104 protein-coding genes, 3 tRNA genes and 1 pseudogene are annotated in these 109680 nt (G+C 72.9%); 44 read left to right on the top strand and 64 right to left on the bottom strand.

Annotation, left to right across the window (positions count from 1 at the left end; genetic code table 11):
- Positions 1–112 precede the first annotated feature (112 nt).
- Complete coding sequence (locus tag BM093_RS20905; protein WP_143105455.1) at positions 113–1993, top strand: S9 family peptidase; 1881 nt, start codon at positions 113–115, stop codon at positions 1991–1993.
- Here the strand turns inward: BM093_RS20905 and BM093_RS20910 are convergent.
- From BM093_RS20910 to BM093_RS20920, 3 genes are all read right to left on the bottom strand, one after another.
- A complete protein-coding gene (locus tag BM093_RS20910; RefSeq protein WP_093347370.1) occupies positions 1980–3491 on the bottom strand; it encodes a serine/threonine-protein kinase in 1512 nt (503 codons plus the stop codon). The two genes, BM093_RS20905 and BM093_RS20910, sit on opposite strands and share 14 nt — an antisense overlap.
- Before the next feature lie 137 nt (positions 3492–3628).
- Positions 3629–5008: a transglycosylase family protein gene (locus tag BM093_RS20915; RefSeq protein WP_143105456.1), complete on the bottom strand. Its 1380-nt coding sequence runs from the start codon at positions 5006–5008 to the stop codon at positions 3629–3631.
- 130 nt (positions 5009–5138) lie between these two features.
- Complete coding sequence (locus tag BM093_RS20920) at positions 5139–5765, bottom strand: mycothiol-dependent nitroreductase Rv2466c family protein (protein WP_093347374.1); 627 nt, start codon at positions 5763–5765, stop codon at positions 5139–5141.
- A gap of 104 nt (positions 5766–5869) precedes the next feature.
- On the opposite strand from BM093_RS20920, the gene pepN reads away from it, so the two are divergent.
- Positions 5870–8479 (top strand): aminopeptidase N, encoded by a 2610-nt coding sequence (pepN, locus tag BM093_RS20925; protein ID WP_093347379.1) that lies wholly within the window; start codon positions 5870–5872, stop codon positions 8477–8479.
- 57 nt (positions 8480–8536) lie between these two features.
- Here the strand turns inward: pepN and BM093_RS36705 are convergent, their stop codons facing one another.
- The 9 genes from BM093_RS36705 to rfbB form a co-directional block, all read right to left on the bottom strand.
- Positions 8537–8902, bottom strand: a complete 366-nt coding sequence (locus BM093_RS36705) for a hypothetical protein (protein ID WP_093347383.1) — start codon at positions 8900–8902, stop codon at positions 8537–8539.
- Between the two features lie 172 nt (positions 8903–9074).
- A complete protein-coding gene (locus BM093_RS20935; RefSeq protein ID WP_093347387.1) occupies positions 9075–10649 on the bottom strand; it encodes a sensor histidine kinase in 1575 nt (524 codons plus the stop codon).
- Between the two features lie 37 nt (positions 10650–10686).
- Positions 10687–11352, bottom strand: a complete 666-nt coding sequence (locus tag BM093_RS20940) for a LuxR C-terminal-related transcriptional regulator (RefSeq protein WP_093347390.1) — start codon at positions 11350–11352, stop codon at positions 10687–10689.
- 120 nt (positions 11353–11472) lie between these two features.
- Positions 11473–11955, bottom strand: a complete 483-nt coding sequence (locus BM093_RS20945; protein ID WP_093347395.1) for a DUF5130 family protein — start codon at positions 11953–11955, stop codon at positions 11473–11475.
- On the bottom strand, positions 11942–12178 hold the full coding sequence (gene ctaJ / locus BM093_RS20950) for an aa3-type cytochrome oxidase subunit CtaJ (protein ID WP_093347399.1): 237 nt from the start codon (positions 12176–12178) through the stop codon (positions 11942–11944). Before ctaJ ends, BM093_RS20945 begins: the two co-directional genes overlap by 14 nt.
- An 11-nt stretch (positions 12179–12189) precedes the next feature.
- Complete coding sequence (locus BM093_RS20955; protein WP_245773673.1) at positions 12190–13620, bottom strand: DUF2252 domain-containing protein; 1431 nt, start codon at positions 13618–13620, stop codon at positions 12190–12192.
- Between the two features lie 52 nt (positions 13621–13672).
- Positions 13673–15013, bottom strand: coding sequence for a UDP-glucose dehydrogenase family protein (locus BM093_RS20960; RefSeq protein WP_218162857.1), 1341 nt, complete (start codon positions 15011–15013; stop codon positions 13673–13675).
- 9 nt (positions 15014–15022) lie between these two features.
- Positions 15023–15628, bottom strand: coding sequence for a dTDP-4-dehydrorhamnose 3,5-epimerase family protein (locus tag BM093_RS20965; RefSeq protein ID WP_093347403.1), 606 nt, complete (start codon positions 15626–15628; stop codon positions 15023–15025).
- Entirely contained in the window at positions 15625–16611 is a 987-nt protein-coding gene (rfbB, locus tag BM093_RS20970; protein WP_093347408.1) for a dTDP-glucose 4,6-dehydratase, read from the bottom strand. The genes BM093_RS20965 and rfbB overlap by 4 nt, the downstream gene beginning before the upstream one ends.
- A 71-nt stretch (positions 16612–16682) precedes the next feature.
- Between rfbB and rfbD the strand changes: the two genes are divergently transcribed.
- From rfbD to BM093_RS21010, 8 genes are all read left to right on the top strand, one after another.
- Positions 16683–17531, top strand: coding sequence for a dTDP-4-dehydrorhamnose reductase (rfbD, locus tag BM093_RS20975; RefSeq protein WP_093347412.1), 849 nt, complete (start codon positions 16683–16685; stop codon positions 17529–17531).
- Positions 17528–18421 carry a glucose-1-phosphate thymidylyltransferase RfbA gene (gene rfbA, locus BM093_RS20980; protein WP_093347415.1) on the top strand — a complete coding sequence of 298 codons (894 nt, stop codon included), beginning with the start codon at positions 17528–17530 and terminating at the stop codon, positions 18419–18421. The genes rfbD and rfbA overlap by 4 nt, the downstream gene beginning before the upstream one ends.
- A gap of 13 nt (positions 18422–18434) precedes the next feature.
- Complete coding sequence (locus BM093_RS36075; RefSeq protein WP_177238612.1) at positions 18435–20381, top strand: alkaline phosphatase D family protein; 1947 nt, start codon at positions 18435–18437, stop codon at positions 20379–20381.
- Positions 20382–20485: 104 nt separating this feature from the next.
- On the top strand, positions 20486–21061 hold the full coding sequence (locus BM093_RS20990; protein ID WP_093347421.1) for a Uma2 family endonuclease: 576 nt from the start codon (positions 20486–20488) through the stop codon (positions 21059–21061).
- A 76-nt stretch (positions 21062–21137) separates the two neighbouring features.
- A complete protein-coding gene (locus BM093_RS20995; protein ID WP_177238613.1) occupies positions 21138–21818 on the top strand; it encodes a GOLPH3/VPS74 family protein in 681 nt (226 codons plus the stop codon).
- A 136-nt stretch (positions 21819–21954) separates the two neighbouring features.
- Positions 21955–22350 carry a hypothetical protein gene (locus BM093_RS21000; RefSeq protein WP_093347428.1) on the top strand — a complete coding sequence of 132 codons (396 nt, stop codon included), beginning with the start codon at positions 21955–21957 and terminating at the stop codon, positions 22348–22350.
- A gap of 96 nt (positions 22351–22446) precedes the next feature.
- A complete protein-coding gene (locus tag BM093_RS21005; RefSeq protein WP_245773674.1) occupies positions 22447–23565 on the top strand; it encodes a lipid II:glycine glycyltransferase FemX in 1119 nt (372 codons plus the stop codon).
- 59 nt (positions 23566–23624) lie between these two features.
- On the top strand, positions 23625–24752 hold the full coding sequence (locus tag BM093_RS21010) for a lipid II:glycine glycyltransferase FemX (protein ID WP_281248719.1): 1128 nt from the start codon (positions 23625–23627) through the stop codon (positions 24750–24752).
- An 18-nt stretch (positions 24753–24770) separates the two neighbouring features.
- Here BM093_RS21010 and BM093_RS21015 read toward each other — a convergent pair whose 3' ends face one another.
- The 9 genes from BM093_RS21015 to BM093_RS36080 all read right to left on the bottom strand — a co-directional run bounded on the left by BM093_RS21015 (position 24771) and on the right by BM093_RS36080 (position 32878).
- Positions 24771–25532 (bottom strand): hypothetical protein, encoded by a 762-nt coding sequence (locus tag BM093_RS21015; RefSeq protein WP_093347432.1) that lies wholly within the window; start codon positions 25530–25532, stop codon positions 24771–24773.
- Between the two features lie 13 nt (positions 25533–25545).
- A complete protein-coding gene (locus tag BM093_RS21020; protein WP_143105457.1) occupies positions 25546–26427 on the bottom strand; it encodes a polysaccharide deacetylase family protein in 882 nt (293 codons plus the stop codon).
- Positions 26424–27080: a sugar transferase gene (locus BM093_RS21025; protein WP_245773676.1), complete on the bottom strand. Its 657-nt coding sequence runs from the start codon at positions 27078–27080 to the stop codon at positions 26424–26426. Before BM093_RS21025 ends, BM093_RS21020 begins: the two co-directional genes overlap by 4 nt.
- On the bottom strand, positions 27061–28488 hold the full coding sequence (locus BM093_RS21030) for a hypothetical protein (RefSeq protein WP_093347446.1): 1428 nt from the start codon (positions 28486–28488) through the stop codon (positions 27061–27063). Before BM093_RS21030 ends, BM093_RS21025 begins: the two co-directional genes overlap by 20 nt.
- The gene (locus BM093_RS21035) at positions 28485–30083 is read right to left on the bottom strand and encodes a lipid II flippase MurJ (protein ID WP_093347449.1); all 1599 of its coding nucleotides are present in this window, start codon (positions 30081–30083) and stop codon (positions 28485–28487) included. The genes BM093_RS21030 and BM093_RS21035 overlap by 4 nt, the downstream gene beginning before the upstream one ends.
- Positions 30080–30679 (bottom strand): YveK family protein, encoded by a 600-nt coding sequence (locus BM093_RS21040; protein WP_143105458.1) that lies wholly within the window; start codon positions 30677–30679, stop codon positions 30080–30082. Before BM093_RS21040 ends, BM093_RS21035 begins: the two co-directional genes overlap by 4 nt.
- Positions 30676–31467, bottom strand: a complete 792-nt coding sequence (locus BM093_RS21045) for a GumC domain-containing protein (protein ID WP_093347455.1) — start codon at positions 31465–31467, stop codon at positions 30676–30678. The genes BM093_RS21040 and BM093_RS21045 overlap by 4 nt, the downstream gene beginning before the upstream one ends.
- A 131-nt stretch (positions 31468–31598) precedes the next feature.
- Positions 31599–32720 carry a DegT/DnrJ/EryC1/StrS family aminotransferase gene (locus BM093_RS21050; RefSeq protein ID WP_093347458.1) on the bottom strand — a complete coding sequence of 374 codons (1122 nt, stop codon included), beginning with the start codon at positions 32718–32720 and terminating at the stop codon, positions 31599–31601.
- Complete coding sequence (locus tag BM093_RS36080) at positions 32717–32878, bottom strand: hypothetical protein (RefSeq protein ID WP_177238614.1); 162 nt, start codon at positions 32876–32878, stop codon at positions 32717–32719. Before BM093_RS36080 ends, BM093_RS21050 begins: the two co-directional genes overlap by 4 nt.
- Positions 32879–33261: 383 nt before the next feature.
- Between BM093_RS36080 and BM093_RS21055 the strand changes: the two genes are divergently transcribed.
- The 4 genes from BM093_RS21055 (at position 33262) to BM093_RS21070 (ending at position 37802) form a co-directional block, all read left to right on the top strand.
- Positions 33262–34368 carry a Gfo/Idh/MocA family protein gene (locus BM093_RS21055; protein WP_245773677.1) on the top strand — a complete coding sequence of 369 codons (1107 nt, stop codon included), beginning with the start codon at positions 33262–33264 and terminating at the stop codon, positions 34366–34368.
- 61 nt (positions 34369–34429) lie between these two features.
- Positions 34430–35413, top strand: a complete 984-nt coding sequence (locus BM093_RS21060; protein ID WP_245773678.1) for a glycosyltransferase — start codon at positions 34430–34432, stop codon at positions 35411–35413.
- Positions 35410–36456: a GNAT family N-acetyltransferase gene (locus tag BM093_RS21065; RefSeq protein ID WP_093347465.1), complete on the top strand. Its 1047-nt coding sequence runs from the start codon at positions 35410–35412 to the stop codon at positions 36454–36456. The genes BM093_RS21060 and BM093_RS21065 overlap by 4 nt, the downstream gene beginning before the upstream one ends.
- A gap of 71 nt (positions 36457–36527) precedes the next feature.
- Entirely contained in the window at positions 36528–37802 is a 1275-nt protein-coding gene (locus BM093_RS21070) for a nucleotide sugar dehydrogenase (RefSeq protein ID WP_093347468.1), read from the top strand.
- 107 nt (positions 37803–37909) lie between these two features.
- Here BM093_RS21070 and BM093_RS21075 read toward each other — a convergent pair whose 3' ends face one another.
- The 3 genes from BM093_RS21075 to BM093_RS21085 form a co-directional block, all read right to left on the bottom strand.
- On the bottom strand, positions 37910–39193 hold the full coding sequence (locus tag BM093_RS21075; protein ID WP_093347471.1) for an NAD(P)H-dependent oxidoreductase: 1284 nt from the start codon (positions 39191–39193) through the stop codon (positions 37910–37912).
- Entirely contained in the window at positions 39193–39759 is a 567-nt protein-coding gene (rfbC, locus tag BM093_RS21080; protein ID WP_093347474.1) for a dTDP-4-dehydrorhamnose 3,5-epimerase, read from the bottom strand. The genes BM093_RS21075 and rfbC overlap by 1 nt, the downstream gene beginning before the upstream one ends.
- Positions 39760–39897: 138 nt before the next feature.
- Positions 39898–40449, bottom strand: coding sequence for a dihydrofolate reductase family protein (locus BM093_RS21085; RefSeq protein WP_093347477.1), 552 nt, complete (start codon positions 40447–40449; stop codon positions 39898–39900).
- A 203-nt stretch (positions 40450–40652) separates the two neighbouring features.
- Here BM093_RS21085 and BM093_RS21090 point away from each other — a divergent pair, with 203 nt between their 5' ends.
- Complete coding sequence (locus BM093_RS21090; protein ID WP_143105459.1) at positions 40653–41183, top strand: hypothetical protein; 531 nt, start codon at positions 40653–40655, stop codon at positions 41181–41183.
- 73 nt (positions 41184–41256) lie between these two features.
- Here BM093_RS21090 and BM093_RS21095 read toward each other — a convergent pair whose 3' ends face one another.
- Together BM093_RS21095 and BM093_RS21100 are read right to left on the bottom strand one after the other, a co-directional pair.
- Entirely contained in the window at positions 41257–42537 is a 1281-nt protein-coding gene (locus BM093_RS21095) for an HNH endonuclease signature motif containing protein (protein WP_177238615.1), read from the bottom strand.
- Between the two features lie 144 nt (positions 42538–42681).
- Positions 42682–43308, bottom strand: coding sequence for a GNAT family N-acetyltransferase (locus BM093_RS21100; protein ID WP_093347490.1), 627 nt, complete (start codon positions 43306–43308; stop codon positions 42682–42684).
- Between the two features lie 550 nt (positions 43309–43858).
- On the opposite strand from BM093_RS21100, the gene BM093_RS21105 reads away from it, so the two are divergent.
- Positions 43859–44656, top strand: a complete 798-nt coding sequence (locus BM093_RS21105; RefSeq protein ID WP_093347495.1) for a glucose-1-phosphate cytidylyltransferase — start codon at positions 43859–43861, stop codon at positions 44654–44656.
- 54 nt (positions 44657–44710) lie between these two features.
- Here BM093_RS21105 and BM093_RS21110 read toward each other — a convergent pair whose 3' ends face one another.
- From BM093_RS21110 to BM093_RS21125, 5 genes are read right to left on the bottom strand one after another with little or no spacing between them, the layout of a single operon-like run.
- Positions 44711–45487 (bottom strand): endo alpha-1,4 polygalactosaminidase, encoded by a 777-nt coding sequence (locus tag BM093_RS21110; RefSeq protein ID WP_218162858.1) that lies wholly within the window; start codon positions 45485–45487, stop codon positions 44711–44713.
- Positions 45488–45498: 11 nt separating this feature from the next.
- Complete coding sequence (locus tag BM093_RS35245) at positions 45499–46203, bottom strand: spherulation-specific family 4 protein (protein WP_177238616.1); 705 nt, start codon at positions 46201–46203, stop codon at positions 45499–45501.
- Positions 46200–47672, bottom strand: coding sequence for a hypothetical protein (locus tag BM093_RS35250; protein ID WP_143105460.1), 1473 nt, complete (start codon positions 47670–47672; stop codon positions 46200–46202). Before BM093_RS35250 ends, BM093_RS35245 begins: the two co-directional genes overlap by 4 nt.
- Positions 47669–49144, bottom strand: coding sequence for a GT4 family glycosyltransferase PelF (gene pelF / locus BM093_RS21120; protein ID WP_177238617.1), 1476 nt, complete (start codon positions 49142–49144; stop codon positions 47669–47671). Before pelF ends, BM093_RS35250 begins: the two co-directional genes overlap by 4 nt.
- Positions 49141–51171, bottom strand: a complete 2031-nt coding sequence (locus BM093_RS21125; protein ID WP_093347503.1) for a hypothetical protein — start codon at positions 51169–51171, stop codon at positions 49141–49143. The genes pelF and BM093_RS21125 overlap by 4 nt, the downstream gene beginning before the upstream one ends.
- Positions 51172–51662: 491 nt before the next feature.
- On the opposite strand from BM093_RS21125, the gene BM093_RS21130 reads away from it, so the two are divergent.
- Positions 51663–52637 (top strand): NAD-dependent epimerase/dehydratase family protein, encoded by a 975-nt coding sequence (locus BM093_RS21130; RefSeq protein WP_093347506.1) that lies wholly within the window; start codon positions 51663–51665, stop codon positions 52635–52637.
- Between the two features lie 13 nt (positions 52638–52650).
- Here BM093_RS21130 and BM093_RS21135 read toward each other — a convergent pair whose 3' ends face one another.
- Positions 52651–53682: an LCP family protein gene (locus BM093_RS21135; protein ID WP_093347509.1), complete on the bottom strand. Its 1032-nt coding sequence runs from the start codon at positions 53680–53682 to the stop codon at positions 52651–52653.
- Positions 53683–53951: 269 nt separating this feature from the next.
- Between BM093_RS21135 and BM093_RS21140 the strand changes: the two genes are divergently transcribed.
- Positions 53952–54233, top strand: coding sequence for a hypothetical protein (locus tag BM093_RS21140; RefSeq protein ID WP_093347512.1), 282 nt, complete (start codon positions 53952–53954; stop codon positions 54231–54233).
- A 191-nt stretch (positions 54234–54424) separates the two neighbouring features.
- On the opposite strand, the gene BM093_RS21145 is transcribed toward BM093_RS21140, so the two are convergent.
- Positions 54425–55063 carry an HNH endonuclease gene (locus tag BM093_RS21145; RefSeq protein WP_093347514.1) on the bottom strand — a complete coding sequence of 213 codons (639 nt, stop codon included), beginning with the start codon at positions 55061–55063 and terminating at the stop codon, positions 54425–54427.
- 247 nt (positions 55064–55310) lie between these two features.
- On the opposite strand from BM093_RS21145, the gene BM093_RS21150 reads away from it, so the two are divergent.
- Positions 55311–55523, top strand: coding sequence for a hypothetical protein (locus tag BM093_RS21150; RefSeq protein WP_093347519.1), 213 nt, complete (start codon positions 55311–55313; stop codon positions 55521–55523).
- Between the two features lie 11 nt (positions 55524–55534).
- On the opposite strand, the gene BM093_RS21155 is transcribed toward BM093_RS21150, so the two are convergent.
- The 5 genes from BM093_RS21155 to BM093_RS21175 all read right to left on the bottom strand — a co-directional run bounded on the left by BM093_RS21155 (position 55535) and on the right by BM093_RS21175 (position 59137).
- On the bottom strand, positions 55535–55774 hold the full coding sequence (locus BM093_RS21155; protein WP_093347523.1) for a Prokaryotic metallothionein: 240 nt from the start codon (positions 55772–55774) through the stop codon (positions 55535–55537).
- 72 nt (positions 55775–55846) lie between these two features.
- Positions 55847–56074, bottom strand: coding sequence for a hypothetical protein (locus BM093_RS21160; RefSeq protein ID WP_093347703.1), 228 nt, complete (start codon positions 56072–56074; stop codon positions 55847–55849).
- Positions 56075–56173: 99 nt separating this feature from the next.
- The gene (locus tag BM093_RS21165) at positions 56174–57316 is read right to left on the bottom strand and encodes a cystathionine gamma-lyase (RefSeq protein WP_245773680.1); all 1143 of its coding nucleotides are present in this window, start codon (positions 57314–57316) and stop codon (positions 56174–56176) included.
- Between the two features lie 58 nt (positions 57317–57374).
- Positions 57375–58421, bottom strand: a complete 1047-nt coding sequence (locus BM093_RS21170) for an NAD(P)H-dependent glycerol-3-phosphate dehydrogenase (RefSeq protein WP_093347528.1) — start codon at positions 58419–58421, stop codon at positions 57375–57377.
- Positions 58421–59137 carry a lysophospholipid acyltransferase family protein gene (locus tag BM093_RS21175; protein ID WP_093347533.1) on the bottom strand — a complete coding sequence of 239 codons (717 nt, stop codon included), beginning with the start codon at positions 59135–59137 and terminating at the stop codon, positions 58421–58423. Before BM093_RS21175 ends, BM093_RS21170 begins: the two co-directional genes overlap by 1 nt.
- 162 nt (positions 59138–59299) lie before the next feature.
- Here BM093_RS21175 and cofC point away from each other — a divergent pair, with 162 nt between their 5' ends.
- From cofC to BM093_RS21190, 3 genes are all read left to right on the top strand, one after another.
- The gene (gene cofC, locus BM093_RS21180; RefSeq protein ID WP_342743030.1) at positions 59300–60046 is read left to right on the top strand and encodes a 2-phospho-L-lactate guanylyltransferase; all 747 of its coding nucleotides are present in this window, start codon (positions 59300–59302) and stop codon (positions 60044–60046) included.
- 193 nt (positions 60047–60239) lie between these two features.
- Positions 60240–62519: an RNA degradosome polyphosphate kinase gene (locus tag BM093_RS21185; RefSeq protein ID WP_177238620.1), complete on the top strand. Its 2280-nt coding sequence runs from the start codon at positions 60240–60242 to the stop codon at positions 62517–62519.
- A gap of 1 nt (position 62520) precedes the next feature.
- Complete coding sequence (locus BM093_RS21190) at positions 62521–63486, top strand: NUDIX hydrolase (RefSeq protein WP_093347538.1); 966 nt, start codon at positions 62521–62523, stop codon at positions 63484–63486.
- A gap of 195 nt (positions 63487–63681) precedes the next feature.
- Here the strand turns inward: BM093_RS21190 and BM093_RS37960 are convergent, their stop codons facing one another.
- The 3 genes from BM093_RS37960 to leuC form a co-directional block, all read right to left on the bottom strand.
- Positions 63682–64299 carry an HU family DNA-binding protein gene (locus BM093_RS37960; protein WP_093347718.1) on the bottom strand — a complete coding sequence of 206 codons (618 nt, stop codon included), beginning with the start codon at positions 64297–64299 and terminating at the stop codon, positions 63682–63684.
- Between the two features lie 138 nt (positions 64300–64437).
- Entirely contained in the window at positions 64438–65028 is a 591-nt protein-coding gene (leuD, locus tag BM093_RS21200; RefSeq protein ID WP_093347543.1) for a 3-isopropylmalate dehydratase small subunit, read from the bottom strand.
- The gene (gene leuC, locus BM093_RS21205) at positions 65028–66455 is read right to left on the bottom strand and encodes a 3-isopropylmalate dehydratase large subunit (protein ID WP_093347547.1); all 1428 of its coding nucleotides are present in this window, start codon (positions 66453–66455) and stop codon (positions 65028–65030) included. Before leuC ends, leuD begins: the two co-directional genes overlap by 1 nt.
- Positions 66456–66555: 100 nt before the next feature.
- On the opposite strand from leuC, the gene BM093_RS21210 reads away from it, so the two are divergent.
- Both BM093_RS21210 and BM093_RS21215 read left to right on the top strand, forming a co-directional pair.
- Positions 66556–67260: an IclR family transcriptional regulator gene (locus tag BM093_RS21210; protein WP_093347550.1), complete on the top strand. Its 705-nt coding sequence runs from the start codon at positions 66556–66558 to the stop codon at positions 67258–67260.
- Between the two features lie 85 nt (positions 67261–67345).
- Positions 67346–69247 (top strand): Hsp70 family protein, encoded by a 1902-nt coding sequence (locus BM093_RS21215; protein WP_245773681.1) that lies wholly within the window; start codon positions 67346–67348, stop codon positions 69245–69247.
- 491 nt (positions 69248–69738) lie between these two features.
- On the opposite strand, the gene BM093_RS21220 is transcribed toward BM093_RS21215, so the two are convergent.
- The 4 genes from BM093_RS21220 to gltX all read right to left on the bottom strand — a co-directional run bounded on the left by BM093_RS21220 (position 69739) and on the right by gltX (position 71647).
- Positions 69739–69811: transfer RNA gene (locus BM093_RS21220), tRNA-Glu, on the bottom strand.
- Positions 69812–69880: 69 nt separating this feature from the next.
- Positions 69881–69956, bottom strand: a tRNA-Glu gene (locus BM093_RS21225).
- 68 nt (positions 69957–70024) lie between these two features.
- Positions 70025–70096, bottom strand: a tRNA-Gln gene (locus BM093_RS21230).
- Positions 70097–70162: 66 nt separating this feature from the next.
- Positions 70163–71647: a glutamate--tRNA ligase gene (gene gltX, locus BM093_RS21235; protein WP_093347554.1), complete on the bottom strand. Its 1485-nt coding sequence runs from the start codon at positions 71645–71647 to the stop codon at positions 70163–70165.
- Between the two features lie 118 nt (positions 71648–71765).
- Between gltX and BM093_RS21240 the strand changes: the two genes are divergently transcribed.
- Positions 71766–72074, top strand: coding sequence for an EthD family reductase (locus BM093_RS21240; protein WP_093347559.1), 309 nt, complete (start codon positions 71766–71768; stop codon positions 72072–72074).
- Between the two features lie 69 nt (positions 72075–72143).
- On the opposite strand, the gene BM093_RS21245 is transcribed toward BM093_RS21240, so the two are convergent.
- From BM093_RS21245 to BM093_RS21255, 3 genes are all read right to left on the bottom strand, one after another.
- On the bottom strand, positions 72144–73184 hold the full coding sequence (locus BM093_RS21245; RefSeq protein WP_093347562.1) for a 3-isopropylmalate dehydrogenase: 1041 nt from the start codon (positions 73182–73184) through the stop codon (positions 72144–72146).
- An 89-nt stretch (positions 73185–73273) separates the two neighbouring features.
- Positions 73274–74077 (bottom strand): ABC transporter permease, encoded by an 804-nt coding sequence (locus BM093_RS21250; RefSeq protein ID WP_093347566.1) that lies wholly within the window; start codon positions 74075–74077, stop codon positions 73274–73276.
- Complete coding sequence (locus BM093_RS21255) at positions 74074–75006, bottom strand: ABC transporter ATP-binding protein (protein WP_245773682.1); 933 nt, start codon at positions 75004–75006, stop codon at positions 74074–74076. The genes BM093_RS21250 and BM093_RS21255 overlap by 4 nt, the downstream gene beginning before the upstream one ends.
- A 197-nt stretch (positions 75007–75203) precedes the next feature.
- Between BM093_RS21255 and BM093_RS21260 the strand changes: the two genes are divergently transcribed.
- The 3 genes from BM093_RS21260 to BM093_RS21270 are packed head-to-tail and all read left to right on the top strand — an operon-like array spanning position 75204 to position 78038.
- Positions 75204–76397 carry a sensor histidine kinase gene (locus BM093_RS21260; RefSeq protein ID WP_143105461.1) on the top strand — a complete coding sequence of 398 codons (1194 nt, stop codon included), beginning with the start codon at positions 75204–75206 and terminating at the stop codon, positions 76395–76397.
- Positions 76394–77002: a response regulator transcription factor gene (locus BM093_RS21265; RefSeq protein ID WP_093347579.1), complete on the top strand. Its 609-nt coding sequence runs from the start codon at positions 76394–76396 to the stop codon at positions 77000–77002. The genes BM093_RS21260 and BM093_RS21265 overlap by 4 nt, the downstream gene beginning before the upstream one ends.
- A 16-nt stretch (positions 77003–77018) precedes the next feature.
- Positions 77019–78038 (top strand): LLM class flavin-dependent oxidoreductase, encoded by a 1020-nt coding sequence (locus BM093_RS21270; RefSeq protein WP_093347582.1) that lies wholly within the window; start codon positions 77019–77021, stop codon positions 78036–78038.
- A 10-nt stretch (positions 78039–78048) separates the two neighbouring features.
- Here the strand turns inward: BM093_RS21270 and BM093_RS21275 are convergent, their stop codons facing one another.
- Positions 78049–78315 (bottom strand): hypothetical protein, encoded by a 267-nt coding sequence (locus tag BM093_RS21275; protein ID WP_143105462.1) that lies wholly within the window; start codon positions 78313–78315, stop codon positions 78049–78051.
- Positions 78316–78405: 90 nt separating this feature from the next.
- Positions 78406–80016 carry a phosphoglycerate dehydrogenase gene (gene serA, locus BM093_RS21280; protein ID WP_093347589.1) on the bottom strand — a complete coding sequence of 537 codons (1611 nt, stop codon included), beginning with the start codon at positions 80014–80016 and terminating at the stop codon, positions 78406–78408.
- A 176-nt stretch (positions 80017–80192) separates the two neighbouring features.
- On the opposite strand from serA, the gene BM093_RS21285 reads away from it, so the two are divergent.
- Positions 80193–80498 (top strand): nucleotidyltransferase family protein, encoded by a 306-nt coding sequence (locus BM093_RS21285; protein ID WP_093347727.1) that lies wholly within the window; start codon positions 80193–80195, stop codon positions 80496–80498.
- A 165-nt stretch (positions 80499–80663) separates the two neighbouring features.
- On the top strand, positions 80664–80753 hold the full coding sequence (locus BM093_RS37455; protein ID WP_245773683.1) for a hypothetical protein: 90 nt from the start codon (positions 80664–80666) through the stop codon (positions 80751–80753).
- 171 nt (positions 80754–80924) lie between these two features.
- Here BM093_RS37455 and ilvC read toward each other — a convergent pair whose 3' ends face one another.
- The 3 genes from ilvC to BM093_RS21305 are packed head-to-tail and all read right to left on the bottom strand — an operon-like array spanning position 80925 to position 84285.
- Positions 80925–81929: a ketol-acid reductoisomerase gene (gene ilvC / locus BM093_RS21295; RefSeq protein WP_093347594.1), complete on the bottom strand. Its 1005-nt coding sequence runs from the start codon at positions 81927–81929 to the stop codon at positions 80925–80927.
- A 44-nt stretch (positions 81930–81973) separates the two neighbouring features.
- Positions 81974–82483, bottom strand: coding sequence for an acetolactate synthase small subunit (gene ilvN / locus BM093_RS21300; RefSeq protein WP_093347596.1), 510 nt, complete (start codon positions 82481–82483; stop codon positions 81974–81976).
- Positions 82480–84285, bottom strand: a complete 1806-nt coding sequence (locus BM093_RS21305; RefSeq protein WP_245773684.1) for an acetolactate synthase large subunit — start codon at positions 84283–84285, stop codon at positions 82480–82482. Before BM093_RS21305 ends, ilvN begins: the two co-directional genes overlap by 4 nt.
- Between BM093_RS21305 and BM093_RS37460 the strand changes: the two genes are divergently transcribed.
- Both BM093_RS37460 and BM093_RS21310 read left to right on the top strand, forming a co-directional pair.
- A complete protein-coding gene (locus BM093_RS37460) occupies positions 84284–84544 on the top strand; it encodes a hypothetical protein (RefSeq protein ID WP_245773685.1) in 261 nt (86 codons plus the stop codon). The two genes, BM093_RS21305 and BM093_RS37460, sit on opposite strands and share 2 nt — an antisense overlap.
- A gap of 236 nt (positions 84545–84780) precedes the next feature.
- The gene (locus BM093_RS21310) at positions 84781–85266 is read left to right on the top strand and encodes a PH domain-containing protein (RefSeq protein ID WP_177238618.1); all 486 of its coding nucleotides are present in this window, start codon (positions 84781–84783) and stop codon (positions 85264–85266) included.
- Positions 85267–85294: 28 nt separating this feature from the next.
- Here BM093_RS21310 and BM093_RS21315 read toward each other — a convergent pair whose 3' ends face one another.
- A complete protein-coding gene (locus tag BM093_RS21315) occupies positions 85295–85648 on the bottom strand; it encodes a TraR/DksA family transcriptional regulator (RefSeq protein ID WP_093347602.1) in 354 nt (117 codons plus the stop codon).
- A 287-nt stretch (positions 85649–85935) separates the two neighbouring features.
- On the opposite strand from BM093_RS21315, the gene ilvD reads away from it, so the two are divergent.
- Positions 85936–87777, top strand: a complete 1842-nt coding sequence (gene ilvD, locus BM093_RS21320; protein WP_093347605.1) for a dihydroxy-acid dehydratase — start codon at positions 85936–85938, stop codon at positions 87775–87777.
- 66 nt (positions 87778–87843) lie between these two features.
- Positions 87844–88827 carry an aldo/keto reductase gene (locus BM093_RS21325; protein ID WP_093347616.1) on the top strand — a complete coding sequence of 328 codons (984 nt, stop codon included), beginning with the start codon at positions 87844–87846 and terminating at the stop codon, positions 88825–88827.
- A 153-nt stretch (positions 88828–88980) separates the two neighbouring features.
- On the opposite strand, the gene BM093_RS21330 is transcribed toward BM093_RS21325, so the two are convergent.
- Positions 88981–89916 carry a phosphotransferase gene (locus BM093_RS21330; protein ID WP_143105463.1) on the bottom strand — a complete coding sequence of 312 codons (936 nt, stop codon included), beginning with the start codon at positions 89914–89916 and terminating at the stop codon, positions 88981–88983.
- A gap of 69 nt (positions 89917–89985) precedes the next feature.
- Positions 89986–90594: a DoxX family protein gene (locus BM093_RS21335; RefSeq protein WP_093347626.1), complete on the bottom strand. Its 609-nt coding sequence runs from the start codon at positions 90592–90594 to the stop codon at positions 89986–89988.
- 212 nt (positions 90595–90806) lie between these two features.
- On the opposite strand from BM093_RS21335, the gene BM093_RS21340 reads away from it, so the two are divergent.
- The 3 genes from BM093_RS21340 to BM093_RS21350 are packed head-to-tail and all read left to right on the top strand — an operon-like array spanning position 90807 to position 94196.
- Positions 90807–92312, top strand: a complete 1506-nt coding sequence (locus BM093_RS21340; RefSeq protein ID WP_093347628.1) for a nitrilase-related carbon-nitrogen hydrolase — start codon at positions 90807–90809, stop codon at positions 92310–92312.
- A gap of 10 nt (positions 92313–92322) precedes the next feature.
- Positions 92323–93549, top strand: a complete 1227-nt coding sequence (locus BM093_RS21345; RefSeq protein ID WP_177238619.1) for a sensor histidine kinase — start codon at positions 92323–92325, stop codon at positions 93547–93549.
- Entirely contained in the window at positions 93546–94196 is a 651-nt protein-coding gene (locus tag BM093_RS21350; RefSeq protein ID WP_093347634.1) for a response regulator, read from the top strand. Before BM093_RS21345 ends, BM093_RS21350 begins: the two co-directional genes overlap by 4 nt.
- A gap of 30 nt (positions 94197–94226) precedes the next feature.
- Here BM093_RS21350 and BM093_RS21355 read toward each other — a convergent pair whose 3' ends face one another.
- Positions 94227–95144, bottom strand: a complete 918-nt coding sequence (locus BM093_RS21355) for a 2-hydroxyacid dehydrogenase (protein WP_093347637.1) — start codon at positions 95142–95144, stop codon at positions 94227–94229.
- A gap of 54 nt (positions 95145–95198) precedes the next feature.
- Here BM093_RS21355 and BM093_RS21360 point away from each other — a divergent pair, with 54 nt between their 5' ends.
- Both BM093_RS21360 and BM093_RS21365 read left to right on the top strand, forming a co-directional pair.
- Positions 95199–96326, top strand: coding sequence for a PQQ-dependent sugar dehydrogenase (locus BM093_RS21360; protein ID WP_245773686.1), 1128 nt, complete (start codon positions 95199–95201; stop codon positions 96324–96326).
- Positions 96327–96452: 126 nt separating this feature from the next.
- Positions 96453–97463, top strand: a complete 1011-nt coding sequence (locus BM093_RS21365; RefSeq protein ID WP_245773687.1) for a hypothetical protein — start codon at positions 96453–96455, stop codon at positions 97461–97463.
- 13 nt (positions 97464–97476) lie between these two features.
- On the opposite strand, the gene gatB is transcribed toward BM093_RS21365, so the two are convergent.
- The 3 genes from gatB to gatC are packed head-to-tail and all read right to left on the bottom strand — an operon-like array spanning position 97477 to position 100828.
- The gene (gene gatB, locus BM093_RS21370) at positions 97477–98997 is read right to left on the bottom strand and encodes an Asp-tRNA(Asn)/Glu-tRNA(Gln) amidotransferase subunit GatB (protein WP_093347640.1); all 1521 of its coding nucleotides are present in this window, start codon (positions 98995–98997) and stop codon (positions 97477–97479) included.
- On the bottom strand, positions 98994–100499 hold the full coding sequence (gene gatA / locus BM093_RS21375; protein WP_093347642.1) for an Asp-tRNA(Asn)/Glu-tRNA(Gln) amidotransferase subunit GatA: 1506 nt from the start codon (positions 100497–100499) through the stop codon (positions 98994–98996). The genes gatB and gatA overlap by 4 nt, the downstream gene beginning before the upstream one ends.
- Positions 100496–100828, bottom strand: a complete 333-nt coding sequence (gene gatC / locus BM093_RS21380; protein WP_093347649.1) for an Asp-tRNA(Asn)/Glu-tRNA(Gln) amidotransferase subunit GatC — start codon at positions 100826–100828, stop codon at positions 100496–100498. The genes gatA and gatC overlap by 4 nt, the downstream gene beginning before the upstream one ends.
- A gap of 385 nt (positions 100829–101213) precedes the next feature.
- Between gatC and BM093_RS21385 the strand changes: the two genes are divergently transcribed.
- Complete coding sequence (locus BM093_RS21385) at positions 101214–101870, top strand: ACT domain-containing protein (RefSeq protein WP_093347652.1); 657 nt, start codon at positions 101214–101216, stop codon at positions 101868–101870.
- A gap of 9 nt (positions 101871–101879) precedes the next feature.
- Here the strand turns inward: BM093_RS21385 and BM093_RS21390 are convergent, their stop codons facing one another.
- On the bottom strand, positions 101880–102599 hold the full coding sequence (locus BM093_RS21390; RefSeq protein ID WP_093347654.1) for a 3-keto-5-aminohexanoate cleavage protein: 720 nt from the start codon (positions 102597–102599) through the stop codon (positions 101880–101882).
- A 235-nt stretch (positions 102600–102834) separates the two neighbouring features.
- The gene (gene ligA, locus BM093_RS21395) at positions 102835–105294 is read right to left on the bottom strand and encodes an NAD-dependent DNA ligase LigA (RefSeq protein WP_218162859.1); all 2460 of its coding nucleotides are present in this window, start codon (positions 105292–105294) and stop codon (positions 102835–102837) included.
- A 77-nt stretch (positions 105295–105371) separates the two neighbouring features.
- Here ligA and BM093_RS21400 point away from each other — a divergent pair, with 77 nt between their 5' ends.
- From BM093_RS21400 to BM093_RS21410, 3 genes are all read left to right on the top strand, one after another.
- On the top strand, positions 105372–105779 hold the full coding sequence (locus BM093_RS21400) for an ankyrin repeat domain-containing protein (protein ID WP_093347745.1): 408 nt from the start codon (positions 105372–105374) through the stop codon (positions 105777–105779).
- 172 nt (positions 105780–105951) lie between these two features.
- Entirely contained in the window at positions 105952–106362 is a 411-nt protein-coding gene (locus BM093_RS21405) for a VOC family protein (RefSeq protein ID WP_093347663.1), read from the top strand.
- The gene (locus tag BM093_RS21410; RefSeq protein WP_093347665.1) at positions 106359–107975 is read left to right on the top strand and encodes a peptide chain release factor 3; all 1617 of its coding nucleotides are present in this window, start codon (positions 106359–106361) and stop codon (positions 107973–107975) included. The genes BM093_RS21405 and BM093_RS21410 overlap by 4 nt, the downstream gene beginning before the upstream one ends.
- Positions 107976–107979: 4 nt before the next feature.
- Here BM093_RS21410 and BM093_RS21415 read toward each other — a convergent pair whose 3' ends face one another.
- Positions 107980–108387, bottom strand: a complete 408-nt coding sequence (locus BM093_RS21415; protein ID WP_143105466.1) for a hypothetical protein — start codon at positions 108385–108387, stop codon at positions 107980–107982.
- A gap of 153 nt (positions 108388–108540) precedes the next feature.
- On the opposite strand from BM093_RS21415, the gene BM093_RS21420 reads away from it, so the two are divergent.
- Positions 108541–109326 (top strand): isocitrate lyase/PEP mutase family protein, encoded by a 786-nt coding sequence (locus BM093_RS21420; protein ID WP_093347681.1) that lies wholly within the window; start codon positions 108541–108543, stop codon positions 109324–109326.
- Between the two features lie 46 nt (positions 109327–109372).
- On the opposite strand, the pseudogene BM093_RS36085 reads toward BM093_RS21420, so the two are convergent.
- Positions 109373–109680 (bottom strand): annotated as a pseudogene (locus tag BM093_RS36085) (IS110 family transposase); the annotation flags it as partial.

Genomic DNA, 109680 nt, shown 5'->3' on the forward strand with positions numbered 1-109680 from the left:
GCCGACCCCGCACCGATTCTCATCCTTCAAGGCGGCCAGCGGTAGCGGCCATGGGGTCTCTGACCGCGAAAACCACTCACGGGCGGCGGAGCCGCAGGAAGGGGTGTGATCGGTGGAGGCTGTACGCGTGGAGCCGGCCAGCCGGTCGACGCACGCCGCCGAACCCGGTCTCCCCGGGGCCGCGGCCGGGCACCACTCCCCCGTGGTCTCCCCGGACGGGGCCCGGCTGGCCTGGATCTCCGATCTTCCCGGGCGGCCGCGGGTGCACGTCGCACCGCTGCCCGCCGCCGGACCGGTGGACCTCGAGCGGGCCGTCGTGCTGGGCACCGGCGACGCGGGCGGGCCCCAGCCGGACGTCACCGCGCTGTCCTGGTCACCGGACGGGGGCCGGATCGCCGTCCAGATCGCACCGTGCGGCGGTGACCGCACCCGGGTCGTGCTGCTCGACCCGGCCGGCGGGCCGCCGGAGGAGATCGCCCCGGCCGCCGTCGCGGTGACGCTGGGCGCCTGGTCGCCCACCGGCGGACGGCTCGGCGTCACGATCCACACCGACACCGGCGACCCCGCCTCCGACGACTACGGGGCCGGCACCGCCTGCCTGTTCGACGTCCGCGACGGCACCTCGGTCATGCTCGGGACCGGGCAGTCCCCGGTCGTCCAGGCGATCTCCGGCGACGGCCGCCGCGTCGTGCTGCGCACCGGCCGGCGTGGCGAGCGCGTGCTGGAGCTGCTGGACCTGCGCACCGGTGCCCGGGACCGGATCGCCGGCGGTCCGGCCGGCGCGATGACCGCGACCGCCCGGTTCGGCGCCGTGCCCGGTACGCTGTGGGTGCACACCGACGCCGACCGGGAGCACGCGGCGCTGCTCGCGGTCGCCCTCGGCCCGGCCGCCGACCACCGGATCGCACCGGCCCGCCCGGTCGCCGTGCGCTCCGGCGCCGACCTCGACGCCGTCGCCCTCGACCCCGCCGGGCCCCGGGCGGCGCTGGTGTGGAACGCGGGCGGCCGCAGCGAGGTGGAGATCGCCGACCTGCGCGGCGGGCGCACCCAGCGGGTACCGACCCCGTGCGACGTCGTCGGGAACGTGACCTTCGACCGCGACGGCACCTCCCTGCTGGTCGCCGGGCACGGGCCGGGAGTCCCGCCGCACGTCCTGCGGGTCCCGTTCGGCGGTGGGCCGGCCGTGCCGCTGCTCGGCGGGGCGCCCGTCCCGCCGGCCCCGCCACGCCCGGAGCGCGTCACCTTCCCCGCGGAGGACGGGCTGCGGCTCGGCGGCTGGCTGCACCGGCCGCAGGCACCCACCGGGGCCGGGTTCGTGTGGCTGCACGGCGGACCGGAGTCCGAGGAGCGCCCGGGCTGGGCTCCGCTGCTGCACGAACTGGTCGCGCGCGGCGTCACCGTGCTGACCCCGAACGTGCGCGGGTCGTCCGGGCGCGGTCGGGCGTTCGCCGCGCTCGACGACGTCGACCGGCGCCCGTCGTCGATCACCGACGTGCGGGCGGCGACCCGGCTGCTCGCGAGCGTGCCGGGCGTCGACCCGCGCCGGGTCGTCGTCGGCGGCCGGTCCTACGGCGGCTTCCTGACCCTGGCCGCGCTGACCCGCTTCCCCGAGCTCTACGCGGGCGGCGTGGACATCTGCGGGATGTCCGACATGGTGGCGTTCTACACCGGAACCGAGCCGTGGGTCGCCGGGCCGGCCCGGAGCGAGTACGGCGACCCGCGCACCGACGTCGCGCTGCTCGAGGAGCTCTCGCCGCTGCCCGCGGCCGGGCGGATCGGCGCGCCGCTGCTCCTGGTGCACGGCGAGCACGACACCAACGTGCCGTTCGACCAGTCGCTGGCGATCCACGCGGCGCTCGACGGCCGGGGTGCACCGGTGGAGCTGCTCCGGCTGCCCGAGGAGGGCCACGAGGTGCACGACCGGCACACCCGCGCCCGGGCGAACGGCCGGATCGTCGACTGGGTGACCGGGGTGTCGGTCAGGCCTGGCTGAACGACTGCAGGATCTCCTGGCCCTGGTCGTTCGTGCCGACGACGAACCGGTAGTTCTCCCTGCTCTCCGAGCCGTCGTTGTTCATGAACACGATCGTCGCCGTCACCGTGTTCGGCCCCGCGTTGCGCAGGTTCTCGGCATAGACCACCCGCATCTGGCTGTAGAAGCTGCGGAACTGGTCGATGCCGCCGGAGGCGTCCTGGGCCTGCGGGCTGAGCTTCGCGAACGCGCCGTCGATGTCGCCGGGCAGCATCCGGTAGTAGTTCTGCACGAACGACACCGGGTCCTGCACCTCGCCCGTGCCGGTCGTCGGCGTGGGCGTCGGGGTGGGGGTGGTCGTCGTCGGAGGTGCCGTCGTCGCCGGGGCCTGGGTGGTCGGCGGCGCGGCGACCGGGGGTGCCGGCGGTGCCGACTGGCTACTGAGGACGCCGAAGGCGACCCCGCCGCCGACGACGAGCAGCGCGGCCACCACGGCCAGGACGACCGGCAGCCGCTTGCGCCCCCCGCCCCCGCGCCGGCGGTTCCCGCCACCCGGGATGACCTGCGGGGCCGGGACGGCCGGTGCGTCGACGACCGTGCCGCCGTTCTCCGCCGGGGCCGGCGCACCGCTGTCGGAGGTGTCCATGACCGCGGTCGCCGACGACGGCGTCGCGAGCCCGGCGACCGACTGCCCGGCGGCGACCCGGGCCAGCGCGTCGCGGGCCTGGGCGGCGCTGGGCCGCTCCTCCGGGTGGTTGGCGAGCAGGCGGTTCAGCAGTGCGGTCAGCGGGCCCGCCTGCGTCGGCGGGGTGATCGCGCCGGTGGCGACCTTGTGCAGAAGTGCGTAGGCGTTGTCGTCGAGACCGAACGGCGGTTCGCCCTCGACGGAGGCGTACAGGGTGGCGCCGAGTGCGAAGACGTCCGACGCGGCGGTCGGCTCCTGGCCGCGGGCGACCTCCGGCGCCAGGAAGGCCGGCGTCCCGGCGATCACACCGGTCCGGGTGAGCTGGACGTCGTCGACGGCCCGGGACACACCGAAGTCGGTGATCTTGGACCGGCCGTCCTCGGCGAGCAGGATGTTGCCGGGCTTGATGTCGCGGTGCACGACACCCGCCGTGTGCGCCGCGGCCAGCCCGTCCGCGACCTGACGGCCGATCGCCGCCGCCTCGGCCGGGCTCATCGGGCCCTTCTCGGCCAGCACCGCGGCCAGCGACCGCGACGGCAGATACTCCATGACCAGCCAGGGGCGCTCGTCGTGCACGACGACGTCGAACATGCTGATCACGTGGGCGTGCTGCAGCCGGGCACCGATCCGGCCCTCGCGCAGGATCCGCTGGCGGGACTCCTCGACCTGGTCGGACGACGGCAGAGCGGCCGCGAGCAGCTCCTTCACCGCCACCGTGCGGTTCAGCAGCTCGTCCGTACCACGCCAGACGGCACCCATCGCACCGGCACCGATCCGCTCGTCGAGGCGGTAGCGGTTCCCGATCCGGTGGGTGTCGGGGGTGGGCGAGCTCATGGGGTCCAAGGGTAGGGAATCAGGCGCGGGCGACCGGCAGCAGGGCACCGGCCCCGGGCGGCCGGGCGGGGACCGCCGACCCTACGCGCCGGCCCGCCCCTGCTCCACCGTCCGGGCGACCACCCTGGTGATCATGGTCACCGTGGGAGACCGAGTTCGCGGGCGCAGGCGGGCCATGATCCGTAGCCGCCACGGGTGTCGCGGACCTTCGTCGCGATCTCGATCTGCTGTTCCTTCGACGCGCCGTCGGCGGTCGGGGCGAACTGCCCGCCGCCGAACTCGCGCCAGGTCGGCTCGTCGAACTGGAGCCCGCCGTAATAGCCGTTGCCGGTCGAGATCGCCCAGTCGCCGGACGACTCGCACTGCGCCAGGCGGTCCCAGGAGGCGTCGGCGGCGGCCTCCGGCTCGCTCTCCGGCGGCGGAGCAGGTTCCCTCTCCGGAGCCGGAGCCGGGGTCGGGGCCTGCGTCGTCTCCTCCGGCCGGGCCTGCTGCGTGTCCGGCTTCTCCTGCTCGCCGGTGAACGTGCGGTCCGCCGGGTCCGTACCCGACGACGGACCGAGGTGGTCGCTCGTCTCCGGCCGGTCGGCGGTCCCGTCGTCGCCGTTCCCCGATCCGCGGCTCGCCGGCCCGCCGTCCTTCCCGTCGCCGGGTCCGGAGTCGTGGTCGTGGTCGTCCCGGCCGTCGTTCGGCGATCCGTCGTCGGGCCCGCCGTCCGGCGAACCGCCGTCGCGCCCGCCGTTCGACGAACCACCGTCGCGCCCGCCGTTGAACGAACCGCCGTCGGGCCCGCCGTTCGGCGATCCGTCGTCGGGCCGGCCGTTCGAGGAACCGCTGTCGCGCCCGCCGTCCGGCGAACCACCGCTGCCGTTCTCGCGCTCCGGATCGTCGCCGTTGCTCCGGTCGGTGCGACCGGAGCGGTCCTGGCCGGGCCCGCTGCGCCCCTGCCCGGCGCCGGCGGCCGGGGCGTCGTCGAGCCGGCCGACGTCCCCTCCCCCGCTCGAGCCCGCCTGCCCCGGCTGGTCCGGCCCGTCCGTGACCGAGCGCACGAGCTCGGCGATCGTCCCGGCGTCCGGGGAGGCGTACCCGGCGGCCGCGTCGTCGATGACGAGCACCCAGTACTCGGCACCCGGCGCGGGAAACCGGGCGACGCCCTCGCTCGCGAGCTCGGCCAGCTCCAGGACGCGACCGGTCGCCGGCTCCACCCACCACGGCCGCGCGGACGCGCCGTCGAGCAGGTCCAGGTCCAGGACGACCTCGTTCCCGGCCGGGGCGTGCCCCAGCACGTACGACCCGTCCCGGGCGCTCTCGATCCCGACCCGCCGGTCGACGGCGGCGGCCCGGACGGTGAAGGCGCCGTCCCGGTACGGGCTCAGCGCGGTCCGGGCGACGCCCCCGGCCGGCGGGTCGGAGCCGCCGAGCACCGCACCGAGCGCGAGCTCGCCACCGACCACCGCACCGACCGTCAGCAGCGCGGCCCCGAGCACCGAGGCCGACCGGCGTCCCCACCAGATGTCCACGGCCGGGCACTCTGGCGATCACCGCGTCCCAGCACGGCCGGACGGCCGAACCCGTTCACGATCGCGAGCGGTCCGCGCAGGCCCGGCCGGGCCGGGCCCCGGGCCGGGTCCACGGTGTCCCGGGCGCGCGTCAGTAGTCGAAGGACGGGTCCTCGGTACGGGTCCGCTTCAGCTCGAAGAAGTGCGGGTTCTCGGCCATCAGGCGGGCGCCGTCGAACAGCCGACCGGCTTCCTCGCCCTTCGGGACCTTCGAGATGACCGGGCCGAAGAAGGCGACGCCGTCGACGTGGACGGTCGGGGTGCCGACGTCCAGCCCGACCGGGTCCATGCCGCGGTGGTGGCTGGCCCGCAGCTTCTCGTCCCACTCGGTCGAGTGCGCGGCCCCGGCCAGCGACGCCGGCAGGTCGAGCTCCTTGAGCGCGCCCGCGATGACGTCGTCGAAGTCCTTGTTGCCCTGGTTGTGGATCCGCTCCCCGAGCGCGGTGTAGAGCGGCCCGAGGACCTGCTCGCCCTGCTGCTCGGCGGCGGCGATGCACACCCGCACCGGGCCCCAGGCCCGGGTCATCATCTCGGCGTACCCCTCGGGCAGCTCCCGGCCCTCGTTGAGCACCGCGAGGCTCATGACGTTCCAGCTCACCTCGACGTCACGGACCTTCTCCACCTCGAGCACCCAGCGGGAGGTGAGCCAGGCCCAGGGGCACAGTGGGTCGAACCACACATCGACGCGGGCACGCCCGTTACCAGCAGCAGTCGTCATGTCCGGGGCAACGACGGCCCGGTGCCGGAGATTCCGCGAGCCCCGGAGCAGGCCACGTGATTGGATGCCGGACGAGCCCCACCGGAGAGGACCAGACCACCTCCATGACCCCGCCCAACCTGACCCGTGTCCAGGCCGAGGAGCGCGCCGCGCTGCTCGACGTCTCGACCTACGACGTCACGATCGACCTCACCGACGGCGCCGGCGCCCCGTCCGAGCGGACGTTCGCCGTCACCACGACCGTGCGTTTCACCGCCGCCGAGCCGGGCCGGAGCACGTGGATCGAGTGGGTCGGTGACGGCATCACCTCCGCGGTGCTCAACGGCACCGGGCTCGATGCCACGAGCTGGACCGAGGGGGGCGGGCTGACCCTGCCGGACCTCGCCGCCGAGAACGAGCTGACGATCGTCGCGACCGGGCTCTACACCAACACCGGTGAGGGCCTGCACCGCTTCGTCGACCCGGTCGACGGCGCCGTCTACCTCTACTCGCAGTTCGAGACCGCCGACTGCAAGCGGCTGTTCCCCTGCTTCGACCAGCCCGACCTCAAGGCCCGGTACACGATCACCGTGACCGCGCCGGAGGACTGGAAGGTCATCTCCAACGCCCCGGCCGCCGTCGCGTCCGTGGACGGTGCCGCGGTGCACTCCTTCGAACGGACCGAGATCCTCTCGACCTACCTGGTCGCGCTGATCGCCGGGCCGTACGCGAGCTGGCACGACACCTACCGCGACCAGCACGCCGAGATCCCGCTGGGCATCTACTGCCGCGCCTCCCTGGCCCCGCACATGGACCACGAGCGGATCTTCACCGAGACCCGGCAGGGCTTCGACTTCTACCACCGCAACTTCGGGGTCACCTACCCCTTCGGCAAGTACGACCAGCTGTTCGTGCCGGAGTTCAACGCGGGCGCCATGGAGAACGCCGGCGCGATCACGTTCCTGGAGGACTACGTCTTCCGGTCGCGGGTCACCCGCACGCTCTACGAGCGGCGCGCCGAGACGATCCTGCACGAGATGGCGCACATGTGGTTCGGCGACCTCGTGACCATGCGCTGGTGGGACGACCTGTGGCTGAACGAGTCGTTCGCGACCTGGGCGTCGGTGCTCTGCCAGGCCGAGGCGACCGAGTACACCGGGGCCTGGACGACGTTCGCGAACCTGGAGAAGTCCTGGGCCTACCGGCAGGACCAGCTGCCCTCGACGCACCCGATCGCCGCGGACATCCCGGACCTGCAGGCCGTCGAGGTCAACTTCGACGGCATCACCTACGCCAAGGGCGCGTCGGTGCTCAAGCAGCTCGTGGCCTACGTCGGCCTGGAGCCGTTCCTGGCCGGGCTGCGCGACTACTTCGCCACCCACGCCTGGGGCAACGCGACGTTCGACGACCTGCTGGGCGCGCTGGAGTCCTCCTCCGGGCGGGACCTGTCCGGCTGGGGTGCGCAGTGGCTGCGCACCACCGGGCTGAACCTGCTGCGCCCGTCGTTCGCCGTGGACGAGGCCGGCAAGTTCACCTCGTTCGACGTCGTTCAGGGCGGCGCCCGGCCGGGCGCGGGCGAGCTGCGCACCCACCGCATCGCGGTCGGGGTCTACGACGACGACCCGGCCACCGGCAAGCTGGTACGGACCCACCGGGTCGAGCTGGACCTGTCCGGCGAGCGGACCCCGGTCCCGGAGCTGGTCGGGCTGCCGCGCGGCAAGCTGGTGCTGGTCAACGACGACGACCTCACCTACTGCGCGCTGCGCCTCGACCCGGGCTCGCTGGCCACCCTCGTCGACCGGATCGGCGACATCGCCGAGCCGCTGCCGCGCACACTGTGCTGGTCCTCGGCGTGGGAGATGACCCGCGAGGCCGAGCTGAAGGCCCGCGACTTCGTGACGCTGGTCGCCGGCGGGTTCGACACCGAGACCGAGATCGGGGTCGTGCAGCGGCTGCTGATGCAGGCCCAGACGGCGACGGCGTCGTACTGCACGCCGGAGTGGGCGTCCGGACGCGGCTGGCCGCTGCTGACCGACGCGCTGCGGTTCCGCCTGGACAGCGCGCCGGCCGGGTCGGACGTGCAGCTGGCGGTGGTGAACGCCCTCGCCGCGTCGGTGCTGCCCGAGGTCACCCTCGAGGCGATGAAGGGCTGGCTGCTCGACGTGAAGGTCCCGGCGGGGCTGACCGTCGACACCGACCTGCGCTGGCGGCTGCTGCACGCGCTGGTAGCCCACGGGCACGCCGGCGAGACCGAGATCGCCGAGGAGGAACAGCGCGACCCGACCTCGACCGGCGCCCGCCAGGCCGAGCGGGCCCGCGCGCTGATCCCGTCCGCCGAGGCCAAGGAACGGGCCTGGCAGCGGGCCGTGCACGACGACAGCCTGCCGAACGCGATGAACGAGGCGGCCATCGCCGGCTTCTCCCACCCCGCCCAGCGGGACCTGCTGGGCGGCTACGTCGAGCGGTACTTCGCCGAGATCCGCGGCGTGTGGGAGCGGCGGACCTCGGAACTGGCGCAGAACGTGGTGGTCGGGCTGTTCCCGTCCTGGGCCGTGGAACAGTCGACGGTGGACGCCGCCGACGCCTGGCTGGCCGACGACTCCACGCCGGCCGCGCTGCGCCGGCTGGTCACCGAGGGCCGGGCCGGCATCGTCCGGGCGCTGGCCGCCCGGGAGTTCGACGCACAGCCGACCCCGAGCACGCCGGGCGAGGCCACCGCCGTCGAGCAGCCGTAGCCCCCCGCACACGCCGGTGCCCCGGGAGCGTCGCTCCCGGGGCACCGGTGTGTTCGCTCAGTGGCGCCGCAGCAGCCGCGCCAGCGGGTTCCGCCGGGGACGGTCGGCGTCGGCGGGGCGGAAGGAGCCGCAGGCCCGCGCGCCGCAGGCACCGCAGTCGGTGCCCGCCCGATAGTGGTCGTGCATGTCCTCCGGGTGCCCGCAGGCACACAGCCGCACGCCCGGGGCGGCCGGCGGCAACGGGGTGACCGGCTCGGCCGGGGTCCGCTGCTGCGGGATCGCGGGGGCTGTCGTGGGGGTGGGCTCGACGGCGGGCAGTCCGGTCGGCGGTGTGAGCACCGCGGCGGAGGGGGTCGAGGGGTGCGACGCGGGCCGGCGTCCGTGCGGACCCGGGCCGGTTGCATCGTCGTGCGGATGCGCCATGGTGACCTCCTTCGTACGGACGGCGGCCCGGCACCGTCGTCGCAGACGATGCCGTCGCGTGCCGTCGCGGCACCCAGTATGCGAGCACCACGCGCTCCAGGAAAGTGACCAGATACCCGATACGTCGCCCTCGGTGGAGAATTCGCTGGTCACGACCAGGCGGCGAACCCGATCAGGTGACAGCCGGCAGGGTGAGTACGGCCAGGCAGCCTCGCGGATCGTGCGCCGTCCGGAGGACGAGGTCGCCCCCGTGCTCCTGCGCCAGTTGCGCGCTGATGTGCAGCCCGAGCCCGGAGCCCCCGGCCGCCTCGTCGTGCACGCCCCGCGCGATCTCCAGGGTGTCGCGTCCCCCGGGCAGCCCCGGGCCCGAGTCGCGGACCTCGACCGCGACATAACCGGGGGTCGGCGCCGTGCGGCCCCGGACCTCGACCGGTGCCCCCGGGGCGTGCCGGTCGCAGTTGGCGAGCAGGTTGGTCACGATCTGGCGGGTCACCGACTCCGGGACCGCGACGACCGGCAGGTCCTCCTCGACGTCGAGGGTGATCTCCTGGCGCGAGCGCAGGCTGACCAGCTGGCGCAGCACGACGTCGACCCGGTGCTCGCGGCCGTTCCCCGAGCGCAGGTCCGGCCCGGCCGGCGTGAACGCCGGCCCCAGGTCCAGCAGCGCGGCGTCCCGCTCGTCGATCATCGGGTCCGGCGGGTCGCCGTCGTCGTGGTCCCCGACGAGCCCGCCCGCCGGGTCCTCGAGCATCGTGCGCAGCCGCCCGAGCTCGGCCAGCACGGCGTCGCGGAGCTGGTCGGTCCGCTCGTCGCCGCCGCCGTGCGAGAGCAGGTAGGCCGCCCCGGCGAGGCCGGCGAGGCCGTTGCGCAGCTCGTGGTCACGCTCGGCGGCCTGCCCGGCGGCCCGTTCCAGCAGCCGGGTCGCGTCGCCCACCGTCTCCAGCAGCCGGTCGTAGTCGTCCTGCAGGTCGCTGACCGCACGCAGCGCGATCGCCAGCAGCGCCGACAGCACCACCGCCATGCCGAGGATCCGCAGCGACGGGTACACCAGCCCGGTCTGCGGATCGCCCGGGACGACGACCCGGTACAGCTGGGACACCGCGATCACCAGCAGCCCGACACCGACCCGCGACCGCACCCGGCTCTGCCTGCGGTATCCGTCCAGCAGGAACAGCACTGCGACGGTCGCCCAGCCGACCTGGACCAGGACCGACGCCAGCGGCGTCTGCTCCAACGCCTCGGTGAGGGCGTTCTCCCCCAGGCTGAACGCCAGCGCACCGGCCACCAGGGCGACCACGAACAGGACCCAGCCGCCCCAGGCCCCCAGGGCGGCCGGCGGGCGCAGCGCGGCCAGCAGGATGACCATCCCGACCGCGAGCATCGAGAGCACGGCCAGCCGGGGCACCCCGGCCGGCTCGCGGGCCTGGATGACCAGCGCGGACAGCGGCAGCACGATCACGGCGTAGAGCAGCAGCGCCGCCCCGAACCAGGACGGTCGCGGGTCCCCGGTCAGCCGCCCGGTGACCAGCGCGACGATCGCGGCGGCCGAGCCGACCGCGGCCGCGGCCAGGGTGAGCAGCGAGGTCGCGGAAGCGACGTCGATCCGGCCGGTGACGACCGCGGGACGCGTGAGGGCGACGACGAGCACGCCCAGGGTCAGGACGACGAGGAGATCCGCCAGGTGTCCGGCGACGAACCGCGCACGGCGGTGCCGGCCGAGCACACCGCTGAAACTGCCGGCGGCCACGCTGCCCCTTTCACATCCTCCGGGATCCGACCACGGATCAGATTCCCGCAGCCTTCCGGTACAGCGCCACCGCTTCGAGCTGGGACCCGACCTCGAGCTTGGTCAGGACCGCCCGGATCTGGGTCCGGACCGTCGCGAGCGAGACCACGAAGTGATCGGCGACGGCCTGCGCACGCTTGCCGCCGGCGAGCAACGCGAGTACCTCACGCTCGCGCTGCGTGAGCTTACCGAGCTTGTCGTGGAGGTCGCGGCGCTCGGTCTCGCGGTCGCGGTAGAGCGCGATGAACTGCTCCCGGCGCCCCGGCGGCATCACCGAGCGGCCCGCCCTGGCCTCCCGGATCGCGTTGAGCAGGGCGGGGAAGGGGGCGTTCTTGGGGACGAACACGAACCCGCCCGCGTCGAGCGCGGCCCCGACCCGGCCGGCGTCGGAGCTGCCGGAGAGGATCACGACCCGCCAGCCGAGCTCCACGAGCGGGCCGACGAGCCGGACGCCGTCGATCCGGTTGCCGTCCGGGTCCCGGCCGAGATCCAGGTCGAGGACGATCATCCCCGGTGCGCTGCGGCGGGCGTGCTCGAGCACGCCCGCCGCGGTGCGGACCGGCTGGAAGGTGGCGTCCTCACCCTCGGCGCGCAGGTTCAGCGCGAGCGCCGAGCCGACCAGCTCGTGGTCGTCGATGATCAGGATCGGGCTCGGGGCGGACATCAGGGGATCGCCCTCGCAGAACGCGACATGGGGACACCTTAGAGGCGTTCGTCCGTTCGTAGTGCGATCCCCGGGGCCGGGCGCGCTGCGGGCACACCCGGTGCGCGGTGGCGCCGCCGGTCAGGGGCGGTTGCCGGCCTGATCGGCGAGCATCCGCAAACCTGAGAGCATGCCGCCGAACAGGTCCCCCTCCTTGAAGGAGGCGACCATGCTCATCAGCGCGAGCTTCGCGCCCCGGTCCGGCAGGCGGACCTTCGCCTCGGCACCGGTCACGATCTCCAGCTGGCGCTGCTCGGGGCTGACGGCGACGAGGACGGCCTCGTCGAAGCCCTCGATCCGCCCGTGCAGGTCCACGGCGCTCTTCCGCGCGTCGGCACCCAGGTCACCCAGGTAGAGCGCGAACCGCAGCCCGGTCTCCCGGCTGGTCAGGGTCAGCGCGTCGTCCAGGCGGGTGAGCTGGACCGGGGTGAACGGCTGATCGGAGAGCTTGGGCTCCACGAACTGCTCGGCTGTCGACAGACGCCCCGAGGACGTCACCACCGAGCCCTCGGGCAGCTCGTCCTCGTTGCCCTCGAAGACGGCGACGCCGCTACCACTTGCCACCGGTACCTCCTCGCGCGTCACTGCCGTCGGCCGGGGCGTGGGCCGCGTGGTGCGCGGCGCCGGCCGGGTTGGCGATCCAGAACAGGGGCTCGTAGGGCCACGGGTCACCCGCGTTGTAGCGGGGGCGGGCGCTCCGGTTCCGCACCGCGATCCAGCCCCAGATCGCGAAGTACAGGACAGCCGGCGCGACCACGAAGACCAGCAGGGTTTCGACGACGGTCACGGGGCCCGAACCTAGCCGATGGCTCCACCGGGCACCTGCTCAGGTGTCCGATCCGACAGCCGCCCGGACCGGATGGCCCGCAACAGCGCAGCGTGATCGGCCTCGGTCTGGTCGGCGTAGGCCCGGGCGAAGGTGCACAGGGCGTCGGCGACCTTGCCGCCCTTGCCCAGGTAACCCGCGATCATGGAGGCGCCGGAGGTGCGGGCGTGCCCCTTGGCGAGCAGCTTCCCGCAGATGTCGGCGTAGTCCGCCAGCGCGGGCGCGTCCAGCGTGTCCGGCACGATGGCGCCCTTCATGTCGCGGAACTGGCGCACGTAGTACTGACGTCCGGCCACCGTCGTCCACCCCAGCAGCGGGTCGGACACGGTCTGCAGCGCCTGCTGGTACTCGACGACGCGCTGGCCCTGGTGGGCGTGCCAGGCCTCGTCGCCGTGGACGTAGGGTGCCACGACCGAGCGCCGGGCCTGCTTGAGCTGCAGGAACAGCACGTCGTCCGGGCTGGACCCCTCGCACAGCACGAGGTACGCGCGCAGCCCGACCGAGCCGACGCCGACGACTTTGTGGGCCACGTCGGTGGCGTGGTAGCCGCCGAGGATCCGCGCCCAGTGCGACGGCAGCGTGGCGAGGTAGTCGTCGAGCGCGGCGAGGATGCGCTCGGTGCGTTCGTCGTCGGGGTGGGCGATCAGCGGCGGCTCGGTGACGATCCGGCGCTCGCCGCCCTCGTCGGTGACGAAGCGGGGCAGCGCCCGGTCCGAGGTCCGTCGGCGCGCCCGCTGGGCGGCCTTGTCGATCGCGCGGCGCGCCGTCTTGTGGTCGGCGTCGGCGCGCAGCGTGTCGACGTTCATGACGTCGAACGAGCGGGCCAGCAGCGGCTGCTCGGCCAGCGTCCACAGGTGCTCGGCGTAGGCGTGCGCGCAGCGGGCGACGGCCTCCCCGCACTGCTGCTCGGACGCCCCGGAGTCCCGTCCGGCCACCCAGGTGGAGGCGACCAGCCGGCGCAGGTCCCACTCCCAGGCCCCGGGGTGGGCCTCGTCGAAGTCGTTGAGGTCGAACACGAGCGCACGCTCGGGCGAGGCGTAGAAGCCGAAGTTGCCGAGGTGGGCGTCGCCGCAGATGATCGGGCGGATGCCGGTCGCGGGCAGCACGGCGGAGTCGGCCGCGTGCAGGGCGGCCGCGCCCCGCAGGAACGCGTGCGGCGAGGTGCTCATCCGCTGGATCCGCAGCGGGATCAGCTCGGTGACCCGGCCCGCGTTGGTCGCCTCGACCAGGTCGACCGGGTCGACCCGGCGCAGCGCGGGCGACCACGTCGCCAGTGACGAGCGCGGCGCGGTGGCCCGCAGGTCCTTGCCGACCCGGTAGCGCTCGGCACGCGGGGTCGAACGCCGGTGCAGCGAGCCGAAGGCGCCCCGGTCCGAGCCGGCGAGCACGGGGTGCGTGGTCACGTGCCCGTTCCTACACGCCCGGGGCGTGGTTCCGCGCGGTGGGTCACCCCGTTCAGACGTTGCGGCGCCCGAGCGCGCGGTAGGTCCACCCGGCCGCCTCCCAGGTCTCGCGGTCGAGCGCGTTGCGCCCGTCGAGCACCCGCCGGGTCCGCACGTGCCGCCCGAACGCGGCCGGGTCCAGCTGCTTGTAGAGCTTCCACTCCGTCAGCAGCAGGACGGCGTCGGCGTTCTCGGCGGCCTCCTCCGGCGTCTCGACGAAGTCGAGCTGGGACCAGTGCTTGCGCACGTTGTCCCCCGCCTGCGGATCGGTGACCCGCACGGTGGCGCCCTGCAGCTGCAGCTGCGCGGCCACGTTGAGCGCCGGGGAGTCCCGGATGTCGTCGGAGTCCGGCTTGAACGCCGCCCCCAGCACCGCGATCCGCTTGCCGAGCAGCGAGTCGTCACACACCTGCCGGGCGAGCTCGACCATCCGGATCCGGCGCCGCATGTTGATGTTGTCGACCTCGCGCAGGAACGTCAGCGCCTGGTCGGCCCCCAGCTCGCCGGCCCGGGCCATGAAGGCCCGGATGTCCTTGGGCAGGCAACCGCCGCCGAAGCCGAGGCCGGCGTTGAGGAACTTGCGGCCGATCCGGTCGTCGTGCCCGATCGCGTCGGCGAGCTGCTTGACGTCGGCGCCGGTCGCCTCGCACAGCTCGGCCATCGCGTTGATGAACGAGATCTTGGTGGCCAGGAACGAGTTCGCCGCGGTCTTGACCATCTCGGCGGTCGCGTAGTCGGTGACGACCTTCGGGGTGTCCTCGGCGACGATCCGTGCGTAGACGCGGTCGAGCCGGTCCGCGGCCCACTCCCCCGCGGCACCGTCGGGGATGCCGTAGACCAGCCGGTCGGGATGCAGCGTGTCCTGCACGGCGAAGCCCTCGCGCAGGAACTCCGGGTTCCACGCCAGGACCGCATCGGGCACCCGCTCGGCGACGAGCTCGGCCAGCCGCGCCGCCGTCCCCACCGGGACGGTCGACTTGCCCGCCACCAGCTCCCCCGGGCCCAGCACGTCCAGCAGGGCCGCCGTCGCCGACTCCACGTAGGTCAGGTCGGCGGCGTACTCACCGCGCCGCTGCGGGGTGCCGACGCACAGGAAGTGCACCGCCGCCCCGCGGGCCGCGGTGATGTCCGAGGAGAACGTCAGCCGGCCGGAGTCCAGCGACCGCCGCAGCAGCTCGGAGAACCCCGGCTCGAAGAACGGGACCCGCCCGGCCGCGAGGGCCTCGGCCTTCTCGACGTCGACCTCGATGCCGACCACCTCGTGGCCGAGCTCGGCCATCGACGCCGCGTGCACCGCGCCGAGATAGCCGCAGCCGATGACCGAGAGCTTCAGCGGCTGGTTGCTGTCCGACATGGGCGGAGACTAACGGCCCGCCCGGAGCCGGTCGTACCGGGCGTCACACAGGTCGCGCGTGGGTAACATCCCGCTGACCAGCGCGTGCTGCAGCGTCACGGCGTCGCGGTCCTTGTCGGACAGCACCGGTTCCAGGTCGTCGGCCCAGGGCAGCGCGAGATCGGGGTCGAGCGGGCTGATGCCGTGCTCGGCCGCCGGGGCGTACGGGGTCGAGCACAGGTACTCGACGGTCGTGCCGTCGGCCAGCGCCTGGAACGCGTGCCCGAGACCCTCGGCCAGGTAGACCGCCCGGGGCTCCGCCGCATCGAGGTCGACGGCGACGTGCTCGCCGAACGTCGCCGACCCCACCCGCAGGTCCACGATCACGTCCCGGACGGCGCCGGCGGCCACGTGCAGGTACTTGGCCTGCCCGGGCGGGACGTCGGCGAAGTGCACCCCGCGGATCACGCCCCGGTGCGAGACCGACCGGTTGGTCTGGGCCACGGTCAGCTCGAACCCGAGCGCCTCGCGGAACGCCGGCCCCTGGAACGGCGCGGTGAACGAGCCGCGGTGGTCCGGGAACGTCGGCGGCTCGAACAGCCAGGCGCCGTCGATGGCGAGTTCGGTCGCTCTCACCGCTGCAGTGCCTCCCACCAGTCGCGGTTCTCGCGGTACCAGGCCACCGTGGACGCCAGGCCCTCCTCGAACGGCACCCGCGGCGCGTACCCGAGCTCGTCGCGGATCTTCGACCAGTCCACCGCGTACCGGCGGTCGTGGCCCTTGCGGTCGGGCACCCGCTCGATCATCTCCTCGCCGGCGCCCACCGCCGCCAGCAGCCGTCCGGTGAGCTCGCGGTTGGACAGCTCGGTGCCGCCACCGATGTTGTAGATCTCGCCCGGGCGGCCCGTCGCCGCGGCCAGGGCGATGCCGCGGCAGTGGTCGTCGACGTGCAGCCAGTCCCGGACGTTGCCGCCGTCGCCGTAGAGCGGGACCGTGCGCCCCAGCAGCAGCCGGGTGACGAACAGCGGGACCACCTTCTCCGGGAACTGGTGGGGCCCGTAGTTGTTCGAGCACCGGGTGATCACCGTGTCGAGCCCGTGCGTGCGGTGGTAGGAGCGGACGAGCAGGTCGGACCCGGCCTTGGCGGCGCTGTAGGGCGAGTTCGGCTCGAGCGGCTCGGTCTCGGCCCACGACCCGTCCTCGATCGAGCCGTACACCTCGTCGGTGGAGACGTGCACGAACCGGCCCACGCCCAGGTCGAGCGCGGCCTGCAGCAGCACCTGGGTGCCGACCACGTTCGTCGTCACGAAGTCCGCCGCGCCGGTGATCGAGCGGTCCACGTGGGTCTCCGCGGCGCAGTGCACCACCAGGTCGGCGCCGGTCAGCACCTCGGTGACCCGCTGCGGGTCCCGGATGTCACCGCGCTCGACCCGCAGCCGCGGGTCGTCGCGCACCGGGTCCAGGTTCTCGATGCGTCCGGCGTAGGTGAAGGCGTCGAGGACGACGACTGCGTCGCCCGTCACCCGGCCGCCTCCCATTCCCGGGTAGCCCTGCTCCAGCACCGTCCGCACGAAGTGCGAGCCGATGAAGCCGGCTCCCCCGGTGACCACGATCCGCACCCGGACCTCCCTCCTCCCGCTCCCGGCCAGCGTGTCAGAGTCGCCGGGTCCGACGGTGAGGAGGTGGGCGCGTGCGCGCGTGCGTGGTGGGTGCGGACGGGCAGCTCGGCCGGGCCCTCGTGGCGGCGCTGCCGGGGGCGGTGGCCCTGAACCGGGCCGGACTGGACATCGCCGACGCCGAGGCCGTCGCCGGCCACGACTTCACCGGTGTCGACGTGGTGTTCAACGCCGCCGCCCACACCGCCGTCGACCGGGCGGAGACCGAGCCGGCCGCGGCGTGGCGGGCGAACGCGCTCGGCCCCGCGCACCTCGCGGCGGCGGCCGCCCGGCACGGCTTCACCCTGGTGCACGTCTCGACCGAGTACGTCTTCGACGGCACCGCGACCGGCCCGATGCCCGAGGAGACCCCGCTCGCCCCGCTGGGCGTGTACGGCGCGTCGAAGGCGGCCGGGGAGCTCGCGGTGCGCGCGGCCCCCCGGTACGTGATCGCCCGCACCAGCTGGGTGGTCGGCGACGGCGGCAACTTCGTCGCCACGATGGCCCGCCTGGCCCGCGACGGCGTCCGCCCGAGCGTCGTCGACGACCAGGTCGGGCGGCCCACGTTCACCCGCGACCTCGCCGCCGCCCTGATCGCGCTGGCCGAGCGGGAACCGGGCGTCTACCACGTGACCAACGACGGCGAGCCGGTCAGCTGGTACGGCCTGGCGACCGAGGTGTTCATCCGCTGCGGCCGCTCCCCCGGCGACGTCACGCCGGTCTCGACCGCCGAGTACGGCGCCCTCCAGAGCAGGGCCGGCACGCCGCCGCCGGCTCACCGGCCGGCGAACTCGGTGCTGGACCTGAGCCGGCTCACCCGGGCCGGGGTGACGATGCCGCCGTGGCGCGACGCGCTCGACGAGCACCTGGGAGCCGGCCGGTGAAGGGGATCGTGCTCGCCGGCGGGTCCGGCAGCAGGCTCGCCCCGATCACCCGGGCGGTGTCGAAGCAGCTGCTGCCCGTCTACGACAAGCCGATGATCTACCACCCGCTGACCACGCTGATGCTGGCCGGCGTCCGCGAGATCCTGCTGATCTCCACCCCGCACGACCTTCCCGGTTTCCAGCGACTCCTCGGCGACGGCGGCGAGCTCGGCCTCGAGATCACCTACGCGGCGCAGGACCGGCCCAACGGGCTGGCCGAGGCCTACCGCATCGGCGCCGACCACGTCCGCGGCGGTCCGTCGGCACTCGTGCTGGGCGACAACATCTTCCACGGCGCCTCGTTCGGCGACCTGCTCCGCCGCCGGGTCGCCCAGGTGGTCTCGGGCGAGGCCGGCTGCGTGCTGTTCGGCTACCCGGTGCGCGACCCGCAGCGCTACGGCGTCGGCGAGGCCGGCCCGGACGGGCGGCTGCTCTCGATCGAGGAGAAGCCCGAGCACCCCCGCTCGGACCGCGCCATCACCGGCCTCTACCTCTACGACGCCGACGTCGTCGACATCGCCGCCGGCATCGCCCCGTCCGCCCGCGGCGAGCTGGAGATCACCGACGTCAACCGGGTCTACCTCGACCGCGGCCGCGCCCACCTGCAGGACCTCGGCCGCGGGTTCGCCTGGCTCGACACCGGCACGCACGAGTCGCTGATGGAGGCCGGGCAGTACGTGCGGGTGCTGGAGAACCGCCAGGGCGTGCGGATCGCGTGCGTGGAGGAGGTCGCGCTGCGGATGGGCTTCATCGACGCCGACACCTGCCATGCGCTGGGCGAGCGCCAGGCCGGGTCGGGGTACGGCGAGTACGTGATGGGAGTGGCCGAGCAGTTCCGCCGCCGCGCCTGACAGGGTGGAGATCGTGACCGGTCGCCTGCAGCACTCCCTGTTCCGGCTCGGTCAGTGGCTCCTCGGCCACCGCAGCGGTCCCGAGGGCGACATCGAGCCCGGCCTGTCCGTGGTCGGGAAGGACGCGGGCACCCGGCACGTGCGGCTGTGGATCGGCACGCTGGTGCACGGCTGCGACGCCGAGACCCTCGAGGCCACGGTGAGGGTCACCGGCGCGGTCGGCGACGCGCAGGTCACGACGACGCTGCTGCGGTTCGGCTTCGACAGCGAGCGGGCGGTGACCGGCTGGCGGGCGAGCACCCGGTTCTTCCACGGCCACGTCGTCGTCGACCACCTGACCGCCGACGCGTGGGGCGAGGCCACCGTCGAGCTCGCCCCGGTCGCCGGGCTGCGCCCCGAGCACCGCCGGGCGTCCTGCCGGGTGCGGACGCTGCCCGCGCGGATCGCCGTCGGCTCGTCGCTGACCGCACTCGTCGCGTCCTGCTACGACGCCGACACCGACACCACCAACGCCCTCGACGCGGCGTTCCGGCACCTGCGCGACCACGTCGCCGAGCCGGACCTCGCGCTGCTCACCGGCGACCAGGTCTACGCCGACGCGCCGGCGAAGTTCTACGCGACGATGGCGCGCAGCACCCCGCGGACCTACGGGCTGCTCGAGTACTGGACGTCGTGGGGCATGCAGCGCTACGGCGAGCACCGCCATCTGGGGATGCGCGCGCTGCTGGGCCACGGGCCGCACTGGTTCCTGCCCGACGACCACGAGTTCTGGAACAACTGGCCGCACGCCTCGGTGACCGCGCGGCACTCCTACGCCAACATCGTCCGGGCCGGGCGCGGCAGCCTGCGCCGCCGGCTCGCGGCGTGGCGCCACCGGCCCGGGGACGAGGTGCCGTACCCGCAGGACCCGGGCCCGCCGCCGTCGGACCCGCTGGTGCAGAGCTACCACCCGCCGCACCCCGACGAGTGGGACGCGTGGGGGCGCAGTGCGTTCGACCTGTACGGCTCATTCCAGACGCCGAGCGTGCGCGACCGCGACACCGGCCGGATCACCCGCGGAGAGCTCGACGACGACCCGGCCGCGGACCCGCACCGTCCGCCGCGCCACGGCCCGCCCGGCGAGGTGCACCGGCCGCTGAACCAGCTGGTGCAGCGGGTCGATCTCGACGAGGTGCAGATCGCCCTGCTCGACACCCGCACCCGGCGTACCCGCCGCACCGACGACCCGCGGTACTCGGCGTTCGTCGACCCCGGTCATCTCGACCAGGTGCTCGCGATCGCCGCCGAGGCCCCGATCCTGGTGCTGGTCGCCCCGCAGCCGATGCTCGTGCCGCCGTACCGGACGCGGCTGCGCGACCGCCCGCTCGGCGCGCGAGTGGAACGGGCCCTCGACCTACAGATCGCCGACTACCCCGAGCAGTACGCCCGGTTCTGGGACGGGCTGGTCGCGGCCCGCGACGGCCGCCCGACGGTCACGGTCGGCGGCGACATCCACTCCAGCTACGTCGGACACGCGCCGTCGCTGCCGCTGCTCGAGGTGGTGTCCTCGCCGATGTCGCTGGTGGCAGGCGCGACCCTGCCGGACACGCTGTTCGCCGCGCCCGCCCGGCTCCTGCGGTCGCTGGCCGGTGGGTCGGCCCAGCGGGATCCGTACGCGGCGGGCGAGCCGCTGGCCCGCATCGACGACCTGCGCAGCCGCGGCGTTGTCGGTGACGCCGGTGACGCCGGTGATGCCGCGGTCTCGCTGGCCGGGCTCGGCCGCGGCAACCCCGAGGGGCTCGGCCTGCTCTCGCTGGACCGCCCGGAGGAGCACCGGTTCGTGCTCACCGCCGCGCTGCACCTGCGGGCGTCACTGGCGGCCGGGCACACCGACGGGGTCCGGGAGGTCTCGGTTGAGCTGCGCACCGACCGGCGCGGACCGGATGCGATGAGCGCACCCTCGGTGGCCCCGGCGCGGTAGCGGGGATCACGGATCCGGCGTCGATCCGGACATCCTCGGCCGCATTCGCTCCCGATCCGTGACCTCCCGGGTCGTGCCACACTTCCCGGAACGAGGAGGCCCGAATGTCCGCACTCCCCCTGCCGCCCCAGCGCCTGCTGACGACGGCCGAGTTCGCCGAGCTGCCCGATGAGGCCGAGGCGCGCTACGAGCTGCAGGAGGGCAGCATCGTGATGTCACCGAGGCCGCGGCCGAGGCACCAGCTGTGCCTGGGACGTCTGGTGGCCCGCTTGGCGGAGCAGCTGCCCGAAGAGCTGGAGGTCCTGCCCGAGGTGGACGTGGACCTCGAGCTGACGCCCGCATCGCGGCCCGGGTTCGTGCGCGCACCCGACCTGGTCGTGGTCCGCCGCGAGGTCCTCGGCCGGGTCGAGGATCGCGGACTGATCCGCGCGTGCGAGGTCGTCCTCGCCGTCGAGATCACCTCGCCCGGTACGAGCCGGATGGACACGGTCGTCAAGCACGGCGAGTACGCCGACGCCGGCATTCCGCACTACTGGATCGTGACCCTCGACGACAGCGTCGCACTCACCCGGTGTCACCTCGGCGGCGAGTTCGGCTATGTCGACGCCGCACCGGCCCGCGGCCGCATCTCGTTCGACGAACCCTTCCCCGTCGTGCTCGATCTGGCCGCCCTGCTGTGAGACGGGTCCTCCGGTGGGGAGATCTCCTCCTCCGGACGGAGGCGATGGGCGGCGGTGCCCAGTACGGTCGTCCGGCATGGGGGATCTGCTGCTCAGCGAGGAACTGCTGCTCATCGGGCTGCACGACGAGACCGGCAAGCCCGACGGCTGGTTCCAGCCGAACAACCTGCACGGCGCGTTGATCTGCGACCTGATCGAGCGGGGCGCGGTCACCGTCGACGGGAAGAAGAAGGTGCACCCCGGTGAGCGGGTGCCGGAGCACCCCGCGCTGCGGCAGGTCTGGGAGACGATCACCGCGGACGCCAAGGTTCGCAGCGTCTCGCACTGGACGAGCACGCTGCCGTGGAAACACACCAAGCCGGCCGAGCTCGTCGCCGAGCGGCTGGTCGACGACGGCGTGCTGACCCGCGAGGAGGGCAAGGTCCTCGGGATCTTCCGCACCACCCGGCTGCCCGCTGCCGACCCGGCTCCCGAGCGCGCGTTGCGGGAACGGCTGCGCGGCGTGCTCGTCACCGGCATCGAGCCGTCCGCGCACGACGCCCTGCTCGTCACCCTGCTCAACGCGACCTCCCAGGTGAAGGCGGCACTGGACGGGTTGGACAAGGAGCAACGCAAGGCCGGGACGAAGCGGGCGGCGCAGATCGCGAAGGGCCTGAAGGACAACCCGGTCGTCAAGGCGCAGTACGACGCCGCGATGGCCGCGGTGATGACGACGGTCGTTGCGACCGCCGTCGTCACGTCGTCGGGTGGGAGCTGACCGCACAGCACGTAACGCGAAATTCATTGCGATAACTCTCCCGACGGGTCTAGCCTTCTGGCGCGAAGAAGTTCGCGTTAGACGGCACGGACCGCCGTGCCGCACGCCCTTCGCGGATCCCGCCGAGGGGGACCCCATGACGACCGTCCAGCGCCCCACCGTGAAGGCCGCCCTGACCGACCGCGGCTTCGCGCTCCACTACCTGCAGATGCTGCTCGCGATGGGGGCAGGCATGCTCGTGCTCGGCCCGCTCGCGATGCTCGCCGGCGACCCGGACCTCGAGGTGCAGGCGCTGCTCATGGCGACCTCGATGAGCGCCGGGATGGCGGTCTGGATGGCCTGGAAGCGCCACACCTGGCCCGCGACCGTCGAGATATGCCTGGCGATGTACCTGTCGTTCGTCGTGCTGTTCCCGCCGTACTGGCTCGGGGTGCTCTCCGGGCACGACGTGATGGTCGTGGGGCACGTGCTGATGCTGCCGGCCATGGCACTGGGGATGCTGCGGCGGCGGGAGGAGTACGTGCACGGATGACGTTCAGCAGCTCGGATCGTACGCAGGACCGACCCAGCGACGAATTGCGGCAGACAACCGCGTAACGGGCGAACCGGACTTCGCGACAGCATCCGCGTGTCTGCCGCGATCCATTCTCGATGCACCGTCACGGAAGTTCGACACCCGGCGGCTCGTCCGCTGCACGAGTGGGACACCTTCGTCGATCGACTCAACGGCGATACGGTCCAGAAGTCCGGCTGGGCCGACCTGCGCGCCACGGCGGGCTTCACCGCTCACTACTTCTTCGCGCACGACCGCGGACACCTGGTCGGCGGTGCCCAGCTGCTCGAACGTCGCCTGCCGCTGCTCGGCCGGGTGGGTTACGTGTCGAATGCTCCGCTCGTCGACGACACCGTCGGCGACAGCTCCATCGGCGTCCCGGCCTTGTGCACACACCTGCTCCGCGCGGCGCAGACACATCTGTCGATGCTCCTCGTACAACCACCGGAGGGCCGCGACGACGTCAGCGAGTTCCTTCTCGCACGGGGCCTACGCCCTTCGGAAGCAGGGATCGCTCCCGCGGCGACCCTGCGTCTGCGGTTGGATCGCTGTGAGGAGGAGATCCGAGCCGGGCTCGGTCGGCGGTTGCGCCAGTGGACCCGGCAGTGGCCGCGCCGCGGGGTCACGGTACGGCCGGCCGGTCGCCGGGACCTGGGGGTCGTCGCGGCTCTCCTCGCCGAGACCGGCCGACACCAGGGGTTCGACCCGTTCCCGGAGGACTATCTGCGAACGATGTACGACATCTTCGCCGACCGGGGTGAGATCCAGATCATGGTGGGCGAGGTCGCCGGTGTTCCGGTGGCATGCGAGGTTCTGACCGGCTGCGGGAACGTCGTGCGCTCGAGGCTCGGCGGGACCGATCGTTCCGCCGAGGTGCAACACCTGAACGTGTCTGCGGCCGTCGAGTGGCACAGCATCCTGTGGGCTCGATCGGCCGGTTACCGTTGGTTCGACTTCGGCGGAGTCCTGCCCGAGACACGGGCCTCGCTCGCCGGCGACACGGCGGATCTCGACTCGGTCCCCGGCCCCGATCGGTTCAAGCTCCGTTTCGGAGGCGACCTGCACACCTACCCGCAGGCGGTCGAGTGGTTCCGTTCCCCGCTCCTACGAGCCGGTTACGACCTGACGAACAGGTCCGAGTACGGGCGCCGGGCAGTTCGGGCCGTTCGCGGGCGGATCCGAGCCACCCGGTGACCGATCGTAGTCGGAAGGGCGCCCGGTAACAGGCGCTCCGATCTTTCCGAGCCCCTCACGTGGCATCAGGAACGGGTTCGTCGACATCGATCACAGATCTGCGTTCACCGACCGCTGACGAGCTCGCCGAATGGGACGACCTAGTCAGCCGAGTCGACGGTGGCGACACGGTGCAGAAGTCCGGGTGGGCGACATTGCGTTCGACGGCCGGCTTCGAGTCCCGGTACCTCCTGCTCCACTCCGACGACGGGCTGGTCGGCGGGGCCCAGGTGCTCCTCCGCCGACTCCCGCTGATCGGCACGGTCGGATACATCTCCAACGGCCCGATACTGGACGAGGCCCGGACCGAGCACGGAACCGCAGTCCGGAGCATCTGCGACCGGCTGGTCACCATGGCCAGGAACGAGCTGGCGGTCCTGCTGATCCAGCCGCCCGATGGCCGGGACGACATCAGCGACGAGTTGCTCCGACGCGACTTCCGCATCTCGGCGGCCGGGGTGGCGCCGGCGGCGACCCTGCGGCTCGCCCTCGACCGCCCGGAGGACGAGATCCGGGCCGGGCTCAGCAAGCGCCTACGACGGTGGACGGGCCAGTGGGAACGTCGCGGTGTCACCGTCCGGACCGCAACCGAGGACGATCTGTCCACAGTCGCCCGGCTGCTGGGCGAGACAGCCCGGTTCCAGGGTTTCGCCCCGTTCCCGGAATCCTATCTGCGCACCATGTACCGCACGTTCACCGCGCGTGACGAGGTGCAGATCCGGCTCGGCGAGGTGGCCGGTGAACCGGTCGTCTGCGAGGTGCTGACCGGCTGTGCAGGCGTCGTGCGCTCCCGCCTCATCGGAACCGACCGCTCGACGCGGTGGGAGCATCTCAACGTGTCCGCTGCGGTGCAGTGGGACGCGATCCGGTGGGCGCGCAACGCCGGCTACTGCTGGTTCGACTTCGGGGGCATCGGGCCCGGCTCGGCGGAACGGCTCGCGTCCGGTTCCCCGGTGAGCACCGACGGGCTTCCCGGACCCGATGTCTTCAAGATCCGGTTCGGCGGACACCTGCACACCTACCCCCAGGCGGTCGAATGGTTCGGTTCCCCGGTCCTGCGAGCGGCGTACGACCTCGGGCGCAGGACCGAGCGTGGGCGACGCCTGCTCGGCGCCGTCCGCAACCGGCTCCGCAACGCGGTGACCTGATCCGCGTCTGCCGTCAGGTCACCAGCGCGTCCAGGCAGCCTCGTCGAGTGCCCGTCCGACCCTGCCGATGTACCCGAGAGCTTCCGGGTCACGCAGTTCGCCGGAGAAGTGCCAGCCGACGCATCCCCACAGGTCCCCCTCGGCCTCGGGGCCGAGGTAGGTCACCCAGCCCTCGTAACAGCCGCGGACCACACCGAGCGCGTAGTCGACATTGAACGCAGTGCTCTCGGAGGCCAGCGGGTACGAACCTGGCCGGTAGAGGTGCTTCACCTGCATGATCCCGAAGCTGGTCGCGCACGGCGGGGCGTCTCCCGGGACGCAGTCCTCCTCGTCCGAGGAGACGTCCCCGGTCGTCGCCTGCCGCCAATCGCTCTCCGCGTCCGCCATGGCCCGGACGAGGTCCGGCGGAAGTCCCCACTTGCAGGCACCCCACTGCAGGATCTGGCCGGTGCTACCGGCGTAGTCGCCATCGATTCGCGCGATGATCTCCGGATTGAACTCGGGCGCGTACCCGTGTGGCGTCCAGTCCGGAACCCGGACTCCGCCACCCGTTCGCGCGTTCGGCTCGGCGTTCTCGGGCCGCACCTCGCGCGTCGCACCGACCGCGGCGGCGCACTCGGCGCCCGTCGGCAATGCCGTGCCGGGTGCAAGCGCCTCGGCCGGAACCGGGGTTCCGGGATCCACCGGAGCTCCGGGCGCCCCGGCCAGGTACATCACCACCGCCCCGACGGCAACCACGGCCAGCAGGCCGAGGACGCCCGTCGCCGTCCGACGCCGCACCCGAGGTGCGGGCTCACCGCACACGGGGTCGGCCCGTCCCGGCGATGGTTGCCCGACGCACCGCCTCGACCTGGTCACGGACCAGGTGCCGTGCCCGCCACGCTCGGCCTCCGAGCAGCGAGGCGGCGGCATACGTCGGCGTCAGCTTGAAGCGGAACGCCGTCTGCGAGTCGTTCCCGTCGACACAGATGCGCCATCGGGCGAAGCTCCCGCGCTCACGGGCGACCGCGAACGACACCGTGTATCCGGCTTCGGCCACTCCTCGCCGGGTCACGGAGTCGTGGGTTCCATAGGGGTAGGCGAAGGCCCGTGCCCGTACCCCGGTCACGCGTTCGAGTTCGAGGCGGGCGTCAACGGTGTGACGTCGCAGCTCGGATGGACCGAGCGCCACCATGCGCGTGTGGTCGAACCCGTGCACGCCGAGTTCCATCCCGGTGGTCGGCAACCGGCGCAGCTCGTCGGCGGTCGCAATCCGTTCGCGCGCGTAGTCATCCGACCAGCACACGGCGCCCCCGATCAGACCGCTGGGCACGAACAGTACCGAAGGGATTCCGAAGCTCGAGAGAATCGGCGCAGCCAGATCCACGACGGACCGGTGGGCGTCGTCGATCGTGAGCAGGAAGCTCTTGTGCGGCAGGCGGACGTCGCCGGCCCACCACCCGAGGTAGGAATCCAGGTCGACGGGCCGCCACCCGGAGTCGAGAAGTGACCCGAGATTCGTGCGGAAGTTCTCCGCGGTGACGAACAGGTGGTCGGGATCGCGCCCGGACAGCGGCGCGCCGAAGAAGTGGTACATGAGGACCCTCGGTGAGGTGAATGCCCGCCACGGTGCCGCCTCCTCCACCCGGAACATCCGCCGTCGTACCTCTTCGCCCGCCTCGTCCGAGGCGTTCACCGGGCACCGTCGCTGCGGAGCACCGTGGGAACCGTCAGGAGCAGGATCCGGAGGTTCTCCGTCACGCTCCAGCGGTCGACGTAGCGAACGTCGAGTTCGAGCATTTCCCGGGTTCCCATCGTGCTCCGTCCGCTGACCTGCCAGAGGCCGGTGATACCCGGGCGGACGTCGAACCGGCGCAGATACCTCGCCGGGAACTGCGCGGCTTCCCAACCCAGGCAGGGCCGGGGGCCGACCAGGGACATGCTCCCCGCTATCACGTTGAGCAGCTGTGGAAGCTCGTCGATACTGGTCCTGCGGATGAATCGGCCCACCCGGGTCACCCGAGGGTCGTCGTCCATCTTGCAGCTGCCACCGCGCGACGTGTCCTCGCCCGCCAGCTCCCGAGCGATCAGCTCCCGGTGCGCCCGATCGTCCCCACCCATCGTCATCGAACGGAACTTGAGCATCGTGAACGGGTGCTGGTCCCGGCCGATCCGGCACTGGCGGTACAGCACGGGCCCGGCCGAGTCCAGGCGGATGGCGAGCGCGACCAGCAGAAGAACCGGGGCGACGATCACCATGAGCACACAGGCAAGGCTCACGTCGACGATCCGGCTCACTACGAGTGCCCAGCGCGTCGGTCGGCGGAGGTCAGGGGCTTCGTCGAACATCGACTCTCCCGGTGGTCAGGGCGAGCAGGGTGTAGAGCAGGTCCCCGGTACCCCGAAGGGTCAGATGGGGATCGAGAACGGTCAGGACGAGCAGGAAGATCCAGCTGATGTGCAACGTCATCGCGACGGCGCCGGCCGAGTCCGGTTGCTCGACCTGTGGCCGCACGGAACGGAGCACCGCAGCGGACAGCCAGAGGAAGCCGGCCAGGACCGGGATGCCCCCGATCCACAGGAAGGCCAGATAGCCGGCTTCGAGGTAGATCACATCGCGCCACGTCTCCGGAGCCACCAGCACCGGGTCCGGGGTCACCCCGATCAGCCAGTTCACCGGTTCGAACGCGGGGATGTAGGCGTTGGACAGATTGTCCCAGCGTCCTTGCCAGCTCACGGGTACCCCGGTCTCGCCGAAGTCCGCAAACCGCCCCATCAGCACGGGCGCGCCGATCAGCAGCGGGACCGGCGCCAGCGGCAGGAGGCGCCACGCCCAACGACGCAGGTCGGGCACCGACCAGAGCAGGAGCGCAACGGCGACAGCGGCGGAGATCCAGGTGGAGAACTGTCCGGCTGCCAGAACGCCGCAGCTGAGCACCGCTCCGGCGACGACCAACTCGCGACGAGGAAGTACCCGACGCACTCCGCAGGCCACCGTCAGGACGGACGCGATGATGATGACGTCGCCGGTCGCGATCGGCGACGCGAGCGTCGTCGATCCCCGGGACTCGAGTGCGCCGTCATTCGCGTCGGGGCTCCACGTCGACTCGAGCGCATGGATGACCGGACCGAACTCGAGGGTCTGCAGGATCGCGATCAGCGCGACGACCGTGGCCGGCCAGATGATCAGGCGAACGCACCACACGACCTGCTCGTCGCGGACGACGCTGCACCGAACCAGGAGGTAGAGCGCGACGAGCTTGCAGATCGGGAGAACCGCGGCGAGTTCGCCGCTGGTGGGTACGTGCCCACGCAGCATGAGCGACGCGATCGGCCAGACCGTCGAGAGCAGCAGGAATGCCGCGAGCGGGAGGTCGGTCGGGTGCGACCGGAGTGGCCACGCATCCCCGCGGCACAGCCGCAGGTAGGCACCGAACAGCGCACCGAGAAGTATCAGGGCGAGGAGCGCTTCGTTCGGCCGCACCAGCGGGAGCAGGTTGCCCCGGTCGATACCGGCGATGATCGGAAGGGTTGCGAGGTAGGCATAGGTGCCGATCACCGGCTTCCACACGCAGGCCAGGAACAGCAGCAGGATGCCCGCGGCGCCGCCTACGATCATCACGGTCTGAGCATCGAACCGTGTCGAGGCGAAGGCGCTCACCGAGGCGATCAGCCCGGCCGCCCACCACGCGGCACTCCGATTACGGAGGAGCAGCCGCCGACCGTCTCGCGCGTCCGTGAGGTCGACCCCGGTCATCCGCTCCTCCCCAGCTGCGGGATTCGACGATGCGCTGTCAGCGCGTACACGGCGACGGCAGCCGCCGACACGATCACGACGATGCCGAGCGTCGACGCGGTGCCCGGGAGCGCAATCACGTACCACGAGAGTCCTGCCAGCAGGACGGGCAACATCGCGACCGATCCGACGGCCGACGCCACTGCAGCTGGTCCGTCGAGCAGCCGCGCCGAACCGACGGTCACCCGCACCGCGGCGAGCACGACGAGCGCGCCGGACAGCTCACCGATCGGGATGGCCAGGACGAGCACGACGATCCGGTGTCCCTCGACCGGGACGAGCAGGGCCAGCGCGGCGGTCGCAAGCGCTGCCACGGAGGCGACTTCGCTCCCGCGCCGTGCTCGGATCTCGTTCCTCGCTGCGAACAGCGCCTGTCGACCGAGGTCGTGTACACCCCCGATCAGCTGGGCGAAGGCGACGACGACCAGCACCGCGGCGAGATCCCGGACGACTCCGGGCTCGGCGAGCCGGCCCCGGGCCAGCACGTCCGCCACCGGCACGGCCAGCACGCTCAGGGCGACCAGGACCGGGACACTGGTCAGGAGCGCGAACCCGGTGCACTGTCGCCAACGAGTGGCCAGGTCCACCCCGTTGCCTGCGGCCGCACGTGCCAACCGGGGCAGTGCCGCGATCGAGACCGCCCGTCCGGTGAGGTAGGCGGCGGCATTGTACACGGCGTAGGCCATCTGCGCGATGATCACTCCGCCGGCCACGGTTCCGGCGCACGTCAGGACCACGAACATCGAGAGGCTGGGCCAGGCGGCCACACCGACCGACCGGATCAGCCGCTGCACCGGGTCGGCCGAGTCCGGTGACCGCGCTGCACGCAGCGAGGGCCGGACGAGCATCCCGCATCGCGCCGCGCCGAAGCACTGCAGCAGCGCGTGCAACCCCACGGAGAGTGTGCTGCCGAGGCCGAGCCAGACGATCATGGAGGTGGGCACCTCACCGATCTCCAGCCCTGCCCCCCACACGAGTCCTGCAAGGACCATCGTTGCGATCAGTCCGAGGTTCTCGATGGCCGGTGCCCCGGCTGATATCGCGAACCGTCCGTGTGCCTGCTGGGCCGCGACGCCGAGCGCGGCCACCGAGTAGAGGACGATCTGCGGCGCCACGAACAGGAAGAGCAGGATCGCCAGGCGCCTCGCCTCGTCCATCTCGACAAGGGCTGCCGGATAGCCCAGCGTGACCACCCACGCGATCATCGGCGCCAGCACGAGGAGGAGGATCGAGGCGCCGACCGCCAGCACGAGCACCCGGAACGCGACACCTGACGAGATGGCACGGGCGTGCTCGCGCCCGGATCGCTCGACGGCCGAGACGACTGCCGGGACCAGCACCATGCCGAGGACCGGACCCGCGATCGTGGAGTAGACAAGTCCCGGTAGGACATACGCGATCTGGAACGTGTTCCCGAAGAACGTCGGCCCCATGACCGCCCCGGCGACGACGACGCGCAGGAGACCGGTCACCCGGCTCATCAGCGTCCAGCCGGCGACCGTAGCGGCGTCCCGCGCGGCCGATTTCGTCGACGGTCCGGCCTGGTTGCTCATCATCCTCGCCGGCCCCACTTCCTTCGGCCGGCGAGCACCACGGCTCCGGCCGCGAGCGCGCCGATCCCGGCACCGAGCGCCGCGCCGGTGAGCGCCCCGGGCCGGTCGTCCGGGACCGGGTGCGGCGGGAACAGCAACCGCGTCCGGACGAGTCCGTCGGCCGGGACGTCCGAGAGGTAGGCGGTCTGCAGGTACTCGTCGACGACCTGCTCGGCGACATGGGAACCGTGCGCCACATCCGCGTCCCTGATGTCGAGCGTGATCAGACCGGTCTGCAGGTCGGCTTCGGCATGGACCCTCTCGGCGAGAGATTCGGGCGGCATGCCGAGCCGAGCCGCGACCGGCACCAGCACCGGGCGATCGGTCAGCATCCGGGTCTGGGTCGCGAGCGCACGCTCGGCGCTCCCGTCATCGTCGACGAGCGCGACCACGACGACCGCCCGGATCACCGCGACCGGTGGCTGCAGCATCGCACCGAGCCATCCGGCGACCGCAGCCGCCAGCACGACAGCCACCACCCGGACCACGAGGCCCGCGTCGAACCGCTGCTCGTGCACTCGCGGTCGGGGCCGGGTCACCGGAGCGTCGACGAGAGTCATCGTCGACGCCGACGCGCGCGCAGGAGGACGACCGGTGCGGCGACGAGTACCCCGAGCAGCGCGCCGGTGACGAGAGCGACGTCGACGCCCGGGCCGGCCGGTGCGGACACCGAGAACGGCGGCACGAGCACGGTCGGAACGGGACGCGCCAGATCTGCGGTCGTCAGGCTGTCCAGCTGCGCGACGAGCGCACGTTCGCGTTCGCGCAGATTGGGAGCCGGGTTCGTCCGGAGAGCCGCGCGGGTCTTGTCGAGCTCGGTGCTGACGTACTCCCGTGCCGGGGCGCTCCTGGTGCCCGCGGAGATCTCCATGTACCTCGTGGTGAGTTCACCGGCGAGTTGCACCGCCTCGGCCCGGTCCGCCGCGCGGACGTCCACCCGGATGATCTCGGACGAGTCGACCACCTCGACCGTGACCCGGCGCTGGAGGTCCTCGACCGTGACCCCGTGGGCACCGGCGACCGGTTCGACGACGGCACGACTGCCGATCAGGAGGAGCTGGGTCGTCAGGTTCCGGTCCTCCCGCAGGAACCCGGTGGACTGCTCGACCGCCACCGGGTAGAGCAACTCGGTCCGGCCGGTGTACTCGGTCGGAATGAGGAACCAGACGCCGCCGGCGAGCCCGACACAGACAAGAACGATCATCAACGCGAGCTGTGCCAGGCGACGGGCCTCCCGCAGGGGCATCGCCTGTGGAGCCGGCGACTCCTCGATCTTCTCGTGGAGAGCGTCCCATCCCGCTCCGGCCGGTGCGTCGCGGTCGGCCGCCGTCGGCCACACCTGCGGCACCGGTCGCGTCCGCGGCGTTCCGGTGGCGCACTCGGGCTCGTGCGGGGTCGCCGGTGCAGTGGAGGGTGCGCCCTGATCAGGTGTCACGACAGAACCGTTGCTGCCGTCCGAAGGCCCGGTGCCGTTCGTGCTCACCGTCGGCCTCCCGTGAGCACGCTCGCCACGCGACGGACCTGAGCGATCGTCATCGTCGGGGACATCGGCAACGACAGGATCCGGCCGGCTGCGGCCTCGGTGACCGGGAGCGCAGCCCTCGTGAACTCCGCGAAGGCGGGCTGCAGGTGACACGGGACGGGGTAATGGATCCCCCACCCGATCCCGGCCTCCTCCAGCGCCCGGATGGCCCCTTCTCTGTCCCGGGCCCGGACGACGGCGAGGTGGTGCACGCTCTCCGACCGTGGGTCGTCCGCGACCGGAACGACGTGGGGCGGCAGCGCCGCGCGATACTCGGCCATCACGGCTCGCCGATGGGAGTTCTGACCATCGAGGTGCGGAAGCTTGATCGAGAGCACCGCCGCCTGGAGGGTGTCGAGTCGGCTGTTGCGGCCACGGAGGTCGTGCCGGTGCCGGTCGGTGGACGACCGGCCGTGATCGGCGATCCGGCGGATCCTGCCCAGCAGTTCCCGGTCGTTCGACGTCACGGCCCCACCGTCGCCGAGCGCCCCCAGGTTCTTCCCCGGATAGAAGCTGAACCCGGCTGCATGGCCCGAGCCCCCCGCCCGGCGCCCCGTCCACCGGGCGCCGTGTGCCTGTGCTGCGTCCTCGATCAGGGCGAGACCGTGTCGCCCGGTGACGGCGAGCAGACGATCCATGTCGGCCATCCGACCGTAGAGATGGACCGCCATCACGGCCGCAGTGCGCGGGGTGACCTCGGACGCCACCGCGTCCGGATCGATCAGCAGGGTGTCCTCGAGGACGTCGACGAAGATCGGGACAGCGCCGACCGCGCACACCGCCTCGACAGTCGCGATGAAGGTGTTGCCCGGAACGATCACCTCGTCTCCCGGGCCGATGCCCAGCCCGAGCAGGACGAGTTCGAGCGCGTCCGTTCCGTTCGCGACGCCGACGGCGCCCTCGACCCCACAGAAGTCGGCGAACGCGCTCTCGAAGAGCTCGATCTCGACGCCGCCGACGTAACGACCGTGCCCACGGATGTCGCGCCATGCGAGATCGATCTCGGCGGACACGGCCCGGTTGATCTCAGCGAGGTCGAGGAGCGGGATCGGACTCCGCTCGACGTCGAAGGTGGTCATGTGGCCACCTCGTGTCCGGGTAGGAGTACCGGGGTGTCCGCTCCGTCCTCGACCGTCTCCGCCATCTCGGACGGACTGCTCAACACACGGAGGTGTCGTGATCTGCGGTAGCCGTACCTGATCATCGCCACCCGACCGCCGTCGGCGTCGATGGACATCGCGCCCCCTTGTCGAACTCTCGCACCAGCTGTGCAGGACCATTCGCTCCGGGGGAACTCCGTCGTTACACGTCCTCCGACATTCGGACCAACCATTCCGAGTGAGCGAACGTATCGAACGAGCCGTGAAAGTGGGGTCGGTTCGCCTTTCTGGACGCCTCGACGCTGGTCAGCCGCACGGCCGAGTGGCGTAACAGATACGACGAATCGGCCCACGCCACACTCTCGACGAGGAGATGACGTTTCCCGGCCACCCATTCGGAACGCGTTCTTGCGCATACTCCCCGTCACGACGCCGTCGTCCGCGTTGCAGGTGCGTAACACGGGCCATGCAGATATCGAGGGTCACTCCGCAAACCTCTGACGCCCCCATTCGTTGCACTGTGATTCCGTTCGTCGACGCCGCTCGCGGAGGAGACCACATGACAGTCACCGGTTCCTGTTCCCGTATCGCCGTGGTCGGCTACGGGTATTGGGGCTCGAAACACGTTCGGGTCGTCAGCTCGCTGCGAGACGTCGCCGTGACGGTCGTCGAGGCGGACGAGCAGAGGCTGTCGGAGGCCGGGGCGCACTATCCCGCCGCTCGACTGTGCCGGTCCCTCGACGAGGCGATCGACGACGTCGACGGGGTGGTCGTGGCCACCCCGGCCGGCAGTCACGTCGCGGTCGCATCGGCAGCACTGCGAGCCGGACGGCATGTGCTGGTCGAGAAGCCCCTCACCACCACAGTGGCCGACGCCGAGATGCTGGTCGATCTCGCGGACCGGTCGGGCGTCCACCTGATGACCGGGCACACGTTCGAGTACAACCCGGCCGTCTGGAAGCTCCGTGAGATCGTCCGCTCCGGAGCGTTGGGCCGCATTCTCTACATCGACGCCCAGCGGTTGAGTCTGGGTCGCTATCAGGTCGATGTGGACGTGGTCTGGGACCTCGCCCCGCACGACATCTCGATCGTCTCGTTCCTCCTCGACGAGATGCCGGCGACGACATCGGTATGGGCGAAGCGCAACGTCGGCATCCGGCACAGCGACGTCGCTCATCTGAGGCTCGACTTTCCGCGCTCACGAACCCACGCGTTCGTGCACGTCAGCTGGCTGAGCCCACGGAAGGTCCGAACCGTGACGGTCATCGGTGAACGCCGGATGGCTGTCTACGACGACATCTCCGACAACGAACGAATCCGGATCTACGACATCGGGGTCGACCCGGCTACGGTCGACGACGGGAGCGGTGCCCACGGACTGCCGATGACCTACAGGACCGGGGACATCACCTCGCCCTACGTGCCCTTCGAAGAGCCGCTGCTCGTACAGGACGGGCATTTCGTCGATTGCATCCGCGGGGATGCCGCGTGCCGTACCCCGGGGCGACGTGGCCTCGACGTCGTCCGCGTACTCACAGCTGCGGACCGGTCGATGACCACGGGGCTCCCGGCAGAGGTCACCCCGGCTCTCGACGACGCGACGCGCATCTCGGCGGCGGCGTCATGACCGTGCTCCGCCCGAGGGGCGACAAGCGCGTCCCCGCCGTGTCGAGTGAGGCCCGCGCGCAATGACCACATTGTTCCTGGCCACCACCGGAGGTCACCTCGAACAGCTGAACGACCTCGCCGCGCGCATTCCCGGGACCGGTCCCCGGCTGTGGGTCACCCACGCGAACGAGCAGAGCCGTTCGCTACTGGCGGACCGGGAGGTCGAGTTCGTGCCCTACGTCCGCGTCCGCAACGTTCCGGACGTCCTCAGGTGTGTCCCCCGCGCGCACCGCATGTGGCGCCGGTACGGCGTGACCCGAGCGGTTTCCACCGGGTCGGGCATCGCGCTGGGGTATCTGCCCTACCTCGCCTCCCGCGGCGTCGAGTGCCACTACGTCGAGAGCGTCGCCCGGGTCACCGGGCCCTCGCTCACGGGGCGGGTCCTGCACCACGTCCCGAGCATCCGTCGGTACACACAGCACACCCGGTGGAGCGGCCCACGCTGGCAGTTCGCGGGGAGCGTCTTCGACAGCTATCGCGCGGTCGCACCCGGCATCGCGGACCGGTGCACCGGCCCGGTGCTGCGAGTCGTGGTCAGCGTCGGTACCGCAGCCGAGTTCCCGTTCACCCGGCTCGTCCGGGCGCTGATCCCGATCCTCTCCCCCGGCGGGGAGCTGGCCCGATACACCGGTCGTACGGTGCAGGTGCTGTGGCAGACCGGTTGCACCCCCGTCGAGAGCCCGGCGGTCACCCCCGTCCCGTTCCTGCCCGCACACGAGCTGGCCGCCGCACTACGGTCGGCGCATCTCGTGATCTGTCACGCGGGTGCGGGATCCGTGCTGGGCGCGCTCGCCGCAGGTCGGCATCCCGTCCTGGCGGTGCGACGGTCCCGTGAGGGCGAGGCGGGGGACGACCATCAGAGCCAGCTGGCCGCCGAGCTCGCGCGACGGGGTGTGGCAACCGTCCTCGATCCCGAGGAGATCACCGCGGCCCGGCTGGTCGCGACCTTGGACCATGACGTGGATCGTCCGGATTCCCCACCGGCCTTCGGGCTGGCGTCGTGACCGCGCGCGTGGAACGGGTCGACCCCCGCACGGACCCGGCCTGGCGGGAGCTGGCAGCGCACGGCGACCTGTTCACCGCGCCACCGTGGCTGTCCGCGGTGTGCGACCACTACGGATTCGTCCCAGAGGCCCGGCTGGTCCGGGCCCCGGACGGGACACCGGCAGCCGGGCTCGCCTGGGTCGACGTCGCCGACGTGCGTGGACAGCGGCGTCTCGGTCTGCCGTTCAGTGATCGGGGTGATCCGGTGGTACGTCCCGGCGTGGACACCGACGACGCCTGGGCTGCGGTGGCAGCAGACATCTGCGACGATTCCGGCCCCACGTTGACGCTGCGCTGCCTGGACACGTCGGTTGCTGCCACCGACGAGCGGTTCGCCGTCGTGGGCGAGGCCGCTTGGCACGTCACACCGTTGGCGCCGGCCGAGGACCTGCATCGACGGTTGCGTCCGCACGTGCGACGCAACCTGGCCGCGGCCCAGCGCAACGGGTTGCGCGTCGTGCTCCGCGACGACCTGTCTGCGGTGGCCGAGTACCACCGTCTGCACCTGCGCCTGCGCAAGGAGAAGTACCGGTTGCTGGCTCAGCCGCTGGAGTTCTTCGAACAGGTGTGGAAGGCGTTCGCGCCACACGGTGGCATCCGGGTCGGTCTGGTGGACGTCGGTGGCCCTCCGATCGCCGGTGCGATCTACCTGGTGTGGCAGGACACCGTCTACTACAAGTTCGGCGCCTCCGCCGGCGAGCACCTGCATCTGCGGCCGAACGAAGCACTGCACTGGGCGTGCCTGCGCTGGGCCGCCGACCAAGGGCTGTCCGCCATGGACTGGGGTCTGTCCGATCTCGACCAGCCTGGTCTCGTGCGGTTCAAGCGCGGTTGGGCGACGCGGGAGCAGCGCATCCGCACGCTGCGCCCGCACGGCAGCCTCCCGACACACACCCCTGTCGACGAACTGCTCGGCGACCTGACGCGGTTGCTCACCGGACCCGAGGTGCCCGACCGGGTGACCGACCAGGCCGGCGCGCTCCTCTATCGGTACTTCTGCTGACACCTGATCACGACACCGCCCACGACGGTCGCCCGGACGGGCATCGCCGCCCCAGAACCAGGAGCACACCCATGGACGTGATCGCGCCACCGTGCAGACTCGTTGTCCTCGGACAGGGATACGTCGGTCTGCCCGTGACGATCCGAGCCGTCGAGGCCGGGTACGACGTCGTGGGGTTCGACGTGGACAAGTCCCGGATCGACAGGCTGAAGCGAGCCGCCAGTTTCGTCGATGACGTCTCCGACCGGGACCTCAGGACTGCGCTCGACACAGCACGCTTCCACCCGACCGACGACGAGTCGGCACTCGAGGGATTCGACGTCGCGGTGGTATCGGTGCCCACACCACTGCGGGACGGTGCACCCGACCTCGGGTGCGTCCGCGACGCGGCACTCGCTCTCTCCCGGCATGTCCGGCCCGGATGCACGGTCGTGCTGGAGTCCACCACCTACCCGGGCACCACGGAGGACGAGTTCGTCCCGCTGTTGGAGTCCGCGGGACCTTGGAAGGCCGGTCGCGACTTCCACGTCGGCTACAGCCCGGAACGCATCGACCCGGGCAACCAGCGCTGGACGTTCCGCACCACCCCGAAAGTCGTCAGTGGGATCGATCCACAGTCGCTCGACGCCGTCGCCACCTTCTACCGCTCGCTCGTGGACCAGGTCGTGGAGGTCCCGGGGCCTCGGGAGGCCGAACTCGCCAAGCTCCTGGAGAACACCTTTCGACACGTCAACATCGCGCTGGTGAACGAGCTCGCGGTACTCGGCCATGAGCTCGGGGTCGATGTGTGGTCGGTGATCGAGGCCGCGGCGACCAAGCCGTTCGGCTTCATGCCGTTCCGGCCCGGGCCGGGCGTGGGCGGGCACTGCCTCCCGATCGACCCGTCCTACCTCTCCTGGCAGGTGCGCCGGACCCTCGGCCGGCCGTTCCGGTTCGTCGAGATCGCGAACGATGTCAACGACCACATGCCCGATCACGTCGTCCACCGGATCACCGCCCGGCTGAACCGCGACCGCAAGGCGGTCAACGGCAGCCGGATCCTGCTGCTCGGGCTGGCCTACAAGCCGAACTCGGGCGACGCCCGGCAGTCCCCGGCGATCTCGGTCGCCCGCCACCTCGCTGATCAGGGTGCGGAGCTTCGAGCGGTGGACCCGTTCATCGAGCCGCAGCAGGTCCCGCCCGGGGTCACGCTGGTGGAGACCACCCCCGACGAGCTCGCCGCGGCCGATCTCGTCGTCGTTCTCACCGATCACGACGCATTGGACTGGGAACTGATCGGCGGGTTCGCGACGCGGGTGTTCGACACCCGCAACCGGCTCGGGGGGCACGGGGCCGAGCGGCTGTGACGCTCGGCCCTCGGCACTCCACAGCCCGTGCCCCACCGGGACCACCGCTCGTGCGCGACACGCATCCGTCGACCTCGCGTAACGCGGGTGCGCGGCGCCGACCGTCCTTATCCGAAGAGCTTCTCCTGCTCCTCCCGCAGCGCGTCGATCAACCGCCCCGGAGGCAGCGTCACGTCGTCGTAGGTCAGCACCGCGTCCTTCGCGACGTCCCGGGTCAGCACGCACCCCTCGGCCACACCCATCGGCAGCAGCCGCTCCGACCGGGTCACCGGCGAGGCCTCCGCGACGCCGTAGGTGTCGTACCCACCGAGACCGTCGAGGGTGTGCCCGGCCTTGAGGTCCTGCTTGGCGGTGGCGACGACGTCGACCCGCTGCCCGCCGGGCGGCGTGAGTGCGGCGTCGGCGAAGTCCACGGCCCGCACGATGGTGTTCGGGACCTCGAAGTGGCACAGGTGGTAGGGCGTGTAGAAGCTGTACAGCGGGCCCTCACCGAGCTTGTACAGGTTCAGGTAGTGCTGCTGCTTCGGGTCGTCGTGCGTGCCCAGCACGTAGATGCCCGGGCCCGGCTTGGCGCCGACCACGTAGTCGACGACCCCGCCCAGCGAGCGCAGCTCGTCGACGTCGTAGACCTGGGTCAGTTCGTCGACGTGACCGGCGTGGTCGCGGCCGTACATGCCCCGCTTGCCGACGGTGAAGCCGTGCGCGTTGGCCACGATCGCCTGCTCGAACGACACCTTGGTGCCGTCGGCGAAGCTGGTGACCATGTAGGGGTCCTGGCCCCACTTCTCCGCGAACGCCTGCTGCGTGGTCGGGGTGCGGTACTCGTCCTGCAGGCCCTTGATGTTGCCCGCGACCAGCGGCGTGACCCCGAGGCCCTTGACGAACCGCAGCAGGTTCCCCTGCACGCCCGGCTGGTCGCCGTCGGCCCCGGTCAGCACGACGCCGGCCGCCCGGGCACGGTGCGCCAGCAGCGGGCCGACGGTGCCGTCGAGCTCGGCGTTCATGGTGACGACCGGCAGGCCCCGCTCGATGGCGGCGACGGTGACGTGCGCGCCGAACTCGACCGCGCCGGTGACGTCGACGAGCACGTCGATGTTCTCCGCGGCGAGCAGCGCGAACGCGTCGCCCAGCACGACGGGCGTCCCGGCCGCGATCGCCGACTCGACCTCGGCGGTGGTGGACGCCTCGACGGGCTCCACGCCGGCCTCGGTGTAGGCACGCACGGCCGTCGGCACGGTCCGGTTGGCGATCGCGACGACGTCCATGCCCGGCGTCGAGTTCACGATCTGGTTGACCAGCCCGCGGCCCATGAAGCCGGCCCCGACCAGGCCGACGCGGATCGGGCGGTTCTCGGCGGCACGCTTCGCGAGCGCGGTGTCCAGAATGATCATCAGCGGGTCCTGGTGAGCGTGTCGGCGAAGTCCGGGTTGTCTGCCAGCAGCGGCCAGTTGGCGTCCTTGTCGGACACCGTCGCGACCTCGATCGGCCACTCGACGCCGATCGTCGGGTCGTTCCAGCGCAGGCCCCGCTCGGCGCCGGGGGTGTACGGCGTGGAGACCTGGTAGATCGTCGTCGCGTCCGGCGTGAGGGTCAGGTACGCGTGCGCGAAGTTCCGCGGCACGTACATGGCCTTGTAGTTGTCCTGGGACAGCTCCGCCCCGAACCACTGCAGGTAGGTGTCCGACTCGGGCCGCAGGTCGACGATCACGTCGAAGATCGCTCCGCGGACGCAGCGGATGACCTTGACCTCGGAGTTGGGCTCCAGCTGGTAGTGGAAGCCGCGCAGGGTGCCCGTCCCGTGGTTGTACGAGAGGTTGCACTGGGTGATCGTCGGGTCGAGCCCGGCCTCGGTGAACTCCTGCTCGCAGAACGCACGGGCGAAGAACCCGCGGTCGTCCTCGAGGCGCTTGAGGTCGATCAGCGCCGATCCGGGGAGCGTGGTCGGGTGGATGTCCATACCTTCAGCGTCGCCCATCGGGGCCGGAAGGTTGCATCCGCCCTCCGCATCGTGACGGGCGCAACTCGGCCGGACACGTACCGTTCGTGATCGGTCACGCACCGTCTTCAACGGGTACGGCGCCGGTCTGGTCGGGTCCTACGGCCGTCGAGCATGGCAGGTGTAGGTCATCCCGGTGCTGAACGACTTCGCGTCGGTGAGTTGTAGCCGTTCGGCCGTCCAGCCATCCGGGAACAGCCGTCGTCCGCGACCCTGCACCACGGGGTAGTGGAACAGGCGGAACTCGTCGACCAGTCCTGCCTCGATCAACGTGTGGCAGAGCCTGATGCTGCCGGTGACGACGATGTCCTTGCCGGGCTGCCGCTTCAACGCGGTCACCTCGGCGACCGGGTCACCGGACAGGATCGTCGAGTTCTCCCACTCCGGGTCGGTCAGTGTCGTCGACACGACGTACTTCTGGACCGTCTTCAGGTAGTCGGTGACACCCGTGGCGTCGTCGGTCTGCTCGGGCCAGTAGCCGCGAAAATCGGTGAACGTCTGCCGCCCGAGCAGGGTGGCGTCGGACCCGGCGTCCTGGCGGCGCATCTCGGCGAGAACGTCGTCCGAGTCGTCGGTCGGGTCGAACCAGTCACCGAGCATCTCGACGGCGCCGTCCAGGGTGATGTTCTGAGTGATCGCGAGAGTGCGCACGAGGTGCCTCCACGGTCGTCGGTGCGTCCTACATCAGTGACGACCACACGGACGCCGGAGACTCATCGCCGCCCACTCGGAGCGGCCGAGCCACTACGGCGAGGGTGCTCGCTCCCGAGATAGCCCATCCGGCGGCTAACACTGGGCCGTGCGCTGCGATGTCCACACGACAGGGCTGCACTGCTCACTCGGGAGACCTGGCGATGACGCGCACCACTCAACTTCGGACCCGCCGGACGCTCCGCGCACTCGTGCCCACCACGTTGATCGCCGCACTCGGCGTCGCGACCGCCCTCTCGCTCACCGAACTCCCCGGCGCCTCGGTTGCCGAAGCCGCCGACCGGATCGACACGGCCACAGCAGCACCTCCACGCCTCCTGCTCGTACCGCCGCCTCCCTTGCCGAAGCGGATCGTTCCGGACTTCCCGCTGCCGGTGCCGGCCGAGGAGAAGCCCGAGCGAGCCGTCGTCTACACCTGCGACCCGACCGGCAACGCGGAGTTCGGCGACCCGGACAACCCGAACGTGGTCACCAACAAGAGCTGCCCGGAGATCAACGCAACTGAGAAACAGGATCAGCGGCAGTACCTGGAGCAGCTCGAGAGCGAGACCGTCGGGGACCACCGCGAGTACAGCTGTTCGGACCCCACGAGCGCCGACTACGGCACCGCTGCCTGTGGCACCGACGCCGACGGCGACGGCCTGATGGACGGTGGCCCGCTCGACGCCGACTGAACGCGACGCGGCGGCACCAGGCCCAGCTGCAGCCTCCTGCGCCCGGTTTGGTGATTCGGCCCCACTCCGGTGCTCAGAGAGGCACGGGTTCGCGTGCGGCCTGCTCCGGGATCCGCCCGACCAGGTCGGGGCGGTGCAGGACGTTGCGCCGAGGGCCACCCGGGATCCACGGTGGCGGGTGGAAGACCGGGAAGCCGCCGTCCATCTCCACGACCCAGTCACCCTTGTGGATCATCGAGTGGTGGTGCCGGCACAGCAGCACCAGATTGACCAGGTCCGTTCGCCCACCGTCGATCCAGTGCACCACGTGATGGGCGATGCACCACTGCGGCGGGATGTCACAGCCGGGGAAGGCGCATCCGCCGTCCCGCTGGGCCAGCGCCCGCCGTTGCGCCCGGTTGGCCAGCCGGCTCTCCCGGCCGACGAACAGCGGCTCGCCCGTCGCGGCCAGCACGATCGGCACGGCCCGGGCGTCGCACACGAGCCGGCGGGCCTCCTCGGCCGCGATCACGGCGGCGAGACCGCCCTCGCCGAACCCGAGCAGGGCGGCACCCTCGCGGGCGGTCAGCGTGTCCAGCGGGACGGTCACCGACACCTGCACCGGCTGGACGGCTTCCGTGCCGAGCACACCGACCCCGATCATCCGGCGGGCGAGCTCGACCAGGCCGTCACCGTTCCGTTCGGCGGTGGAGCGCTCGTCGCGGGTCTGGTCCTCGGCGCCGTCGACGGGCGGGACCGGCACGGTCAGCGGGGACAGCGCGGTCCGCAGGACCGCAGCGGACTCGGTGTCGAACCAGCCGCGTGCTTCCACCCCGTTCCCCAGGGGACGCAGCGTGAGCCGGTTGCGGCTGGGGCGCGGGTCCCGCGGGCGAGGACCGTCCGGATCGAGCACCGCGAGCGCCCGCTTCCCGAGCTTCGCGACGGCGTCCGGGTCGAGCCCGCGGGCATGCTGCACGAGCTCTGCTTCGAGGGCCGGCCGGTGCGTGTCGAGATGCGGCGGGATCGAAGCCAGCACCGACTGGATCACCCGCACGTGCTCCGCGGTGACCTCGCCACGCTCGAACGCCTCGGCAAGCACCGGCAGCTGCGGATCGACCTGCTGTCCGGTGATCAGATACAGCGGCGAGAGCTGCTCCGCCGCCCGCACCCGCTCCTTCGCGGTGGACCGTGCCACGTTCTGCACGCTGCGCAGCAGGTCCGCGGTGTCACGGTAGCCCTTCACCTTCGCCAGGCCGCGCGTCATGAGCTCCGCGACCAGCGGCACCAGGGACGCCGACAGCGTGTTGAGCTCGTGCTGGACGGCGCCGACACGGAGCAGCAGCTCCTCGTCGGTGGCCTTCCAGATGTCGTCCACGCACCCGATTTTACTCGAACACCAGTTCGATCTGGATGATCCAGAGGCGACCGGTCGGGCCGTGGCGTTGAGCGGCCACGCCCACATCGAGCAGCGTCACCAGTCGCCCGGACCGCTCCCTCGGAGCTCTCGGGGCGCGCGGCATCACACACCGGCACTCGGCTCACTCGCCGAGGACGACGTTCCAGCCGGCCCCAGATGTTCGTCAGCGACGACGTCCATCAGCAGTTCATCGACCTCGGCGCCGTACCAGTAACCCGCGCGGCGCATGCGGCCCGCGTGCCGGAACCCCGCCTGCTCGTACACCGCGACAGCACGGGTGTTCGCTACGAGAACTCTGAGCCACACCGAGCGGAGCTGACAGATGCGGAAGGCGTAATCGAGGGTCAGGCGAGTCGCGTCCGGCGCCAACCCGCGACCTCGGCCGGCAGCACCGAGCAGCATGACGAACTCCGCGGTACGGACGTAGTGGTCGATGCGCAGTGCCGTGGTCCCGACCGGGAGTGGGCCGTCGTCGCGTGTGAGGTCGTGGACGGTGAACCGGGGGATCGTGCCCATGGAGCGCGCCTGGGCGTCGTAACCCTCGAGACGGGCCTCGAGCGACTCGGGTGTCTGGCGCCCCATACCGGCGATGACCTCCGGTTCGTTCTCCCATCGCCAGTACAGCTGGGCCAACGCCCGGGTGAACGGTCCGAGCGCGGCGCGCTCGCCACGCAGCCAGAGCACCGGGTCGTCGTCATCGACGGTGTGGTCGGGGATCGTGCGGGTCATGGCATCGTTCCTCTCCCGACCGGGCCCGGGGCCGGGCAGGCAGATCGGAGATGAAAGAGGGATGGGGTCGGGCTCCGTGACGGGACGGCCGCCACGTCGAGGCACGCCTGCGCCTGCAGAACCGCGACGATCGCGTGGCACCACCCAGCTCGCCGACCGATCCGGCCGGAGCGAGCATCGCCGCGACGGTTCCCTCCCCCGCGCGCTCCGGAACAGAGCAATCTCGATGACCTGCACCGAGCCTAGGAGAGGCGACGCTCGGTGTCGACGTAGGTGTGCCCCGCGACAGGACCTCTGCCGGGCTGCCCGGACTCGACTCACTTCCGGGCCGGAAGCTCCGTCCTGAAGCGGCAGCCCACCCTCGGTTCCACTCCGCACCAGCGTCGGATGCACACTCGTTGTGACCGAGCGGGCCCAGCGATGCCCCATATGGCCGGGTGTGAGCCGTTTCTCTGCCCAACGCCGATAACGTTGCGGTAGTGGTGAGCGGTTGTACGTCTGGCGACGCCGCTGCCCCACCACCACGCTCCCCGTGCACTGAGAGGACCGCATGAACCCCGAGACCCCCGTCGTCATCCTCTGCGGAGGCAAAGGCACCCGGATCCGGGAGGCCAGCGAGAGCCTCCCCAAGGCGATGGTCGAGATCGGCGGGCGTCCGATCGTCTGGCACATCATGAAGATCTACCGCCAGCACGGGTACCGGCGCTTCATCCTGTGCCTGGGCTACAAGAGCTGGGCCATCAAGGAGTACTTCCTCGACTACCGGGCCCGCCTGTCGGACTTCACGCTGTCGATGGCCGACAAGCACCGCATCGACTTCCACAACGGCGTCGACGAGGACTGGGAGATCACTTTCGCCGAGACCGGCCTCGAGGCCGCGACCGGCTCGCGGGTCCGCGAGATCGCCCGCTACGTCGACACCGACAACTTCTTCCTGACCTACGGCGACGGCGTCGCCACCGTGGACATCACGGCGCTGGCCAAGGAGCACGAGGAGTCCGGCAAGATCGGCACCGTCACCGGTGTGCACCCGACCTCGAAGTTCGGTGAGATGCACGTCGACGGCAACCGCGTCGTGGAGTTCAACGAGAAGCCGACCCAGGTCAGCGGCTTCGTCTCCGGCGGCTTCTTCGCGTTCAAGCGCGAGTTCCTCGACACCTACCTCGGCAAGACCGGCGACGACGCCGTCTGGCTCGAGCACGAGCCGCTGCAGCGCCTGGCCCGCGACGGCGAGCTCAACGTCCACGCCCACGAGGACTTCTGGTGCGCGATGGACACCTTCAAGGACTACGAGTTCCTCAACGGCATGTGGGCCTCCGGCGAGGCCCCCTGGAAGACCTGGGACTGAGCCGCCCGGAACACGACAGCGGACGGCCGGCCCGCGCGGCCGGCCGTCCGTCGGTCAGGGAGCCGGACAGGCCTCCCACTCGGCCCCCAGATCCCACGACTTCCGGATCGAGCTGAATCCGAGCGCGGTCGTGGCCGGGCAGAACTCGGCGGTCGCGACGTCGTACTCGACGTGGAACACCGCCTTGCCTGCATCGGCGAAGGGCTGCAGCGTCGAGCACTCCTCCTCGGCGAAGCAGCGCTCGTTGACGGCGAAGTCGAACTCGCCGACGAGCTCGGGGACCTGCTCGACGTCGTTCTTCAGACCGACGCCGAGCCCCCGCTCGTGCGCCAGCCGCGCGATCATGCGGTTGAACCGCAGCTGGTCGTCCGCGGTGATCGGGAAGCCGGTGTCCTGGAGGTAGCCGTCCATGTTGTCGGGGTCGACCGCGTCGAACCCCGCCGACCGGCAGAACTCCATGCGGGCGGCCATGACCGGTTCCAGCAGGTCGAGACGGCGGATGTCGAGCCAGCGCTCCCCCGGCCACCGGGGCAGGGGCCGGCCGAGCACCTCCTGCGGGAAGTCCCCCGCGTCCGGTCGCCACTGCTCGAAGGCGCCCGCGTTCAGGTAACAGACGACGCGGCGACCGTCCGCCTGCAGGTCGGCGACCGTCGACCGGTCGGTGTCGAAGAGATCGACGACGTACACGTCGGCCGGAACCGAGGTGTCGATCTCCCCCTGGAGCTGGTACTGCCAGCTCGCCCCCGGTTCCGGGACCCACCAGGACCCGCCCGCCGTGCACGCCACGGCCGAGGCGCAGAGCAGCGCGGTCACCAGGGACAGCAGTGCCACCCGAAACGCCCTCACCTTCGACGCGCCCACCCGTCCGTTCCCTGCAGCGGACCGGGCCAGGTCGATGGCAGCCCGTCCCACGGGTTGGGCATCGTACGGTCGGTGACGTACACGTAGTCCACACCTGCGCGGCGAGCCCGCTCGATCGTGTCGCCGTGCTCGGCGGGCGGCACGCCGTGGACCAGGTGCCACCGCCGCCCGCGGCCCGCGCCCGGTGCGCACCGGGTGAACCGCCGGTAGGCCTCCGGGCCGCCCTCGAACTCGACGACGACGTCGGCGAGCTCGTGGTAGCCGGGGTCCGGCGACACACCCGGGTTGAGGATCACCTCCCCGGCACCGCGCTCGCGCAGGGCGGCGACGAGACGCCGGTAGTACGGCAGCTGCTCCGGGCCCGACGTCACCTGGTCGACGAACACGGCGTCGAGACCATAGAAGTGCGCGTACGCGGCCGCCTCGGCCACCACGTCGCCGACCGGGCGCCGCCCGTAGCCGGAGTCGACGTACCCGGCCACACACCGGTCCGGACGCCGGGCCGAGGCACACACCGACCGGTACGCGTCGTCCGGACCCGCACCGGGGCCGGTGTCCGGATTGATCACCACGATGCCGACCTCCCCGGCCTCGTCACCGGTCAGTCGTGCCCAGTCGGCGCCGGCCCAGGACGGATGGAAGTAGGCGGGCACCCCGAGGCGTACCGGCCGGGTCCCCCGCGTCACCGGTGGCTCGCCGCCTCGGACACCACGCGGTGGGCGATGCCGACCAGCACCGCGGCCATGACCGCGGTGACCGCGGCCAGCCAGGCGATCGCGGCCGAGTCGGACACCGTGTGGTCGGCCCCGGCCGCGCCGGCGAGCAGGACGGCCACACCCGTGCCCAGTACGGGGAGGACCAGCCGGATCCGGCCGAGCGTGTTCAGCACCATCGCGGCGAAGATCGCCACGCCGAGCAGGACGTAGGTCCCGCCGAGCGACAGGTAGCGGAGGTCGGAGAACCCGAAGAGCGCGATGCCGAGTCCGCCGAGGCCCACCGTCATCAGGGTCAGTGCCGCGGCGAACCGCGCCGCCATCACCAGGTACACCTGCCGGGCGGCCCGGACGAAGCCGGCGACCGACCCGGTGCTGCGGAGCAGACCGGCGATCTGCCTGCGGTTGTCGAGCAGGAGCACCTCCGCGACACCCATCGAGACGACGAGCGGCAGCGCGGCGAGCGTCACGGTCATCGGCAGCGACTCGAAGTTGTCGTTGATCAGCTCGTTCAGCGCCGGGAACAGCACGAGCAGCCCGATCAGCAGCCCGTACGCACAGTGCAGCAGCGCCGACGCCGTGACGCCCTCCACCAGCCGGTTCACCGGCCGACGGGCATCCCTGGTCGCCTCGAGCGCGAACAGCAGGGTGAGGAGCACGCTCACCGCGAGGAACAGGGTCTCCGGACCGTGCGCCGCCGCCGCGGCGAGAGAGGCACCCGGCGGCGGCGCCGTCCCTCCGGCCACGGCGTAGTAGCCGGCTCCGGCGACGGCCGGGAGCAGCGCCACGAGCAGCCGCAGCTCCCGGCCCGCCATGAGGAGCGCGGCGGCGGACAACAGGTAGACGGTCTGCCCGACCAGGAGCAGAACGGTCCACAGCGAGACCTGCATGGTGACGGTCAGCAGCAACGAGGCGTAGACCGCGACGACGGCGACGACCAGGGCGACGAGTGTCCCCAGCAGGACCGACCGGCGCAGGAAGCGGTGCGCCGCCGGCACGTCGTAGTTCCCGATGTACGCCCACGCCAGGTACGTCATGCCGTACCCCCCGGCCCAGCTGAGCAGCAGCCCGCCGAGCAGCAGCGCCGACTCGACGTGGTCGGCCGCCGGGAGCAGCGTGAACGCGACGATCGCGGGGACGGCGTAGAGCAGGCCGCGCAGGAAGAACCATCGCGTCGGCCGCGCGCCCGGTGCGGCCTGGGCCGCGGACGTACGCGCGTCGGGTTCGACCCACTGCGGCGGCGCGTACGGGCCCCAGGGGCCGCTGCCCGCGAAACGACGGTCGACGAGGGTGAACACACCGGCCGCACCGTGGCCGCGGCGCACCGCCTCGTCGTTCACGCCCGAACTCTCCAGCACGACGGCGGCCTCGAGCGCCACGGTGGACGATCGGAGGGCGTGCTCCACGACACCGCTCGAGGAGCGCGGGGATTCCTCCGTCATGCCTGTCCCACCCGGCTCACAGCCCCGGTCACGGCCGTCTCCGGCTCCTCGTGACCCGGCACGACGTCGCGGTAGATCGCCCGGAAGTCGCCGACCATCCGGTCCACGGTGAACTCCTCCAGCGCACGTCGTCGTCCGAGGTCGGCGAGCCGCCGGCGCAGGCGGTCGTCGAGGAGCAGCCGGGTGCAGGCATCGGCGAGCGCCCGCGGGTCCCGGGCCGGCACGACGAGCCCGCCCCGCCCCACCGCCTCGGCCATCCCGCCGACGTCCGTGGCGACCGTCGGACGCCCCGACATCGCGGCCTCGAGCACGCTCAGCGGGAGGCCCTCGGACAGGCTCGACAGCACGGTGACGTGGCCGGCCGCGTAGGCGGTGCGGACCGGCGAGACCGGCCCCTCGAAGATCGCCGCGTCGGCGATCCCGAGGTCGGCGGCCAGCGTCGCGCACCGTTCGGCGTAGGCCTCGTTGCCGCTCGGCACGCCGCCGAACAGGCGCAGCCGCGCCCCCGGAACCCGCCCGCGGACGAGCGCGAACGCCCGCAGGAGCGTCTCCAGGTCCTTGAGCGGGTCGATCCGGCCGGCGAACACCAGCGTCGGCTGCTCGGGCTCGCGCCCGGCGGGCGGGAACTCCTCCGGGTCGATGCCGTTGTACACCGTCCGCACGTTCCGGCGGGGTGCCCCGGCGCGGACGGCCCAGCGACCGTTGAAGTCGCTCACCGGCAGGATCCGGTCGGCCAGCCGGTAACCGAGCTCGGTGAGCCGGACGAAGAAGCGGACGAGGACCGTCCGGAGCGCCCGGCCGTCCCCGGTCCCGCGCAGCCACATGATGCGCTCCCGCAGGTACACGCCGTGCTCGGAGACGATCACGGGTGTGCCGCGCTCCCACTTGTTCAGCAGGCCGATCATCGTGGCCGGCCCGTTCGCCGTCGCGTGGACGACGTCGACGTCGAGCGGCGGGAGGTGCAGCGGCCGCAGGTAGTGCTCGACGATGTCGGTCGCCGACAGCGCGTCCGCCAGTGTCAGCCGTCCCGGCCCGGACTCCGCGCCGAGGTCCATCCGCCGTTGCCAGACGCCGAGGAAGACCTCGACGCACGCCTGGCTGCGCAGGCACCGGGTCAGCTCCACCTGCCGGGCGAGCTCCCGGAGCTCGCGCAGCGCCTTCTCGAACCGGACGGCGGCGAAGTGGTCGTCGGCGAGGACCGCCTCGACGAGTTCCTCGTACGCCGCGAGGATCCGGCGTCGTTGCGGGGCCGTGGGACGACGCACCGCCGGTGTCGCCCCCCACAGGCCGAGGCGGTGCAGGGCCGAGACGTTGCCGGGCAGGTCGTAGACCGGTCGCTCACGACCGGAGCCGGACAGCGCGAGCACCTCGAAGTCGATGTCGGGGAGCCGGCGCAGGAGCAGGTCGCACCACTGGCTCACGCCCCCGGCCCCGATCGGATAGGTGCCCTCGGTGATCATGCCGATCGTCATTCCCGTCCCCCGTTCGCGACGACGAACTCGCGTGTCCCGTCGATCCCCACCCATGCCGACCGCAGCCCTCCGTAGGGCTCGCCGAACGACGTCCCTGCCGGGCCCGCGGTCCGGGTCCCCTCCGGCACCGTCAGCGGCACCTCGACCTGCTCGGTCGTGTGCACGGTCACGACCCCGCCCTGCTGCCAGGCCTGCACCACGTCGCCGTCCCGGGTCCCCGCCCACCGGTCCTGCCGGGTGAGCACGTCGCGGGCCTGCGTCATCGTCGGGACGATCAACGGTCGCGACGACTCGTCGATCAGGCCGCGGTAGTCGTCCAGGACGAACTCCAGCAACGGGTACAGGGTGCGGTCCTCGGTCATCTGGGGCTGGTGCACGTAGTGCGGCCGCGGGTCGTTGGACAGTGCGTGCCCGAGTGCGCGCTCGCCCTCCACCGGGACGACGGTCGTCTCGAAGCCGGTGACCGGGTCGGCGGGCGGGACGCAGCTGCCGTCGGCCTCGCACTCGCCGCTCCCGCCGTCGGCGCGCGAGGTCTGCACCCAGTTGTACTGGTCGACGGTCTCGGCGACCGTCGCGGTGTTGAAGTCGAGATTGATCGGGTGCCGCGGCACCGTGGTCGCATCGCCGATCCGGCGCTGCTGCCGCTCGGCGGACGCGTCCGAGGCGATCGTCGCGATCCCGGTTCCGTCGAGCGCTGGGGCGAGTCGCGGGTTGTCCTGCTCCATCTGGGGCAACGCGCGCAGCCCACCGTGCTCACCGGTCACGAGCTCGGTCGGGTCGACCGGCAGTCCGTGCCGGTCGGCGAACTCGAGGTTCTGCTCGATCTCGCGCTCGATCCGTCCCGTGCTCACCCATCGGGTCATGCCGAGCAGCGGGAGCCGGTCGCACCGCCACGGCGTGACCGAGTAGTCGCGGACGCACCCCAGGTAGAGGTGGGACCAGGTGTGGTTGATCCAGCCGAACTCGTCCTTGACCTCCACGAACGCCTCGATGAGCGGGTCGCCGCCGTCCGCCGCCACCGCCCCGGCTCCGGAACCGTTGTAAGCCATGTCGAGCCGGAAGTCGTGCCGGCGCTGCCAGTCCACGGCGTAGGCGACGTCGTCGGCCGTCATCCGGATCAACGGGCGGGTCCCGACGCTCGCGGGGCAGTCCGACCCGGCCGTGCAGTCGTGCTCCGGGACCCAGCGGGCGTTGGGCATAAGCACGTCGTCGATGTGGACCGCGAAGTAGTTGCGGTCGAGTCCGAGGTGGACTCCGCGGGTGAGCCAGCGGACGATGCCGGGGGCCAGGAGCAGGAACTGGTGGGAGTCGACCGCGTAGGAGAAGGCGAGGTTGAGCTCCTCGCGCCCGTCCCGGCCGAGCACGCCGGCGATCACCCCGCCACCGTTCCCACCCGGCGCCTCGGCCGTGACCAGTGGGCGGAACCCCGGTAGCGGGTCCGCCATCTCCACCCAGTTGTCGATCCCGGCGGTCTCGTCCCGGAACGGCACCCGCCCGGTCGCGTAGTCGAACTCCGAGGCCAGCGCGTCAGCGGTCAGCCGGGCGTCCTGCCCGTCGAACGACCCGATGTACCCGCGGACAGAGGAGTCCGACAGGCCGACGGCGGGGACCGCCGGCACCGAGGCGTGCACCCGGCGGATCCCGAACTCGCGCTCGAACGCCGCGAGCGCGCCGGCCTCGCCCGGGTCGATCGCGGGGTCGTGGTCCGGCAGGACGACGCCCTGGAAGCGGGCATGTGCGGGGCCGGCCGCCAGGAAGGGCGCGTCGATGCGGGCGCGGCCGGGATCACGCAGGTCGACGACCGTCGTGGGCACGCCGGTCCAGTCCAGTGCGGCCCGGATCGCCTCGACCTCCGGCGCACCGTCGGTCAGGAGCAGGACCCGCAGATCGATCCGCGGGGCGCCCACAGGCTGCGCCGACGCGGGGCTGCCCAGCACGAGCATCGCCACCGCGATCACCATGACCACGGCGATGCGATGGGGGCGGATCGAGGTCGCGCGGTCGCGCGGAAGGTGTGTGTCGTGCATGTGAGAACGTCCGAATCACTACGGTGCGAAACGAGACCGGCGCTTCTCGGCGCCGGTCGTCAACGGGGTGGGTCGGTGTACGCGGCGCGCGTCGCTGCTCCCGGGCCGCGCGTCCGGTTACGGCGGTACGCCCTGCGACCCGGTCCGCCCGTCGGCGTTCACGGTCACCGTGGAACGCAGCAGCGGCGGCACACCCGTCCCGTGGACGTCGACTTGCTCCACTCCGGAATCCCCACCCCTACCGGCTGCCACCGGCCTTGCCCACGATTCAGCCTTCCGAGTGGCCCGTCGGGGGACCCCCCTCGGAAGTGTCGACTGTGGGTCGTCGCCTGCTGCGTACGCGTTACGGTCTCCACCCGTTCTGCCGTACGTGCCGTAACTCTCACCGCCGGCCCCCTAACGCGGCACCGGGCAGCGTCGACCGGTATTCCGGCACCGGTCACGGTGCCGCAGGTGGTGCGGCCGAGTGCCGTACGGACGATCGGAGCGCGATGCGAGCAGTGGTCACCGGCGGTGCCGGATTCATCGGTTCGACGCTGGTCGATGCACTGATCGCGCGCGACGACGACGTGCTGATCATCGACGACCTGTCCCGTGGCTCCGTCGACAATGTCCGCGACGCCCTGGACCGCGGGGCGGAACTCGTCGAGGCGGACGTCCGCGACCGGACGACCGTCCACTCGGTCCTCGCCCGGTTCCGGCCGGACGCGGTGCACCATCTCGCCGCGCAGATCGACGTCCGACGATCCATGACGGACCCGCAGCACGACGCGAGCGTCAACGTGCTCGGCACGTTGTCGGTGCTGGAGGCCGCTGCGGACGCCGCCGTCGGGGCCGTCGTCGTGTGCTCGACCGGTGGGGCGATCTACGGCGACGACGCACCGCTGCCGACGCCGGAGACCCGGCACCCCGCGCCGGAGTCGCCGTACGGTCTCGGCAAGCTCGCCGCCGAGAACTACACCCGCTTCTACGCCCGGACCCGTGGTCTGCCCGCGCTCGTCCTCCGCTTCGCCAACGTCTACGGACCCCGCCAGCACCCGTCGGGGGGCGCCGGTGTCGTCTCCCTGTTCTGCGATGCGGCGCTGCGCGGCGACACCCCCGTGATCTTCGGTGACGGCGAGCAGACCCGGGACTTCCTGTTCGTGGGCGACGTCGCGCGGGCCGCGCTCGCCGCATCCGACGCGTTGGGCGCCGGGCGGCTCGCCGGCCGGGTGTACAACGTCGGCACGGGGTCGCAGGTGAGCATCGGCGAGCTGGCTGCGGCCGTGGGGCGGGTCGCGGGCACCGAGCCGGGCCGGTTCCTCCCGCGCCACGAGCCCGCGCGCCCCGGCGAGATCCGGCACAGCTGCCTCGACCCGGCGCTCGGCCGGACCGAGCTCGGGCTGTCCGGGCCGACCCCGCTCGACGAGGGACTCGCCCGGACCTGGGCCTGGCACGCCGCCGTGGCCGCCCCGGTCGCACGCTGACCTCCCGGCCCGCCTACGACGGCGTGCCGCTCAGCGCCTCGGCCGGGTTCCGGTCCGCGTACTGCCGCACGCTCCCGTTGCGCACCGCGCCCCACAGCTCCCGGCCGCGCTCCTCGTCGAGGTACACCACCGACTGATCGCCCTCCCGGCCCAGCCCGGACACCGGAGCGGTCACGAACGTGACGTCCGAGCCCCGCAGGTTCCGGTTGTCCACCGCCAGCTGCACCAGGCCCGTGTTGGACAGCGAGTCGTCGATGCTGACCGCGTCGCCGACGCTGGTGGCGAACGCGTACAGCGCCGCCGGGTCGGTGGTCGCCTTCTCCTGCACCGTCTCGAGCAGCGCCTTCATCGCGTTCTGCTGGCGTGCCGCGCGGTCCAGGTCGCCGCCCGGCAGGTCGTAGCGCTGGCGGACGTAGGCCAGCGCGGCACGGCCGTCGAGGTGGTTCTGTCCGGCCGTGAAGTCGACGCCGTCGTTGGCCGTGGCGCGCGCGACCGTCACGTCGATGCCGCCGACCGAGTCGACCAGCGAGGTGAACCCGGCGAAGTCGACGACGCCGAAGTGGTCCACCCGCACCCCGGTCAGCTGCTCGACCGTCCCGATCAGCAGCGGCGCCCCGCCGTGGGCGTACGCAGCATTGATCTTGGTCGTGCCGCGGCCGGGGACCTCGACCCAGGAGTCGCGCGGGATCGAGGCGACGCTCGCGGACTCCCCATCCGGCGCGAGCGTGCCCAGCATGATCACGTCGGCGCGCTGCGAGCCCGGGGTCGCGTCCGGGCTCGCAGCGGCCCCGGTCGTCGGCTCGCCCGCGCGCGAGTCGGTGCCGACGAGCAGGAACGTGGTGCCGCCGAACGTCGCCGGGCGCTCGGTCGCCTCCAGCCCGCGGAACGCGTCGGGGATGCGCGGGACGTCGCCCCCGATGCCGGCGACCAGGTAGGCGACCGCCCCGCCGACGAGCAGCACGAGGGCGAGCACCAGCACGAGGAAGGTCACCAGGACCTTCCGGCCGCGCCTGCGCGCGGGAGGCGGGCTGACGGCGTTGCGCATGGATGTCCTTCCGGGCCGGGACGAACCCGCTCGGCGGGCCCGATCCTCTCGTCGGGAAAGAGGACGTCCGGCGTTACCGGGAGGTTCACCGGGGGCGTCGCACGATCACGCAACGTCGCTGATCACGGCTTCGTGTCCACCTGACGTGAACGCCGTGACCGTACCGTCATCAGTTCTGTGGAACCTACGGCCGTACCGCTAATAGGCCACCCGGACCAGGCGACTCCTCGGGCACGAGCGGCTCAGCCCACGGATCGAAGGAGCTTCGAGTGAGCGTCACCCCGGACACCCCGGCCGTCACGGTCCCCGCCACCGCGATCCCGGCGCCCCGCGTGGCCACCCACGACCTCCCGCCCGCCACACCCCCCACCGCTGTCGACCTCTGCGTCTGCGGCCACGAGCGCGACGCCCACAAGCACTACCGTCCCGGCACCGACTGCGGGGCCTGCGGCAACACCTGCCGCGCGTTCCACGCCCGCTCCGGCCGCACCACAGGCCGCTCCGCCCGGCACGCCGCCCGCCTGACCGCACGGCTGTTCCGCCGCTCCTGATCCACCCGTACCCCGACCGCCCCGAGGGGCACCCTCGCGGCACCTGGCGCTACGAGGGTGCCCCTCGGGGCCGGTGCGTGCGGCCGGGAGTCGTGAGAACGGGACCGACGGCGTGCGGCCCTGCCCTCTCCCGTGGGGCAGGGCCGCACGCACGACGGAACCAGAGTCCGAGCGCGCCGGGTGGCTCCTGGTCAGGCCGCCTGCAACCACGGCTCCCAGGCCGGCAGCGGCTCCACCGCCAGCACCAGCACCCCGGCGCCGTTGCGCGCGGGCGGGCCGGGCTTGATCCGCAGCGTCCAGCCGAGCTCCTCGATCAGCCGGTCGGCCTTGCGCGCGTTGCACCCGCGGCACGCGGCCACGCAGTTCTCCCAGCTGTGCGCGCCGCCCCGGCTGCGCGGGACGACGTGGTCGATGGTGTCGGCACGCTTGGGGCAGTAGGCGCAGCGCCGGGCGTCGCGGCGCAGCACACCGGCCCGGGTCATCGGGACCGCGCGCCGGTAGGGGACCCGGACGTAGCGGGACAGGCGCAGCACGGACGGGGCGGGGAGCGAGAGGTTCTCGGAGCGGAAGGCGGCGCCCTCGAGCGCCTCCTGGAGGCACTCGGCCTTGCCGGAGAGCAGCAGGCAGATCGCGCGCTTCGACGTCACGACGGCCAGCGGTTCGAAGCTGGCGTTGAGGAGCAGGACCCGGGAACCCGACGGGGCCCGAGCCGGGGTCGGCAGCTCGGTCTCCGGTGCCGGGAGGTGGTCGTCGGGGAGCGGGTCGACCGGTTTCAGGTCGGCGACGACAACGGTCTCGGCACCACCGGGGACAGGTTGTCGGTACGGCACGCGATCACCTCCGCGAACGCTGGGTCCGTGCTGTAGTCGACCATACGGAAGCCAGGTTTCGCGAGTGTGATAACAGGACCGACGGGACGTGTCCGGCCCGTGCCCGCGCGATCACCGCCGCCGGGCACCCCGGCGTCGCGGCGGACGGGCGGACGGGCCCTCACCAGCGATGATGTCTGTCCCATGCCACACGTGCGGTCGGCCACAGGCGGGTGTCCGCGCGCGCCATGGCGGTTATACACGCGTCATGGACGACAACACCGGGCAGACCACCGGGCCCGCCGGCCACGGCGCTGCAGCAGCGACGCGGTGCGGTTGCTGCGGACGCCGGGACGTCCGCCGGTCGCTGCACACGGCCGGCACCGCCGGCGCGGCGTCCGTCGTCGTGTGCCCATACTGCGACCTGCAGGAGGCCGAGATCCAGGGCTGGCTCGACGAGTTCGTCCGCAACGGGGGCTGACCGGCCGCCGCTCAGGCGTTGTCCGCGACCGCCGCGCCGGACTCGGCGCTGGTCGCGCAGTGCGCGCAGCAGAAGAACTTCCCGCCGGTCTGCACGCCGTGGCCGATGATCCGGCAGCCGCAGTGCTCGCAGACGGGCGCCATCTTGTGGATCGCGCACTCGAAGCTGTCGAACGTGTGCGCCGCACCGCCGGCGGCGCGCACCTCGAACGTCATCTCGTAGTCGTTGCCGCAGACCTCGCAGGTGGCCATGGTGCGGCGCTCCTCTCCCCGCCTCCACGCGTGGGGCGGGACGGGGCCCGGCCCGCCGGGCCGGGCCGGGGGTCAGGACAGCCGGCCGGAGAGCAGCTGCTTCGCCAGCTCGGCGCCCTTCTTCGAGTCGGACTGGGCGCGCCGGAACAGGTCGGCGAGCTCCTCGTCGCCGTCCCGGACGGCGTCGTCGATGTAGACGCCGAGCCGCAGGCTGTTGTCCAGGCAGGACTGCAGGAACCACACGAGGTTGTAGTTCTTGTCCTTGGTGCCGGTGACGTCGCCGGTCTCCTCGGTCGCCATGATCGCCTCCACAGGGTGTCGGCCGCCGCCGTGCGGCGGTGTTCGGCTGGCCCCGGGCACGTACCCGGGGCTCGCGGCCCTACACCCGGTCGTGGAGGTTCAGCCCGGCCCGTCCTCGAGCGCGCCGAGCACGTCGGCGACCAGGTCCGCGGTGTCCTCGATCCCGCAGGAGAGCCGGACCAGCCCGTCCGGCACCGCGTCGCCCCAGCGGGCCCGCCGGTCGGCGCAGGTGCGCAGGCCGCCGAAGCTGGTCACCGAGTCGACCAGGGTGGTGCGCGACAGGAACCGCGCCACGGCCGCGGTGTCGTGCAGGGTGAACCGCAGGACGCCGTTCCAGCGCCGCATCTGGGCCCGGGCGAGCACGTGCGACGGGTCGTCGGCCAGCCCGGGCCAGCGGACGTCGTGCACGCCCGGGGTCTCACGCAGCGCCACCGCGAGGGCCCGCGCGTTCTCGGCCTGGCGAGCCAGCCGCAGGTCCAGGGTGCCCAGCCCGCGCAGCGCCAGCCAGGTCTCCATCGGCCCGGCGATCGCGCCGCCGCGGGTGCGGAACCCCCGGAGCCGTTCGGCGTGCACCGGGTCGGCCGCGGTGACGTGCCCGAGCAGCACGTCGCCGTGCCCGGCGAGCGCCTTGGTGTCCGAGGCGACGACGAGGTCCGCGCCCAGCTCGAGCGGGCGCTGGCCCAGCGGGGTGGCGGTGGTGTTGTCGACGGCCACGACCGCACCGGCCTCGTGCGCGGCGGCGGCGACCGCGGCGATGTCGCAGACCTCGAGGCCGGGGTTGGACGGCGTCTCCAGCAGCACCAGCGCGGGCCGGTGCTCGGCGATCGCCGCGGCCCAGTCCCCCGCCGTGGCGCAGTAGCCGACGCCGATCCCCAGCGGGGCCAGCTCCTCGTCGGCCAGCCGGCGGGCGACGTAGTAGCCGTCGGAGGGGAGCAGGACGCCCCGCCCGGACGTGGCGAACGCCCGCAGCACGGCCGCGATCGCCGCCATGCCGCTCCCGAACACCGTGCAGGCCCCGCCGTCGAGCCGGCCGACCGCCGCCTCGTACTCCCGCCAGGTCGGGTTGTCGGCCCGGGCGTAGAAGTCCGCCCCGGGCGTCGTCTCGGCGGGATCGAGGTGGAAGGCGCTGGTCAGCACCGGCCCGGGGTGGACCGGTGCGCCGACCCGGCGCAGCTCGGGATCGCCGCCGTGCACGCACCGGGTCCCGTCGCCGCGTTCCGGCACTCCGTAGGCGTTGGTCACCGGCCGACGGTACCCGTGAGTGGTTATCGCGGCTGGAGCCGCGAAAACCACTCACGGGCTACTCGGGCTTCGGCGCCCGCGAGATCAGCTCCTTGGCCATCTGCCGGGCGGTCATGCCCTCGTGGCAGACGCGGCGCACCGCGTCGGCGATCGGGAGCTCGACGCCGTGCCGCCCGCCCAGCTCGCAGATCGACAGGCAGGACTTCACGCCCTCGGCGACCTGGCCGTGGTTGGCCCGCTCCGCCTCGGCGAGGCTCGCGCCCCGGCCGATCTGCTCGCCGAAGGTCCGGTTGCGCGACAGCGGCGACGAGCAGGTCGCCACCAGGTCGCCCATTCCGGCCAGCCCGGCGAACGTCAGCGGCGAGGCCCCCAGCGCCATCCCGAGCCGGGACATCTCGGCCAGCCCGCGGGTGATCAGCGACGCCCTCGAGTTGTCGCCCAGCCCCATCCCGGACGCGACGCCGACGGCCAGCGCGATCACGTTCTTCCCGGCCCCGCCCAGCTCGGCGCCGATCACGTCGGTGTTGGTGTAGGCGCGGAAGTAGCCGGTCGCGCACGCCGTCTGCAGCGCCACCGCGCGCTCGTGGTCCGGGCAGGCGATGACGGTGGCGGTCGGCTCCTCGTGCGCGATCTCCGCAGCCAGGTTCGGCCCGGAGACGACGGCGAGCCGGTCGGCCCCGATCCCGGTGACGTCGTCGATCACCTCGGTCATCCGCTTGAGCGTGCCGAGCTCGACGCCCTTGGCGAGGCTGGTGACGGTGACGTCGTCGGGGATCAGGTCCCGCCACGCCTCGAGGTTCGACCGCAGCGACTGCGACGGCACCGCCAGGACCACCGCGTCCGCGCCGTCGAGGGCCTTCGCCGGGTCGTGCGTCGCCGACAGCGTGATCGGCAGCTCGACGTCGGGCAGGTAGCCGGGGTTGTGCCGGCTCTCGTTGATCGCGTCGGCGACCTCGGTGCGCCGGGCCCACAGCCGGACCTCGCGGCCCGCGTCGCCGAGGACCTTGGCGAACGCGGTGCCCCAACTGCCCGCACCCAGCACCGCGACCCGCGCGATGTCGTGCACCGGCTCGTTCACCGGGCGCTCCTCGAACGACGGGCCCATCACCCGGCCTCCCGCTCCGGGCTGCGCCGGTAGAACTCGGTCGGCGCGGTCTCCTCCCGCACCTCGGCCAGCAGGTCCCGCACCCTGCTCATGATCAGGTCGGTCACCTCCCGCAGCACGGTGGCGTCCAGCGGTCGCCCCCGGTAGCCCGACAGGTCCACCGGGTCGCCCGCCCGCAGCACCAGGTCGGTGCGCGGCAGCGGGCGGAACCGCTTGCCGTAGTGGTCGTAGACCTCCCGGGTCCCCCAGTGGACCATCGGCACGACCGGGACATCGGAGGCCAGCGCCAGCCGGGCGACGCCGGTGCGCGAGTGCATCGGCCAGCCCGCCGGGTCGCGGGTGATCGTGCCCTCCGGGTAGATCACGACGATCTTGCCGTCGGCGAGGGCCCGGGTGCCGGCGGCCAGGCTCTGCTGGGCGTCGGCGGTGTCGCGGAAGACCGGGATCTGGCCGCTGCCGCGCAGGATCGGCCCCAGCACCGGGACCTTCCACAGGCTGTTCTTGGCCAGGAAGCGCGGCACCCGCCCGGCGCTGTGCACGAACAGCGAGGTGTGCAGCGGGTCCAGGTAGGAGACGTGGTTGCTGACGAGCAGCGCCCCGCCCGTGGCCGGCAGGTGTTCGCGGCCCTGGTAGCGCTGCCGCCCGGTCAGCCACCCCAGGGGGTAGAACATGGTCGCGGCGAGCCCGACCCAGAATCCGCCCTTCTCGCGGGCCACCGGCGGCCTCCTCCCACCCGCCGCGCAGGCGGATCTCGTCGCTGCCGGACCAGGCATGATCCGGACGTCCAGGTGGAAGTCTCCCCACAACACGACCCCGCTGTGAACCCGCCCCACCGAATGGCGGGCGAGATCGACTCCGGTGGTGCGACGATGGGGGGCGTGACCCTGCGGGTGGACCTCGTCGTCCCGGTGAAGCCGCTGCCGAAGGCCAAGACACGGCTGCGCGGCGCGGCCGACGGCGGCGTCGGTGACCTCGACGCCCACCTGCGGCTGGCGCTCGCGCTGGCCCGCGACACCGTGTGTGCCGCGCTCGCGTCCGGGGCCGTGCGGCACGTCGTGGTGATCTCCTCCGACCCGGCCGTCGCGCTGGAGGTCGGGGGGCTCGGCGCCGAGGTCGTCACCGACCCGGGACGCGGACTCAACGGGGCCCTGCGACACGGCGCCGCGCGGCTGTACCTCCGCAGCGGCAGGCGGGGAGCCGGCGGGGCGGGCAGCGATGCCGTGGCGATCGGCGCGTTGCAGGCCGACCTGCCCGCGCTGCGCCCGGCCGACCTCGACGACGCCGTCGCGCACGCCGCCGCGCTGTTCGCGACCGGGGTGGAACGCGTGTTCCAGCCCGACGAGCCCGGTACCGGGACCACGTTGCTGCTGGCCGCACCGGGACGCGACCTCGACCCGCACTTCGGCGGGGCCTCGGCCGCCGCGCACACGTCGTCGGGGGCGGTCGTGCTGCCCGGCGACCGGCCCGGCCTGCGCCGCGACGTCGACACGGCGGCCGATCTGGAGTCCGCCGTGGCGCTCGGCGTCGGCGCCTGGACCCGGGCCGTGCTCGACGCGCGGGGCGCGCTACCGCGCCCGGGACCCGCCCCCGACGCGGACGGACCGGTCGTCTGCCCGAAGGTGTGACGCATCCCCGTCCCCCGACACCGAGAATTCACCTTCTCCGGCCGGTGCCTGTTTGGCCCCCACGACGCGGGTGCGAAACAATCGCCACGTGAGTGACGACTCGGCAGCCCCGACCGGACGGAACGGCGCGGCGTCGACTCCGGGTGCGCGCCGGCCCGCGGGCCGGCGGGCCCCCCGGCCGGCGACCCGCCGGATGCACACCGCGAGCCGGACCGTCGCCGAGAAGAAGGCCGCTGCCGAGAAGACCGCAGCCGAGATCCCGGCCCAGGCCGCACAGGGCGGACCGCCCGCACCGCCGGCCGCGCCGACCCCGTCGGCGAACCACGGGGCCGCGCCGATCGCACCGCCCGCGGGGGCGACCGCACCCGCGTCGGCGATGCCGGACGTCCTGCCCGAGGACCGCTACCTCAACCGCGAGCTCTCCTGGCTGGACTTCAACGCCCGCGTGCTCGCGCTCGCCGAGGACTCCAGCCAGCCGCTGCTCGAGCGCGCCAAGTTCCTGGCGATCTTCGCGTCGAACCTGGACGAGTTCTACATGGTCCGGGTCGCCGGGCTGAAGCGCCGCGACGAGGCCGGGCTGTCGGTGCGCAGCGCCGACGGGCTCACCCCGCGCCAGCAGCTCGCCCGGATCGCCGAGCGTTCGCGGGCGCTGTCCCGGGCGCACGCCGAGGTGTTCACCGACGAGCTGCGGCCCGAGCTCGACGCGGCCGGGGTCCACATCCGGTCGTGGGACGACCTCACCGACGCCGAGCGCCTGCGCCTGTCCGACTACTTCTCCGAGCACGTGTTCCCGGTGCTCACCCCGCTCGCGGTGGATCCGGCGCACCCGTTCCCCTACATCTCGGGGCTCTCGCTGAACCTGGCGGTGACCGTGCGCGACCCGGAGGGCCGCACCGAGCGCTTCGCCCGGGTGAAGGTCCCGAACAACGTCCCGCGGCTGGTGACGGTCGACCCGCCGGACACCGACGACCGCGCCGGGAACCGCCAGGTCACGTTCCTGCCGATCGAGGGCCTGATCGCCGCGCACCTCGGCGACCTGTTCACCGGCATGGAGGTCACCGAGGTCCACCCGTTCCGGGTCACCCGCAACGCCGACCTCGAGGTCGAGGAGGACCGCGACGAGGACCTGCTGCAGGCCCTCGAGCGCGAGCTGGCCCGGCGCCGGTTCGGGCCCCCGGTGCGGCTCGAGGTGCTCGACTCGATGTCCGAGCACGTGCTGGAGCTGCTGCTGCGCGAGCTGGACGTCGACCCGAACGACGTCGTCACCGTGCCCGGCCCGCTCGACCTGACCAGCCTCTGGCAGGTGCACGGGCTGAACCGGCCGGAGCTGAAGGACGAGCCGTTCCGCCCCGCCACGCACCCGGCGTTCGCCGAGCGGGAGACCCCGCGCAGCGTGTTCGCCACCCTGCGCGAGGGCGATGTGCTGGTGCACCACCCGTACGACTCGTTCTCCACCAGCGTGCAGCGCTTCATCGAGCAGGCCGCGGCGGACCCGAACGTGCTCGCGATCAAGCAGACGCTGTACCGGACGTCGGGGGACTCCCCGATCGTCAACGCGCTGATCGACGCGGCCGAGGCCGGCAAGCAGGTCGTCGCCCTGGTCGAGATCAAGGCCCGGTTCGACGAGCAGGCCAACATCCGCTGGGCACGCGAGCTGGAGAAGGCCGGGGTGCACGTCGTCTACGGCCTGGTGGGCCTGAAGACGCACTGCAAGACGGCGCTGGTGGTGCGCCAGGAGGGCTCGGAGATCCGGCGCTACTGCCACGTCGGCACCGGCAACTACAACCCGAAGACCGCCCGGCTCTACGAGGACGTCGGCGTGCTGACCGCCGACCCGACGATCGGCGCCGACCTCACCGACCTGTTCAACTCGCTGACCGGGTACTCGCGGCAGACCTCCTACCGGAGCCTGCTCGTGGCGCCGTACGGGATCCGACGCGGCATCGTGCGGCGGATCGACGACGAGATCGAGGCGCACCGCTCCGGCGAGCCCGGCGCCCGGGTCCGGCTCAAGGCCAACTCGCTGGTCGACGAGGCCGTGATCGACGCCTGCTACCGGGCGTCGCAGGCGGGGGTGCCGGTCGACATCGTGGTCCGCGGGATCTGCGCGATGATCCCCGGACGGCCGGGGCTGAGCGAGAACGTCAGCATCCGCTCGATCCTGGGGCCGTTCCTGGAGCACTCCCGGGTGCTGCACTTCGGGGCCGCCGACGAGTACTGGATCGGCTCGGCGGACATGATGCACCGTAACCTGGACCGCCGGGTCGAGGCCATGCTGCGGGTCGCGGACCCGAAGCTCGCCGACCAGCTCGGCGCGATGTTCGACTCCTGCCTCGACCCGGCCACCCGGTGCTGGACACTCGGGCCGGACGGGACCTGGTCGCCGTCGCCGGCTCCGGGGTCGGAGAACATCCGGGTCCGTGACCACCAGGTGGAGATGATGAACTCGCGACGCGGGTCGGACGAAGACTGAGATGAACCTGCTCTCACTGCTGCGCACCGACGGTGCGGAGGTCGACCCGGCGGGTCTCGCCGACGTCGTCGCCGCCGGGACCGTGCCGTACCGCACGGCCGCCGACGGGTCGCTGGAGATCGCGCTGGTGCACCGCCCCCGCTACGACGACTGGTCACTGCCCAAGGGCCACCAGGACCCGGGCGAGTCGCTGACCCGCACCGCGCTGCGCGAGACCGCCGAGGAGGCCGGTCTGGACTGCCGGCTCGGCGGGCGGCTCGGGCACACGACCTACACGGTGCCGGGCAAGGGCGGCCGCAAGGTCGTGCACTACTGGGCCGCGGAGGTCGTCGGCGAGCAGCCGTTCACCCCGACCGAGGAGACCGACGAGCTGCGCTGGCTCTCCCCCGCCGACGCCGCCGCGCTGGTCGACTACCCGCACGACGCGGGGCTGATCTCGCGGCTCGCCGCGGCCGGGGTGCCGTCGTCGACCGTGGTGCTCGTGCGGCACGCGAAGGCGGGCAACCGCGAGGCCTGGGAGGGCGACGACGACCTGCGCCCGCTGTCGGGGACCGGGCACACCCAGGCCGACCGGCTGGCGTCGTTCCTGCCGCGGTTCGGGCCGGACCGGCTCTGCACCGCGCCGCCGCTGCGGTGCGGGCAGACGATCGCGCCGTTCGCGGAGAAGAGCGGGCTCGGCCCCGGCACGGCGGAGGACCTCCCGTCGGAGCCGCTGCTCGGCGAGGAGGGCTACTGGGCCGACCCGGACGCCGGGCTCGACCGGTTCCGGGAGCTCGCGGCCCGCCCCGGTGTGACGCTGGCCTGCAGCCAGGGCGGGGTCATCCCGGACGTCGTCGGGTACCTGCTCGAGGAGGCCGGAGCGCCCTGTGCCGACGTGCCCTCGCACAAGGCGAGCACCTGGTTGCTGGGCTTCGCCCCGTCCGGCGCCCTGCTCGTCGCCGACTACTACCGCCGACCGGCGGCCTGACCTGCCCGCGAGCCCGCCTGCCCCGGCGACCTGCCTGCCCGCCCGCCTGTCCTGCCTGCCTGCCCTGGCGCTGAACGCTCACGAAACCTGCACGTGCGCACGCGATCGGGTGAGCGTCCCCGGGTCTCGTGAGCGTCCTCGGGTCTCGTGAGCGTCCGGGGCTGCGGCGCCGGCGGCGCGGTGCTCCGGGGCGGGCTACTTCTTCGCGGTGGACTTCCGGGCCGCGGGCTTCTTCGCCGGGGCCTCGGTAGCGCCGGGGGCACTCGTGTCGGGCGGGATCTTCTTCTTCGTCGCCGTCGTGCGACCGCCCTTCGCCCCCGGCTTCGCGGCCGAGCGCTTCGCGGCAGCGCCCCTCGTGGCCGAGCCCGCAGGGTCCGTGGCAGTGGAATCCGCGGTAGCAGCGGGGTCGCCGGCCGGGGCGCTCGCCGCAGCGGCGGCACGGGACCGGCGCCCGCCGCGCGCCGGTTCCGACGAGGCGGCGGTGACGCCGGCCCGCGGCGCCCGGCGGGGCGCGCTCGTCGCACCCGCGGCGGCGGCCTCGCTGCCGGCCACGTGTTCCTTGAACGCGGCCCCCGGCCGGAACGACGGGACCACGGTCTCCCCCACCGGCACGGTGTCCCCGGTCCGCGGGTTGCGCGCGGTGCGTGGCGCCCGCCGGCGTGCCTCGAACACGCCGAACCCGGTCAGGGTGACCGAGTCACCGGACCCCACGGTGTCCACGATCACCTCGACCATCGCGTCCACGGCGGCGGCCGCGGCGCGACGGTCACCGAGCCGGGCGGTCAGCGCATCGACGAGCTGAGCCTTGTTCATGGTCACGAACGGTAGGGCTGCGGCCATGCCCCGCACCAGATCCCGCGAAGAGTCCAGGTCGCATACTGCCCGATCGGACAGGTCCGTACGAGTGAACGGGCGCCACCGTCGAGGAGGGCACGACCACCCGCGGCGACCTCAGGCGAGGGTGCGCGGCATCCGCTCCGGCCGGGTTCCCTCGAACGCGGTGATCGCGTCCTCGTGGCGGAGGGTCAGCCCGATGTCGTCGAGCCCCTCCAGCAGCCGCCACCGGGCGTAGTCGTCGATCTGGAACGACACGGTCAGGTCGCCGACCTGCACCGTCTTCTCCACGAGGTCGACGGTCACCCGGGTTCCCGGCTCGTTCTCGAGCTTCTTCCAGATCAGCTCGACGTCGGGCTGCTCGACCTGGGCGGCCACCAGGCCCGCCTTCGCCGAGTTGCCCCGGAAGATGTCGGCGAACCGCGCCGAGATCACGACCCGGAAGCCGTAGTCCATCAGCGCCCAGACGGCGTGCTCGCGCGAGGACCCGGTGCCGAAGTCCGGGCCCGCGACGAGCACCGACCCGCGGTCGTACGGCTCGTTGTTCAGCACGAACGTCGGGTCCTGGCGCCAGGCCGAGAACAGGCCGTCCTCGAAGCCGGTCCGGGTGACCCGCTTGAGGTACACGGCCGGGATGATCTGGTCGGTGTCCACGTTGGACCAGCGCAGCGGCACGCCGATCCCGGTGTGGGTCTCGAACTTGTCCATCAGTCCAGGTCCTCCGGGCTCGACAGGGTTCCACGGACGGCGGTGGCGGCGGCGACCAGCGGCGACACCAGGTGGGTGCGGCCGCCCTTGCCCTGGCGTCCCTCGAAGTTGCGGTTCGAGGTCGACGCGCAGCGCTCACCGGGTGCGAGCTGGTCCGGGTTCATGCCCAGGCACATCGAACACCCGGCCGAGCGCCACTCCGCACCGGCGGTGCTGAAGATCTTGTCCAGGCCCTCCTCCTCGGCCTGGAACCGCACCCGCATCGACCCGGGCACGACCAGCATCCGGACGCCCTTCGCGATCGTCCGTCCGTCGAGCACCTGCGCGACCGAGCGCAGGTCCTCGATCCGGCCGTTGGTGCAGGAGCCGACGAACACCGCGTCCACCGCCACGTCGCGCAGCGGGGTGCCACCGGTCAGTCCCATGTAGTCCAGGGCCTTCTCGACCGAGGCACGCTCGCCCTCGTCGGTGATGCCCGCCGGGTCCGGAACCCGCTCGCCCAGCGGCAGGCCCTGCCCCGGGTTGGTGCCCCAGGTGACGAACGGGGTGAGGTCGTCGGCGTCGATGTCGACGACGCGGTCGAACTCGGCGCCCTCGTCGGTGCGCAGGCTCTTCCAGTCCTCGACGGCGGCGTCCCAGTCCGCACCGGACGGCGCGTGGTCCCGCCCCGACAGGTAGGCGAACGTCGTCTCGTCGGGGGCGATCATGCCCGCGCGGGCGCCGGCCTCGATCGACATGTTGCAGATCGTCATCCGGGCCTCCATCGAGAGGTTCTCGACGACGTTGCCCCGGTACTCGAGCACGTGGCCCTGCCCGCCGCCGGTACCGATCTTCGCGATCACCGCGAGGATGACGTCCTTGCTGGTCACGCCCTCGCGCAGCGTCCCGTCGGAGGAGTTGACGTTGATCGCCATCGTGCGGAACGGCTTGAGCGGCAGCGTCTGGGTGGCCAGCACGTGCTCGACCTCGGAGGTGCCGATGCCGAAGGCCATCGCGCCGAACGCCCCGTGGGTGGACGTGTGCGAGTCGCCGCAGACGACGGTGGTGCCCGGCTGGGTCAGCCCGAGCTGCGGGCCCACCACGTGCACGATCCCCTGCTCGGGGTCGTTCATCGGGTGCAGCCGGACGCCGAACTCCTCGCAGTTGCGCCGCAGCGTGTCGACCTGGGTCCGCGAGACCTCGTCGGCGATCGGGGCGAGCACGTCGAGGGTCGGGACGTTGTGGTCCTCGGTGGCGATCGTGAGGTCCGGGCGGCGGACCGGACGGCCGGCGAGCCGGAGACCGTCGAACGCCTGCGGGCTCGTGACCTCGTGCACCAGATGGAGGTCGATGTAGAGCAGGTCGGGCTCGTCGCCCTCCCCCTTGCGGACCAGGTGCCGGTCCCAGACCTTCTCGGCCAGCGTGCGGGGCTTGTCTGCGGCGCTCACGCTCGCCTCCCTCTCACAACGTGGTGGTGGCGGACTTCCCGGGTCGGTGGGCTGTCCAAACCGTTGGACTTCCCAGATCGTGGAAAGTTAGTATCGGAACGTGGGACAGTCTAGCGGGATCGGCGTGCTCGACAAGGCGGTGGGGGTTCTCCGGGCGACGGCCGAGGGGCCCTGCGGACTGGCCGAGCTCTGCGAGCGCACGGGCCTGCCCCGCGCGACCGCGCACCGGCTCGCGGTGGGCCTCGAGGCGCACGGCATGCTGCTGCGCACCCCCGACGGGCGCTGGCACCCCGGCCCGACGCTGGGCCAGCTCGCCGGTGGGCGCCCCGACCCCCTGCTCGACGCCGCGGCCGGCGTCCTGCCGCGGTTGCGCGACATCACCGGCGAGAGCGTGCAGCTGTACCGGCGCGACGGCGTGCACCGGATCTGCATCGCGCACGCCGAGCCGCCGTCCGGCCTGCGCGACACCGTGCCGGTCGGGTCGCGGCTGCCGATGACGGCCGGGTCCGGCGCCAAGGTCCTCGCCGCCTGGTGCGACACACCGACCCAGCGGTTGATCCTCGCCGAGGCCACGTTCTCCGAGCGGGTGCTGGTCGACGTCCGCCGCCGCGGCTGGGCGCAGAGCGTCGCCGAGCGGGAGGCCGGGGTCGCCTCCGTGTCCGCCCCGGTGCGCGATGCGGCCGCCCAGGTCGTCGCCGCGGTGTCGGTGTCCGGCCCGGTGGACCGGATCGGGCGCCGGCCCGGGGTGCGGTGGGCGGCGGACCTGCTCGCCGCCGCCGACGCCCTGCAGCACCGCCTCGCCTGAGATCCCGTTCGGCGCCTCCATTACCGTGGGGGTCCCGGCACCGGGCCGGGTCCGTGACGACGGTGGAGTGATTCCGGGGAGAGGCGTGCAGAGCAGCAGATCGCCCGTCTACCTGCTGGGCATCGATGTCGGCACGACGAGGTCGGCAGCCGCGGTCATCCGCCCGGGCAGCCCCGGCCCCGAGATGATCACACTGGGTGACCGCTCGGTGGACATCCCGTCCGTCGTGTACGCCGCTGCCGACGGCTCGCTGCTGTTCGGCGAGGCGGCCGAGCGGCGGGCGCTGACCGAACCCGACCGGGTCGCACGCGAGTTCAAGCGACGCATCGGCGACCCGACCCCGATCCCGCTCGGCGAGCACGCGTTCACCGCCGAGCAGCTGTCGGCGCTGCTCACCGAGCACATCGTCGAGGTCGTGTCCCGGATGGAGGGCGGCCCGCCGGAGCGGGTGGCCGTCAGCCACCCGGCGTCCTGGGGGTCGCACAAGCGCGACCTGTTCGCCGACGCGCTCGCCGAGCGCGCGCTGACCGTCACGTTCCTCACCGAGCCGCAGGCCGCGGCGCTGCACTACACCACCAACGAGCGGGTCGAGGCCGGCGCGACCGTCGCCGTCTACGACCTCGGCGGCGGGACGTTCGACGCGGCCGTCGTGCGCAAGGAGGCGGCAGGCACCACCGACACCGGGGGCACCGTCGTCGGCGGGACGTTGTTCACCCTGCTCGGGCGGCCCGAGGGCGTCGAGCAGCTCGGCGGCGCGGACTTCGACCAGGCCGTCGTCGACCACGTCCGCGACGCGGTGCCGCAGGGGTTCGAGGGGCTCGACGAGGCCGACCCGGACGTGCTCACCCAGATGGCCCGGCTGCGGCGCGACTGCCGGGAGGCCAAGGAGGCGCTCTCGGCGGACACCGAGGTGTCGATCCCGGTGTGGCTCGGCGAGGTGCGGACGACGGTGCGGCTGCACCGCAGCGACTTCGAGGACCGCATCCGGCCGAAGCTCGAGGAGTCGGTGGAGGCGCTGCAGCAGGCGATCGCCTCCGCGGGGCTGGCCGCGTCCGGCCCGTCGGTGGTGCTGCTGGTCGGTGGATCGTCCCGGGTGCCGCTGGTCGCGCAGCTGGTGTCCTCCGAGCTCGGCCGCCCGGTGCAGGTCGACGCCGACCCGAAGAACGCGATCGGCAAGGGCGCCGTGCTGGCCCTCGGTCCGGTCGACCCGGAGACGGTGACGCCGTCCGGGACCGGCCCGGGCCTGCTCGCGGGCGGGGCGCTCGGCGCCGCCGGGGCCGCCGCTGCCGGTGGGGCCTCGCTCGCCGCCGACCCCGGCCCGCTGCCGTGGGAGAGCGGCGATCCGGTGACCGAGCGGATGCCGTCCGATGCCCCGCCGACCGCCTTCCACGGCCCGCAGACCGCCTATCTCGACGGCGCGGACGCCGACCCGCCGACCGACCGGATCCCGGTCGTCCCGGCCGCCTACGGCGCGCCCCCGGAGGCGGGCCCCGGCACCGCGGTCTACGGCTACGAGAACCACGGCTACGAGAACTACGAGTACGACGGCGAGACGACCGTCGCACCCGAGCCGTCCGCGGCCCGCCGCTCCCCCGCCGTCCTGATCGGCGCCGGCGGGGTCGTCGCGGTGCTGGCCGTGCTGGGCGCGGTGTTCTTCTGGCCGCAGGACCGCAACGTCAGCAACGCGACACCCGAACTGCCCGCGATGCCGACGACCACCGAGGCCCCGCCGCCCACCACCGAGGAGGAGGAGCCGGTCCGGCAGCCGGAGCGGACCCAGGAGCGGACGACCACGCCCCGCACGACCTCGGAGGAGGTCGTGCCGCCGCCTCCGCCGCCCCCGGTGCCGACGACGACACCGGACGAGCCGGAGCCGACGCCGGATCCGACCGAGAACCCGACGACGAAACCGACCACACCGGCTCCGACGACGAGCCCGGACGTCACCATCCCGGTCGAGCCGTCGAGCAAGCCGGCAGGGCCGTAGCGGCGAGTTCCGGGAAGTCCTCGGGTGGCGGCGAGGTGCCGCAGCACCACCTCGAAGTCGTGCACCGGGTTCGCCGTGCGACGTCGACCAGCACCTGGCCCGGTCGAGCCCTGCTCGGCCGGGCCGTCGTCGCTCCGTGCGGCAGGTCGGCCGGCTCCGGTGCCGCACGAGCACGCCGTGCCGTCCTGTTGTCCGGCAGCAGCCCGGTCGAGGACCCACTCACCGACTCCCGTCGCCCGGGGGTGGGCGGACCCACGACGCCTGAGCACCACGGAGCCCGGCCCACTCCACTCCGGGGCGGGCGGGCCCGGATCTCACACGAACGGCCGTGATCAGCGAGTCGTGCAAGTTCGGTGCCGGATTCGGCACCGAACCTCCACCAGGCTCTGATCATGGGGCCGACCGGCGCTGATCATGGGGCCGGCCAGGCTCCGCAGAGCCCCGAATACGATGAAGGCCCCCGCTCCGGAGAGCGAGGGCCTTCATCTGTGTAGTCCCGACGGGATTTGAACCCGCGCTACCGCCTTGAGAGGGCGGCGTCCTAGGCCGCTAGACGACGGGACCGAGGACATCGATATTCATCTCTGAACCGGACCACACGGTGGTGGTCCGAAACGCGACAGACACCTCGCGTGGTAGCCCCGACGGGATTTGAACCCGCGCTACCGCCTTGAGAGGGCGGCGTCCTAGGCCGCTAGACGACGGGGCCTCGAACGAGATGATGTCGATGTCAGAAACCACATCCTACGGATCTGGATGATCCGGAAGCGATTTCCGCTGGGGTACCAGGACTCGAACCTAGACTAACTGAACCAGAATCAGTCGTGCTGCCGATTACACCATACCCCATCGAAAATCGGAGCTCCGCCGCTCACTTCTCGCGGTCCGAGCCCCGATCTCCGTGATGCAACTACTCTAACCCATGCCCTGAGAGCGCCTGACACCGGCCCCCAGACGGGCCATCGACCGCTCCCTGCCCAGCAGCTCCATGCTCTCGTAGAGCGGCGGCGACACCGTCCGGCCGCTGATCGCGACGCGCACGGGGGCGAACGCCTTCCGCGGCTTGAGACCCAGGCCGTCGACGAGCGAGGTCTTGAGCGACTCCTCGATCGCGGCGGCGTCCCACGACCCGAGCGCGGACAGCCCGCTCACCGCGGCCTCGAGGACCGGGGACGCGTCGGCGTTCAGGTTCTTCGCCGCGGCGTCCTCGTCGGGGGTGAAGCCCTCCTCGTCGCGGAACAGGAAGGCCAGCATCCGGGCCGCGTCGGAGAGCACCTGGCTGCGCTCCTGCACCAGCGGGGCGGCCGCCGCGAGCAGCGGACGGTCGGCGTCGGTGAGCTCGACGCCTTCCGCGGCCAGGTAGGGCACGATCCGCTCGGCGAAGTCGGCGGGCTCGAGCAGCCGCAGGTGCGCGGCGTTGATCGCCTCGGCCTTCTTGATGTCGAAGCGGGCGGCGTTGCCGGAGACCCGGGAGACGTCGAACGCCTCCACCATCTCCTGCAGCGAGAACACGTCGCGGTCCTCGGCGATCGACCAGCCGAGCAGGGCCAGGTAGTTGAGCAGCCCCTCCGGCACGAACCCGCGGTCGCGGTAGTGGAACAGGTTCGACTGCGGGTCCCGCTTGGAGAGCTTGCGGTTGCCCTCGCCGGTCACCAGCGGCAGGTGCGCGTAGGTGAACGGCCCGTGACCGATGCCGACCCGCTGTAGCGCTTCCAGCAGCGCGATCTGCCGCGGGGTGGAGGACAGCAGGTCCTCGCCGCGCAGCACGTGGGTGATCTCCATCAGCGCGTCGTCGACCGGGTTGGTCAGCGGGTAGAGCGGCGTGCCGTCGCCCCGGGCCAGGACGAAGTCGGGGACCTGGCCGGAGCGGAAGGTGATCTCCCCGCGGACCAGGTCGGTGAAGGTGATGTCGCGGTCGGGCATCCGCAGCCGGTAGACGGGCTTGCGGCCCTCGTCGCGGAACGCCTGCTTCTGGTCCTCGGTGAGGTCACGGTCGGCGTTGTCGTAGCCGAGCTTCGGGTCGCGGCCCGCGGCGCGGTGGCGGGCCTCGATCTCCTCACCGGAGGAGTACGACTCGTAGACCTCCCCACCGTCGATGAGCCGGCGCAGCGCGTCGGCGTAGAGCTCGGCACGCTCGCTCTGCCGGTACGGACCGTGCGGGCCGCCGACGACGACGCCCTCGTCCCAGTCCAGGCCGAGCCAGTTCAGGGCGTCGAGCAGGGCCTCGTAGGACTCGACGCTGTCCCGCTGCGCGTCGGTGTCCTCGATGCGGAAGACCAGCGCGCCGCCGTGATGGCGGGCGTGTGCCCAGTTGAACAGGGCGGTGCGGATGAGGCCGACATGCGGGATTCCGGTCGGGGACGGCGAGAACCGCACCCGGACCTGGGCTGGAGTACTCATGGTGGGCACCAGGGTATCGACCCCGCGCAGGCTGTACGTGCCGGTCCCGATGGGACAGAGTGGACCATGGCCGCGGCGCGACGAGGCGCCGCGGGAGGTATGACGGAAAGGCACCCACGTGTTCCAGCTGACCGTGCTGTACAACCACCCCGAGGACCCGGCCGCGTTCGACAAGCACTACGACGAGGTGCACATTCCGCTGGCGAAGAAGCTGCCGGGGCTGCAGCGGTTCTCCGTCTCCCGCCCGGTCGCCGGCCCGGACGGGGCGCAGCCGCCGTACCACCTGGTCGCGGTGCTGGAGTTCGCCGACGCGGCCGCCTTCCAGGCGGGCATGGGCAGCGAGGAGGGGCAGGCGGCGTCGGCCGACCTGGCGAACTTCGCCGGCGCGGGCGTCAGCCTGCTGACCGGTCCGTCCCAGGTGGCCTGACACGTCCCGACGCCGTGGCCGGGAGGGTTCGGCCCTCCCGGCCACGGCCGGTCACACCACGACCTGCTGCTACGGGGTCGCGACCTCGCGCGAGGACACCAGGGCGGCCAGCCGGTCCCCGATCGACGAGGTGTTGCCGGTCGCCGAGTGGTCCCGGGTGGCCAGGTCGAACGCGACGGCCGCCTCGATCCGCCGGGCGGAGTCGGCGTGCCCCAGGTGGTCGAGCAGCAGCGCCACCGACAGCACGGCGGCCGTCGGGTCCGCGATGCCCTGGCCCGCGATGTCCGGCGCGGAGCCGTGCACCGGCTCGAACATCGACGGGTTCACCCGGCTCGCGTCCAGGTTGCCGCTGGCCGCGAGGCCGATCCCGCCGGTCACGGCGGCCGCGAGGTCGGTGAGGATGTCGCCGAACAGGTTGTCGGTGACGATCACGTCGTAGCGGCCCGGGTCGGTGACCATGTGGATCGTGGTCGAGTCGACGTGCTGGTAGGCCACCGACACCTCGGGGTACTCCAGCGACACCTCCTCCACGATCCGCGACCACAGCGCACCCGCGTAGGTGAGCACGTTGGTCTTGTGCACCAGCGTCAGGTGCTTGCGCGGCCGGCGCTGGGCGCGGGCGAACGCGTCGCGCACGACCCGCTCGATGCCGAACGCGGTGTTCTGGCTGACCTCGGTCGCGACCTCGTGCGGGGTGTCCTTGCGCAGCAGGCCACCGGTGCCGACGTACGGCCCCTCGGTGCCCTCCCGCACCACCACCATGTCGATCTCCGCGTTGCCGGCCAGCGGGCCGCGGACGCCGGGGTAGAGCCGGGCCGGGCGGAGGTTGACGTGGTGGTCCAGCTCGAAGCGCAGCCGCAGCAGCAGCCCGCGCTCGAGGATGCCGCTGGGCACCGACGGGTCCCCGACCGCACCGAGCAGGATCGCGTCGTGCTGTTTGATCTCGGTCAGCACAGTCTCGGGGAGCAGCTCGCCCGTGGAGTGCCAGCGCGCGGCGCCGAGGTCGTACTCCGTCGTCTCCACGTCGCGGGCGACCTCGCCGAGCACCTTGAGTGCCTCGGTGATCACTTCCGGGCCGATGCCATCACCGGGGATGACCGCAAGGCGCATGACCTCGTCCTCTCGTCGTACTGCTGGTCGCACGCTACCGCTCGCCGACGCTCGGTCATCGTCTGGCCACCCGGGTGGGTGTCCGGTGGTCAGCCGCGCGGGGTCCAGCGCCACCGTGCCGTGGTACCCAACACCGCCACCGCCGTCCACACCACCGTCACGCCCAGCCCGAACAGCCACGACGGGACACCCCCGACGGCGGCACCGTCCGCGGCGCCGCCCACCGCGCCGCCCGCCCATGCGAGGCCGACCAGATCGGCCACCGGGGTCCCGGGCACCAGCAGCAGGATTCCCCGCAGCGGCCCGTCGACACCGGTGCCCAGCACGTTCACCGCGACGGCCCCGACCAGCAGCAGCGGCGACGCGGTGAACTGCACGCTCTCCGCGCTTCGGCTGAACGTGCTGGTCAGCGCCCCGGCGGCTACGCAGAACGCGCCACCGAGCAGCAGTGCGGCCAGCAGCAGCACCGGGTTCGCCGGCAGCGGCGCACCGAGCGCGACGTAGACCCCGCAGATCAGCACGGTCTGCACGACCCCGATCACGAGCAGCGGCGCCCCGGTCCCGGCGACGATCCCCGGCCCGGTCAGCTCGGTGGTGCGCAACCGCGCCAGCGCACCCGACTCGCGGCGCAGCGTGAACACCGTCGCCGCCGTCGTGTACACCGCGATCAGCATCCCGACGAAGGCACCCAGCCCGGCGAGCACGCCCCACCCCTGCGGCGAGTCCGGGCGCGCGACGAGCGCGAAGAAGATCATGACGAGTGGGCCGGAGAGCACGCCGAACGCCGTCGTCCGGCGGCGCAGCAGCAGCCGCGCCTCGATCGGGGCCAGCCGCCACCAGCGGCCGCCGCGGTGCGGCGTGACCGGGTCGGGTACGGCGCGCAGCGTGGTCATCGGGTCGCCGCCGGTTCGGTGCCCGTACCGCCGCTCACGGCGTGGAACACCTCGTCCAGGCCGGCCTCGGTGGCGCGCAACCGGTGTAGCTCGGCCCCGGTCTCGAGCGCCCAGCCGGTCAGCGCGTGCGTGGCGCGGGTGAGGTCGGCGGCCTCCAGCCGCAGCGCGGTGCGGCCGTGTGCGGCACGTGCGGTACTGAGCCCGGGCAACCGCGGTGGGACGACGCCGGGGGCCAGCTCCGCGGTCACGGCGGCCGGCCGGCTGGCCAGGACCTCCGCCAGCGTCCCGGCGACGGCGACCCGGCCGGCGTGCATGATCGCCAGCCGGTCGGCGAGCGCCTCGGCCTCCTCCAGGTAGTGCGTGGTGAGGACGACCGCGGTGCCGGCGTCGCGCAGCTCCCGGACCATCTCCCAGAGCAGCCGTCGCGACTCCGGGTCGAGGCCGGTCGTGGGCTCGTCCATGATCACCAGGTCGGGCCGGCCCCAGGTCGCGGTGGCGATGTCGAGCCGGCGCTTCTCCCCGCCGGAGAGCGTCCCGGCGGCCACGTCGCGGCGGTGGGCGAGACCGACCCGGGCGATGCAGTCGTCGACGTCGTCGGTGCGGCTGGACAGTGCCCGCGTCATCCGCACGGTCTCGGCGACGGTCAGCTCGGCCAGGAACCCGGCCTGCTGCAGCACGGCCCCGGTACGGCGCCGCACCGCGGGCCCGGCGCTGACCGGGTCCAGCCCGAACAACGCCACGCTGCCCGCCTGCGGGCGGCGGAACCCCTGGACCAGCTCGAGGGTCGTCGTCTTCCCGGCGCCGTTCGTGCCGAGCAGGCCGAACACCTCCCCCGGGTGCACGACGAGGTCGACGCCGTCGACCGCGACCGTGTCCCCGTAGGCGAAGCCCAGCCCGCTCACCTCGATGACCGGGTCCCCGGCGCTCACTCGCGCTCCCAGGTCGGTGCCGGGCCCAGCCGGTGCATGTCGATCAGCACGGTCATGTCGTCCTCCCCTGTCGGTGCGTCCTCCCCCGGGGCGCCGTCCACAGCGTCGCCCCCGGCCGGGGCCGGTCAGTAGGGTCGGAACCGCACGGAGCGGGATGGGTTCGGCGGGGGTGGGTCGTGACATCTGTCATGGAGCCGGTGAGCGGCGTCGGCCCCGCCCGCGCCTACCTGCGGTCGAACCCGCTGCTGATGGCGCTGCTGTTCGGCGGCATCCCGGCGCTGACCGTGATCGACGACCGGTGGCCGTTCCCGGTGCTGCACCCGTGGTCGTTGCTGGTGCTCGCCGCCGTCGCCGCGGTCGTCGCCGTGCACACCGCTGCGTTCCGGGCGTTGTTCGGGTCCCGGCCCGACCCGGGCGGAGCGCGGTGGACGCTGCTGGGATCGGCCGCGGTGGTCGTCGCGACGGCGGCCCTGCTGCTGGTCGGACGGCATGCGCACGAGCTGGGGACCGTCTTCTTCCTGGTGCCGGGGCTCGCGCTCTCGGCGCTGCTCACGATCCGCGGCTGGCGCCGCGCCGACTGCGTCGTGGCCGGGGTGGCGGTGCTGGGCGCGGCCGCGCTCGCGACGGCCACCGGCTTCCCCGCCCCGGGCACCGGCTGGCGCGGGCTGTTCCTGGCCCTGCTGCTGGTGGCCCCGCCCGCGGCCGACCTCGCGTCGATCTGGCTGATCCGGGTGTTCGACCGGCTCGACCGGGCACGGTCGGACGCCCACGAGCTCGCCACGACCCGCGAACGCGTCCGGATCGCGGCCGAGCTGCACGACGTGCAGGGCCACTCGCTGCACGCCATCGCGATGCACGCGGAGCTGACCGAGCGGCTCGCCGGCTCCGACCCGGAGGCCGCCGCGCGGCACGCCCGCACCGTCCGCACCCTCGCCGCGGAGGCCCTGGCCGAGACCCGCGCGCTGGTCCGCGGCTACCGCGACGCCGACCTGGCCGGCGAGGTCCGCAACGCCGCCGGGCTGCTGCGCGCCGCCGGAGCGGAGGCCTCGGTGTCGGGCGACGCGGCCGCGGTCCCCGCGGTGCACGCGGCCCTGCTCGGCCCGGTGGTCCGGGAGGCGGCGACCAACGTGCTCCGCCACAGCGACCCGACGCGGGTCACGTTCGCCGTGCGCCGGGCCGGGGACCGCACCGAGCTGGAGGTCTGCAACGACGGCGTGCCGGACACCCCGGAGGGCCCCGACCCGCACGGCGGCACCGGGCTGGCCGGGGTCCGGGACCGGATCGTCGAGCGGGGCGGCAGCGTCGAGGCGGGTCCCGACGGCGCGGGCGGGTTCCGGCTGCGGGTGGTGCTGCTCAGCGGCGCCGACGAGCACGTGGCGGCGGACGCGTGAACGGGCCGATCCGGCTGCTCGTGGCCGACGACGAGGAGATGACGCGCACCGCGCTCGTCGCCCTGCTCGACCTGGAGGACGACCTCACCGTCGTCGCCGAGTGCCCCGACGGGGGCGGCGCCGTGGACGCCGCGGCCCGGGAGCGTCCCGACGTCGCGCTGCTCGACCTGGAGATGCCGGTGCTGGACGGGATCGGGGTGTGCGAGGCGCTCGCCGACTCGCCCACCCGGGCGATCCTGGTCACCCGGCACGCCCGGCCCGGCGTGCTGCGGCGCGCGCTGGCCGCGGGTGCGGCCGGGTTCCTGCCGAAGTCGACACCCGTGCAGCAGGTCGCCGACGTCGTCCGCCGGGTACACGCCGGGCGCCGGTTCGTCGACCCCGACATCGCGGCCATGGCGCTGACCGAGGCCGACTGCCCGCTGACCGCCCGCGAGCTCGACGTGCTGCGCGCGGCCCGCTCCGGCGGCACCGTCGCCGACATCGCCGGCGAGCTGCACCTGGCCCAGGGCACCGTGCGCAACTACCTGTCGTCGGCGATGACCACGCTGCACGCCCGCACCCGGCACGAGGCGGCGCGGCGGGCCTGGGAAGAAGGGTGGATCTGACGGCGTTGCCGCCCGTGTGCCCACCGACGCGGAGCCACTCGACCGGCTCGGTTTCCTGACCATCGGCTCGTTCGACGGCGACGACCCCGGCCCGGGCCACGAGGCGACGCTCGCGGTGATCGAGCTGGGCGAACGGCTCGGGTTCGACAGCGCCTACCTGCGGCACCGGCACCTGCAGTTCGGCATCTCCTCACCGGTCGCCGTCCTCGCGGCGGCGACCCAGCGGACGTCACGGATCCAGCTGGGCACGGCGGTGACCCCGCTGGGCTGGGAGAACCCGCTGCGCCTGGCGGAGGACCTGTCCACGGTCGACGTGCTCTCCGGCGGGCGGCTGCAGCCGGGGATCAGCGTCGGGCCGCCGATGCACTGGGAGCACGTGCGGGAGGCGCTGTACCCGGACACGGCCGACCGCGAGGACTTCGGCCGGGAGCGGGTGAACCGGCTGCTGCGCCTGGTCCGCGGCGAACCCGCGAGCTCGTTCTCCGGCACGTCCGGGATCGAGACGTTCTCCCCGCGGGTGCAGCCGCACTCTCCCGGACTGATCGACCGCATGTGGTACGGCGCCAGCAGCGAGGACTCGGCCGTCTGGGCCGGCGAACAGGGGCTCAACCTGCTGACCAGCAGCGTCGTCCGGGTCCGGCCCGGGGAGGAGCCCGACTTCGCGGCGATCCAGGCCCGCCAGATCCGTGCGTACCGGGCGGTGCACCCGCGCGGGCGGGTGTCCCAGGGGCTGGTGGTGGTGCCGACCGACTCGGCGACGCCCGCGCAGAAGGAGCGCTACGCCGCCTACGCCGCCGCCCGCGACGTGCGGGTCGGGGTGCCGCAGGGCCCGGCGGGGCTGCTGTTCGCCCAGGACCTGGTCGGGAGCTCCGCCGAGATCGCCGAGCGGCTGCACGCGCACGCCGGGTTCCGGGAGGTGCGCGAGGCCGTCTTCGCCCTGCCGTTCGGCTTCCCGGCGGAGGACTACACGCAGATCCTCACCGACATCGCGACCCGGCTCGGCCCGGCGCTGGGCCGGCCCGGGCCGACCGGCTGACCGGAACCGGTCAGGAGGCCCGGCCGGCGACGCCGAGCGTGCGGCGGGCCCGCAACCGCCCGGGCACCTCGATCAACGCGGTGAGCACCAGCACGAGCGGCACCACCCCGGGCCCGACCGTGACCTCGGCCGACGGCGGCCCGGTCACCGTCGACACGGCCGCGACGGTCCCGGGCACGGTCATCGAGAAGCCGGTGACGAAGGCGATCCCGAACAGGAGCAGGACGGCGACCGCGACCCCGGTACACGCCAGGGCGAACGAACGGACCAGTCCCATCGCGCCTCCCCCGATCACCGCGCGGGCCGACACGATCGCACACCGGAGCCGTGCGCGCATCCGGCCCGGGCCGCGTACCCGGCCGGTGGGTCAGTCGTCGAACGAGATGAGGCGGACCGTGCGGGCCCCGACCGACGCCCCGATCGGCTCCAGCACGGCCGGGTCGATGTGCCGGTCCACCCGCAGCAGCATGATCGCGTCCGAGCCGTCGGTGGTCTGCGAGATCTGCGCGGCCTCGATGTTCACCGCGGCCTCCCCCAGCAACGAACCGACCCGTCCCATCACGCCGGGCCGGTCGGCGTACTCCAGCAGGACGACCTCACCCTCGGCCCGCAGGTCGAAGTGCCTGCCGTTGATCTCGACGAGCTTCTGCACCTCGGCGCGCCCGGTCAGCGTTCCGGAGACGGTGATCGACTCCCCATCGGGCATCGCGCCACGCAGCTGCACGACGCTGCGGTGGTTGGCGCTCTCCGGGCTGGTGGTCAGATCGACCGACACCCCGCGCTCCTCGGCCAGCTGCGGCACGTTGACGAAGGTGACCTGGTCCTCGACGACGTGCGTGAACACCCCGCGCAGCGCCGCGAGTGCGAGCACCGAGACGTCGTCGCCGGCCAGCTCGCCGGCGACGTCGACGGTGACCGAGGTCGGGGTGCGGCCCGCGACGGCGTGCAGCGTCGTCCCCAGCTTCTGCACCAGCGGCAGCCAGGGCCGGACCTCCTCGCCGACCGCACCGTGGATCTGCACGTTGACCGCGTCCGGCACGAACTCCCCGGCCAGCGCGAGCTGCACCGAGCGGGCGACGTCGGTGCCCGCGCGGTCCTGCGCCTCCGCGGTCGAGGCTCCCAGGTGCGGGGTCACGACGACGTTCTCCAGCTCGAACAGCGGACTGGAGGTGGTCGGCTCGGTGACGTAGACGTCGATCCCGGCCCCGCCGACGTGCCCGGACCGGACGGCCTCGGCCAGCGCGACCTCGTCGATCAGCCCGCCGCGGGCGGCGTTGACGACCAGCACGCCGGGCTTGGTCAGCGCGAGCTGGTCCTTGCCGATGAGCCCGAGCGTCTCCGGGGTCTTCGGGAGGTGGACGGTGATCATGTCCGCGGTGCGCAGCAGCTCGTCGAGGTCGACCAGGTCGATGCCCAGCTGCGCGGCCCGGGACGGCGCGATGTAGGGGTCGTAGGCGATCAGCGTCATGCCGAACGCGGCCAGCCGCTGCGCGACCAGCTGCCCGATCTTCCCGAGCCCGACGATGCCGGCGACCTTGCCGTTCAGCTCGACCCCGCCGTAGGAGGACCGCTTCCACTTGCCCTCGCGCAGCGAGGCGTCCGCGGCCGGGACGTGCCGGGCCGTGGCCAGCAGCAGCGCGACGGCGTGCTCGGCCGCCGAGACGATGTTCGACGTCGGGGCGTTCACCACCATCACGCCACGCGACGTGGCGGCCGGGACGTCGACGTTGTCCAGGCCGACCCCGGCCCGGGCGACGACCTTCAGCCGGGTCGCCGCGGCGAGCGCCTCGGCGTCCACCTGGGTGGCCGAGCGCACCAGCAGCGCGTCGGCGTCGGCGATCTCCTTCAACAGCGCCGGCCGGTCGGTGCCGTCGACGTGGCGGACCTCGACGTCGTCCCCCAGCAGCTCGACCGCGGACGGGGCGAGCTTCTCGGCGAGGAGGACGACGGGACGGGTGGGGGTGGCGACGGTGCTCACGGTGTGACGGTGCTCCCGGGATCGGGTGGTGGTACTACAGGGTGTCGGGCTCGCCACCATCCTAGGGCTGTCCGGCGCCGTCGCCAGACCCGGAGACGCCCGCGTCATCGGGCCTCGTCCCACGAGTTGCTGACCGGGCGGGCCCGGACACGGCACACTGTGCAGAGGAGGTGACCGTGCACCCGTCGATCGAGCGAGTTCGGCCCGACATCGAGGCACTGTGCGCCCGCCTCGGTGTGGAGCGGTTGGAGCTGTTCGGATCGGCCACGGGCCCCGGCTTCGACCCGGCACGCAGTGACGTCGACGTCGTCGTCGAACTCGGCCGTCGCACCTCCGACCGGTTCGGTGCCTACTTCGATCTGAAGGACGGCTTGGAGCAGTTGCTCGGCCGACCGGTCGATCTCGTGATCGACGACGCGGTCGTCAACCCGTACGTCCGACGAGCGATGGACCGGCAACGTGTCGCCCTCTACGCCGCGTGATCCAGGGGCGCTCCTGTGGGACGCCCGCCGGGCCGCAGGCCTCGTCGATGAGTTCATTCGCGGCCACAACCTGGACGACTACTGCGCCGACGTGCTGCTGCGCACCGCATACCGGACCTGCCACGGCTGGTCGCCTTCCGGAACATCCTGATCCACGGCTACGCCGTGGTCGACAACGAACTCGTATGGGACGCGGCGACCGGAAGGCTGCCCGAGCTGCTCCGTCTGCTGGACGAACTGCTGACCCGACCCTGAACGCGCGAAACCCCCGCCCGGTGTCGCCGGTACGGGGGTTCCACGTCGCCTGTGCCCGAGTGGGTGCGCCCGGGTCAGGCGTCCGCGGGCCGACTGGGGCCCGCGTGCCTCGTCATCGCCGGGAGTGCCCGGCGAGGAATCAATGCCGAGGTTCGTTCCGCGGGGCTGCTCTCACTTGGCCTTCTCGCCGACCCAGCTCATCAGGCCGCGCAGCTTCTCGCCGACCTGCTCGATCGGGTGCTCCTGGCCCTGCTGCTGCAGCTTGGTGAAGTTCGGGCGGCCGTTCTCGTCCTCGGCGACCCACTCGCGGGCGAAGGTCCCGTCCTGGACCTCCTTGAGGATCGCCTGCATGTTCTTCTTCACCTCGGGCGTGATCACCCGCGGGCCGCGGGTGAGGTCGCCGTACTCGGCCGTGTCGGAGATGGAGAAGCGCTCGTTGGCGATGCCGCCCTCGTACATGAGGTCGACGATCAGCTTGAGCTCGTGCAGGCACTCGAAGTAGGCGATCTCCGGGGCGTAGCCCGCCTCGGTCAGCACCTCGAAACCGGTCTGGACCAGCGCCGCGGCGCCACCGCAGAGGACGGCCTGCTCACCGAACAGGTCGGTCTCGGTCTCCTCCTTGAAGGTGGTCTCGATGACGCCCGCGCGGGCGCCGCCGATCCCGGCCGCGTAGGAGAGCGCGAGCGCCTTCGCGTTGCCCGACGGGTCCTGCTCGACGGCGATCAGGGCCGGGACGCCCTTGCCGTCGACGAACTGGCGGCGGACCAGGTGGCCCGGGCCCTTCGGGGCGACCATCGCGACGTCGACGTCCGCCGGGGGCTGGATCAGCTCGTAGCGGATGTTGAAGCCGTGGCCGAAGAACAGCGCGTCGCCGGCCTTGAGGTTCGGCTCGATGTCCTGGGTGTAGATGGAGCGCTGCTTGGTGTCCGGCGCCAGGACCATGATCAGGTCCGCCCAGGCGGAGGCCTCGGCCGGCGTGACGACCTCGAGGCCCTCGTCGGCCGCCTTCTGCCGGGACTTCGAGCCCTCCGGCAGGCCGATCTTGACCTCGACCCCGGAGTCACGCAGGGACAGCGAGTGCGCGTGCCCCTGGGAGCCGTAGCCGATCACGGCGACCTTGCGGCCCTGGATGATCGACAGGTCGGCGTCGGCGTCGTAGTAGATGTTGACACTCATGACAGGGGGTTCGTTCCTCTCGGGGGTACCAGTGCGATAACTGTCTATCGGACGGCCGCGGCGGTGATGGAGCGGGGGCCGCGACCGACCGCGACCATCCCCGACTGCACCATCTCGCGGACACCGTAGGGCTCGAGCATGCGCAACAGCGCGTTCAGCTTGTCGGCGTCACCGGTGGCCTCGATCGTGACGGCCTCCGGGGAGACGTCGACGACCTTGGCCCGGAACAGCTGCACGGTCTCCAGCACCTGGCTGCGCACGGTGGCGTCGGCCCGGACCTTGACCAGCAGCAGCTCGCGCTGCACCGAGGACTCCGGCTCGAGCTCGACGATCTTGATGACGTGCACGAGCTTGTTGAGCTGCTTGGTGACCTGCTCCATCGGGAGCTCGTCGACCTCGACGACGATCGTCATCCGGGAGATGTCGGGGTGCTCGGTCGGCCCGACCGCCAGCGAGTTGATGTTGAACCCGCGACGGGAGAACAGGCCGGACACCCGGGCCAGGACACCCGGCTTGTCCTCGACCAGCACGGAGAGGGTGTGCAGCTCGCTCATCGGTCGGTCTCCGCATCGGACAGGGCCTGCTCGGTCATCTCGGCGACCTCGTCGACCGACGCGGCCAGGTCGTCGTTCTCGAACTCGGGACGGATGTCGCGGGCGACCTTGATCTCGTCGTTGCTGGTGCCCGCGGCGACCATCGGCCACACCTGGGCGTCCGCCCCGACCACGAACTCGACCACGACCGGCCGGTCGTTGATCTCCATGGCCTGGTGGATGACGCGGTCGACGTCCTCGGCCGACTCCACCCGCAGGCCCACGCAGCCCATCGCCTCGGCCAGCATCGGGAAGTCCGGGATGCGCAGCTTGTGGGTCTTGAGGTCGGTGTTGGAGTACCGCTCGCCGTAGAACAGGTTCTGCCACTGCCGGACCATGCCCAGGTTGCCGTTGTTGATCACGGCGACCTTGATCGGGATGCCCTCGATGGCGCAGGTGGCGAGTTCCTGGTTGGTCATCTGGAAGCAGCCGTCGCCGTCGATGCACCAGACGACGGTGTCCGGCTCGCCGACCTTGGCGCCCATCGCGGCGGGCACCGCGTAGCCCATCGTGCCCAGGCCACCGGAGTTCAGCCAGGTCCGGGGCTTCTCGTAGCGGACGAACTGCGCCGCCCACATCTGGTGCTGGCCGACGCCGGCGGCGTAGACCGCGTCCGGCCCGGCGATCGCCCCGATGCGCTCGATGACGTACTCCGGCGACAGCGACCCGTCGGCCGGCTCGCCGTAGCCCAGCGGGTAGCGGTCGCGCAGCCCGCCCATCTGCTTCCACCAGGCGGACAGGTCCGGCGCGCCGTGCTCGGCGTGGTCGGCCCGGACCGCCTCGATCAGCTCGGCGATGACCTCCTTGCAGTCACCGACGATCGGGACGTCGGCACGGCGGTTCTTGGAGATCTCCGCGGGGTCGATGTCGGCGTGCACGACCTTCGCCTCGGGGGCGAAGCTCTCCAGCCGGCCGGTGACCCGGTCGTCGAACCGGGAGCCGAGCGCGACGAGCAGGTCCGCGCGCTGCATCGACGCGACCGCCGCCACCGTCCCGTGCATGCCGGGCATGCCCAGGTGCTGCGGGTGGCTGTCCGGGAAGACCCCGCGCGCCATCAGCGTGGTGACCACCGGCGCACCGGTCAGCTCGGCCAGCGCGCGCAGCTCCTCGGCGGCCTCGGCCTTGAGGACACCGCCGCCGACGTAGAGCACCGGCTTCGCCGACTCGCGGATCAGCCGGGCGGCCTCCCGGATCTGCTTGCCGTGCGGCCGGGTCGTCGGCCGGTAGCCGGGCAGCTGCAGCTCGGGGGGCCAGGAGAACGTGGTCTGCTCCTGCAGCACGTCCTTCGGGATGTCCACCAGCACCGGGCCGGGCCGGCCGGTGGACGCCAGGTGGAAGGCCTCGGCGATCGCGCGCGGGATCTCCGTCGCCTCGGTCACCAGCACGTTGTGCTTGGTCACCGGCATGGTGATGCCGGTGATGTCGGCCTCCTGGAAGGCGTCGGTCCCGATCAGCGGCCGGGTCTGCTGACCCGTGATGGCCACCAGCGGCACCGAGTCCATGTGGGCGTCCGCGATCGGGGTGACGAGGTTGGTCGCGCCCGGCCCGGACGTCGCCATGCAGACCCCGACCTTGCCGGTGGCCTGCGCGTACCCGGTGGCGGCGTGCCCCGCGCCCTGCTCGTGGCGGACGAGGATGTGCCGCACCTTCGTCGAGTCCAGCAGCGGGTCGTACGCCGGCAGGATGGTTCCGCCGGGAAGCCCGAAGACCACCTCGCACCCGATCTCCTCGAGCGAACGCACCAGGGACTGGGCGCCGGTCATGGGCTCGTCGACGATGCGCGGGCCGGGGACGGTGGCGTCGCTCCGGCCGGGTGCGTCGGTCCGCGGCGCCGCGGACCGACCCGGCGGCGGGCCGGGCTTCGGGCCGGCCGAGCCGGACCTGGAGGGGGCGGTGGTCATCGGGGCTGCCTCGCTGGAGATCGTTGTCGATCAGGTGCCGGACAAGAACTGTGCTGGACGTCGAACGGTGCTGAACACAAAAAAGCCCCCGCCGCCCGGCTACGGGCTGGTGCGAGGGTGAGCGCGTCGTCGTTGCGGTTCGAGTACGTCGAACTCAGGCGGCGACGCGCCCAGGAAGTACGAGAATTCGAACGGCGAACACGGCGACGACGCTAGCACGCGGTCCGCGCTCGTCGTCAAACGGCCCACCCGTCCGGGCAGGGATCTGCGTCACGTCGCCGGGTCACGTCGCAGGGTCATGCCGCCGGGTCCCCGGCGGCCCGCCGCGCTGTCGCCCCGCGGTGCCACACTGGAGCGGTGAGCAGCACCGACGACCGTGGGACCGAGGGCACCGCCCGGGCGGGGGACGTGGACGCGCGCGTGGTCATCACGCCCCGCGTGCGCGAGGAGGGCCGCCAGGTCCGCGAGGGCGCCCGTGCCCTGGTGTTCAAGCCGTCCCGGCTGACGATCGCGGTCGCGCTGGTCGCCGTCGTCGGGGCGTTGCCGCTGCTGCTGAGCGTGCCGTTCTTCTGGCTGTCGCTGCTGATCCCGGCCGGGATCGTCGTGTGGGTGCTGCGGACCCGGACCACGGTGGACCCCGACGAGCTGACCGTGCGGACCGTCACGTCGTCGCGGACCGTGCGGTGGGACGACGTCCGCGGGCTGCGGCTGGGCAGGCGCTCCTCGGTGAACGCGGTCCGGACCGACGACACGGAGCTGACGCTGGCCGCGGTCAAGGTGCGGGACCTGCCGGCGCTCTCGCTCGCGAGCGGCGGGCGGGTGGCCGACCCGGCCGGGGACTGACGGGCACCCTGCGCGGGCCCCGCCCGGCTCACCGGCGGCGGCGTGTCCCGGGCGCGCACGCGATGCAGGTCGTCACGGCGGGCAGCGCCGCCAGCCGCTCGGCGGCGATCGGTCCCCCGCAGCGGGCGCAGTGCCCGTACTCCCCCGCGGCGAGCCGGCGCAGGGCCGCGTCGAGGTCGTCGCGGTCGCGTTCCGCGGCGGCGAGCAGCCCCTGCAGCTGGGCGCGCTGCACCGCGATCGTCACGCCCTCCGGGTCGTGCTCGTCGTCGTGGCTGGTCAGCGCCTGCTCCTCGGCGAGCGAGTCGAGCTCGTGGCGCAGCGACCGCACCCGGTCGGCGACCCGGTCCCGTTCGCGTTCGACCGCAGGCGTCGTCGGGTCCACCCGGCCAGTGTGCCCGGCAGCGCGCGCCCCGGGGAGGGCCGACGGGCCGTGACCGGCCCGGACACCGTCCCCGCTCCGGAACAGGCCCGGGGCGGCGTACCGTTGTGGACGACCAGGACGCGACGGCCCGCGGTGCCGACCCCCGCACCCGTCGTCGTCACGTCCTGACCCGGGCCCGCCCGCGCCCACCACCACCGCGACGCGCCCGGACCGCCCGACCCCGGACCCGCCCAGCGCCGCTGGGCCGGCCGGCTGTCCCGTCCCGCCCAGGCAGGAGAGAAGACCACATGCCCGCCCTGCGTTCCCGCGTCACCACCCACGGCCGCAACGCCGCCGGAGCGCGCTCGCTCTGGCGCGCGACCGGCATGGGCGACGACGACTTCGGCAAGCCGATCGTGGCGATCGCCAACTCCTACACCCAGTTCGTGCCCGGTCACGTGCACCTCAAGGACATGGGCGACCTGGTCGCCGGTGCCATCAAGGAGGCGGGCGGGGTCGCCAAGGAGTTCAACACGATCGCCGTCGACGACGGCATCGCCATGGGCCACGGCGGGATGCTCTACTCGCTGCCCTCGCGCGAGATCATCGCCGACGCCGTCGAGTACATGGTCAACGGGCACGCCGCCGACGCGCTGGTCTGCATCTCCAACTGCGACAAGATCACGCCCGGGATGCTGAACGCCGCGATGCGGCTGAACATCCCGACCGTGTTCGTCTCCGGCGGTCCGATGGAGGCCGGCAAGGCGGTCGTCGTCGGCGGGGTCGCGCAGGCGCCGACCGACCTGATCACCGCGATCTCGGCGTCGGCGTCGTCCGAGGTGGACGAGGCCGGGCTGGCCGAGGTGGAGCGCTCCGCCTGCCCGACCTGCGGGTCCTGCTCGGGCATGTTCACCGCGAACTCGATGAACTGCCTCACCGAGGCGCTCGGGCTGTCGTTGCCGGGCAACGGCTCCACCCTCGCCACGCACGCCGCGCGCCGCGAGCTGTTCCTGAACGCCGGCCGGACCGTGATGGACCTGGCGACCCGCTGGTACCGCGACGACGACGCGTCGGCGCTGCCCCGCAACATCGCGACCCGCGAGGCGTTCGAGAACGCGATGGCGCTCGACGTCGCGATGGGCGGCTCGACCAACACCGTGCTGCACATCCTCGCCGCCGCGCAGGAGGGCGAGATCGACTTCTCGCTCGCCGACATCGACGCGATCTCGCGCCGGGTCCCGTGCCTGTCCAAGGTGGCGCCGAACTCGGACTACCACATGGAGGACGTCCACCGGGCCGGCGGGATCCCCGCGCTGCTGGGCGAGCTGTGGCGGGCCGGGCTGCTCAACGAGGCCGTGCACACCGCGCACTCGCCGTCGCTTGCGCAGTGGCTCACCGACTGGGACATCCGCTCCGGCTCGCCGTCGGAGACGGCGGTCGAGCTGTACCACGCCGCGCCGGGCGGGGTCCGGACCACCGAGGCGTTCTCGACCGAGAACCGCTGGTCGTCGCTGGACACCGACGCCGCGGGCGGGTGCATCCGGGACCTCGAGCACGCCTACACCGCCGACGGCGGGCTCGCCGTGCTGCGCGGGAACCTCTCCACCGACGGTGCGGTGATCAAGACCGCCGGCATCCCGGAGGACATCTGGCAGTTCGAGGGCCCGGCCGTGGTCCTGGAGAGCCAGGAGGAGGCCGTCTCGGCGATCCTCAACAAGGAGATCACGGCCGGCGACGTGCTGGTCATCCGGTACGAGGGCCCGTCCGGCGGGCCGGGCATGCAGGAGATGCTGCACCCGACCGCGTTCCTCAAGGGCGCGGGCCTCGGCAAGACCTGCGCGCTGATCACCGACGGCCGCTTCTCCGGCGGCTCGTCCGGCATCTCGGTCGGCCACGTCTCCCCGGAGGCCGCGGACGGCGGCACCATCGGCCTGGTCGAGAACGGGGACCGGGTCCGGCTCGACGTCCGCGCCCGATCGCTCGAGCTGCTGGTCGAGCCGGACGTGCTCGCCGACCGCCGGGCCAAGATGGAGGCCAGCGAGCGCCCGTGGACGCCGAAGGACCGTCAGCGCCCGATCTCCAAGGCGCTGCGCGCCTACGCCCACATGGCGACCTCCGCCGACACGGGCGCGGTCCGTCGTATCCCGTGATGGCCCGTGAGTGGTTGTCGCGGCTCTGACCGCGATAACCACTCACGAGCCGTTAGGTTGGTCGGCATGGCCATCGGAACGCGGCAGCTGGGTGATCTGACCGTCTCCGCGCAGGGGCTCGGCTGCATGGGCATGTCGCAGAGCTACGGCGCCGGGGACGAGTCCGAGTCGATCGCGACGATCCACCGCGCCTTGGATCTCGGAGTCACCCTGCTCGACACCGCGAACGTGTACGGGTCGGGTGCCAACGAGGAGCTCGTCGGCCGGGCGATCGCCGACCGCCGCGACCGGGTGGTGCTGGCGACCAAGTTCGGCATCGTCCGCGACGCCGACGGCAACCAGGCCGCGCGCGGGGACCGGGCGTACGTCCGGCAGTGCGTCGAGGAGTCGCTGCGCCGGCTCGGCGTCGATCACATCGACCTCTACTACCAGCACCGGGTGGACCCGGACACCCCGATCGAGGAGACCGTCGGCGCGCTCGTCGAGCTGATCAGCGAGGGCCGGATCCGGCACTACGGGCTGTCCGAGTGCGGTGCGGAGACCGTGCGCCGCGCCCATGCGGTGCACCCGCCCGCCGCGGTCCAGTCCGAGTGGTCGCTGTGGACCCGCGACATCGAGGACGCCGTCGCCCCGACCTGCGCGGAGCTGGGGATCGGTGTCGTGCCGTTCTCCCCGCTCGGGCGCGGGTTCCTCACCGGGTCGATCACCTCGGCCGGGCAGCTCGGCGAGGGCGACATGCGGCGTGGCCTGCCCCGGTTCTCCGCGGAGAACCTCGACGCCAACCTCGCGATCGTCGAGGCGCTGCGGGCCATCGCCGACCGCCGGGGTGTGACGGCCGGGCAGCTGGCCCTGGCCTGGGTGCAGGGCCGGGGCGAGCACGTCGTCCCGATCCCGGGCACGAAGCGGCGCAGCTACCTGGAGCAGAACGTCGCCGCCGCCTCCCTGGAGCTCACCGGTGACGAGCTGGCCGAGATCGAGGCCGCGGCACCGGCGTCCGCGGTCGCCGGTGATCGGTACCCGGAGCACCTGCAGCGCACCGTCGGTCGCTGAGCCGAGCGGCACCGCTCCGGCGACCGCGAACGACAGCGCGCCGGCGCCGAGCAGAGGCCGAGCACTGGCCCGGTACCGCGGGGAGACGCGCGCCGACCGGCCGTGGCCACACCGCACCGGGGCCGTTCGACGTCCCCGGGGTCCTGCCCTCCGTCACCCGTTCAGCGTCTCCCCGAGCTCGTCCAGCGCCGCCCGGGCGACCCGGACCATGGAGGCGACCCGCTCCGGTCCCTGGTGGTCGGCGGCGAACGGCAGGTACTGCACGTGGGCCTGCACCCGCGCCCACGCGGTCTCCGCGGCGATCATCCGGGGCGGGTCCTCGGCTCCGAGCGCCGCGTGCAGGGTCTCGCGGTACAGCGGCGGCACGGGCGCGGGCTCGGCGTCGGCGGGGCCGTCCGGCGACGGGGCGCTCAGCACGACGACGTCGAGCGACCCCGGTGCGACGCGGGCGTTCCCCCAGTCCAGCAGCACCGCCCCCGCCGGTCCGGAGTGGACGTTGCCGCGGTGGGCGTCACCGTGGCACAGCGTGCGGGGCAGCGCGGCCAGGGCGGTGCCGATCCGCGGGTCGGTCGCCCACGCCTCGACGTCGGAGGCGGCCGACGCGAACGCCTCGGCCGCGCCGGTCTCCCCGGCGGTACGGGCCCCGGCCGCCCGCAGCGCCGTCACGGCCGTCGCGCACAGCCGTTCCCACCAGGCCGGGTCGACGACCGGCACCCCGCGCGGACGGTTGCGCCGCCAGTGCGCGTGGACCAGCGCGAGGGTGCGCCACACCTCGTCCGGGACCGGGGCCCCGGCGGCGAGCGCGGCACCCGGCTCGTGCGCGAGCAGCACCCAGCCGTCCCCGTTCGCGAGCATCCGCGGCAGCCGGACCGGGCCGTTCACCACCGCCACCGCCCGCAGCGCGGCGGCCTCGCCCGCGCCGGTCCGCTTGAGCACCACCGACGCGCCGTCGTCGAGCTCGAGACGTTCGGCGCCGCCGGAGGCGTACCCGCCGGACAGCGGCTCGCGGGCGACCACCTGCACCTCGCGGCGCAGCCGCTTGCCGAGCGGGCGCAGCCAGGCGTCGTCGGGCACCGGCACGTCACTCATCGGCAGCACTCAGCGGCGCAGCACTCATCGGCGCAGCACTCGGCGAGGCAGCACTCAGCGGCGCCCCACTCACCGGCGCAGCACGAACAGGACCAGCAGGGCCACACCGACCGCGACGACCAGCGACAGCACCGACCACGGCAGCGGGCGGCGCTGGTAGGTGCGCCCGGCGTCGAGCGCGATCCGGCCGGCCCCGGCGAACAGCAGTGCTGCCGCCCCGCCGCCGAGCAGCAGGTGCAGCTCCAGGGAGTTCGGCCCGTCCGCCGCGAACAGCGGCACCGCAGGCATCCCCGCCGGGCCGAGCGACACCACGATCGCGACGATCTTGGTGGCGAGCAGGCCCGCCGCCGCGAACGGGGTCAGCAGGCCGATCACCAGCAGCGCGCCGAGCACGAGCTGCCCGATCCCGAGCACCCACGCCAGCGGCGTCGCGAACGCCGTGAAGCCGAGCCCGGACAGCGCGTCCGCCGTCCCCGCCGGACCGAGCCCGCCGAGCAGCCCGAACACCTTCTGCGCGCCGTGCGCGGCGAAGATCCCGCCGACCACCACGCGCAGGATCAGCAGCCCGATGTCCGACGACACGTGCGCCGGCACGGGCAGCCGCTCCGGCCGGGTCCGCTCCGGCGGCTCGTCGCCGGAGAGACTGCCCCAGTCGTACTGCTGCGTCGGCCCGCTCATACCGCCGGACCCTACCGGCGCCGCCGCCGTCGACCTGCGGGTTTCCCCCGGCGCGTCCCCCGGTACGGATGCTCGGCCCCTCAGGGTCCGCCCGCCCCGCACCCGACCACGGACCGGGGCGGACCGCGACCGCAGACCCGTGTCCCCCACCCGGCCGCGATCTAGCGTCCGGTGCGGGCTCGACGTCGGGTCGGCCCGGGGGGAGGAACGTTGTGACCACGACTCGTTCGACGGCGCCGCGGCGGGGGGTCGCGGCGCCCGTCCTGCGGGACGGCGCGCTGCTCGCGGCCGGTGCGGTGCTGCTCGTCCTCGCCCAGCACGGACACCCCGACATCGGGGTGGCCGGCTGGCTGTTCGCGATCCCGCTGCTGCTGTTCGCGCGGCGGGCCCCGGTCTGGCTGGGGGCGGTGGCGATCGCCGCCGTGCACGCCGTCGCGGCGGTGGTCTGGGTGCTCAGCATCCAGCTCCCCTCCGACGAGTTCCCCTGGTCCGCGGTCGTCGGGTGCGCCCTGCTGAACCTGATCCTGGTCCTGCCGTTCGTGGCGGACCGGCTGGTCGCGGTGCGGATACGGGGTGACCGGCCGGTCCTGGCGAGCCTGGTCTTCCCGACCGCCCGCGTCGCCGCGGAGCTGCTGCTGTTCGCGCTCAGCCCGTTCGGCATGGTGTTCGGCTCGCTGGCCGCCTCGCAGTACGACCACCTCGCGCTGCTGCAGCTGGCGTCGGTGACCGGCGCCTACGGGATCAGCTTCCTGATGGCCTGGTTCGGCGCCGCGGCGTGCGAGCTGTGGCAGCGCCCGGGGACGCTGCGCCCGGTCGGGATCGTGGCGGGGGTGACCGCGGTCGTCGTGGCCTCCGGGGCCCTGGTGCTGGCGCTGCCGGAGCGGGGCGAGACGGTCCGGGTCGCCGGTATCACGCCCCCGCGGGCGCAGGACGCCGTCGCCGACCAGCTACCGGCCTGGGAGGACACCGCGCCCGACCCGGCGGCGGTGCGCCGGGTGATGGAGCCGGTCACCGACCGGCTGCTGGCGGACTCCGGCCGCGAGGCCGCCGCCGGGGCGCGGATCGTGCTCTGGTCCGAGGCCGCCACCCTGGTGCACGAGGCCGACCTGCCCGAGCTGGCCCGCCGGGCCGGTGCGGTGGCCGCCGAGCACGACGCCTACCTGCTGGTGACCGCGGGGGTGTTCACCGCGGAGCCGCCGCACGCCCGCAACGTCGCGGTCCTGCTCGGGCCGGACGGGCAGCAGCAGGCGATCTACGACAAGGTGCACCCGGTGGTCGGGATGGAGGACATCCGGCCCGGCACCGCCCCACCGCCGGTGGTGGCCACCGAGTTCGGCCGCCTCGCCGCGATGATCTGCTACGACAACGACTACGCCGACACCGCAGGCGTCGACGCCGACATCCTGCTGCTCCCCGCGGCCGACTGGGAGGGCTTCGACCGGCTGCACACCCAGAAGGCGACGATGCGCGCCGTCGAGCACGGGTACGCGCTGGTGCGCCAGGACGCCGAGGGCACCGCCGCCACGTTCGACGCGCGCGGCCGTACGCTGGCCGCCGCGGACTGGTTCCGCACCGATCAGCAGGTGATGGTCGCCCAGGTCCCCACCGCCGGCGTGACCACCGTGTACGCGCGGGTCGGCGACGTGTTCGCCTATGCCTGCGTGCTCGCCCTCGCGGCCCTGTCCGTGGTCGCGGTCCTCGCCCGGCGGCGCCGCTAACATGCACACGGTGACGCCGCCCCACACCCCGTCCGGACCGGCGGCGGGGTCCGGAGCCGGCGAGCGGGCCGGGTGGACCGATCTGCCTCCCCCGCTCGACCGGCGGATCGCCTTCGCGCTGGACACCAGCTCGTGGGTCGTGCTGGTGGTGATGTCCGTCCTCGGGCTGTGGGGCCTGCGCGACACCGGATCGATGGTCCTCGCCGGTGCCCTGTGCCTGGTCTACGGCCTGCTCGACGCCGTCGGCCGCCGGCACGCGGCCGTGCCCCGGTATCCGAGCCTGCTGATGGCCCTGCAGACGCTGGTGGTCGCGATCCTGCTGGCGCTGCCGTCGGACTACCGGGACGCCTTCGCGTTCCTGCTGGTCATGCTCAGCATCCGCTGCGTGCTGTTCCTCGGCCCGCGCGCCGGTGCCGCCTGGATCGCACTGTTCTGGCTGCTGTCCTCGGCGGCGGCGCTGTGGGAGTACGGGCTGTCGGGGCTGGTCGTCGCCGGGTTCAACCTGGGGGTCTACCCGCTCTGCGGGATGGTCGGCTACGCGCTGGCCGCGCTCGCCCGCAGCACCGCCGAGCGGGCCGATGCCCTGGCCGAGCTGCAGCTCGCGCAGGCCCGGCTGCGCCGGGTCGCCGTCGACGAGGAACGCCGGCGTCTCGGCCGCGACCTGCACGACAGCGTCAAGCAGCAGGTCTTCGCCACGACCATGCAGATCGGGGCGGCCCGGGCGCTGCTGGCCGACCGGCCCGAGCGGGCGTCCGAGGCGCTGGACCGGGCCGAGCAGGCGGCCCGCCGGGCCGGTACCGAGCTCAACACCGTGATCCACGAGCTGCGCTCGGCCGAGCTCGACGGCGGGGTGCCGCTCGCGCTGCAGCGGCTGACCGACTCGTGGGCGCAGGAGACCGGGACGCCGGTCCGGGTCGGGCTCGCCGAGACGGTGCAGGTCCCCGAGCAGGCGGAGCACGCGCTGCTGCGGGTCGCTGAGGAGGCGCTGTCCAACGTCGCCCGGCACGCGGGTGCGCGACAGGTCGAGGTGTCGCTGGCGGAGGCCGGCGGCGAGGTGGTCCTGACGATCGCCGACGACGGCCGCGGTTACGACCCCGGCCGGGCCCGGACCGGGGTCGGGGTGTCCTCCATGCAGGAACGGGTGACCGCGCTCGACGGGCGGCTGGACGTGCACACGGCACCGGGCGGCGGCACCACGGTCCGCGCCCGGGTGCCCTCCCGGGGGGAGGAGACATGACCGGGCCGGTGACCGTGATCCTGATCGAGGACCACGAGGTCGTCCGCGAGGGGGTGCGGGCGTTCCTGTCCACCCGCGACGACATCGACGTCGTCGGGGAGGCCAACGGGGAGACCACCGGGGTGGCGCTGGCGGCCGAGGTGCGGCCGGACGTCGCCCTGGTCGACCTGATCATGGCCGACGGGGACGGGGTCACCGCGACCCGGCGGATCAAGGAGGTCAGTCCGCGCACCGAGGTCGTGGTGCTGACCTCCTACGACGACCGGCAGTGGGTGATCCCGGCGCTGCGGGCCGGGGCGCTGTCCTACGTCCTCAAGGACCTCGACGGTGCCGAGCTCTCCGACGTGGTGCGGCGGGCCGCGGTCGGGGACTCCGTGCTGCACCCGCGGGCCGCCGGGCACGTCGTGCGCCGGCTGCGCCACGAGGTCGCCGAGCCCTCGATCGCCGACCTGACCGAGCGCGAGCTGGAGGTGCTCCGCATCCTCGCCCAGGGCCGGACGAACGCCGAGATCGCCGCCGAGCTCGTCCTCAGCGAGAAGACCGTCAAGGGCCACATCGGCAACCTGTTCGCCAAGCTCCAGGTGGAGGACCGCACGCAGGCGGCCGTCTTCGCCTGGCGCACCGGGATCGTGCACACCCAGCAATGAGGGACGCCCCGGGGCCCGGTCGGTAGGTCCTCAGTAGGCCCCGGTCACCAGGTTCGGCGGCTGCTCCCCGCGGACGAACGCGGCCAGCTGCTCGGCCGCCACCCGGTACGCCCGGCGCATCGCCAGCGGGACGCTCCCGCCGACGTGCGGGGTCAGCAGCAGCCCCGGCGCGGAGTACAGCGGGTGTCCCTCGGGCAGCGGTTCGGGGTCGGTGACGTCGACGGCGGCACGGATCCGCCCCGACGCCAGCTCGGCGGTCAGCGCATCGGTGTCGCACACGGGGCCGCGGGCGCCGTTGACCAGCAGGGCGCCGTCGGGCATCGCGGCCAGGAACTCCGCGTCGACCATGCCGCGGGTCTCGTCGGTCAGCGGGACGATCAGCACCGTCGCGTCGTGCTCGGGCAGCAGCGTCGGCAGCTCCTCCCAGCCGTGCACCCCCGCGCGGGCGCTGCGGCCGACCATGGTGATCTCGACGTCGAACGGCTCCAGCCGGGCCCGGGTCTTCTCCCCGACGTCCCCGGCGCCGATGATCATGATCTTCTTCCCGGCGAGCTCCTCGGTCTGGTGGTAGTCCCAGACGCCGCGGTCCTGGGCGCGCACGAACCGGTCCAGGTGCCGGTAGACCGCCAGCAGCACCGCGACCACCCACTCCGCGGTCGCGCCGCCGTGCGCCCCGCGGCCGTCCGAGAGCGCGACGCCGTCGGGCAGCTCCCCGATCCAGGCCTCGGCCCCGGCGGTGAGCAGCTGGACGAGCTCCAGCTGCGGCATCTGCTCGGTCATCGTCACCGCGTCCGAGGTGGCGAGGAACGGCCCGACCAGTGCCCGTGCGGTGGCGGCCTCGTCGGGCAACGGCCGGTCCGGGTCGTAGACGACCGGATGCAGACCGTCCACCTCGGACAGGATTTCGGCTCCTTCGGCGTGCGGCACCAGAACGGTCACAGGGCTCATGTCACCGGACCGTACTCACCCGGCACTCACCTCGCGCCGCCTAGCGTGGCCGGGGTGACCGCCCGACTGCCGCTGCTCGTCGCGGCGCTGCTCGCGTCGCTGGTGCTCGTGAGCGGCTGCGCGACGTTCCCCGACCAGGGGGCGCGGGAGTGGCGGCCGAAGGCGGAGGGCGAGGGCGAGCTGGGCGGGCCGCCCGCGCTCGCGCCCACCGAGGAACCACCGCCGTCCACACCGGCCCCGCCGCAGCAGCAGCCCGGCGGGCAGCCACCGCCGCCCGGGCCGTGCGAGGACCCGGACCCGCAGGTCGTCGCGGCCTGCCTCGGCCCCGTGGGCGCCGTCGCGGTGCTGCCGGCCGGGGACCAGGCGCTGGTCGCCGAGCGCCGGACCGGGCAGGTCCTGCAGGTCCGTCGCGACGCCGACCCGGTCCCGGTGGCGACTGTCCCGGTCGACCCGGCGACCGGCGTCAGCGGGCTGGTTCTCTCCCCCGGCTACGCCGAGGACCGGCTCCTCTACGTGCTCGCCGGCACCCCCGACGGCGGCCAGGTGCTGCGCATCGCCCCCGGCGAACCGCCGAAGCCGGTGCTCACCGGGCTGCCGAACACCGCGGGCGGCGCGCTCGCCGTCGACGCCGACGGGTCCTCGCTGCTCGTCGCGACCGGTGCCGGGGAGGGCCCGCTGGCCGGGGCGGTGCTGCGCATCGACACGCTCGGCCGGCCGGCACCCGGCAACCCGGACCCGGCCTCGCCGGTGCTGGCCCGCGGCCTCACCGACCCCGGCGGGGTCTGCGTCGACCCCGCGGCCCGCACGACCTGGGTGACCGACCGGACCCCGGCCCGCGACGTGCTCTACCAGGTCTCCCCCGGCCGGCTCGGCGCTCCCGCGTGGACCTGGCCGGACCGCCCGGGCGTCGCCGGGTGCACGGTGCTGCCGGGCACCCTCGTCGTCGCCCAGCGCACCGCCGAGGCCCTGTTCGTGCTCACGCCCGGCCGCGACGGCGGCTTCACCGGCGACCCGAAGCCGGTGCTGGAGCAGACCTACGGCGCGATCGGCCCGGTGACGATGGCGCCCGACGGCCTGCTGTGGCTGGGCACCGTCAACCGCGACGGTGCGGCCCCGGGCCGCACCGACGACCGGGTGATCCGCATCCAGCCCCCGACCGGCGGCGGCGAGAGTGCGGCCTAGGGCTCGTGAGTGGTTTTCGCGGTCCTGACCGCGAAAACCACTCACAGGCCATCCCCAACCTGCGAAGTTGTCCCCAGCCCGCCGGAACGACGGTTCACCGGCGTCCGGGCGCGCCAGGCTCGATCCGTGCGAGCTCCCAGGTTGATCGTCCCGCGTCCGATCGTCGTGCAGGGCCGGGCGGAGGAGTGGTTCCGGCTGCTCGAGCGCCAGGCAGGCATGGTGAGCGCGGCCCAGCTGACCGGGTTCGGTATCAGCTGGGCGACGACGCTCGCCCAGGTCGACGGCGGTCGCTGGTCGCGGTTCGTCCGGTCCGTCTACGCGACGTTCACCGGCCCGCCCGGCCGCACGGCGAGGATCGCGGGGAGCCTGCTGTACGGCGGGCCCGCGGCGGTCCTGAGCCACGACACCGCGGCCGAGGAGTGGACGCTGGTGCCCGAGGCGGCCGGGCCGATCCACATCACGGTGCCCTACGGTGCCTCGGCCGTCAGCCAGCCGGGCAGGATCGTCGTGCACCGGTCCCGGGCCCACCCCCACATCGTCGTCGGCACCGTCCCGCCTCGGACGTCGGTGGCCGACACCGCCATCGACCTGGCGGTCGAGTGCCCGGACGCCCGCACGGCTCGGACGACGCTCATCCAGCTCATGACCGGTGGTCGGGTCCGGCCGTGGGAGGTGGAGCTCCGGCTCATCGAGCGGCCGCCGCGCCGGTACGCCCGCGCGCTCCACGCCGCCGTCTCCATGGTCCGCGACGGCGTGCACTCCGCCCTCGAGGAGCTCTACGTCACCGCGGTGGAGCAGGCACACGGGTTGCCCACCGGGCAGCGCCAGGTCCCGTTCGCGGTCGACGGCCAGACCCTGTGGGAGGACGTCGAGTATCGGATGCCCGGTGGGTCACTGATCGTCCGGCTCGACGGGCGGACGCACATCCGCGCGGACGTCGCGTTCCGCGACCGCCGCCGGGACAACGCCGCCGAGCTCGCGGGACATGCCCGGCTCGTCTTCGGCTGGCGGGACCTGGACGCCGACCCGTGCCTGGGGGCACGGGACGTCGCCCAGGTCCTCCACCGGCTGGGCTGGGATCAGCAGCCGATCGCCTGTGACCGCTGCGCGGCCCGTGCGTGGTTTTCGCGGTCCTGACCGCGAAAACCACTCACAGGCTGCTCCGCTCCACCACCAGCTCCTTCACCCGCTTCGCGTCCGCCTGCCCACGCGTGGCCTTCATGACCGCACCGACGATCGCGCCGGCGGCGGCCACCTTGCCGCCACGGATCTTCTCCACGACGTCGGGCTGCTCGGCCAGGGCCGCGTCGACGGCGGCGATCAGCTCGCCCTCGTCGGAGACGACCTTCAGCCCGCGGGCGGCGACGACCTCGTCCGGCGATCCCTCGCCGTCGAGCACACCGTCGACGACCTGGCGGGCGAGCTTGTTGGTCAGCTCCCCGTCCGCGACCAGCGCGATCACCCGGGCCACCTGCTCCGGGGTGATCGCCAGGTCGGCGAGCTCCACCGAGCGGGTGTTGGCCTGCTGGGCGAGGTAGGCGACCCACCAGGAGCGGGCCTCCTGCGAGGACGCGCCCGCCGCGACCGTGGCCTCGACCAGGTCCAGCGCACCGGCGTTGACCAGGTCGCGGATCTCCTCGTCGGAGATCCCCCACTCGGTCTGGATCCGCTTGCGGCGTTCCCAGGGCAGCTCCGGCAGCGTGCCGCGCAGCTCCTCGACCCATTCGGCCGACGGCGCGATCGGGACCAGGTCGGGCTCCGGGAAGTACCGGTAGTCCTCCGAGGTCTCCTTGCGACGCCCGGCCCGGGTGTGCCCGGTCGCCTCGTCGAAGTGCCGGGTCTCCTGCACGATCTCGCCGCCGGCGTCGAGCACACCGGCCTGCCGGCTCATCTCGTGCCGGACCGCGCGCTCCACCGACCGCAGCGAGTTGACGTTCTTGGTCTCGGTGCGGGTGCCGAGCTGCCCGGAGCCCGACGGCGAGAGGGAGAGGTTCACATCGGCGCGCATCGAACCCTGGTCCATCCGGACGTCCGAGACGCCGAGGGACTTGATCAGGTCACGCAGCGCGGTGACGTAGGCGCGGGCCACCTCCGGGGCGCGGGCACCGGTGTCCGGGATCATCTTCGTGACGATCTCGATCAGCGGCACGCCGGCCCGGTTGTAGTCGAGCAGCGAGTGGTCGGCACCGTGGATCCGGCCGTCGGCGCCGCCGACGTGCAGCGACTTGCCGGTGTCCTCCTCCATGTGCGCCCGCTCGATCCCGATCCGGACGACCTCGCCGTCGTCCAGGGTCAGGTCCAGGAAGCCGTCGTGCGCGATCGGCTCGTCGTACTGGCTGGTCTGGAAGTTCTTCGGCATGTCCGGGTAGAAGTAGTTCTTCCGGGCGAACCGGCCCCAGGGGGCGATCTCGCAGTTCAGCGCCAGCCCGATCCGCATCGCGGACTCCACCGCGGCCCGGTTGACGACCGGCAGCGCGCCCGGCATGCCGAGGCAGACCGGGCAGACCTGGGTGTTGGGCTCGGCGCCGAACTCGGTCGGGCAGCCGCAGAACATCTTGGTGTTCGTGGACAGCTCCACGTGCACCTCAATGCCCAGCACCGGGTCGAACCGGGCCACGACGTCGTCGAACTCGACCAGCTCCGGCTCGCTGTGGGTCGAAGCAGTGGTCATGCCGTCACCTCCGGAACGCGGGCGATCAGCGGCCCGCCCTCGTCGGCGTCGCGGGCGGCCTCGAACGCCGCCCCGACGCGGTACATCACGGCCTCGCCCAGCGCGGGCGCCATGACCTGCAGGCCGACCGGCAGCCCCTCGGCCAGGCCGGACGGCACCGACATCCCGGCCACCCCGGCCAGGTTCGTCGGGATCGTGGCCAGGTCGTTGAGGTACATGGCCAGCGGGTCGTCGACCTTCTCCCCGATCGGGAACGGAACGGTCGGCGTCGTCGGCGAGACCAGCACGTCGACCTGGGAGAACGCCGCCGCGAAGTCCCGGCTGATCAGCGTGCGGACCTTCTGCGCCTGGCCGTAGTAGGCGTCGTAGTAGCCCGACGACAGCGCGTAGGTACCGAGCATGATCCGGCGCTTCACCTCGGGGCCGAAGCCCTGCTCGCGGGTGTTCGCCATGACCTCCTCGGCGGAGCGGCCCTCGGCGGCGCGCAGGCCGTAGCGCATCGCGTCGAACCGGGCCAGGTTCGACGACACCTCGCTGGGCAGGATCAGGTAGTAGGCGGCCATCCCGTACTCGAAGTGCGGGCAGCTCACCTCGACCAGCTCGGCGCCCAGCTTCTCCAGCCGGCGCAGCGAGGCGTCGTGGGCCGCGCGCACGCCCGGCTGGTAGCCCTCGCCGCCGAGCTCACGGACGACGCCGACCTTCAGCCCGGACAGGTCGCCGTTCGCACCCTGGCGGGCGGCCGCGACGACGTCGGGCACCGGCTGGTCAATCGAGGTCGAGTCCCGCGGGTCGTGGCCGCCGATCACCTCGTGCAGCAGCGCCGCGTCGAGCACGGTGCGCGCGCACGGCCCCGCCTGGTCCAGCGAGGATGCGCAGGCCACCAACCCGTAGCGGGAGACCCCGCCGTAGGTGGGCTTGACGCCGACGGTGCCGGTGAACGCGGCCGGCTGACGGATCGAGCCACCGGTGTCGGTGCCGATCGCCAGCGGGGCCTCGTGCGCGGCCAGCGCGGCCGCGGAGCCGCCGCCGGAACCGCCCGGCACGCGCGCGGTGTCCCACGGGTTGCGGGTGACCCCGTACGCCGAGTGCTCGGTGGAGGAGCCCATGGCGAACTCGTCCATGTTGGTCTTGCCCAGGATCGTGATCCCGGCCGCGCGCAGCCGCTCGGTCACGGTGGCGTCGTACGGCGGCTGCCAGTCCTCGAGGATCCTCGAGCCGCACGTCGTGGGCATGTCCGTGGTGGTGAACACGTCCTTGAGCGCCAGCGGCACCCCGGCCAGCGGCGACACCGGTTCCGCGCCGTCGGCCAGCGCGGCGTCCACCCGCTGGGCCGACGCCAGCGCGGACTCGGTACCGACGTGCAGGAACGCGTGCACGCGGGAGTCGACGGCGCCGATCCGGTCCAGGTGGGCCTGCGCGGCCTCGACCGCGGAGACCTCCCGGGCGTGGATCCTGGACGCGAGCTCGGCGGCGGTGAGCCGGGTCAGGTCGGAGGCGCTCACTGCTCCTCCCCCAGGATCCGCGGCACCCGGAAGCGCCCGTCCTCGGCGGCCGGCGCGCCCGCGAGGGCCTGCGCCTGGTCGAGGCCGGGACGGCGCTCGTCGGGCCGGAACACGTTCTCCAGCGGCACGGCGTGCGAGGTCGGCGGGATGTCGTCGGCCGCGACCTCCCCGACCCGGGCCACCGACCCGATGATCACGTCGAGCTGGCCGGCGAAGGTGTCCAGCTCGTCCTCGGTGACGGCCAGGCGGGCCAGCCGGGCGAGGTGTGCGACCTCGTCCCGGGTGATGACCCCGCCGGAATCTGTCCGCTCAGCGGAATGGGCGGTCATGCCCCTCCTCGGTCTGCTACTCGTCTCGCGGCGATGCGCTGCGGTTCCGGCGGGTCCGGGCCCCGGACCACCCGGCGCCGGCCACGCCACGACGGCGGCGTGGCGGCGACGCGGGACGCCGCCCGGAACACCGCCCGACACGCCCCTGTACGGACGCGTGCGCCGGTGTCGTCCCAGTCTATTCCCGCCGGTCCGTCGCCCGGCCGCCACCCGGTGGCGGAGCCGGACGGGTCCGCGACGGCGGGGACCGGATGACCGGCGGCGGCCCGGGTGGCAGGATCTCGGGTCCCGCCCGGAACAGCCCGGCCCCTGGCCCGGTGGCGTTCCGGACGGGGTCACCGGCATGCCGTGACCGGCATTCCGCGCAGAGGGAGAGGATCCGTCCGTGTCGTTCCTGCTCCGGGTCGTTCTCCCGGACAAGCCAGGCAACCTCGGCGCCGTCGCCTCCGCTCTCGGTGGCGCCGGCGCGGACATCCTCAGCGTGGACGTCGTCGAGCGCGGGGGCGGTCAGGCCGTCGACGACATCGCCGTCGAGCTGCCCACCAACCGCCCGCCGGACGTGCTGATCACCGCCGCCGAGTCGGTCCCCGGGGTGGCCGTGGAGTCCGTGCGCCCGCACACCGGGCAGCTGGACACGCACCGCGAGCTGGAGCTGCTCGACGAGATCGCCGGCGACCCCGGGCACGGGCTGGACCTGCTGGCCGCGGAGGTCCCGCGGCTGTTCCGGGCCGGCTGGGCGCTGGTCGCGGTCAGCGAGGACGGGCGTTCCTACCGCATCGCGGAGAGCTCGACCGCGCCCGAGACGCGCACCGGTGACCTGCCGTGGCTGCCGCTGGACCGGGCGATCGCGCTCGACGAGAGCCACTGGGTGCCCGAGCCGTGGCGGGCGATGGACACCGAGCTGGCGGCGGCCCCGTTCGGCACCGGGGCCCCGCCGAAGACGCTGGTCGTGGGCCGCCCCGGCGGTCCGGTCTTCCGCCCGTCCGAGCTGGCCCGGCTGGCCCATCTGGCCGGGATCGTCGCCACCGTCCTGAAGGCCTGACCGGCCCGCTCAGACCCGGATCGACAGCGCGGTCCGGACGAGGTCGTCGTTGCCGGTGGCCAGCCAGCCGTCCGGGCGGACCAGCACGTCCTCGAACCCGATCCGGGTGTCGATGTTGACCCGGGTCGCGTACTCCAGCACCGGCCAGGCGCCCTCCTCCTCGCCGTGCAGCAGCACGGGGACGGGAGGCTGACCGAGCGCGCGCAGGATCCGGATGCCCTCGGCGACGGCGGTCTCCGGGTCGACGACGGTCGACTCGGCGATGACCCGCCGGGTGCCCGGCGGCAGCCCGTTCTGGCGCAGGGTGACGGCGTCCCCGCTGGTCCAGACGCCCAGCTCGACGGCGATCCCGACCGACCACGCAGCCCGGCAGACGTCGGTCCAGCCCAGCTCGTGCACGTTCACCCCGCACACGTCGGGCTTGCCGGAACCGAGCCGGCCCCAGGCCAGCACGGTCTCGACCCGGTCGGCCGGGTCCGGCTGGATCCAGCGCCCGGTGGGGACCCCGATCTCGATGCCGGGTGCCTCCTGGCGGATCAGGGCGACCACGTCACCGACGACGGCCGGCTCGATCGTCTCGGCGCCGGTGTCGTCGCGCGGATGGACGTGCACCGAGGTGATGCCGAGCCGGGCGACGGCGCGCGCGTCGCGCGCGAGGTGTCGGGGCAGCACCGGGAGCGCGGGATGCGCATCCGCCGGTCGAGCCCCGTTGAGCGCCGCCTGCAGCACCGTGTTCCCCCGCTTCCACCTCGACCAGCACCGGGCCGACGGGCCCGACCGGTCCGACACTAGGCGCAGCGCGCCGCACAGGCGGGACCGGACGCGCTCGGCCGGGCCCCGCGTCGCCGTCCGGCACGCCCCCCGCGCCGGACGGGAACACGCCCGGTGAACGGGCGGTCACGCACGGCGTGCCGCACCCCGCGAACGAGGACTGCCGCGCCCGGAGAGACCACCCGGTCGCGGGTCACCCGGACGAGGCGTGCTCGCGCGCGGCGTCGGGGCCCTGCTCGAGCAGGATCGTGAAGCCCGCCTCGTCGAGCACCGGGACGCCGAGATCGTTGGCCTTGTCGAACTTCGACCCCGGGGCCTCCCCCGCGACGAGGAACGCCGTCTTCTTCGACACCGACCCGGCCGCCCGGCCGCCGCGGGCCATGATCGCCTCCTTGGCCTCGTCCCGGGACCAGGTCTCCATCGAGCCGGTGATCACGATGGACAACCCCTCGAGGAAGCGCGGGACCGAGCTGTCGACCTCGTCCTCCATCCGCACCCCGGACGCCCGCCACTTGTCCACGACCTCGCGGTGCCAGTCGACCGAGAACCAGTCCCGCACGGCCGCGGCGATGGTCGGCCCGACGCCGTCGACCCCGGCGATCGGGGCCAGCGCCTCGGCGACCGCCCGGGCCCGGGCCCGGGCGGCGGCGCGTTCCTGCTTCTCCGCCTCGGCCACGGCGGCCTCGGCGTCACCCACCGCCTCGGCCGCGTCCCCGGCATCGGGGGCGGTGTCGCCGGCATCAGGCGCAGCGGTGTCGCCGGCGTCGGGAGCCGCGGGGTCGCCGGCGTCGGGAGCCGCGGGGTCGCCGGCGTCGGGAGCCGCGGGGTCGGGGGCGCCGGTCTCGGGGGCTCCGGTGTCGGGGGCGGCGTCGGGAGCGGCGGCGTCGGGAGCCGCCTCCGCGGGGCCGGTGCCCGCCGCCGGCTCGTCCCCGGCCGAGCCGTCCGAGACGATCGCGACCCCGGCCGCCTCGGTGCCCTCCTTCGCGCGGACCGCGGCCTCCTGCACCGCGTCCATCGACCCGAACTCGCGGGCCAGCGCCTGGGCCGCCGTCGGACCGACGTGCCGGATCGACAACCCGACCAGCACCCGCCACAGCGGCCGGTCCTTCGCGGCCTCGAGGTGGGTGAGCAGCTTGCCCCCGTTCGCCGAGAGGGTGCCGGCCTTGGTGCGGAACAGCTCGGTCTGCAGCAGGTCGTCCTCGGTGAGGGAGAAGACGTCGCCCTCGTCGGTCAGCACGCCGGAGGTCAGCAGCGCGACCGCGGCCTCGTACCCGAGCCCCTCGATGTCGAAGGCCCCGCGGCCGGCCACGTGGAACAGCCGTTCGCGCAGCTGCGCCGGGCAGGACCGGGCGTTCGGGCAGCGCCGGTCGACGTCGCCGGCCTTCTGCTGCACCAGCGCCGTGCCGCACTCGGGGCAGTGCGTCGGCATGACGAACGCGCGCTCGGAGCCGGACCGCACGTCGGTGACCGGCCCGAGCACCTCCGGGATCACGTCCCCGGCCTTGCGGATCACCACCCGGTCGCCGATCAGCACGCCCTTGCGACGCACCTCGTCGGCGTTGTGCAGGGTGGCCATCTCGACCGTCGACCCGGCGACCTTCACCGGCTCCATCACCGCGTACGGGGTGACCCGCCCGGTGCGGCCGACGTTGACCCGGATGTCGAGCAGGGTCGTGGTGGCCTGCTCGGGCGGGTACTTGTAGGCGATCGCCCAGCGCGGGAACCGCGAGGTCGCGCCGAGCCGGCGCTGCAGGGCGACCTCGTCCACCTTCACGACGACGCCGTCGATCTCGTGCTCGACGTCGTGCCGGTGCCCGCCCCAGTGCTCGACGAACTCGATCACCCGCTCGATTCCCTGCAGCACCTTCGTGCGCGGCGAGATCGGCAGGCCCCAGGCGACCAGCGCGTCGTAGGCCTGCGACTGGGTGGCCGGGGTGAACCCGTCGCGCCTGCCGAGGCCGTGGCAGATCAGCTTCAGGTTCCGCGACGCCGTGACCCGCGGGTCCTTCTGCCGCAGCGACCCGGCCGCGGTGTTGCGCGGGTTCGCGAACGGCGGCTTGCCGGCGTCGACCAGGGCGGCGTTGAGCTTCTCGAAGTCCTCCAGCCGGAAGTAGACCTCGCCGCGCACCTCGACCAGCTTCGGCACCGGGAACTCCGCGGTGCCGGTGAGCCGCCGGGGCACCTCGGCCAGGGTGCGCATGTTCAGCGTGATGTCCTCGCCGGTGCGGCCGTCGCCACGGGTCAGTGCGCGGGTGAGCTGCCCGTCCTCGTAGAGCAGGTTCACCGCGAGCCCGTCGATCTTGAGCTCGCAGAGGTAGTGCAGGTTCTCCCCGACCTCCTTGGTGACCCGCTCCTGCCAGGTGCGCAGGTCCTCGGCGGAGAAGGCGTTGTCGAGGGAGAGCATGCGTTCGAGGTGGTCGTGCGCGACGAACTCGGTGGAGAAGGTGCCGCCGACCCGCTGGGTGGGCGACTCCGGCGTCACCAGGTCGGGCCGCTCCTCCTCCAGCGCGAGCAGCTCGTGCCAGAGCTCGTCGAACTGGCCGTCGGAGATCACCGGCGCGTCCAGCACGTAGTAGCGGAACTGGTGGTCGGCCACTTCCGCGGCCAGCTGCGCGTGCCGTTCGCGGGCCTGCTCGTCGGTCTGGGAACTCACGCGTCGCAGGTTAGCCCTGACCCCCGACAGTCATGCGCGACCGAGCGCGCCCGTCCGTGCGAACCTACGGTGGCGAGATGGACGACTCGGCCGTGGAACTCGCGCACCGGATGTTCGACCTGGCCCGGGACGGCGCGACCGAGCAGCTCACGGCGTACCTCGACGCCGGTGTCCCGGTCGAGATCACCGACCCGAAGGGCGACACGCTGCTGATCCTGGCCGCCTACTACGGCAACGACCCGATCGTCACCGATCTGCTCGCCCGCGGCGCCGACCCGAACCGGACCAACGACCGCGGCCAGACCGCGATCGCCGCTGCCCTGTTCGCGCAGTCGGCCGGCGCGGTGACGGCCCTGCTCGAGGCCGGCGCGGACCCGCACCACGGCAGCCCATCGGCATGGGCGACCGTCGAGCACTTCGACATCCCGGACATGCGGGCGCTCCTGGAGGAGCACGCCGGGCCGGCCGCAGGCTCCGGGTCTTGACAGCCAGGTAAGCCTTACCTAATATCTGCGGTGTCGCTTCGTGGTGGGAGCGGCGCGTCAGTTCGGGACAGGTGGCCCGGTCGCACTCCGGTGCGGCCGGGCCGCCGAACTGTCAGGGACGCCGAACTGTCAGGGCCGCTGAACTGTCAGGGACATGGCCCAGGCTGTACCCGTGCTACGTCTCGGATTCCCCGTCGTCGGGGTCACCGACCTCGACCGCGCGGCCGCCTTCTGGTCGGCCGCGCTGCACCTCACCGTCTCCGCCGAGTGGGCGAGCGCGCAGTGGCGCACCCTCACCGCGACGGACGGCACCCGCGTCCTCGGGCTCATGCGCAGCGACTCCCCGCCCGAGCCGCGCCCCCGGGTCCACCTCGACCTGCTCGTGGACACCACGGCCGAGCAGACCGCCGAGGTCGACCGGCTGACGGCACTCGGCGCGACCCTGCCCGGCTGGGACGACTACCCCGCCGAACCCGATTTCGTAGTCCTGGCCGACCCGGAGGGCAACGTCTTCTGCGTCGTGGACCTCAGCCGGGCGCCGTCGTCATCGATGTCGGAGGGCGCACCTATCCTGGAACGGTGACCGACCCGCAGGACGCCAGCAGCGGAGACACCCGAGTCGTCGGCGAGACCGCGCGCCGGCGCACCTTCGCCGTCATCTCCCACCCCGACGCGGGCAAGTCCACGCTCACCGAGGCCCTCGCGCTGCACGCCGAGGTCATCGACTCGGCGGGCGCGGTGCACGGCAAGTCCGGCCGCAAGGGCGTCACATCGGACTGGATGGAGATGGAGCGCGCCCGCGGCATCTCGGTGTCGTCGGCGGTACTGCAGTTCGCCTACCGCGACTGTGTGATCAACCTGCTCGACACCCCCGGCCACGGCGACTTCTCCGAGGACACCTACCGGGTGCTCGCCGCGGTCGACGCCGCGGTGATGCTGCTCGACGCCGCGAAGGGTCTCGAGCCGCAGACGCTGAAGCTGTTCGACGTCTGCCGCTCCCGCGGCGTCCCGATCGTCACCTTCGTCAACAAGTGGGACCGCCCCGGGCGCGAGGCCCTGGAGCTGCTCGACGAGGTCGAGCAGACGATCGGGCTGCGCCCGATGCCGCTGACCTGGCCGCTGGGCATCGCCGGGGAGTTCAAGGGCCTGATCGAACGCGCAACGGGTGAGTACACCGCGTTCACCCGCGCCGCCGGTGGTGCGACGAAGGCGACCGCGGCCGTCGTCGACGCCGACACGATCGCCGCCCAGGAGCCGGAGTACTGGCAGACCGCGCAGGACGAGCTCGGCCTGCTCGACGAGATCGGCGCGAGCTGGGACGAGAAGGATTTCCTGTCCGGCACCGCGACACCGGTGCTGTTCGGCTCGGCGCTGTCCAACATCGGCGTCGCGCGGCTGCTGGACTCGCTCGTCGACCTGGCCCCCGCACCGGCGGCCCGCCCGGACGTCGACGGGCACGACCGCCCGCTCGACGCCCCCACGTCCGGTCTGGTGTTCAAGGTGCAGGCCGGGATGGACAAGGCGCACCGCGACCGGATGGCCTTCCTGCGTCTCTGCTCGGGCCGGTTCGAGCGCGGGATGGTGCTCACCCACGCGGTCACCGGCAAGCCGTTCGCCACCAAGTACGCGCAGTCGGTGTTCGGCGCCGAACGCAAGACGGTCGAGGAGGCGTTCCCCGGCGACATCGTCGGCCTGGTCAACGCCACCGCCCTGCGGCCGGGCGACACCCTCTACGCCTCGCGGCCGGTGGAGTTCCCGTCGATCCCGGCGTTCGCGCCGGAACACTTCGCGGTGATCCGGGCCAAGGACGCGGGCAAGTACAAGCAGTTCCGCAAGGGCATCGAGCAGCTCGGGAACGAGGCCGTCATCCAGATCCTGCGCTCGGACCTGCGCGGCGACCAGGCGCCGGTCCTGGCGGCGGTCGGGCCGCTGCAGTTCGACGTCGTCACCGGGCGACTGGAGACCGAGTTCAACGCCCCGGTCACGCTGGACCGGCTGCCCTACCAGGTCGCCCGGCTGACCGAGGAGGCCGCGCTCGAGGCCCTCTCGTCGCAGTCCGAGTGCGAGGTGCTGCGCCGCGACTCCGACGGCGAGTACCTGGCGCTGTTCAGCAACAAGTGGCGGATGGACATCATCTGCAAGAAGTTCCCGGACCTGCGGTTCGAGGCGATGCCCGCGGGGTCGTCGGTCTCCTGACCGGTCAGTCCGCCGCGCAGCTCGACGGCGCGCAGGTCTCGGTGCCGGTCGGCGGCTGGACCGTGGTGGTCGGGGCGGGCCCGGCCACGGCGGTGATCACGAACGCGGCCAGCCAGATCAGCCCGCCGGCCAGACCGGCGACCGACACCCCGGCCGCCAGGACAGCCCTGCGGTTCCCGCGCACCGGCCCCCGGGTCGCGTCGATCGTGCCGAGCAGCAGCCCCGCCAGTGTGAGGACCACGCCGACCGAGGCGAGCGCCAGGCCGCCCAGCGGGAGCGGTGCGACGACGGAGAGGCCGATCGCGGCCGCGACGCACACGGCGCCCAGCGCGCCGAGCACCAGTGCGGTCGTCGCGAGACCGCCACGCGTCGTGGCGAGCGGTCGCGGGGCGACGGAGCGGTTGCGGGGCACGGCCACAGCATCCGGTTCGCAACCCCCCGTGCGCTCGCCGGACCGGGGGAGATCCACAGTTCTGGGTACGGTCCGGCGCGGGTGAACCGATCCACGCTCCCGAGGGGAGGACCGTGGGCGGCGGGCGCACCCGCACCGCCCTACCGTGATCGCATGAACACCTCCACCGTCGCTGCGAAGGCCACCCAGCTGCAGGACCTGCACACCGCCCCCGAGCTGCTGCTCGTGGTCAACGTGTGGGACGCGATCACCGCACAGGTCGTCGCCGGCACGCCGGGCACGGCGGCCCTCGCGACCGCGAGCCACGGCATCGCCGCCGCGCACGGCTACGAGGACGGCGAGAACATCCCCCGCGACGAGATGATCTCCGCGGTCGGGCTGATCGCGCGGGTCGCCGGCGACCTGCCGGTCACCGCCGACCTGGAGGCCGGTTACGGCGACCCGGGCGGCACGGTCGCGCGCGCGATCGACGTCGGGATCGTCGGCTGCAACCTCGAGGACCAGATGAAGCCGCTCGACCAGTCGGTGCAGGCGGTCGAGGCCGCCGTCGCCGCCGCCCGGAGGGCCGGGGTCGACTTCGTCCTCAACGCCCGCACCGATGCGTTCCTCAAGGCGGGTGATCGCGACCCGGAGGAGGTCCTGGCCGACGCGATCGAGCGCGGGCGCGCCTACCTCGACGCCGGCGCGTCCAACGTCTTCGTGCCCGGCAAGCTCGACGAGACCCAGGTCGGGCGCCTGGTCGAGGCGCTCGGCGAGCGCAAGGTCAACCTGATCGGCGTCCCCGGCTCGATCCCGCTGAGCACCGCGCAGGAGCTGGGTGTCTCCCGCGTCTCCTACGGGCCGTGGAGTCAGAACGTCGCCCTCACCGCGCTGGCGAAGCTCGCCGAGGACGTCTACGACGGCGGCGGCCTGCCCGCCGACACCCGCAAGCTCAACTGACTGTGAGTGGTTTTCGCGGCTGTAAGGAGAATCAACCGCAGCCGGTCTACGCGGGTCGCTCCAGGGTGACGCGGTAGCCGAGGTTGTGGAGTTGGCCGATGAGGCGGTCGCGTTGGCGGTCGGCGTTGCGGCGGGTGAAGTAGTCGCCGCCGAGGTCTTGGTAGTCGCAGTCGTTGGTCAGCAGGTGCCAGCTGATGACCAGGATGGAGTGGGCGACCGCGATCGCGGCCTTCTTCTTCTTCCCGATCCGGCGTGCCAGTCGCCAGAACTGGGCCGAGAGGTAGGTGTCGCGGGTCCGGGCGGCGGACCAGGCGCACTGGGTCAGGATGTCGGTCAGCCAGACGTCGCCCTTGG

The sequence above is a fragment of the Pseudonocardia ammonioxydans genome, assembly GCF_900115005.1.
Taxonomy (GTDB): domain Bacteria; phylum Actinomycetota; class Actinomycetes; order Mycobacteriales; family Pseudonocardiaceae; genus Pseudonocardia; species Pseudonocardia ammonioxydans.

Coding starts and splice junctions, on each gene's coding strand:
- BM093_RS21420 (WP_093347681.1), top strand. CDS start 108,541: ATGAACACCTCCACCGTCGCTGCGAAGGCCACCCAGCTGCAGGACCTG.
- BM093_RS36705 (WP_093347383.1), bottom strand. CDS start 8,902: ATGGCGCATCCGCACGACGATGCAACCGGCCCGGGTCCGCACGGACGC.
- BM093_RS21025 (WP_245773676.1), bottom strand. CDS start 27,080: ATGTTCGACGAAGCCCCTGACCTCCGCCGACCGACGCGCTGGGCACTC.
- BM093_RS20920 (WP_093347374.1), bottom strand. CDS start 5,765: ATGACGACTGCTGCTGGTAACGGGCGTGCCCGCGTCGATGTGTGGTTC.
- BM093_RS21355 (WP_093347637.1), bottom strand. CDS start 95,144: ATGAGCCCTGTGACCGTTCTGGTGCCGCACGCCGAAGGAGCCGAAATC.
- BM093_RS20960 (WP_218162857.1), bottom strand. CDS start 15,013: ATGTCGGACAGCAACCAGCCGCTGAAGCTCTCGGTCATCGGCTGCGGC.
- BM093_RS21125 (WP_093347503.1), bottom strand. CDS start 51,171: ATGCACGACACACACCTTCCGCGCGACCGCGCGACCTCGATCCGCCCC.
- BM093_RS21040 (WP_143105458.1), bottom strand. CDS start 30,679: ATGACTCTCGTCGACGCTCCGGTGACCCGGCCCCGACCGCGAGTGCAC.
- BM093_RS20910 (WP_093347370.1), bottom strand. CDS start 3,491: ATGAGCTCGCCCACCCCCGACACCCACCGGATCGGGAACCGCTACCGC.
- pelF (WP_177238617.1), bottom strand. CDS start 49,144: ATGACGATCGGCATGATCACCGAGGGCACCTATCCGATCGGGGCCGGG.
- BM093_RS21130 (WP_093347506.1), top strand. CDS start 51,663: ATGCGAGCAGTGGTCACCGGCGGTGCCGGATTCATCGGTTCGACGCTG.
- BM093_RS21305 (WP_245773684.1), bottom strand. CDS start 84,285: ATGACCGGCGCCCAGTCCCTGGTGCGTTCGCTCGAGGAGATCGGGTGC.
- BM093_RS21250 (WP_093347566.1), bottom strand. CDS start 74,077: ATGACCACGCTGCGCGCCGTACCCGACCCGGTCACGCCGCACCGCGGC.
- ilvC (WP_093347594.1), bottom strand. CDS start 81,929: ATGAGTGTCAACATCTACTACGACGCCGACGCCGACCTGTCGATCATC.
- BM093_RS37460 (WP_245773685.1), top strand. CDS start 84,284: ATGGGCTCGTCGACGATGCGCGGGCCGGGGACGGTGGCGTCGCTCCGG.
- BM093_RS21030 (WP_093347446.1), bottom strand. CDS start 28,488: ATGACCGGGGTCGACCTCACGGACGCGCGAGACGGTCGGCGGCTGCTC.
- BM093_RS20940 (WP_093347390.1), bottom strand. CDS start 11,352: ATGTCCGCCCCGAGCCCGATCCTGATCATCGACGACCACGAGCTGGTC.
- BM093_RS21100 (WP_093347490.1), bottom strand. CDS start 43,308: ATGACCCGCACGATCCCCGACCACACCGTCGATGACGACGACCCGGTG.
- BM093_RS20990 (WP_093347421.1), top strand. CDS start 20,486: ATGTCCGCACTCCCCCTGCCGCCCCAGCGCCTGCTGACGACGGCCGAG.
- BM093_RS21400 (WP_093347745.1), top strand. CDS start 105,372: ATGGACGACTCGGCCGTGGAACTCGCGCACCGGATGTTCGACCTGGCC.
- rfbC (WP_093347474.1), bottom strand. CDS start 39,759: ATGGACATCCACCCGACCACGCTCCCCGGATCGGCGCTGATCGACCTC.
- BM093_RS21330 (WP_143105463.1), bottom strand. CDS start 89,916: ATGAGTGACGTGCCGGTGCCCGACGACGCCTGGCTGCGCCCGCTCGGC.
- pepN (WP_093347379.1), top strand. CDS start 5,870: ATGACCCCGCCCAACCTGACCCGTGTCCAGGCCGAGGAGCGCGCCGCG.
- gatC (WP_093347649.1), bottom strand. CDS start 100,828: ATGACCGCCCATTCCGCTGAGCGGACAGATTCCGGCGGGGTCATCACC.
- gltX (WP_093347554.1), bottom strand. CDS start 71,647: ATGAGTACTCCAGCCCAGGTCCGGGTGCGGTTCTCGCCGTCCCCGACC.
- BM093_RS21350 (WP_093347634.1), top strand. CDS start 93,546: ATGACCGGGCCGGTGACCGTGATCCTGATCGAGGACCACGAGGTCGTC.
- BM093_RS21000 (WP_093347428.1), top strand. CDS start 21,955: ATGACGACCGTCCAGCGCCCCACCGTGAAGGCCGCCCTGACCGACCGC.
- ilvN (WP_093347596.1), bottom strand. CDS start 82,483: ATGAGCGAGCTGCACACCCTCTCCGTGCTGGTCGAGGACAAGCCGGGT.
- BM093_RS21090 (WP_143105459.1), top strand. CDS start 40,653: ATGACGCGCACCACTCAACTTCGGACCCGCCGGACGCTCCGCGCACTC.
- leuD (WP_093347543.1), bottom strand. CDS start 65,028: ATGGACAAGTTCGAGACCCACACCGGGATCGGCGTGCCGCTGCGCTGG.
- BM093_RS21150 (WP_093347519.1), top strand. CDS start 55,311: ATGGACGACAACACCGGGCAGACCACCGGGCCCGCCGGCCACGGCGCT.
- BM093_RS21070 (WP_093347468.1), top strand. CDS start 36,528: ATGGACGTGATCGCGCCACCGTGCAGACTCGTTGTCCTCGGACAGGGA.
- BM093_RS21275 (WP_143105462.1), bottom strand. CDS start 78,315: ATGGGACTGGTCCGTTCGTTCGCCCTGGCGTGTACCGGGGTCGCGGTC.
- BM093_RS21035 (WP_093347449.1), bottom strand. CDS start 30,083: ATGATGAGCAACCAGGCCGGACCGTCGACGAAATCGGCCGCGCGGGAC.
- gatB (WP_093347640.1), bottom strand. CDS start 98,997: ATGACCACTGCTTCGACCCACAGCGAGCCGGAGCTGGTCGAGTTCGAC.
- BM093_RS21160 (WP_093347703.1), bottom strand. CDS start 56,074: ATGGCGACCGAGGAGACCGGCGACGTCACCGGCACCAAGGACAAGAAC.
- ilvD (WP_093347605.1), top strand. CDS start 85,936: ATGCCCGCCCTGCGTTCCCGCGTCACCACCCACGGCCGCAACGCCGCC.
- BM093_RS21155 (WP_093347523.1), bottom strand. CDS start 55,774: ATGGCCACCTGCGAGGTCTGCGGCAACGACTACGAGATGACGTTCGAG.
- BM093_RS21185 (WP_177238620.1), top strand. CDS start 60,240: ATGCACACCGCGAGCCGGACCGTCGCCGAGAAGAAGGCCGCTGCCGAG.
- BM093_RS21105 (WP_093347495.1), top strand. CDS start 43,859: ATGAACCCCGAGACCCCCGTCGTCATCCTCTGCGGAGGCAAAGGCACC.
- BM093_RS21075 (WP_093347471.1), bottom strand. CDS start 39,193: ATGATCATTCTGGACACCGCGCTCGCGAAGCGTGCCGCCGAGAACCGC.
- BM093_RS21060 (WP_245773678.1), top strand. CDS start 34,430: ATGACCACATTGTTCCTGGCCACCACCGGAGGTCACCTCGAACAGCTG.
- BM093_RS37960 (WP_093347718.1), bottom strand. CDS start 64,299: ATGAACAAGGCTCAGCTCGTCGATGCGCTGACCGCCCGGCTCGGTGAC.
- BM093_RS21325 (WP_093347616.1), top strand. CDS start 87,844: ATGGCCATCGGAACGCGGCAGCTGGGTGATCTGACCGTCTCCGCGCAG.
- BM093_RS21050 (WP_093347458.1), bottom strand. CDS start 32,720: ATGACCACCTTCGACGTCGAGCGGAGTCCGATCCCGCTCCTCGACCTC.
- BM093_RS35250 (WP_143105460.1), bottom strand. CDS start 47,672: ATGACGGAGGAATCCCCGCGCTCCTCGAGCGGTGTCGTGGAGCACGCC.
- BM093_RS21170 (WP_093347528.1), bottom strand. CDS start 58,421: ATGGGCCCGTCGTTCGAGGAGCGCCCGGTGAACGAGCCGGTGCACGAC.
- BM093_RS21245 (WP_093347562.1), bottom strand. CDS start 73,184: ATGCGCCTTGCGGTCATCCCCGGTGATGGCATCGGCCCGGAAGTGATC.
- BM093_RS21135 (WP_093347509.1), bottom strand. CDS start 53,682: ATGCGCAACGCCGTCAGCCCGCCTCCCGCGCGCAGGCGCGGCCGGAAG.
- BM093_RS36080 (WP_177238614.1), bottom strand. CDS start 32,878: ATGTCCATCGACGCCGACGGCGGTCGGGTGGCGATGATCAGGTACGGC.
- BM093_RS21190 (WP_093347538.1), top strand. CDS start 62,521: ATGAACCTGCTCTCACTGCTGCGCACCGACGGTGCGGAGGTCGACCCG.
- BM093_RS20995 (WP_177238613.1), top strand. CDS start 21,138: ATGGGGGATCTGCTGCTCAGCGAGGAACTGCTGCTCATCGGGCTGCAC.
- BM093_RS21335 (WP_093347626.1), bottom strand. CDS start 90,594: ATGAGCGGGCCGACGCAGCAGTACGACTGGGGCAGTCTCTCCGGCGAC.